General features: G+C 71.4%; 108 protein-coding genes and 1 pseudogene (1 of these 109 running past the window's edge). 49 read left to right on the top strand and 60 right to left on the bottom strand.

Annotated features, from left to right (window positions below; genetic code table 11):
* Together WFI16_RS23220 and catB are read left to right on the top strand one after the other, a co-directional pair.
* A protein-coding gene (locus WFI16_RS23220) for a DUF427 domain-containing protein (RefSeq protein WP_419900236.1) crosses the window boundary here: on the top strand, positions 1-22 show its final stretch. It extends 473 nt beyond the left edge of the window; the window shows 22 of its 495 coding nt (coding positions 474-495); the start codon falls outside the window, past its left edge; the stop codon is at positions 20-22.
* Positions 23-232: 210 nt separating this feature from the next.
* Positions 233-871, top strand: coding sequence for a type B chloramphenicol O-acetyltransferase (gene catB, locus WFI16_RS23215; RefSeq protein WP_419900235.1), 639 nt, complete (start codon positions 233-235; stop codon positions 869-871).
* A gap of 168 nt (positions 872-1039) precedes the next feature.
* On the opposite strand, the gene WFI16_RS23210 is transcribed toward catB, so the two are convergent.
* Both WFI16_RS23210 and WFI16_RS23205 read right to left on the bottom strand, forming a co-directional pair.
* Positions 1040-1273 (bottom strand): BrnA antitoxin family protein, encoded by a 234-nt coding sequence (locus WFI16_RS23210; protein WP_207553548.1) that lies wholly within the window; start codon positions 1271-1273, stop codon positions 1040-1042.
* A complete protein-coding gene (locus WFI16_RS23205; RefSeq protein ID WP_419900234.1) occupies positions 1260-1541 on the bottom strand; it encodes a BrnT family toxin in 282 nt (93 codons plus the stop codon). Before WFI16_RS23205 ends, WFI16_RS23210 begins: the two co-directional genes overlap by 14 nt.
* 521 nt (positions 1542-2062) lie before the next feature.
* Between WFI16_RS23205 and WFI16_RS23200 the strand changes: the two genes are divergently transcribed.
* From WFI16_RS23200 to WFI16_RS23190, 3 genes are read left to right on the top strand one after another with little or no spacing between them, the layout of a single operon-like run.
* Entirely contained in the window at positions 2063-2395 is a 333-nt protein-coding gene (locus tag WFI16_RS23200; RefSeq protein ID WP_419900233.1) for an Hsp20/alpha crystallin family protein, read from the top strand.
* Entirely contained in the window at positions 2395-3345 is a 951-nt protein-coding gene (locus WFI16_RS23195) for a GvpL/GvpF family gas vesicle protein (RefSeq protein ID WP_419900232.1), read from the top strand. Before WFI16_RS23200 ends, WFI16_RS23195 begins: the two co-directional genes overlap by 1 nt.
* A 34-nt stretch (positions 3346-3379) precedes the next feature.
* Complete coding sequence (locus WFI16_RS23190; protein WP_419900231.1) at positions 3380-4747, top strand: hypothetical protein; 1368 nt, start codon at positions 3380-3382, stop codon at positions 4745-4747.
* 18 nt (positions 4748-4765) lie between these two features.
* Here the strand turns inward: WFI16_RS23190 and WFI16_RS23185 are convergent, their stop codons facing one another.
* The 3 genes from WFI16_RS23185 to WFI16_RS23175 all read right to left on the bottom strand — a co-directional run bounded on the left by WFI16_RS23185 (position 4766) and on the right by WFI16_RS23175 (position 7444).
* Entirely contained in the window at positions 4766-5635 is an 870-nt protein-coding gene (locus tag WFI16_RS23185; protein WP_419900230.1) for a ParB/RepB/Spo0J family partition protein, read from the bottom strand.
* The gene (locus WFI16_RS23180; protein ID WP_419900229.1) at positions 5632-6654 is read right to left on the bottom strand and encodes an AAA family ATPase; all 1023 of its coding nucleotides are present in this window, start codon (positions 6652-6654) and stop codon (positions 5632-5634) included. Before WFI16_RS23180 ends, WFI16_RS23185 begins: the two co-directional genes overlap by 4 nt.
* 82 nt (positions 6655-6736) lie before the next feature.
* A complete protein-coding gene (locus WFI16_RS23175) occupies positions 6737-7444 on the bottom strand; it encodes a hypothetical protein (RefSeq protein ID WP_419900228.1) in 708 nt (235 codons plus the stop codon).
* Positions 7445-7638: 194 nt separating this feature from the next.
* Here WFI16_RS23175 and WFI16_RS23170 point away from each other — a divergent pair, with 194 nt between their 5' ends.
* The gene (locus WFI16_RS23170) at positions 7639-7830 is read left to right on the top strand and encodes a hypothetical protein (protein WP_419900227.1); all 192 of its coding nucleotides are present in this window, start codon (positions 7639-7641) and stop codon (positions 7828-7830) included.
* A gap of 38 nt (positions 7831-7868) precedes the next feature.
* On the opposite strand, the gene WFI16_RS23165 is transcribed toward WFI16_RS23170, so the two are convergent.
* From WFI16_RS23165 to WFI16_RS23155, 3 genes are all read right to left on the bottom strand, one after another.
* Positions 7869-8093, bottom strand: a complete 225-nt coding sequence (locus tag WFI16_RS23165; protein ID WP_419900226.1) for a hypothetical protein — start codon at positions 8091-8093, stop codon at positions 7869-7871.
* Positions 8094-8263: 170 nt separating this feature from the next.
* Positions 8264-8491 (bottom strand): DUF4170 domain-containing protein, encoded by a 228-nt coding sequence (locus tag WFI16_RS23160; protein WP_419900225.1) that lies wholly within the window; start codon positions 8489-8491, stop codon positions 8264-8266.
* A 69-nt stretch (positions 8492-8560) separates the two neighbouring features.
* Positions 8561-8890 (bottom strand): hypothetical protein, encoded by a 330-nt coding sequence (locus WFI16_RS23155; RefSeq protein ID WP_419900224.1) that lies wholly within the window; start codon positions 8888-8890, stop codon positions 8561-8563.
* A 735-nt stretch (positions 8891-9625) separates the two neighbouring features.
* Here WFI16_RS23155 and WFI16_RS23150 point away from each other — a divergent pair.
* Entirely contained in the window at positions 9626-10555 is a 930-nt protein-coding gene (locus tag WFI16_RS23150) for a replication initiator protein A (protein ID WP_419900223.1), read from the top strand.
* A gap of 4 nt (positions 10556-10559) precedes the next feature.
* On the opposite strand, the gene WFI16_RS23145 is transcribed toward WFI16_RS23150, so the two are convergent.
* The 6 genes from WFI16_RS23145 to WFI16_RS23120 all read right to left on the bottom strand — a co-directional run bounded on the left by WFI16_RS23145 (position 10560) and on the right by WFI16_RS23120 (position 13886).
* Entirely contained in the window at positions 10560-10790 is a 231-nt protein-coding gene (locus WFI16_RS23145) for a helix-turn-helix domain-containing protein (protein WP_419900222.1), read from the bottom strand.
* A 10-nt stretch (positions 10791-10800) separates the two neighbouring features.
* On the bottom strand, positions 10801-11046 hold the full coding sequence (locus WFI16_RS23140; protein ID WP_419900221.1) for a hypothetical protein: 246 nt from the start codon (positions 11044-11046) through the stop codon (positions 10801-10803).
* Between the two features lie 23 nt (positions 11047-11069).
* On the bottom strand, positions 11070-11924 hold the full coding sequence (gene minD / locus WFI16_RS23135) for a septum site-determining protein MinD (RefSeq protein ID WP_419900220.1): 855 nt from the start codon (positions 11922-11924) through the stop codon (positions 11070-11072).
* A 43-nt stretch (positions 11925-11967) separates the two neighbouring features.
* On the bottom strand, positions 11968-12675 hold the full coding sequence (gene minC, locus WFI16_RS23130; protein ID WP_419900219.1) for a septum site-determining protein MinC: 708 nt from the start codon (positions 12673-12675) through the stop codon (positions 11968-11970).
* 144 nt (positions 12676-12819) lie between these two features.
* Positions 12820-13518 (bottom strand): hypothetical protein, encoded by a 699-nt coding sequence (locus WFI16_RS23125; RefSeq protein ID WP_419900218.1) that lies wholly within the window; start codon positions 13516-13518, stop codon positions 12820-12822.
* A complete protein-coding gene (locus tag WFI16_RS23120) occupies positions 13515-13886 on the bottom strand; it encodes a hypothetical protein (RefSeq protein ID WP_419900217.1) in 372 nt (123 codons plus the stop codon). Before WFI16_RS23120 ends, WFI16_RS23125 begins: the two co-directional genes overlap by 4 nt.
* 165 nt (positions 13887-14051) lie before the next feature.
* Here WFI16_RS23120 and WFI16_RS23115 point away from each other — a divergent pair, with 165 nt between their 5' ends.
* The 5 genes from WFI16_RS23115 (at position 14052) to WFI16_RS23095 (ending at position 18887) form a co-directional block, all read left to right on the top strand.
* The gene (locus WFI16_RS23115) at positions 14052-15362 is read left to right on the top strand and encodes a hypothetical protein (RefSeq protein WP_419900216.1); all 1311 of its coding nucleotides are present in this window, start codon (positions 14052-14054) and stop codon (positions 15360-15362) included.
* Between the two features lie 105 nt (positions 15363-15467).
* Positions 15468-15830 (top strand): response regulator, encoded by a 363-nt coding sequence (locus WFI16_RS23110; RefSeq protein WP_419900215.1) that lies wholly within the window; start codon positions 15468-15470, stop codon positions 15828-15830.
* Between the two features lie 9 nt (positions 15831-15839).
* The gene (locus tag WFI16_RS23105) at positions 15840-16490 is read left to right on the top strand and encodes a protein phosphatase CheZ (RefSeq protein ID WP_419900214.1); all 651 of its coding nucleotides are present in this window, start codon (positions 15840-15842) and stop codon (positions 16488-16490) included.
* Positions 16491-16567: 77 nt separating this feature from the next.
* A complete protein-coding gene (locus WFI16_RS23100; RefSeq protein ID WP_419900213.1) occupies positions 16568-18166 on the top strand; it encodes a flagellar hook-length control protein FliK in 1599 nt (532 codons plus the stop codon).
* A gap of 34 nt (positions 18167-18200) precedes the next feature.
* A complete protein-coding gene (locus WFI16_RS23095) occupies positions 18201-18887 on the top strand; it encodes a flagellar hook assembly protein FlgD (RefSeq protein WP_419900212.1) in 687 nt (228 codons plus the stop codon).
* Between the two features lie 53 nt (positions 18888-18940).
* Here WFI16_RS23095 and WFI16_RS23090 read toward each other — a convergent pair whose 3' ends face one another.
* From WFI16_RS23090 to WFI16_RS23055, 8 genes are all read right to left on the bottom strand, one after another.
* The gene (locus WFI16_RS23090) at positions 18941-19366 is read right to left on the bottom strand and encodes a flagellar basal body-associated FliL family protein (protein WP_419900211.1); all 426 of its coding nucleotides are present in this window, start codon (positions 19364-19366) and stop codon (positions 18941-18943) included.
* 79 nt (positions 19367-19445) lie between these two features.
* Positions 19446-20570 carry an EscU/YscU/HrcU family type III secretion system export apparatus switch protein gene (locus WFI16_RS23085; RefSeq protein WP_419900210.1) on the bottom strand — a complete coding sequence of 375 codons (1125 nt, stop codon included), beginning with the start codon at positions 20568-20570 and terminating at the stop codon, positions 19446-19448.
* A gap of 4 nt (positions 20571-20574) precedes the next feature.
* Positions 20575-21336, bottom strand: a complete 762-nt coding sequence (locus WFI16_RS23080) for a flagellar biosynthetic protein FliR (protein ID WP_419900209.1) — start codon at positions 21334-21336, stop codon at positions 20575-20577.
* Position 21337: 1 nt separating this feature from the next.
* The gene (gene flhA, locus WFI16_RS23075; protein WP_419900208.1) at positions 21338-23404 is read right to left on the bottom strand and encodes a flagellar biosynthesis protein FlhA; all 2067 of its coding nucleotides are present in this window, start codon (positions 23402-23404) and stop codon (positions 21338-21340) included.
* Between the two features lie 5 nt (positions 23405-23409).
* A complete protein-coding gene (locus WFI16_RS23070; RefSeq protein WP_419900207.1) occupies positions 23410-23673 on the bottom strand; it encodes a flagellar biosynthetic protein FliQ in 264 nt (87 codons plus the stop codon).
* Between the two features lie 35 nt (positions 23674-23708).
* Entirely contained in the window at positions 23709-24011 is a 303-nt protein-coding gene (locus tag WFI16_RS23065; protein WP_419900206.1) for a flagellar hook-basal body complex protein FliE, read from the bottom strand.
* Between the two features lie 5 nt (positions 24012-24016).
* A complete protein-coding gene (gene flgC / locus WFI16_RS23060) occupies positions 24017-24457 on the bottom strand; it encodes a flagellar basal body rod protein FlgC (protein ID WP_419900205.1) in 441 nt (146 codons plus the stop codon).
* Positions 24457-24861 carry a flagellar basal body protein gene (locus WFI16_RS23055; RefSeq protein ID WP_419900204.1) on the bottom strand — a complete coding sequence of 135 codons (405 nt, stop codon included), beginning with the start codon at positions 24859-24861 and terminating at the stop codon, positions 24457-24459. Before WFI16_RS23055 ends, flgC begins: the two co-directional genes overlap by 1 nt.
* A 132-nt stretch (positions 24862-24993) precedes the next feature.
* Here WFI16_RS23055 and WFI16_RS23050 point away from each other — a divergent pair, with 132 nt between their 5' ends.
* Genes WFI16_RS23050 through WFI16_RS23040 form a run of 3 tightly spaced genes read left to right on the top strand, consistent with a single transcriptional unit; the run spans position 24994 to position 29026 of the window.
* Positions 24994-26334: a FliI/YscN family ATPase gene (locus WFI16_RS23050; protein WP_419900203.1), complete on the top strand. Its 1341-nt coding sequence runs from the start codon at positions 24994-24996 to the stop codon at positions 26332-26334.
* The gene (locus tag WFI16_RS23045) at positions 26331-27152 is read left to right on the top strand and encodes a CatB-related O-acetyltransferase (RefSeq protein ID WP_419900202.1); all 822 of its coding nucleotides are present in this window, start codon (positions 26331-26333) and stop codon (positions 27150-27152) included. Before WFI16_RS23050 ends, WFI16_RS23045 begins: the two co-directional genes overlap by 4 nt.
* On the top strand, positions 27149-29026 hold the full coding sequence (locus WFI16_RS23040) for a hypothetical protein (protein ID WP_419900201.1): 1878 nt from the start codon (positions 27149-27151) through the stop codon (positions 29024-29026). Before WFI16_RS23045 ends, WFI16_RS23040 begins: the two co-directional genes overlap by 4 nt.
* On the opposite strand, the gene WFI16_RS23035 is transcribed toward WFI16_RS23040, so the two are convergent.
* Both WFI16_RS23035 and rffA read right to left on the bottom strand, forming a co-directional pair.
* Positions 28992-29996, bottom strand: coding sequence for a class I SAM-dependent methyltransferase (locus WFI16_RS23035; protein WP_419900200.1), 1005 nt, complete (start codon positions 29994-29996; stop codon positions 28992-28994). The two genes, WFI16_RS23040 and WFI16_RS23035, sit on opposite strands and share 35 nt — an antisense overlap.
* Entirely contained in the window at positions 29996-31198 is a 1203-nt protein-coding gene (gene rffA / locus WFI16_RS23030; RefSeq protein ID WP_419900199.1) for a dTDP-4-amino-4,6-dideoxygalactose transaminase, read from the bottom strand. The genes WFI16_RS23035 and rffA overlap by 1 nt, the downstream gene beginning before the upstream one ends.
* A gap of 151 nt (positions 31199-31349) precedes the next feature.
* On the opposite strand from rffA, the gene WFI16_RS23025 reads away from it, so the two are divergent.
* The 7 genes from WFI16_RS23025 (at position 31350) to WFI16_RS22995 (ending at position 39650) form a co-directional block, all read left to right on the top strand.
* Complete coding sequence (locus tag WFI16_RS23025; RefSeq protein WP_419900198.1) at positions 31350-34202, top strand: glycosyltransferase; 2853 nt, start codon at positions 31350-31352, stop codon at positions 34200-34202.
* Between the two features lie 89 nt (positions 34203-34291).
* Positions 34292-35314 (top strand): hypothetical protein, encoded by a 1023-nt coding sequence (locus tag WFI16_RS23020; RefSeq protein ID WP_419900197.1) that lies wholly within the window; start codon positions 34292-34294, stop codon positions 35312-35314.
* Positions 35311-36258, top strand: coding sequence for a hypothetical protein (locus tag WFI16_RS23015; protein WP_419900196.1), 948 nt, complete (start codon positions 35311-35313; stop codon positions 36256-36258). Before WFI16_RS23020 ends, WFI16_RS23015 begins: the two co-directional genes overlap by 4 nt.
* Positions 36255-36983 carry an amidohydrolase family protein gene (locus WFI16_RS23010; protein WP_419900195.1) on the top strand — a complete coding sequence of 243 codons (729 nt, stop codon included), beginning with the start codon at positions 36255-36257 and terminating at the stop codon, positions 36981-36983. Before WFI16_RS23015 ends, WFI16_RS23010 begins: the two co-directional genes overlap by 4 nt.
* The gene (locus tag WFI16_RS23005; RefSeq protein WP_419900194.1) at positions 36980-37651 is read left to right on the top strand and encodes a class I SAM-dependent methyltransferase; all 672 of its coding nucleotides are present in this window, start codon (positions 36980-36982) and stop codon (positions 37649-37651) included. Before WFI16_RS23010 ends, WFI16_RS23005 begins: the two co-directional genes overlap by 4 nt.
* Before the next feature lie 5 nt (positions 37652-37656).
* On the top strand, positions 37657-38418 hold the full coding sequence (locus tag WFI16_RS23000; RefSeq protein WP_419900193.1) for a hypothetical protein: 762 nt from the start codon (positions 37657-37659) through the stop codon (positions 38416-38418).
* Positions 38415-39650: an ATP-grasp domain-containing protein gene (locus tag WFI16_RS22995; protein WP_419900192.1), complete on the top strand. Its 1236-nt coding sequence runs from the start codon at positions 38415-38417 to the stop codon at positions 39648-39650. The genes WFI16_RS23000 and WFI16_RS22995 overlap by 4 nt, the downstream gene beginning before the upstream one ends.
* A 3-nt stretch (positions 39651-39653) precedes the next feature.
* Here WFI16_RS22995 and WFI16_RS22990 read toward each other — a convergent pair whose 3' ends face one another.
* From WFI16_RS22990 to WFI16_RS22955, 8 genes are all read right to left on the bottom strand, one after another.
* A complete protein-coding gene (locus WFI16_RS22990) occupies positions 39654-40823 on the bottom strand; it encodes a DUF1217 domain-containing protein (RefSeq protein ID WP_419900191.1) in 1170 nt (389 codons plus the stop codon).
* Positions 40820-41137: a hypothetical protein gene (locus WFI16_RS22985; protein WP_419900190.1), complete on the bottom strand. Its 318-nt coding sequence runs from the start codon at positions 41135-41137 to the stop codon at positions 40820-40822. Before WFI16_RS22985 ends, WFI16_RS22990 begins: the two co-directional genes overlap by 4 nt.
* A gap of 70 nt (positions 41138-41207) precedes the next feature.
* Complete coding sequence (locus WFI16_RS22980; RefSeq protein ID WP_419900189.1) at positions 41208-41717, bottom strand: flagellar biosynthesis repressor FlbT; 510 nt, start codon at positions 41715-41717, stop codon at positions 41208-41210.
* Entirely contained in the window at positions 41717-42196 is a 480-nt protein-coding gene (locus tag WFI16_RS22975) for a flagellar biosynthesis regulator FlaF (RefSeq protein WP_419900188.1), read from the bottom strand. Before WFI16_RS22975 ends, WFI16_RS22980 begins: the two co-directional genes overlap by 1 nt.
* Positions 42197-42317: 121 nt before the next feature.
* Complete coding sequence (locus WFI16_RS22970) at positions 42318-44060, bottom strand: flagellin N-terminal helical domain-containing protein (protein ID WP_419900187.1); 1743 nt, start codon at positions 44058-44060, stop codon at positions 42318-42320.
* Between the two features lie 164 nt (positions 44061-44224).
* Positions 44225-46246 (bottom strand): tetratricopeptide repeat protein, encoded by a 2022-nt coding sequence (locus WFI16_RS22965; protein ID WP_419900186.1) that lies wholly within the window; start codon positions 46244-46246, stop codon positions 44225-44227.
* 3 nt (positions 46247-46249) lie between these two features.
* Positions 46250-46633 carry a hypothetical protein gene (locus tag WFI16_RS22960; RefSeq protein ID WP_419900185.1) on the bottom strand — a complete coding sequence of 128 codons (384 nt, stop codon included), beginning with the start codon at positions 46631-46633 and terminating at the stop codon, positions 46250-46252.
* Positions 46630-46983 (bottom strand): rod-binding protein, encoded by a 354-nt coding sequence (locus tag WFI16_RS22955; RefSeq protein WP_419900184.1) that lies wholly within the window; start codon positions 46981-46983, stop codon positions 46630-46632. The genes WFI16_RS22960 and WFI16_RS22955 overlap by 4 nt, the downstream gene beginning before the upstream one ends.
* 186 nt (positions 46984-47169) lie before the next feature.
* Here WFI16_RS22955 and WFI16_RS22950 point away from each other — a divergent pair, with 186 nt between their 5' ends.
* Entirely contained in the window at positions 47170-47613 is a 444-nt protein-coding gene (locus WFI16_RS22950; RefSeq protein WP_419900183.1) for a hypothetical protein, read from the top strand.
* A gap of 28 nt (positions 47614-47641) precedes the next feature.
* Here WFI16_RS22950 and WFI16_RS22945 read toward each other — a convergent pair whose 3' ends face one another.
* The 3 genes from WFI16_RS22945 to WFI16_RS22935 form a co-directional block, all read right to left on the bottom strand.
* Positions 47642-48475, bottom strand: a complete 834-nt coding sequence (locus WFI16_RS22945) for a bactofilin family protein (protein ID WP_419900182.1) — start codon at positions 48473-48475, stop codon at positions 47642-47644.
* Positions 48476-48604: 129 nt separating this feature from the next.
* Positions 48605-49516 (bottom strand): hypothetical protein, encoded by a 912-nt coding sequence (locus WFI16_RS22940; protein WP_419900181.1) that lies wholly within the window; start codon positions 49514-49516, stop codon positions 48605-48607.
* Positions 49517-49730: 214 nt separating this feature from the next.
* Positions 49731-50105, bottom strand: a complete 375-nt coding sequence (locus tag WFI16_RS22935) for a methionyl-tRNA synthetase (RefSeq protein WP_419900180.1) — start codon at positions 50103-50105, stop codon at positions 49731-49733.
* 303 nt (positions 50106-50408) lie between these two features.
* On the opposite strand from WFI16_RS22935, the gene WFI16_RS22930 reads away from it, so the two are divergent.
* On the top strand, positions 50409-52184 hold the full coding sequence (locus WFI16_RS22930) for a hypothetical protein (RefSeq protein WP_419900179.1): 1776 nt from the start codon (positions 50409-50411) through the stop codon (positions 52182-52184).
* On the opposite strand, the gene WFI16_RS22925 is transcribed toward WFI16_RS22930, so the two are convergent.
* Positions 52135-52572, bottom strand: a complete 438-nt coding sequence (locus WFI16_RS22925; RefSeq protein WP_419900178.1) for a hypothetical protein — start codon at positions 52570-52572, stop codon at positions 52135-52137. The genes WFI16_RS22930 and WFI16_RS22925 overlap by 50 nt on opposite strands.
* A gap of 139 nt (positions 52573-52711) precedes the next feature.
* Here WFI16_RS22925 and WFI16_RS22920 point away from each other — a divergent pair, with 139 nt between their 5' ends.
* Complete coding sequence (locus WFI16_RS22920; protein ID WP_419900177.1) at positions 52712-53512, top strand: S1 family peptidase; 801 nt, start codon at positions 52712-52714, stop codon at positions 53510-53512.
* 8 nt (positions 53513-53520) lie between these two features.
* Here WFI16_RS22920 and WFI16_RS22915 read toward each other — a convergent pair whose 3' ends face one another.
* Positions 53521-54204, bottom strand: a complete 684-nt coding sequence (locus WFI16_RS22915; RefSeq protein ID WP_419900176.1) for a hypothetical protein — start codon at positions 54202-54204, stop codon at positions 53521-53523.
* Positions 54205-54460: 256 nt separating this feature from the next.
* Here WFI16_RS22915 and WFI16_RS22910 point away from each other — a divergent pair, with 256 nt between their 5' ends.
* Both WFI16_RS22910 and WFI16_RS22905 read left to right on the top strand, forming a co-directional pair.
* Positions 54461-54832 (top strand): hypothetical protein, encoded by a 372-nt coding sequence (locus WFI16_RS22910; protein WP_419900175.1) that lies wholly within the window; start codon positions 54461-54463, stop codon positions 54830-54832.
* A gap of 151 nt (positions 54833-54983) precedes the next feature.
* On the top strand, positions 54984-55322 hold the full coding sequence (locus WFI16_RS22905) for a hypothetical protein (RefSeq protein WP_419900174.1): 339 nt from the start codon (positions 54984-54986) through the stop codon (positions 55320-55322).
* Between the two features lie 19 nt (positions 55323-55341).
* Here WFI16_RS22905 and WFI16_RS22900 read toward each other — a convergent pair whose 3' ends face one another.
* The 13 genes from WFI16_RS22900 to fliF all read right to left on the bottom strand — a co-directional run bounded on the left by WFI16_RS22900 (position 55342) and on the right by fliF (position 68122).
* Complete coding sequence (locus WFI16_RS22900; RefSeq protein WP_419900173.1) at positions 55342-56466, bottom strand: flagellar basal body P-ring protein FlgI; 1125 nt, start codon at positions 56464-56466, stop codon at positions 55342-55344.
* A 14-nt stretch (positions 56467-56480) separates the two neighbouring features.
* On the bottom strand, positions 56481-56828 hold the full coding sequence (locus WFI16_RS22895; protein ID WP_419900172.1) for a polysaccharide deacetylase: 348 nt from the start codon (positions 56826-56828) through the stop codon (positions 56481-56483).
* Positions 56829-56881: 53 nt separating this feature from the next.
* The gene (locus WFI16_RS22890) at positions 56882-57967 is read right to left on the bottom strand and encodes a flagellin N-terminal helical domain-containing protein (RefSeq protein WP_419900171.1); all 1086 of its coding nucleotides are present in this window, start codon (positions 57965-57967) and stop codon (positions 56882-56884) included.
* Between the two features lie 13 nt (positions 57968-57980).
* Positions 57981-59438: a flagellar hook-associated protein FlgK gene (flgK, locus tag WFI16_RS22885; protein ID WP_419900170.1), complete on the bottom strand. Its 1458-nt coding sequence runs from the start codon at positions 59436-59438 to the stop codon at positions 57981-57983.
* Between the two features lie 193 nt (positions 59439-59631).
* On the bottom strand, positions 59632-61152 hold the full coding sequence (locus WFI16_RS22880; RefSeq protein WP_419900169.1) for a flagellar hook protein FlgE: 1521 nt from the start codon (positions 61150-61152) through the stop codon (positions 59632-59634).
* A gap of 114 nt (positions 61153-61266) precedes the next feature.
* Complete coding sequence (locus WFI16_RS22875; RefSeq protein WP_419900168.1) at positions 61267-62211, bottom strand: flagellar motor protein MotB; 945 nt, start codon at positions 62209-62211, stop codon at positions 61267-61269.
* A 57-nt stretch (positions 62212-62268) separates the two neighbouring features.
* The gene (locus WFI16_RS22870) at positions 62269-63039 is read right to left on the bottom strand and encodes a hypothetical protein (protein ID WP_419900167.1); all 771 of its coding nucleotides are present in this window, start codon (positions 63037-63039) and stop codon (positions 62269-62271) included.
* A 38-nt stretch (positions 63040-63077) separates the two neighbouring features.
* Entirely contained in the window at positions 63078-64109 is a 1032-nt protein-coding gene (locus WFI16_RS22865; protein ID WP_419900166.1) for a flagellar motor switch protein FliG, read from the bottom strand.
* Complete coding sequence (locus WFI16_RS22860; protein WP_419900165.1) at positions 64106-64498, bottom strand: hypothetical protein; 393 nt, start codon at positions 64496-64498, stop codon at positions 64106-64108. Before WFI16_RS22860 ends, WFI16_RS22865 begins: the two co-directional genes overlap by 4 nt.
* Entirely contained in the window at positions 64495-65352 is an 858-nt protein-coding gene (gene fliP, locus WFI16_RS22855; RefSeq protein WP_419900164.1) for a flagellar type III secretion system pore protein FliP, read from the bottom strand. Before fliP ends, WFI16_RS22860 begins: the two co-directional genes overlap by 4 nt.
* Positions 65353-65379: 27 nt before the next feature.
* A complete protein-coding gene (locus WFI16_RS22850) occupies positions 65380-65664 on the bottom strand; it encodes a FliM/FliN family flagellar motor switch protein (RefSeq protein WP_419900163.1) in 285 nt (94 codons plus the stop codon).
* Positions 65661-66509: a hypothetical protein gene (locus WFI16_RS22845; RefSeq protein ID WP_419900162.1), complete on the bottom strand. Its 849-nt coding sequence runs from the start codon at positions 66507-66509 to the stop codon at positions 65661-65663. Before WFI16_RS22845 ends, WFI16_RS22850 begins: the two co-directional genes overlap by 4 nt.
* The gene (fliF, locus tag WFI16_RS22840) at positions 66506-68122 is read right to left on the bottom strand and encodes a flagellar basal-body MS-ring/collar protein FliF (RefSeq protein WP_419900161.1); all 1617 of its coding nucleotides are present in this window, start codon (positions 68120-68122) and stop codon (positions 66506-66508) included. The genes WFI16_RS22845 and fliF overlap by 4 nt, the downstream gene beginning before the upstream one ends.
* Before the next feature lie 277 nt (positions 68123-68399).
* Between fliF and WFI16_RS22835 the strand changes: the two genes are divergently transcribed.
* From WFI16_RS22835 to WFI16_RS22820, 4 genes are all read left to right on the top strand, one after another.
* A complete protein-coding gene (locus tag WFI16_RS22835; protein WP_419900160.1) occupies positions 68400-68858 on the top strand; it encodes a flagellar basal body-associated FliL family protein in 459 nt (152 codons plus the stop codon).
* Positions 68859-69974, top strand: a complete 1116-nt coding sequence (locus tag WFI16_RS22830; RefSeq protein WP_419900159.1) for a FliM/FliN family flagellar motor switch protein — start codon at positions 68859-68861, stop codon at positions 69972-69974.
* A gap of 22 nt (positions 69975-69996) precedes the next feature.
* Entirely contained in the window at positions 69997-70647 is a 651-nt protein-coding gene (locus WFI16_RS22825) for a hypothetical protein (RefSeq protein ID WP_419900158.1), read from the top strand.
* Between the two features lie 61 nt (positions 70648-70708).
* Positions 70709-71398, top strand: coding sequence for a MotE family protein (locus WFI16_RS22820; RefSeq protein WP_419900157.1), 690 nt, complete (start codon positions 70709-70711; stop codon positions 71396-71398).
* Here WFI16_RS22820 and WFI16_RS22815 read toward each other — a convergent pair.
* Positions 71391-72278 carry a hypothetical protein gene (locus WFI16_RS22815; protein ID WP_419900156.1) on the bottom strand — a complete coding sequence of 296 codons (888 nt, stop codon included), beginning with the start codon at positions 72276-72278 and terminating at the stop codon, positions 71391-71393. The two genes, WFI16_RS22820 and WFI16_RS22815, sit on opposite strands and share 8 nt — an antisense overlap.
* Before the next feature lie 312 nt (positions 72279-72590).
* Here WFI16_RS22815 and WFI16_RS22810 point away from each other — a divergent pair, with 312 nt between their 5' ends.
* Positions 72591-72890 (top strand): hypothetical protein, encoded by a 300-nt coding sequence (locus WFI16_RS22810; protein WP_419900155.1) that lies wholly within the window; start codon positions 72591-72593, stop codon positions 72888-72890.
* On the opposite strand, the gene WFI16_RS22805 is transcribed toward WFI16_RS22810, so the two are convergent.
* Complete coding sequence (locus WFI16_RS22805) at positions 72869-73924, bottom strand: hypothetical protein (RefSeq protein WP_419900154.1); 1056 nt, start codon at positions 73922-73924, stop codon at positions 72869-72871. The genes WFI16_RS22810 and WFI16_RS22805 overlap by 22 nt on opposite strands.
* A gap of 132 nt (positions 73925-74056) precedes the next feature.
* Between WFI16_RS22805 and motA the strand changes: the two genes are divergently transcribed.
* The 6 genes from motA to WFI16_RS22775 all read left to right on the top strand — a co-directional run bounded on the left by motA (position 74057) and on the right by WFI16_RS22775 (position 80502).
* The gene (motA, locus tag WFI16_RS22800; protein WP_419900153.1) at positions 74057-74944 is read left to right on the top strand and encodes a flagellar motor stator protein MotA; all 888 of its coding nucleotides are present in this window, start codon (positions 74057-74059) and stop codon (positions 74942-74944) included.
* Between the two features lie 5 nt (positions 74945-74949).
* Positions 74950-77685: a hypothetical protein gene (locus WFI16_RS22795; RefSeq protein WP_419900152.1), complete on the top strand. Its 2736-nt coding sequence runs from the start codon at positions 74950-74952 to the stop codon at positions 77683-77685.
* 3 nt (positions 77686-77688) lie between these two features.
* The gene (locus WFI16_RS22790) at positions 77689-78450 is read left to right on the top strand and encodes a flagellar hook basal-body protein (protein ID WP_419900151.1); all 762 of its coding nucleotides are present in this window, start codon (positions 77689-77691) and stop codon (positions 78448-78450) included.
* Positions 78451-78530: 80 nt separating this feature from the next.
* A complete protein-coding gene (gene flgG / locus WFI16_RS22785) occupies positions 78531-79313 on the top strand; it encodes a flagellar basal-body rod protein FlgG (protein ID WP_419900150.1) in 783 nt (260 codons plus the stop codon).
* Positions 79314-79321: 8 nt separating this feature from the next.
* Positions 79322-79762 (top strand): flagellar basal body P-ring formation chaperone FlgA, encoded by a 441-nt coding sequence (gene flgA, locus WFI16_RS22780; RefSeq protein WP_419900149.1) that lies wholly within the window; start codon positions 79322-79324, stop codon positions 79760-79762.
* Entirely contained in the window at positions 79759-80502 is a 744-nt protein-coding gene (locus tag WFI16_RS22775; protein ID WP_419900148.1) for a flagellar basal body L-ring protein FlgH, read from the top strand. Before flgA ends, WFI16_RS22775 begins: the two co-directional genes overlap by 4 nt.
* On the opposite strand, the gene WFI16_RS22770 is transcribed toward WFI16_RS22775, so the two are convergent.
* Positions 80496-81050 (bottom strand): hypothetical protein, encoded by a 555-nt coding sequence (locus WFI16_RS22770; protein ID WP_419900147.1) that lies wholly within the window; start codon positions 81048-81050, stop codon positions 80496-80498. The genes WFI16_RS22775 and WFI16_RS22770 overlap by 7 nt on opposite strands.
* A 283-nt stretch (positions 81051-81333) precedes the next feature.
* Between WFI16_RS22770 and rfbC the strand changes: the two genes are divergently transcribed.
* The 6 genes from rfbC to WFI16_RS22740 all read left to right on the top strand — a co-directional run bounded on the left by rfbC (position 81334) and on the right by WFI16_RS22740 (position 89801).
* The gene (gene rfbC, locus WFI16_RS22765; protein ID WP_419900146.1) at positions 81334-81963 is read left to right on the top strand and encodes a dTDP-4-dehydrorhamnose 3,5-epimerase; all 630 of its coding nucleotides are present in this window, start codon (positions 81334-81336) and stop codon (positions 81961-81963) included.
* A gap of 28 nt (positions 81964-81991) precedes the next feature.
* On the top strand, positions 81992-83062 hold the full coding sequence (gene rfbB, locus WFI16_RS22760) for a dTDP-glucose 4,6-dehydratase (RefSeq protein WP_419900145.1): 1071 nt from the start codon (positions 81992-81994) through the stop codon (positions 83060-83062).
* Positions 83062-83967 (top strand): dTDP-4-dehydrorhamnose reductase, encoded by a 906-nt coding sequence (gene rfbD / locus WFI16_RS22755; protein ID WP_419900144.1) that lies wholly within the window; start codon positions 83062-83064, stop codon positions 83965-83967. The genes rfbB and rfbD overlap by 1 nt, the downstream gene beginning before the upstream one ends.
* Positions 83964-84875, top strand: coding sequence for a glucose-1-phosphate thymidylyltransferase RfbA (gene rfbA, locus WFI16_RS22750; protein WP_419900143.1), 912 nt, complete (start codon positions 83964-83966; stop codon positions 84873-84875). The genes rfbD and rfbA overlap by 4 nt, the downstream gene beginning before the upstream one ends.
* Entirely contained in the window at positions 84872-86176 is a 1305-nt protein-coding gene (locus WFI16_RS22745) for a UDP-glucose dehydrogenase family protein (protein ID WP_419900142.1), read from the top strand. Before rfbA ends, WFI16_RS22745 begins: the two co-directional genes overlap by 4 nt.
* Before the next feature lie 103 nt (positions 86177-86279).
* Entirely contained in the window at positions 86280-89801 is a 3522-nt protein-coding gene (locus tag WFI16_RS22740) for a glycosyltransferase (protein ID WP_419900141.1), read from the top strand.
* A gap of 1 nt (position 89802) precedes the next feature.
* Here WFI16_RS22740 and WFI16_RS22735 read toward each other — a convergent pair whose 3' ends face one another.
* Positions 89803-90897, bottom strand: a complete 1095-nt coding sequence (locus WFI16_RS22735) for a hypothetical protein (RefSeq protein ID WP_419900140.1) — start codon at positions 90895-90897, stop codon at positions 89803-89805.
* 400 nt (positions 90898-91297) lie between these two features.
* On the opposite strand from WFI16_RS22735, the gene WFI16_RS22730 reads away from it, so the two are divergent.
* Both WFI16_RS22730 and WFI16_RS22725 read left to right on the top strand, forming a co-directional pair.
* Positions 91298-95152: a glycosyltransferase family 2 protein gene (locus WFI16_RS22730; RefSeq protein WP_419900139.1), complete on the top strand. Its 3855-nt coding sequence runs from the start codon at positions 91298-91300 to the stop codon at positions 95150-95152.
* Positions 95153-95165: 13 nt separating this feature from the next.
* Positions 95166-96701, top strand: a complete 1536-nt coding sequence (locus WFI16_RS22725) for a CgeB family protein (protein ID WP_419900138.1) — start codon at positions 95166-95168, stop codon at positions 96699-96701.
* Between the two features lie 32 nt (positions 96702-96733).
* On the opposite strand, the gene WFI16_RS22720 is transcribed toward WFI16_RS22725, so the two are convergent.
* Positions 96734-97630: a LysR family transcriptional regulator gene (locus tag WFI16_RS22720; protein ID WP_419900137.1), complete on the bottom strand. Its 897-nt coding sequence runs from the start codon at positions 97628-97630 to the stop codon at positions 96734-96736.
* A gap of 80 nt (positions 97631-97710) precedes the next feature.
* Here WFI16_RS22720 and WFI16_RS22715 point away from each other — a divergent pair, with 80 nt between their 5' ends.
* Positions 97711-98139, top strand: a complete 429-nt coding sequence (locus WFI16_RS22715; RefSeq protein ID WP_419900136.1) for a hypothetical protein — start codon at positions 97711-97713, stop codon at positions 98137-98139.
* A 131-nt stretch (positions 98140-98270) separates the two neighbouring features.
* Here the strand turns inward: WFI16_RS22715 and WFI16_RS22710 are convergent, their stop codons facing one another.
* From WFI16_RS22710 to WFI16_RS26960, 5 genes and pseudogenes are all read right to left on the bottom strand, one after another.
* Positions 98271-100451: a putative bifunctional diguanylate cyclase/phosphodiesterase gene (locus WFI16_RS22710; RefSeq protein ID WP_419900135.1), complete on the bottom strand. Its 2181-nt coding sequence runs from the start codon at positions 100449-100451 to the stop codon at positions 98271-98273.
* Between the two features lie 262 nt (positions 100452-100713).
* Positions 100714-101052, bottom strand: a complete 339-nt coding sequence (locus tag WFI16_RS26965) for a transposase (RefSeq protein WP_442970725.1) — start codon at positions 101050-101052, stop codon at positions 100714-100716.
* Between the two features lie 45 nt (positions 101053-101097).
* Positions 101098-101864, bottom strand: a pseudogene (locus tag WFI16_RS22700) (IS5 family transposase).
* A 113-nt stretch (positions 101865-101977) separates the two neighbouring features.
* Positions 101978-102193, bottom strand: coding sequence for a CcdB family protein (locus WFI16_RS22695; protein ID WP_419900240.1), 216 nt, complete (start codon positions 102191-102193; stop codon positions 101978-101980).
* A gap of 15 nt (positions 102194-102208) precedes the next feature.
* A complete protein-coding gene (locus WFI16_RS26960; protein ID WP_442970727.1) occupies positions 102209-102490 on the bottom strand; it encodes a type II toxin-antitoxin system CcdA family antitoxin in 282 nt (93 codons plus the stop codon).
* A gap of 503 nt (positions 102491-102993) precedes the next feature.
* Between WFI16_RS26960 and WFI16_RS22685 the strand changes: the two genes are divergently transcribed.
* Together WFI16_RS22685 and WFI16_RS22680 are read left to right on the top strand one after the other, a co-directional pair.
* Positions 102994-108663, top strand: coding sequence for a hypothetical protein (locus tag WFI16_RS22685; RefSeq protein ID WP_419900133.1), 5670 nt, complete (start codon positions 102994-102996; stop codon positions 108661-108663).
* A 216-nt stretch (positions 108664-108879) separates the two neighbouring features.
* Positions 108880-109278 (top strand): hypothetical protein, encoded by a 399-nt coding sequence (locus WFI16_RS22680; protein WP_419900132.1) that lies wholly within the window; start codon positions 108880-108882, stop codon positions 109276-109278.
* Positions 109279-109658 lie beyond the last annotated feature (380 nt).

Genomic DNA, 109658 nt, shown 5'->3' with positions numbered 1-109658 from the left:
ACCGGGCAGCCGAGGCTGGTAGCAAGCGCAACCATAGCGGATTGGCATCAACATCCGATTGGGCCACTATGGAGAGATGAAGGCCGCAGACCGAACCACCGACATCGCGCTTCCTCGTCTCTGACGCGGGAAGCTGGGGCGGCGATCGAGCAGATCGCTCGCTGGCCTTCACCCGTGGGTATTCGGGTGAACTGTCGCCGCATGCGCGGCTTGCGAACCATCGGTCTTCATCATGCAGAATGTCTTCGAGAGCCCCTTCAAGGGCATCACGCTGGACCGCCTCGTCACCAACCCGAACATCCGGGTTGGGCGCTACAGCTATTATTCCGGCTATTACCACGGTCATGGCTTCGATGAGTGCGCCCGCTTCCTCCTGCCGGACGAGGGCGTCGACAAACTCATTATCGGCTCTTTCTGCTCGATCGGTTCGGGCGCGGCCTTCATCATGGCCGGCAACCAGGGCCACCGGAACGACTGGATCAGCACCTTCCCCTTCTACTGGATGTCGGAGGTGGCAGCCTTCGCCGAGGCGCAGAACGGCTATCGGCCGGCCGGCGACACGGTGGTGGGCAACGACGTCTGGATAGGGACGGAGGCCATTATCATGCCGGGCGTCACCATCGGGGACGGTGCGGTGATCGGCACAAGGGCCTTGGTGACACGGGACGTCGAGCCCTACGCGATTGTCGGCGGCAATCCCGCCAAGACGATTCGCATGCGGTTCGACAAGGCCGATATTGCGCGGCTCCTCGAACTCCGCTGGTGGGACTGGAACGACGACGAGTTGAAGCAGGCCATGCCGATCCTTACCAGCGGTGACATCTCGGCCCTCCACCATCACTGGCAAATGGTCAGCAAGACAGGGGCATAGCATCAGCTTTTGCCCGTCTCGTCTCCCCAGCCAGACGGGCAGTTTTCCACCCTTCTCCGACCCTGGGCAGTGGGTCAGGGCAGGCGGTTTCCCGTTCATCGGGCCCGGTACGGACCGCCGTGCGGTTGCCGCGACCGCAGCCCCCTGCCCTGCCGCCGCGGGCCCGGGTCAACCAGCCTTGCGCTTCGGCGCGGCCTTCCGCAAAGCCGCATTGACCTTGCTCTGCCAGCCTGGTCCGGTTTCCCGGAAGGCCTGCAGCACGTCCTGATCGATGCGCAGGCTGACCAGCTGCTTGGTGACCGCCAGCTTCGGCCGACCGCGCCGCACCACCTTGTCGCCCTCGCGGATCTCCGCGCGCGCCATCCACTCGGCGGTCAGCTCCGGCGCATCATCGGGGTCCATCCAGGTGGATGCGCCAGCCACGGACTTCTTTGTCATGGGCATGCCTCATGGAAATGATGCGGCGGGCCACGCCGCGGGGTGTCCAGACGATGACGACCAGGCGCTCGCCCAGCATGCCGGCGCTGATGAAGCGCGGCTCGCCATAGTCTTTCCGGTCATCCGGCAGGGTGGCGTGCCGGCCGGCGAAAACCTCCTTGGCATCGGCGAAATCCAGGCCCCGCTCGCGCAGGGTCAGATCTCGCTTGTCGCGGTTGAAGGTGATCCTCATCGGTATTTATCGTAGCTACAATTAATAGCCGATGCAATCGCGCTGATCAGAGGGCAGTGGCCGTCATGATCCTCTGACGGCCGGTCCTGAGGGGTAGGGGACTGGCCGGGCAGCCGCGCGTCACTCCAGCCGCGCCTTCACGGCGCTCAGAAACCGGATGCACAGCGTGCCGGCGCGGCGGCTCTCCACAACGCCATGCTTCTTAACCCCTTTATCCGGCCTTCATCTTTCGCTCGCAAAATGCCCTCTGCTGCCAGTCTGGAAAATCTTTGTGTCTTCGATGATTTTTCGCATAGATTGCCCTTTCTGTTTCCATGAACCGCCAGCAGAAGGCTGCGCATCGCATGGCCGAGCCCCTTCTTCCCCCGGTCCCCTCGCCGCCTCCGCTGCCGCAGGCCGGTCGGCCGGGCTGGACCCCCCTGCCCTCCCCCGCCGCTTCCGGGATGACAGCGCGCCCGCTGCGGTCTGACCAGCCGCAACGCCAGGTCGAACCTCCGGCGCAGGAGCCGGGCGCCGCGACGGTGGAAGCCATCCGCCAGGCGATCCGCCAGATGCTGGCGTCGCGGAACGGGCCGACGCCCGACAGCTCGCCGCGGCGCCCGCGTCGCCAGATGGAGGCCGGCCCCGGCGGCTGGCACCTGCGCCTCGAACTGCCGGGCGTCCCGCCGGAAAGCGTCGCCCTCTGGGTGTCGCATGGGGCGCTGATGGTGGCGGCCACCGGCAGTTGCGCCTATGCCGTCCGCCTTCCCCTCCCCCCCGAGGCGGACCCGGCCAGCCTGCGCTGGCACTGCGCGCATGGCCTGCTGCAGGCGCATCTGGCGCCCTATCAGCCGAATCCGGAGGCGGAGGCGTGATGGCCGGGCTGCTGCGGCTGCTCGGCATCAGCCCCCAGGCGACGGCGGAGGCGGTCAGCGAGGCCATGGCCCGCATGCCAGGCCCCGCCATCCGGCGCTTTCCCGAAGGTGACTGCATCGCCTTCGCGCAATCCGAGCCGCCGGGCCCGCGCCGCGAAGGCCAGGCCGAAGCCACACGGCTGCGCGCCCTCCAGCAGGTGCAATGCCGTCTGGAGGCGGCCTGTCTCGCCGGCCCCTTCCTGCCGGCCTCGCCGGCCGCGGCGCTCTGCCCGGCCGCGGAACTGCCGGCGCTGCTGGCCACCGCCGCGCCCCGGCTGCACATCGCCCTGGCCGAGGATGCGGGAACGCATCAATGGCGGCTGGTCCTGCAATGGCCGGGCGAGCATCTCCTGGCGCTCCGCCGCGCCATGAGCGCCCACCTCCTGGACGGCGCCGCCGATCCGCTGGCCCCGGCCCCGCCTGCCGAGGCCGACGAGGCCGTGCTGACCGATGAACTCGCCTATCGCGGCGCCGTGCTGGAGGCCGCCCTCGCCCCTGCCGTCCGCCGGCTGCAACGCGAGCCCGGCGATGCGCGGACCCTGCGCTACCTGCTGCTGATCCCGCGTGATGGCGAGGCGGCCATCGAGGCGGCATTGCGCGGCCTTGGCCCGGAGATCACCGCCGGCGCCGTGGCGGATCTGCAGGGTCCGATGCCGCCGGTGCATTTCCACGCCTGGGAAGTCGCGGAGGCCGAGGAATCCGCCCTGCGGGCCGCCTGGGCCCTGCTGGGCCTGCCGGAACGGGTGGCGCTGGCCGCGCAACGCCGCGGCGGCCCGGCCGGGCCGCCGCTCCCTGCCTCGGCCCGCGGCCTGGCGGCCCTCTTTCCCGGGACCGAGCTGGAGAGGCTCCTGCCCCGCGCCCGCCGCCGTCTCATCCCCTGTGGCAGCCCGCAGGACCACCATGCCGCCTGAGCGCCCCCCCTTCCCGCCCCCACCGGAGAGCGAGATGATCGAAGCTGGCACCGCCCCGCGCGGCCTGGAGGCTTTCGCCCCCCCGGAAGCCGCCCTGCCGCCGCCGCCCCTCGGCTTCCTGTCGCTGCTGGGCTGGCCCTGGTTCCTGGGCCTCGCGCTCCTGGCCGCCACGCCCTTCGCCGGGCTGCTGCCCGGGGAGGCTGTCGGCGGCCGGGCGATGATCGGCATCAGCCTGGCCGCCGCGGCCCTGGCCCTGGCCGGCGGGGCCTGGGCCATGCGCCGGGTTGTCGAGGAAGCCGGCTCCGCGCTGGCCGTCCAGGACCTGCCCCAGGCCATCCGCGCCGCCTTGCAGGAGGAGCGGCGCCAGACGCTGCAGGCCAGTCAGGCGCTGAGCCGCGCGGTGACCACCGGGGCCCAGCTGTCCAGCCTGGCCCGCACCGTCGAGAAGCAGCTGAAGGAAAGCCTGGCGCAGGCGCCGGCGCTGGACCCTGCCGTGGCGCGGCTCGCCAGCCTGCTTGAACGGACCGAGGCGGCGCAGGCCGGCCTGCCGCCGCGCCTTGAAGCGGTGCTCGCCCGCCTGGAAAGCGCCATCCCCGACCAGGCCCTGTCGCGCATCGAGGATTGCGCCCGGCAGCTGACCACCGCCGGCGCCGCCCTGCCGGCCCTGGCCGCCTCGGCGGCGCGGATTGGCGCCGAGACCGATCGCCTGCAACGGGCCGGCGTGGCCATCGACTGGCTGGAGGAGGTCGCGGCGCAGGCCGGCGCCACGCCGCCGGCCGTCGGCGTGGCGACGACGCCGCACCCGCTGGAGGGCGCTCTGGCCGGGCTGGCGCAGAGCCTGACCGGACTGGCCCGCAACGAGGCGAGCCTCGGTGATGCCGCCCGCTACCTGACCGAGACGACCGACCGCTTCGCGGGCCTCATCGCGCAGCTCGAGACCCATGCCGTGCGGCTGCAGGCAATGATCCGGATCAGCGGCGAGCGTGATCCGCGCGCCGAGGTGGCCCCGCTCTGCGCCGCGCTGGAACAGCAGATTACGGCGGCCGAACAGCTCGGCCAGCGGCTGGATCAGACGCAGCAGCAGATGGTGGAGGCGCTCGCCATCGCCGCCGAGGTCGCGTCCAGCCAGGCCGCGCCGCCGGTCGATCCCGGCGCGACCGGCAGCCGCATCCTGGGCGAGCTGGGCCATGTTGCCCTGACCCCCGCCGCCCGGGCCGCCCTGCAGGAGCTCGGCCAGGTGGAAACCCATGCCGCGCAGCTGCTGCGCCAGGCCGAAGCGCTGACGCGGGAAGCCTGGCCGATCGCGCTCAGCCAGCGCGCCCCCGAGCTGCAGGCCGCCCTGCAATGCCAGGCGGAGCGGCTGCAGCGCGCGGCCCGGGCCCTGACGCCGCGCGACTTCTGACCGCCGGAACTTCTGACGTCAGAAGTCGAGCAGCGCGTCGATCTGCTGCCGGATCTCCCGCAGGCGCCGGCGTTCGGCCGGGGTCAGCGGCGTGCCGTCGCCGCGACGCTGCTCAAGCCCGGCGCTGAGCTGCGCCAGCAGGGCAGGCGACAGGGGCCGGGGCGCGGCGGCGGGCGAGGGGTCGGGCGCCGGGGCAGGGGGCTCCGCCTCCGGCTCGGCCCGGGCGGCGCGCAGGGCACGGACCGTCAGGCTGCCCGCCTCGGCCTGGGCCATCAGCCGGTCCCGCCGCGCGCCCGGCTCGAGGCGCGCGAGCTCGACCAGCAGGTTGCGGGGCAGGGGGGTGGCGCGGTCGAGGAAATCGGGCGGCAGGGTGAGCAGGCGCAGCGTCGCGCTGATCTCGCCCGCGCTCCGGCCCAGCATCGTGGCCACCTCTGCCTGGCTCAGCTTGCGCTCGGTGATCAGGCGCTGGACACCGCGTGCCTCCTCGGCCGGGGTCAGGTCGACGCGCTGCAGGTTCTCCAGCAGCGCCGCCAGCGCGGCATCGCCTTCGTGCTCGATGGCCAGCAGGCTGGTCCAGCCATTCTGCCGCGCGGCGCGCCAGCGGCGCTCGCCGGCGACCAGGATCCAGTTGCCCCGCTGGGCCGGGTCACGCTTGAGCAGGACCGGCTGGAGCTGTCCCTCGGCTGCCATGGTGGCGGCCAGGGAGGCGATCTCCGCCTCGTCGAACTGCCGGCGGGGCTGCGCCGGGTCGGGGCGGATCCGCGCCAGCGGGGCCTCGAAGGAGTGCCGGAACCGGCTGTCCTGCGGCACCAGCCCTTCGGCGGCCGCCTCGATCACCGACATGGCGGCGCCCAGTACCGGCGAGGCAGGCTTGCGCGTGCGGCTCATGGCGCAGCATCCAGCGGTGCAAGCTGGGCCTCGGGCAGCGGGGTTCCCTGGCCCAGCGCCGCGGCGAGGCGCAGATAGACGGCGACGGCCGCCGCACCGGGCGAGGCCTCCAGGGCGATCCGTCCGTTGCGGGCGGCATGGCCGAAGACGGCACTGGCCGGCACCGGCTCCAGCACGGGGGCGCGCCCGGCCATGATGCCGATCAGCTGCTCCAGCACCTCGCGATCGACCGATTTCCGCGCGCCGAACTGGGTCGGCAGGATGCCCGCCAAACGCAGCGCCGGATTCAGCCGCCGCTGCACCTTGCCGATGGTGGACAGGATCAGGCCGACGCCCATGCTGTCATAGGGTTCGGTGCGCACCGGGATGATCACCGCATCCGCGGCCGCCAGCCCCATGACCGTCAGCATGCCGAGATTGGGCGGCGCATCGATCAGGATGGTGTCGTATTCGCCGCGCACCGCCTCCAGGCTTTCCCGCAGCGCCACGTCGAAGCCCGGCTCGCGCCGGCCATCGGTCTCGGAGAGGTCGATATGGCTGGGCACCAGGTCGAAGGGCGCCCGGCCGCCGAGCAGCGCATCGTCCCGGCGCAGGATGGCGCCTTCGATCGGCTGCTCGCGCAGGATGACATGCGCCATGGTGCGGCCCTGACGCCAGGCCTCGACATGGCCGGCGGCGAGCAGCGCAACCGAGGCGGTGGCCTGCGGGTCGAGATCGATCAGCAGGACCCGTTGCCCCTGCTTGGCCAGCCCGCAGGCCAGGTTCAGCGCCGACGTCGTTTTGCCGACACCGCCCTTCTGGTTGGCGAGCACGAGGATGCGGGCATGGCGGGGCCGGATCGTGGCCAGGGCCTGGACGGCGCGGGCCACCTCCTCCGGGATCGGCTCGCGCCCGTTCTCCCAGCGGGAGATGCGCGGCTTGTCGTAGCTGCGGCCCAGGGCCTCGTTGAGCGCCTGCTTCAGCTCCGACTGGCTCAGCCGCAATTGCTGTCGCAGCGTCCGCAACGCTTCGCCGTCCATCACCATTCCCGTCGAACTTCTGACGTCAGAACCTGGCAAAGACGGCCGTCAACGTCAACCGATATTGGTTGACGTTATCCGTTCAACGCTCCGCGTCGAAGATCTCGTCGCGCGGCGCGAAGATCCGCTGGTGGCAGCCGCGGATCGCTTCCTCGAGGCTGGCGGCGTGCCAGATCTGCCATTCCCGCTCCTGCCCGTCGGCCGGACCATGGCCCGGCATCACCGCGGCATAGGGCAGCATCTCGAGCTCGCAGCGGAAGGCGGCCGGGCCGCCCTGCTGCGAGGGCCATTCCCGGATGAAGGCCGTCATCAGGTGCGACCAGGGCTGCCCGGCGGGCAGCGCACCATTGGCGGAGAGGTGGCTGCCCACCCAGACCCGCGGCATGCCCGGCTCGCGCAGCATTTCCACCACGCCCGGGGCGACGCAATAGACCGGCTCGCCGCCCTGCGGCGCCTGGGCATGCGCAGCGCCGAGCGCCGCGGCGATCGCCTGCATCAGGTCCTTGGCGCTGCCTTCGGCGGTGACGGGCGGGGCAAGGGCGTCGGTGGTCGAGCGCGTCTCGGTGCGCCAGACCACGGGCCCGCCATCCTGCCACTGGCCCTGACCATGGCCGGTTTCGGAGAGCAGTTCGCAGCGGTGGTGGTGGCTGGCACCGCGGGCGTCGCGGACCGCACCCGGGGCCGCCGTGGTGAAGGCGCAGGCGCGGCGAACGATGCCCGGGATGTCGGCGCTGCCCTCGACCTCGATGAAATGCGGGGCGATGAAGCGCGGCACCTGCGTCATGTCCATCAACTCGGCTCCTGGCGAAGAGGGCTGGCCCAAAGGCTTTGGGGAGCGATCCGGCAAACCGGCCGCTGAAATCACAAATATGTTATCTCGACTCTTGGGAATGTGTGCATTTTTGGGTGCCTCAAAATCATGGAACCTGTCGCAATTTATTGATGAACTGTTAACATGACCGCGGAACGCTCGAGATCCTGGTCATGCTTGTCCGCCAAGCTGCATTGCTCCTGCTGCTTCTCTCGGCCATCGGCGGGAGCTGTTACGGCCTGTCGCGCCTGATGCCCGTGGCCCAGCCAAGCGAGATGGCGGCCAGCCAGGCGCCGCCTGGCAGCTTCGCGCGGATGAGCCCGGCCGAACGGGCCGAGCGGATCGCCAAGGTTTTCCGGGAGTGATCGGCGGGGCGGTGGTCATCAGCCACCGCCAGGGGGTGTCAGACCTGCTGCTGCACCCGGCGGCTGTCCTGCCGCAGCTGGTCGAGCATGTCCTGCAGCCGGACCAGGGCGGCTTCCGCCGCCTCGGCCCTGGCCGCCTGGTGGCAGGCCTCACGCTGCTGCCGCAGCAGCGCGATCTCGGTGCGGGCCACCCGCAGGGCCATCCCGTCGAGCACGGCTTCCAGCGCCCTCTGCCGCCGGGAGAGGGCTGCGCCGTGCAGCATGTCCCCGAGGCGCTGCGTCAGCCGTCGGGCCGCGGCTGACAGGGCCGCAGGCAAACTAACGCCCGGCCTGCCGAGCGAGCGGCACGGGCGAAGGCGCAGGGGGCGGCGCCGCCCCGGCGAAGGCAGGGGCCGAGGGCCACTCTCCGTTGCCAGGGCAGGGCCGCCCATGGTCACGCGGCCGTCTTCGGGGTCGGTAGGGCGCGCAGCACGAAAAGCCGGTGCGAGGCAATGTCGACCATGCGGCGCATGCGCTCGAGCCAGGCCTTTTCCGCGGCGGCCTGGCTGTGGAACGGACCGAGCAGTTCTTCCGTGCCCTGCTCCAGCTCCTGGAAGCTGGTGTCACGGAAGATCCCGCCCCAGACCACCCAGATCTCGTGGCCGTTCAGGGGATCACTCATCTCTCGTCCTTCCATCCAACTGGCCAGTTCTCTGGCCGCCTAGGGCACCGGCGGGGCCGTCAAGCCGGTTCAGCGGGCGCAGCGGATGCGGATCTTCACCCGCCGCATGGGCCCTGCCGCGCCATGCCCGGCTGCCATATGCCGCATTGCGGCATGGGTCTGGAAGGCGGCTTCGGTGAAATCGCGCTGCCAAGCGCGCATGGCGGCCAGAAGGCCCAGGGCGATCAGCCCGAAGGCGAGGCCCGCCAGCCATGCGCTGCCGAGCCAGGGTTGCAGCTGGTCGGCGCCCAGCAGCAACCCGCTGCCACCTAACAGCAGGATCGGGCCAAGAACACGTCCATCGGGCATCGGGCTTCTCCCTGCCTGGACCAGCGCTGAGCTGGCCGCTTCGCCGTCCACCCATTATCACCTGGCTTCTGTATATTTTTCGCAAATAAATGCCGGATCTGCGCTGAAATCCTGCCTGGCGTGGCTTCTTCCAGGAGCGTGACCAAGACAAATCGGAAATGCCGTCGGCATGTCGGCGTCACGACGAGTAATCCTGCCTCACGCCTGGCCCGGTCCTGAAAATCGCCCGTCAAAGCACAGAAATTCTACCTTTGGTTGATAAGTAGCGTCAGCTTGGCACCGTGACTCGTCCTTACGCCGACATCCCTGCCGGCCTTGGTTTCTGCCGGCGGCCTTGCCTCTTGCTCACCGTTCTCGACCTTCTCCCGGCACTACTTTTTGAGTGTTGAAAGAGTCATAGAGTCACAAGGTTATAGAGTTATCGGTGCCAACTTCCTCTTCATCGCCAAAGGCTTACGGCAAAACTTGTCGGCGTGGCGCCGAGGATCGGTCGGCGTCACGACGAGGATGTGACGGCGTGGCGCCGAGTCTGTGTCGGCGTGGCGACGTGGATTTGTCGGCGTCACGACGAGGCCACCAGGCGGTGTCGGCGTCACGACGAGTGGCCCCTGTGGATAAGCTTCCCGCTCCCCCCGCCTGCCTGTCGCAGCAGGGGCGCCGTCCGGTGTCGGCGTCACGACGAGGGGACTTCCGGAAAAAGCTCGTCGTGACGCCGACATGGGCGTGGCAAAGCTGGCATTGGCCGGAGCGCTCCGCCACAAACGAGCGGCAGCAGGCGACGGACGCATGGACGATCAGCAGGCCTTCGATTTCGGTGCGACGGACAGCCCCCTGGTCGGCAAGGTCAAGGGCGATCGCAACACCATGGTCTACAACTTCTTCTCGCTGCGGCGCGAGAAGGAGACGGAGCTGCCCCGCTACGATGACGGCAAGACCTGGATCGAGGTGGTCGGCACCAAGCACGGCGTCGCCTCGATCTGGGACAAGGAGTTGCTGGTCTATTCCGCCTCGCTGATCGCCGACAAGATCAACCGCGGCGAGAACCCGACGCCGCGCATCACCTTCACCGCGCATGACTTCTTCATCACCACCGGCAGCACGCCGGGCGGCTCGGCCTATGAGCGGCTGGAAGAATCGCTGGCGCGGCTGAAGTCGACCTTCGTGCGCACCAATATCGAGACCGGCGGCGAGGGCGAGGATCGCGGCTTCGGCTGGCTCGACGAATACAAGATCCTCTACCGGCGCGGCCGCGACGGGCAGAAGCAGATGCGCGCGGTGGAGCTGACGCTCTGTTCCTGGCTGTTTCGCGCCATGGTCCAGGACAAGCACTTCCTGACCTACAGCCCGAAGTATTTCGAGCTGCCGCCCGTGGCGAAGCGCCTGTACGAGATCGCCCGCAGCGGCCCGCCGGGCGGCTTCCGCATGGGGCTGGCCAAGCTGCGCAACCGGGTCGGCACGACGCAGGACCTGCGCCGCTTCAAGGCCGAGCTCAACGCCTATGCCAGCCACAAGCGCAGCCTGCCCGATTACGGCATCGCGCTGATCGACCCGCGGCTGCGCCGCGCGCTCGACAAGGGCTTCCCGAAGCCCGCCGGGCAGACCCCGCTGAAATCCTGGCTGGTGGCCTTCTATCCGACGACCAACATCACCAGCCTCGAGCCGCTGGAGGCGATGCCGCTGCTCGAGGAGGACGACGCGGACTCCCTGGCGGCCTGAGGCGTCAGCCGGCGGGTCGTCGCTCGCTCACCGAGACCGAGCCGTCGCGCTGGAACAGGATGCCCTCGCGCGCCAGGATCTGCTGCACCTTGGCGAGCGTCCTGCTGGTCACATTGCCGTCGCCCTCGATCCGGCTCAGCGTGTTGACCGAGACGCCGGCGGCAGCGGCCAGCTCGCGCAGGCTGAGGCCGAGGGCCGCACGCGCCATGCGGCATTGCGAAGCCGAGATCAGCATCGCGCTTCCCTCACCTTCCGGGCGTCAGGTCGATATCGATCTCCCGCACCTCCAGCACGGGCGAGCTGCCGATGCGCACCCGCACATGGCCGCCGCGCGCCAGCTTGCGGATCTCGCGCAGGCAGGCGTCCTGGATGCGCTGCGTGATGTCGTCGCCGAGCACGGCAAGCCGGTCGGCGCTGACCTGACGCCGCAGCCGGGCGGCGGCGATGCCGGCGGTGTTGCGCCGGCGCTGGATCAGGGCAATCAGCGACATGGTGACACTCTCCCGGGCGCGGGTCAGGCGAAGCCGAAGAGCCGGCGCAGGAAGCCGCGCGGCTCTTCCGGCACCAGGGCCGCCGCGCGCGCGGCCGGCGCCGGGGAGGACAGGCGGATCGGATCGCGCACCTCGCCGAGGAAGCGCGACACCGCGTCGCGATAGGCGCGGCCGGCATCCGTCCCCTCGTCGAGGCTGGCGGGCATGCCGGCATTCGAGGCGCGCAGCACCGCCTTACTCTCCGGCACCACGCCGAGCAGCTCGGCCGAGAGGATCTCCCGGATATCGTTCAGCGGCAGCATCTCGCCGGTCTTCACCCGCTCGGGATCGAAGCGGGTGACCAGCAGATGCTCCTGCACCGGCTCCATCCCCGTCTCGGCGCGCTTCGAGCGGGCGGCGATGAAGCCGAGGATGCGGTCGGCGTCACGGATCGAGCTGACCTCGGGGTTGCAGACCACGATGGCATGGTCGGCATGGTAGAGCGCCATGATGGCGCCATGCTCGATGCCGGCCGGGCTGTCGCAGAGGATATAGTCGAACTCCTCCTTCAGCTCGGCCATGACGCGGTTGACGCCCTCCAGGGTCAGCGCGTCCTTCTCATGCGTCTGCGACGTCGCCAGCACATGCAGCTTGTCGATGCGCTTGTCCTTGATCAGCGCCTGCTGCAGCTTGGCCTGGCCATTGGCGACATGCAGGAAGTCGTAAACCACGCGCTTCTCGATGCCGAGCACCAGGTCGAGGTTGCGCAGGCCGACATCGAAGTCGACGACGCAGACGCGCTTGCCGCGCAGCGCCAGCGCCGCGCCGAAGGCGGCGGTGGTGGTGGTCTTGCCGACCCCACCCTTGCCGGAGGTGATGGTGATGACGGTCGCGGACATCGGGTTCTCCCTCGTCGTGACGCGAAAGCGGTGGTGGATGGATTCAGGGCAGGGCAGCGAAGCGCAGCCAGCCCTCGCGGATGGCGAGCTGCGCCGGGCGGCCGGACCACTGGGGCGGGATTTCTTCCGCGCCCAGCCAGAGCCCGGCGATGGAGAGCAGCTCCGCATCCATGGTTTTCGCAAAGATGCGCGCCTGCGGATCGTCGGCCACGCCGGCGCTGGCCGAGCCGCGCAGCGCGCCATAGACATGGATGCAGCCGTCGGCGAGCAGCTGCGCCCCCGGCGAGACCGAGTGCAGCACGATCAGGTCGGCCTCGGCGGCATAGATCCGCTGGCCGGAGCGCACCGGCTCGGTGATCACCACGGGGGGGCGGCGCTCGCAGGGGGTGGTGAGCTCCTGCCGCGGCTCCGCCTCGAGCATGCGGCCGAGGCCGGCCTCCAGCGCGGCCCGCTCGATCTCCGGGCGGCGGGCGCGGAAGGCGGCGGGCACCAGGCCGAGATCGCGCACCACGCCGATCAGCGCGGCCAGGCGGGGTGCCGCGGCAGCCGGCAGGGCGCCGAGATCCAGCAGCACCGGCGCATGCCGGAAGAAGCTGGCCGTGGCGCCCAGCCGGGCCGCCAGGGCCGCCCGCAGCGACTCCGGCGTCAGGTCTTCCAGCTCCAGTGTCAGCAGGGGATGCGTGCGGCCGCGCAGCCGGAGGCCCGGCGCGGCGGCGGAGGGGAGGGTGGTCGCGCTGGGATCGTGCCTCATGTCGCCTGCCTTCTGCCGGCGGCGCCGCCCGCATGTTTCGCATCGCTGCGAGGACGCCTTGGCCCGCTTGTTGCGGACAAGCCGAGACCTAACCGGTTCGGGAAATCTTCGCAACGAAAATCGTTTTTCGCACGACCGATGGCGTCAGGCCGCGTCCAGCACCGCAATCCCGCAGCGGGTGCGGAAGCCATGCAGCCTGGCCGCCGCCGCCGCCAGCCAGACGCGGAACAGCCCCTGGCCGTCGAAGCCGCCATCGAGCGCCGTCTGCGATACCGGCAGGGCGCGCCGGCCGAGCTGGGCCAGCACCACGCCGCGCATCGCCGAGTGCAGCTCCTGCGGCGCCGCATCGGGGGCGGGCAGGCCGGCGGCGCGCTGGAAGGCCTCCATGCTGCAGCCGCCGCCCGGCGCGGCCAGCCGGTCCGGCAGCGGCCCGAGCGGCACCAGCCGATGCCCGTTCCAGGCCAGCAGCCGCATGTCGTGCCGGTGGCTGCCGGGCGGCACGACGAAGCCGAGCAGCGCGCCGGTCTCGGCCTGGACCAGGCCGCTCAGCCAGTCCAGCGCGCCGATCAGCAGCCGCGGCCGCGGCGGCAGGCTGCTGGAGACGCTCAGCCGCGGCAGCCCGTTTTCGCGCAGCAGCCGGGAACCGCCGGTCGCATGGTCGAGGCTCTCTCCGGTCAGCAGCAGCGCCGCCTCGGGCAGGCGGAAGAGGGGATGCGGATGGCCGGCGGGGGCCCGGCCGCGCAGCAGGGTGGCCAGCGCCTCGGCCTCCTGCCGCGGCAGCGGGTGACGCAGCGGCGCGTCGAGCTCCAGCCGCGCCTGGCGCAGGTCGGACGGCGTGGTCATGCCGGCGTCCCCCCCTGCCGCGCCGCCTGCAGGGCCAGCCGGCGCTCGGCCAGGCTGACCGCCGCCTCCAGCGCCGCCGCATCGGCCGGCACGCTGCGCCGGATCAGGCGCAGCGGCGGCTCGTCATGCGGATCCTCCTCGATGACGATCAGCTGCACCGGCAGCTCGGCCTGCACCGCACCCAGCAGCCCGCCCTGATAGGCGAGCGCGACCCGCGTGCTGCGCTGGCGCAGCGCCAGCAGCGCCTCCAGCTGCGACAGCAGCCGCTCGAACTCTGCTTCATTCGCCTCGGCGGCGACAATGTCGGCCAGCTCGCGGCCATCCAGGGCCAGGCTCGCCTCGCCCGGGCCACGGCGGTTGATCTGCATCCGGCTTCTCCTGAACCGATCCAACCCGACACTGGTGCCACAGCCCGGCCATTCCGTCGATATTTTTCGCATAATGGTCCATGTGGCGGTGCCGCATCGGGCGGTTGACGCTTCCAGGCAGAAAAGTCTAGCTGGATCATCAACCAAGACGCGCATGGTGCTGCGATGTCCAGCCTGGCCGGTTCCGCGATCCCCGAAGGTCTGCTCCAGGACACTCCGCTGGGAGGCCTCACCCGCTTCGACCTGGGCACGGCCGAGGGCATGGCCCTGCTGCGGCAGTTCGACGCCCGGCTCCGCCGCCTCGGCGATCCCGCCGCGCAGCGCGCGGCGGTGCGGCGGCTCTGTTGCCGGGCGCCCTTGTCGAGCCGCACCGCCGGGCTGCTGGTGCTGCCCGGCGGCGCGCTGGCGCTGCGCGAGGCGGAGGAGGTGCTGGTCTGCAACCCTGCCGGCGTCCAGGCGCTGGCCGGCGCCGAGGCGGCGCGGCTGCTGGCGCTGCTGGCCGGCACGCCGGATCTGGTCAGCGTGGTGCATGGGCCGGCCGGGCTGCGCCGGCTGGCCGGCCTGCCGCCCGCCGGCAGCCTGCAATCGGCGACCCTGCTGCGGGAGGGGCGGATCCTGGCGCCGCTGCTGCCACCGGCGGCACGCTGGCCAGGGCCGGCGCTGCTGCGCTGGGGCCAGGGTGGCGGCCAGGGCGGAGTGGTCGCCTGGCCGATGCTGCCGGCGCCCGGCCGCCTGGCGCTCGGTGCCAGCGTGGCCGGCGAGGCGCTGCTGCCCGCCGGCGCACCCGTCGCCGCCGAGATCTGGGACGCGCCGGCCGGCGACCATCGCTACCAGCTGCTGTCCACCGGCCTCTTCGCCCATCTGGACGAGCTGCTCGGCAACGAGGTCAGCGACCTGCTGCGCTTCGAGCTGGTCGACCACTGGACCGATGGCGAGGACAGCCTGGCCAGCGAGCTCGCCGATGGCATCGGCCTGCTGCCGGCCTGCTTCGCGACGCCGCATGACCGGCCGGTGGCCATGGCGGCGATGGAGGGCTGGCCGCGCGCCGCCGCCCTGCTGCACGGCGCCGGGGAGCCGCTGGCGCTGCTCGGCATCGCCGCGCGCGATTGGGGCACCGCCTGGCGGCCAGCGCTGCGGCAGGCCTTCCTGCGGCAGCTGCGCGAGCTGGTCCCGGCCGGCAGCCCCGCCCTGCTCGTGCCCGAGGAGGCGCGCGCCGCCCCCCAGCCCGTGGCGCAGCTCGCCGCCGACCGCCAGCTGCGCGTCAGCGGCGCCGATCTCGCCGTGCTGCTGCCCCTGCCGCCGCATCCCCTGGCCCTGCTGCGGCTGGCCGCGCGGCTGGCGGGCGGCATCGGCGCGCCGGTGCTGCTGGCGGCCCCGGCCTGGGGCCTCTGCCACCGCTTCGATCCCGGCCGCGACGGCGATGTCGGCAATGCCGCCTGGTTCGGCCATGCCACGGCCGGCCCTGCGGGGGGCTGAGGCAGGGCCGCGCGCGGCAGGCGCCGCCGCCTGCCGATAGTTCTTGCGAAAAATCCCGGAAAGGGGGAATGATGCGGGCCGTGAACGCAGAAGGGGGACCGGCGCGTGAAAATCCTGGTTGTCGACGACTATCCCACCATGCGGCGCATCGTGCGAAACCTGCTGGACCAGATCGGCTACAAGGATGTCGAGGAAGCCGGCAACGGGGCGGAGGCGCTCGAGAAGATCAAGGTCGCCCGCTACGACCTGGTGATCTCCGACTGGAACATGGAGCCGATGACCGGGCTCGAGCTGCTGAAGGAAGTGCGCGGCGACGCCAACCTGGCGCGGATGCCGTTCATCATGGTCACGGCCGAAAGCAAGACCGAGAACGTGGTCGCTGCCAAGCAGGCCGGCGCGTCGCAGTACATCGTCAAGCCCTTCACGGCCGAGACGCTGAAGGCGAAAATCGCGTCCGTCGTCGGCTGAGGCGGGCCCGTGAGCACGCCGACATCGCTGCGTTCCGGCCTGGCGCGGATCGCCGGCCAGGCCGCGGCCATCGCCGGCGAGGTCGACCGGCTGATGGGGTTGCCGCACGCCCCCTCCCTGGCGGATTCCGGCGCTGACTCTGGCGAGGAAGCCGATCGCCTGGCGCAGGTGATGGAGGAGATGCGCCACATGTCCAAGCTGCTGGAGGAGACGCGGGCCGAGGTGATCGGCCTGTCGCCGCCGCCGGTGGGCCTGGGCGACACACTGGATGCGGTGGTCGGCGAGACGGAGGGCGCTGCCTTCGAGATCTTGCGGCAGGCCGAACGCGCCCAGGCAGCGGCCGGCCGGCTGCATGCCGGAACCTCGACCGATACCGGCGCCGATCTGACCGAGGTGGACGAGGCGGCGACCGCCATCGTGCTCGCATGCGCCTTCCAGGACATCACCGGGCAGCGGGTGCGCAAGGTGCTCTCGGCCATGCGCGCGGTCGAGGCGCGCGTCGCCGCCCTGGTGGCGCTGATGGGCATCAGCCCGGAAGAAACCCAGCCCGCCCCTCCGTCCACGGAAGAGAAGAAGCCGGATGCGCATCTGCTGAACGGGCCAAGCACCGCGGCGCAGGGCGGTCTCGGCCAGAGTGCCGTGGACGACCTCTTCGGCTGATCGGCCTGGCCGATCGGGCTACGCCGGGGCGCGGAGCACCGGCGCCATTCTGCAAAAATCGGCGACGGAAAGATTCCATGGCCAGTTCAGTGGGCGATTCTTCCTTGTCAGCCGGGCTCGGGCTGGGACCGCGCGGCGGCAAGGGGGCCGTCACCGCAGGCGCCAGCCTGCTGGCCACAGCATCGGCGGCCGGTGCCGATTTCCTGCAGCTGCTGGCCGGGGCGACAGCGCTGCCGGCGGCCGCGGCCCAGCCGGGCAGCGGCAAGGCGCCGGCCCGGGAGGCAGCGTCCATGGACGAGGCGCTGGCTGCCCATCTGGCCGCCGGCCTGCCCTGGGAGGCGCTCGCCGCTGCCGCGGAGGAAGCCGGCCGCCTGGCCGGCCAGCTCCAGGCCAGCGTCGCCGCGCTGCAGGCCGCGCCGGAGCCCGGACTGCTGCCCCCGGCCCCGCCCCTGGTGGCCGAGGCCCTGTCCTTGCCGGCCATTGAACCGCCGCCAGAGGCCGACACCGCGCAGCCCGGGCTGCTGGCGATGCTGGCCAGCCAGCCGCCGCTCAACGCCCCGCCCGTTCCCAGCCTGCCGCCCCTCGAGGCTGCCTTGCCGGCCGTCACGGGCCCGGAGCCCGGCCAGCCGCCTGGCCTGGTCGCGCCGCCGGCCGTCCTGCCCGCGGCGCTGCCGCCTGACGCCCTGGCGGAAGCCGGTCTGCCCTCGCCTGGAGGGGAGGCGGCAAGGGCCGATCCCTCTGCCTCGCCGAGGATCACCCCGGCCCCTGACCCGGCCCTCGGCCTGGCCGCCGGAGCGGCTGCGCCGGCACCGCCCGCCCTGCCGGCCGATGCGGCGCTGCTCCAGCCAGGGCAGCCCGAGGGCCCTGCCGGCACGCCGGAACCGGCCATGACCTTCGCCGTGCCGCCACCCCTCCCGGCCGAGGCGGCGCCGCGCCCGCAGGCCACCCCGCCCGCACCGGCTTCGGGGGCCGCGGTCATCGCCCCGGCGCCCCAGGGGACGCTGCTGCCCGAGGCCGTGGCGCCCGTCAGCGCACCCCAGGCGCCGGCGCCGAGCACCCTTGCCACCGCCGAGCCCGGCCCGTCGCCGGAGCCACCGGCCCCGTCCGGCCCCGCCGACACCCTGCCGCCGCGCGCCGCCGAGCCGGGCCCGGCCCCCTCGGCCCTGCCCCCGCCCGTCCTGGCCGCCCCGGCCGCCGGCACCCTGGCGGCCCAGCCGGTGCTGGTGCCGCAGGCGGCGCTGGCCGCGCATCCGCGCCTTGCCGCCGAGGCCGCGCCGCAGATCGCCCTGCACCTGGCGCGCGCCGCCGAGGATGGCCAGGAGACCGTCTCGATCGAACTGCGCCCGCCCGAGCTCGGCCGCGTCGAGCTGCGCCTGACTTTCCGCGAGGGGCAGGTGCAGCAGGTGGTGATGGCGGCCGAGCGGGTGGAGACCTTCGAGGCGCTGCGCCAGGACCGCGGCCTGCTGCTGCAGCAGATGGAACAGGCCGGGCTGCAGCTCGGCCAGTCCGGCCTTGACCTGCAGCATGGCCGGTCGCCGCAGCAGCAGCCGGCCGAGGGAGAGGGACGCCTCTACCGCCTGGCCGACACGGCCGAGGAAACCGCCGGCGAGGCCGAGGCGGCCGGCACACCGGGCCGCAGGCCGCCTTCCGACAGCTTGATCGACATCATCGCCTGAGCCCCTTCATCGCCCAAGGCAGGGACTGCACGACATGGCCACCAGCACCACCGCCATCAACACCACGCCGGCGATCACGGCGAGCTCGGCGCCCACCGCCCAGCTCAGCAACAACAGCAATGCCGATTTCGACCGCTTCCTGAAGCTGCTGACGGCGCAGATGAAATACCAGGATCCGATGGATCCGACCGACCCGACGCAGTTCGTGGCGCAGCTCGCGCAATTCTCCCAGGTCGAGCAGCAGACCAAGACGAATGCGCTGCTGCAGGGCATCGCCGATGCGCTGGCCGGCAATGGCAAGCTGTCGGAGAATGCGGCGCTGCTCGGCAAATCGGTGAAGACCCAGGCCTCGACGCTGACCGTGCCGGAGGGCGGCGGCGGCGTGCCGATCACGGTGGATGTCTCGGCGGGCACGCTGAAGGGCCTGCGGCTGGAAGTGCTGGATGCGCGCAACGACGTGCTGCGGCGGATCCCCCTGACGGCCGGGACGACGGACATGTCCTTCGACGGCAAGGATGGCAATGGCAACCGGCTGGCGGCGGGGCAGTACACGGTGCGCGTGGTCGGCGAGGATGACAGCAACAAGCGCACCACCGCCGGGACGGTCACCGTGGCCGGCAAGGTGACCGAGGTGCGCCGCGACAGCAGCGGCGGCTACAACCTGGTGCTGGATACCGGCGCCGTGGTCAGCGCCGCCGACGTCACCCGCCTCGGCAGCTGAGGCGGCGGGGGCGCCGGGCCACCGCAGGGACCCGGCGCCGCCCTGCTCCCGGCTCAGCTATGGATGAGCCGGGTGATCACCACATCCTTCAGACCCTCTTCCTGGATCTGCGCGAGGCTGTCGAACAGGCTGTCGCGCAGCAGGGCCGGATCGACCCGGCCGGGACGCAGCTCCTGCCGCTCGGACATGGCCATCAGCCGGCGCAGCACCGCCTGCTTCAGGCGGGGCGACAGATCGCGGAAGGCCTGCAGCCGCGGCGCCTCGGTCTCCAGTGTCACCGAGACCACGACATAGGCCATGCGGCGATTGGCCGAGGGCAGGTTCACCGTGAAATCGCCGAGCGGGAAGAACTCGGTCTCCTTCTTCGGGGCGGCCTCGGCGGCCCAGGCGGCCGGCGCCGGCAAGGTCGCGGCCAGGCTGGTGCCCAGCGTGGCGGCGGCGAGGAGACCCATCAGGTGACGGCGCGTCTTGGTAACCATGTCGTTGATCCCAGCGGTTGCGGTGGCCTTCTTTCGCATTTGTGATTTTCGCAGACAAGGAAAACAGATCAATTTTGTGTCACCGCGAAAGGGGGGATGCCGCGCCGCTGCCTGCCCGATCGCGTGGCAGGGGCCCTGGCCCCGTCTTCTGCCGCGCCCAGACGATGCCGATCAGTCGGGCCACCGCCTCGAAATGGATCGCCGGGATGCTGTCGCCGATCTCGACCCCGGCGTGCAGGGCGCGGGCCAGGGCCTTGTCCTCCATCACCGCGACGCCGGACTGCGCGGCGATTTCGCGGATCCGGCGGGCCATGCGATCGACCCCCTTGGCGACGCAGACCGGCGCGGCGTCCTTGCCGCGCTCGTAGCGCAGGGCGACGGCGAAATGCGTCGGGTTGGTGATGACCACCGTCGCCTTGGGCACATCGGCCAGCATCTTGCGCGAGGAGAGCTGCCGCCGCTTCTTGCGCAGCGCCGCCTTCACATGCGGGTCGCCATCGGTGGCCCGCATCTCCTCCCGCATCTCCTGATGCGTCATGCGCTGGCGGCGGTGGTATTCGAAGCGCTGGAAGCTGATATCGATGATGGCGACCAGTGCCGACACCAGGGTGATGGCGCCCAGCATGGTCGCCAGCGCGCGCACCACCAGATGCGGGAAGGCCACCGGGTCGAGGGCGGCGAGATAGGGGCTCTGGTCGTAGAGCGGGCGGGCCACCGCCCAGCAGGCGGCGGCCACGGTCAGCGCCTTCACCAGGTTCTTGCCGAACTCGAAGATGCCCTTCAGCCCGAACAGCCGCTTGAAGCCGGCGATCAGCGACAGGTGCGACAGCTTGGGCTCCAGCCGCTCCGGCGCCATCACCACGTTGTTCTGCAGGAGGTGCGGCACCAGGCTTCCAGCCATCAGCAGCCCGAAGACCGGCAGCAGCACGATGGTCAGCGCCTCCAGCACGGCGGCGCCGGCCTGCTCGAAGCCGCGTTCGTTGAAGTCGAGGAAGGCCTCGGGCTGCTCCAGCATCGGCAGCAGCACGGCGGCGAAGCGCCCGCCCAGCGTGCCCCCCGCCAGGCCCAGCAGTAGCAGCACCATGGCATAGAGGCCGAAGCTCGACCCCTCGCGCGACATCGGCAGGTCGCCGCGCTCGCGCGCCTGCTGCAGCTTGCGCGGCGAGGCGTCGAGGGATTTTTCCTGGCCGGTTTCCTCCGCCATCGGATCAGCGGCTGATCACGAAGGCGGCCGAATAGGCGCCGAGCACCTCCGACAGCAGCGTCGGCGCGGCGACGCCCAGCAGATAGAGCCCGGTCATCAGGATGGCCGGCGCGCCGATCATGAAGACCGGCATGGCCGGCAGCGCGCGGTTGATGCCGGCCAGCGCCGCGTTGAACAGCACCGAGAGGATCAGGAAGGGCATGCTGAGCTGCATGGCCAGGCGGAAGGCGGTGGCCATGGCCTCGGTCAGCGCGCGGGCGGCGGGGGCCGCCGCCGGCGCCTCGCCCAGCGGCACCAGCCGGTAGCTGTCGAGGATGGCGCGCAGCCCGGGGTGATGCCCGTCGACGGCGAAGAAGGCGGCCAGCACCGCGGCATAGAGCACCGAGCCCAGGATCGCCGCATTGTCGGCGCCGATGCCGAAGGCGAAGGCGTTGCTGAGGCCGATGCTCTGGCCGATGATCTGCCCGGCGACATGCACCGCCGAGAGCAGGGTGCGCGACAGGGCGCCGAGGAAGGCACCGGCCATTACCTCGACCGCGATCTCGCCCACCATGCCGAGGGCGCCGGGCACCGGCCGCAGGGGACCTGCCAGCGGCGCCAGGCAGAAGGCCACCACCAGCGCCGCGATCACCCGGACGCGGCCGGGCAGCTGGGTCTCGCCGAAGCCCGGCAGCAGCATCAGCGCGCTGGCGGTGCGGCAGAAGACCAGGAACCAGCGGTAGAGCTCGGCCGAGAGCCAGGGCTCAAGGGCGAGCGAGGCCTGCATCCTAGATCTGGCCGACCGTGCGCAGCTTGGCGCGCTGATGCACCTCCGCATGGGAGATCACGGCGATGGTCGGGTTGATGCGCTCGACCAGGTGGCGGATGAAGGGCCGCGCGACCGCCGAGGTCAGCACCGCCGGCCAGTCGCCCTTGGCGGCCGCCTCGGCAATGCGGGCGCGGGTCGCGCTGACCAGCTCCTGGATCTTGGACGGCGCCATGGCGAAGCTGCGCTGGTCGCCTTCCTCGATGATGGCGCTGCCGACCTCCTTCTCCCATTCCGGGGAGAGCAGGAGCGCGGTGATATAGCCATCCTCCTGGGTCAGGCCGCGGCAGATCTGCAAGGACAGGCGCTGGCGGACATGCTCGGTCAGCATGGAGACGTTGCGGGTGAAGGCCGCGCCCTCGTGCAGCGCCTCCAGGATCAGCGGCAGGTTGCGGATCGAGATGCGCTCGGCCAGCAGCGTCGCCAGCACCTTCTGCACCGTGGCCATCGGCAGCACGCCGGGGATCAGGTCGCCGAGCAGCCGCTGATGCTCCTTCTCCATCCCGTCCAGCAGCTTCTGGGTGGCGGCATAGCCCTGCAGCTGCGCCATGTAGCCCTTCAGCACCTCGGACATGTGCGTGGTCAGCACAGTCTCGACATCGACCACGGTCAGCCCCTGCGCCATCGCCATCTCGCGCAGCGCCGGCTCGATCCAGCGCGCCTTGATGTGGAAGGAGGGTTCCTGGGTGTCGATGCCGGGCACGCCGATCTCCTGCCCGCCGGGGGCGAAGGCCAGCAGCCGGCCGAGCATCAGCGTCTCCCGCGCGACCTCCACCCCCTGCACCTGGATGGAATATTCGCCGGAGCCCAGATCCATGTTGTCCTTGATGCGCACCGCCGGCAGGACGAAGCCGAATTCCAACCCGAAGGCCCGGCGGAGCTTCTTGATCTTCTCCGACAGCCCGCCCTGGCGGCCGGCGGTGAGCGAGACCAGCCCCATGCCGAGCTCGAGGCGCACATCGTCGACGCGGATCAGCTCGGCCATGGTCTCCTCGCGCGGCGCGCTGGAATCGGCGAGCGACAGGCCGGTCTCGGCCTCGGCCGCGGCGCGCTGCACCGCGCGGTGTGCCAGCCAGCCGCCGCCGGCGGCGACCAGGCCCAGCGCCATGAAGGGCAGGAAGGGCAGGCCCGGCAGCACGGCGAACAGCCCGGAGAGGCCGGCGGCAAAATACAGCGGCTTCGGCTGCGCGCCGAGCTGGCTGATGAAGGCCTTGTCGGTGGAGCCGCGGACATTGCCCTTGGAGACCAGCATGCCGGCGCCGACCGAGACGATCAGCCCGGGGATCTGGCTGACGATGCCGTCGCCCACCGCCAGCGTCACGTAATTGCCCGCCGCGGCGGAGAGCGGCATGCCGTGCCGCATTGTGCCGACGACGATGCCGCCCAGGATATTGACGATGGTGACGATGATCGCCGCAATGGCGTCGCCGCGGACGAATTTGGACGCGCCGTCCATCGCGCCGAAGAAGGAATTCTCGTCCTCGAGCTCCTTGCGGCGGCGCTTGGCCTCGGCATCGTCGATGGTGCCGGCGGCGAGATCGGCATCGATCGCCATCTGCTTGCCCGGCATGGCGTCCAGGCTGAAGCGGGCAGCCACCTCGGCGATGCGGCCGGCGCCTTTGGTGACGACGATGAAATTGACGATGATCAGGATGGCGAAGACGATCACGCCGATGATGAAGTCGCCGCCGACGACAAAGACGGCGAAGCCATGGATGACGCTGCCCGCCGCATCCAGCCCGCGATGCCCGTCGGTCAGGATCAGCCGCGTCGTCGCCAGGTTCAGGGCGAGACGCAGCAGCGTCGCCACCAGAAGGACGGTGGGAAAGACCGAGAAATCCAGCGGCCGCTCGATCCAGATGGCGACCATCAGGATCAGCACGGAGAGGGTGATGGAGGTGGCCAGGCCCAGATCGACCAGCCAGCGCGGCATCGGCAGGACGAGCACCGCCAGCAGCACCACAATGGCGGCGGCGAAGAGCAGATCCTGGTGGCGCAGGCCGAGGCTGAGGCGGCGGAAGAACTCCATCCCCCTCAAAGCCCCACGATGAGCTGCGCGATCTCCTCGGTGTAGGAGCGCAGCGCGGCGAAGCCGAAGGGCAGCGACAGCATGGTCGCGACCAGGGTGACGACGATCTTCGGCACGTAGGAGAGGGTCATCTCCTGGATCTGCGTCAACGCCTGCAGCACGGAGACGGCAACGCCGGTCACCAGCGCCGCCAGCAGCGGCGGCCCCGCCACCATCATGGTGGTGTAGAAGCCGCTGCGCAGCACCTCGATCACGTCGCCTTCGTTCATCGCGTCAGTTCTCCGCCGCGGCTTGCAGACCGGGCTCAGACCGCCATGCGGAGCACGTCCATATAGGCGCCGACGACCTTGTCGCGCAGCTGGGTCAGGGTCTGCACGGTCAGCTCGGCGCTGGCGGCGGCCTGCACCACCTCCTGGATGTCGGCGGTGCCGGCGACCCCGCGGGCGGCCGTCATCTCGGCGCTGCGCAGCGTCTGCAGCGAGGCACGGGCCGCATCCTGCACCATGCTCGGGAAATCCCCGACCGGCGTCTGGGTCACGCCATAGGCGCGGATGGCGGCGCTGGCCGGGGCGACGGCGTTGAGCGCCGCATTGGGCTCGACGGGCATGCGGATCAGGACCTCAGGATGTCGAGCGTCTTGCCGTAGAGCGCCCGGGCCTGCTGCATCACCGTGATGGACGCCTCGTAGCTGCGTCCGGCGGCGCGCATGTCGGCCTGTTCGATCAGCGGATCGACATTCGGGAATTTGACGTAGCCCCGCTCGTCGGCGGCGGGATGGCCGGGATCGAACTGGGTGCGGAAGTCGCGCTGGTCGGGGCGCAGCCCGTCGAAGCGCACCAGCTGGGCCCCGGTCGCGCGGTCGACCGCGCGGTCGAAGGTGATCAGCTTGCGGCGATAGGGGTCGCCGCCGGGCACCGCGGCGGTGGAGCTGGCATTGACGATGTTCTCGGCCGCCACCCGCATGCGGATCGCCTGGGTGCTCATGCCGGAGGCGGCGGTGGCCATCGCCTGGGTCAGCGGGCCGACGCCGGTGATCGGGCCGATGCGCAGCATCAGCGGGCGCCCACCGCGGTGCGCAGCAGGGCGGCGCCGCGCTTGTAGACCAGGGTGGCGAGGTCATAGGCCTTCAGCAGGTCGGCCTGCTTCACCATCTGCTCCTCGAGGTTGACGGTGTTGCCGTCGGGATCCTCGCTATAGGCATTGGCCCGGTCGGCGGCGATGGTGACGCCGTCCCGCCCGCCGCCGAGATGGCCGGGGCGCGAATTGGCCAGCGTCAGCGCCGGCAGGCCGCCCTGGCTGCGCAGCAGCGCGCTGTCGAACTGGAAGGCCTTCACGTCGCGCGCGCGGTAGAGCGGCGTGTCCGCATTGGCGATGTTCTGCGCCAGGATGTTCTGTCGCTCCGCCAGGTGCCGCATGCGCGCGCCGGTGATGCGGAAGACGTCGATGCCTTCGAGCATGGAACGCAGAGCCCTCCTGGCTGGTCCGGGCTGAGCAATAGCGCCGCCTCCTTCTCCTGTCGAGATTTTTCGCATGGACCGCAACCCCTGCTTCGCGCCAGGATGCGCCCGGCCCCTGCGGAGGTGTTTCGCGTGTCTGATCCTTTCCTGCTGGCGACGCCGCTTGGCGACAGCGCGGCGCAGCTGACCCGCCTGCCGACGCGGCTGCGCTATGGCACGCTGGCGGCGGTGCGCGGCGCGGCGCTCGGCGTCACCGGGCTGGGGGAGGGGGTGGCGATCGGCGACCGGATGCGGGTGGCGCGGGCCGGCCAGGCGCCGGTGCAGGGCGAGTTCGTCGCCTTCTCGCCGGAGGGCGCCATTGCCGTGCCGGAGGGCGGCACCGAAGGCCTCAGCCCCGGCGCCCGGCTCTGGCTGGAGGAGCCGCTCAGCCTCTATCCCTCGGAGGGATGGCTGGGGCGGGTGGTGGACAGCCTGGGCCAGCCGCTCGACGGGCGCGGGCCGCTGCCCCAGGGGCGGCGCGGCGCGCGGCTGCGCCGGCCGCCGCCGGAGGCGCTGCGACGCCGCCTGATCGGCGCGCGGATGGAGACCGGGTTGCGGGCGCTCGACATCTTCGTCCCCGTCTGCCGCGGCCAGCGGCTGGGCATCTTCGCCGCCTCGGGCGTCGGCAAGTCGACGCTGATCGGCATGCTGGCGCGCTTCGTCGAGGCCGATGTCATCGTCGTCGGCCTGGTCGGCGAGCGCGGCCGCGAGGTGCGGGAATTCCTCGACCAGACGCTGGGGGAGGCGGGGCGGGCGCGCTCGGTGGTGGTGGTCTCGACCTCCGACCAGCCGGCGCTGGCCCGGCGCCGTGCCGCCCAGGCGACCCTGGCCGTCGCCGAGCATTTCCGCGCCGAAGGCAAGCAGGTTTTCCTGCTCCTCGATTCCGTCACCCGCCTGGCCCATGCCCAGAGGGAAATCGGCCTGGCGGCGGGGGAGCCGGCGACGGCGCGCTCCTACACCCCCTCGGTCTTTACCGAGCTGCCGGCGCTGCTCGAGCGGGCCGGGCCGGGGCCGGAGGGGGAGGGCGACATCACCGCCGTCTTCACTGTGCTGGTCGATGGTGACGACCATGACGAGCCGATCGCCGATGCGGTGCGCGGCATCCTGGACGGCCATGTCGTGCTGGACCGCCGGATCGGCGAGCGCGGCCGCTGGCCGGCGATCGACGTGCTGCGCTCGGTCAGCCGCGCCTTGCCGCGCTGCCATTCCGAGGCGGAGAACGCCCTGCTGGTGGAGGCCCGCCGGCTGATCGGCAGCTATGCCGACATGGCGGAGATGATCCGGCTCGGCGCCTATCGCCCGGGCAGCGATGCCGAGGTGGATGCGGCGATCCGGCTGCATCCCGGGCTGGACGCCCTGCTGGCCCAGGGCATCGACGAGCGCAGCCCCAGCGAGGCCGGCTTCGCGCAGCTCGCGGCGCTGCTGCGGTCATGATCCTGGCGCGGAGTGCCACGCATTTCCGCTTCCGCGCCGACCGCCGGCTGTTCCAGCGCCTGGCCGGGGCCGGGATCTTCTTCGGCCGCGAGGAGGGGGTGTTCCCGCCGGATGGGACCATCATCGGGGCGCCGCTGGCGCCGTCGAGCGAGCCTTTCGTCGGCTATTACGGCAGCCACTGGATCGGCGCCTTCGGCTTCGGGACCTATTCGAATTCGCGGGTGTGGTCGGCCTCCCCGGTGGGACGCTACTGCTCGATCGCGGCGGGTCTCCGGGTGATGGAGGGCGACCATCCGCTCGACCGCTTCACCACCCATACCATGACCTATCTGCCCGGCTTCGCACCGGAACGGGCCGCTTGGCGTGCCCTGGGTGGCAACGCGCCACGGCTGACGCCCTTCGCGCAGAAGCCGCATCCGGTGATCGGCGATGATGTCTGGATCGGCCAGGACGTGATCCTGGCCCGCGGCATCACCTTGGGCAGCGGCTGCGTCGTCGGCGCCGGGGCGGTGGTGACGCGGGACGTGCCGCCCTATGCCATCGTGGCCGGGGTGCCGGCGCGGGTGCTGCGCTATCGCTTCCCCGAGGCGCTGATCGCCGAGATGCTGCGCGTGCAATGGTGGCGCTACGCGGCCCCCGATTTCGCGGCGATCGCGCATCTGCCACCCGGGGAATTCCTGAAGCGGCTGGAGGCGCTGGCCCTGGCGCCGTTCTGCCCCGCGCGGGTCGATGTCCACGGCCTTGTCCTGGCGGCGATGGCGGAGCCAGGGGACGACGCGATGCCGGAGCCCGGCAGCCTGCTCCCGCGGCCCGCATGAGCTGGGCATCGCTCGCGCGCTGCTTCGGCAGCCTGCCGGACGACCGCGCCCGCGGTGACGCGCTGCTGGCCGCTGTCTTCGCCGGAGAGCGGCCGGTGGTGGAGCTGGAGGCGCTGGCGGCCGTCGCGCGCGGCTGGGACGGGCGGTTGGCGCATGCCGGCTGGGCGCAGGTGGTGGCGCAGCTGCAGCGGGTGGCGGCCGATGACCAGGGCCTGGCCGCCGCCGCCGCCGCGCTGAGCCTGGTGGAGGGCCGGGCGGCCGCCCTGCGCTGGCTGTTCGGGCTGGCGCTGTCGCCGCTGCGCACGGCGCGGCAGCTGCAGGCGCTGCACGACGTGCTGTGGCAAGCCGGGCTGCTGGGCGCCGGCGAGGCGGCCGGCTTCCTCGCCGCCTGCTGTCCGGCGATGGAGGCGCCCGACGAGGCGCAGGCGATCGGCCGGATGCGCGGGCTGCTGCATCTGCTGGGCTTTTCCGTCGGGCGGCCGATGGCCTTCCACCAGGCGGTGGTCGAGGAGGTGGCGCTGCCGGCGCTGCTGGCCGCGGCGGCGGCCGGGCAGCGGGCGCTGGCGGTGGATCTGGAGGCGCAGCTCAGCCTGCACTGGCTGCGGCGGGAGGAGAGCGGGGCGCACCACGCGCGCTGGATCGGGCGCTGGGCGCCGGCGCTGGCCGCCTGCGGACGGACGCAGGCCCTGGCGCCGCTGCCGCCGCAGCCGGTGGCCGGCCGCCCGGCCGTGGCCATCGTGGCGCATCAGGCGAACAGCCTGGCGCATGTGCAGGCGATGCTGACCATGCTGGAGGCCTGCGCGCGGCTGCCCTCCCGTTTCTCCTATGCGGTGCATTTCCTGCAGGGCGCCGACGAGGCGGTCTTCGCGCGGTTGCGCGCGGCCGGTATCGCCGTCGTGGCGCATGGCTTTCCGCGCGATGCGCCGCTGGCCGACATGATCGACGTGCTGGCGCTGCGGCTGCGCCAGGCGCGGGTGGCCGCGGCGGTGTGGCTCTGCTCGCCGATCGGGCTGGCCTATGCCTTCGGCCGCCGGCTGGCGCCGGTGCAGGTCTGGTGGTCGCTGAAATTCCATCCGCCGGCGGCGCCGGATGCCGATCTGCGGCTCGGCGGCTTTGCCGGCCAGGGCGAGGCGGTGCAGGTCGAGGGCATCCCCTGGCGGAACCTGCCGGGCAGCATCGATCCGCAGATCCCGGCCGATGCGGCCGCGCAGCGGGCGGCGCTGCGGCAGAACTTCGGCCCCGGCCTGCTGCTCGGCTCGCTGGCGCGGGAGGAGAAGCTGGCCGATCCGGACTTCCAGGACGCCATCATCGCCATCCTGCGGGCGCTGCCGGGCGCGCGCTACCTCTATACCGGGCGGCGCGACCTGCCGGCGTTCCGCGACCGGCTGCAGGCCGCCGGGGTGGCGGCGGCGTTCATCGGCTGGGTGGATACCGGCGTCTTCGCCGGCGTGCTGGATCTCTATCTGGACAGCTTCCCGCTGGGTGGCGGGCTGACGGCGATGCAGGCCATGGTCAGCGGCGTGGCGCCGGTCTTCCTGGCACATGACCCGGGGGCGCCGCTGGCCGGGGTGCTGGACAATGTGCTGCACCGGCAGCGCCAGGGTGCGGCGGTGCCGGCCGCGGAGCGCGCCGCGCGGGATGCGCTACTGCGCGACGCCGACGGCACCGACCTGCTGCCGCCGCTGCGCTCGGTCGAGGCCTATGTCGCGCGCGCGGTGCAGCTCGGGCGGGATGACGGGCTGCGGCGGTCGGTGGGCCAGGCCGTTGCGCGCTACGCCACGGCCTTCCTGCTGGATCATGCGGCGCCGGCGCGCGCCTTCGAGGCGGCGCTGGCCAGCGTCATTCCGGACGCCGGAACAGTCCGAACAGCTTGAAGCCGAGCTGCCGCCAGAACAGATCGGCCGGGCGCAGCGTCGACAGATCCTCGGGCGCCCAGGGGCCGAGGGCGGCGCGCACGGCATCCGGCGGATGGGCCAGCAGCCGGTCGAGCTCGGAGATGTAGCTCTGCAGCGCGACCGGCTGGAAGCCGGCCAGGATCAGCAGCCGGGTCAGCGAAGCCGGGTCGAAATAGCTCCAATGCCCCGGCGTCACGACGGTCGAGGCGGCGCCTTCCACCTGCACCAGCGGGCTGTCGAAGTTCGGCACCTGCAGCGCCAGGATGCCGCCGGGCCGCAGCCGCTCCCGGATGGCGGCCAGAAATTCCCGCGGCCGCTCGAGATGCTCGAGCACGTCGAAGAGGGTGACCAGCGCAAAAGGTCCGCCCGGCGCGTCGCCGGGGAAGAAGCCGCAGCGCACCTCAGGATGGCGGGCGCGGGCGCGGGCGGCGAAGTCCGGGGCGGGCTCGACCCCGGCGACGCGCCAGCCGGCGGCGGCGAAGCCGTCCAGCACGGCGCCCTGGGCGCAGCCGATGTCGAGCATGTTGCCCGGCCGGGCGAAGAAGGGCGCCAGCTGCTGCAGCACATAGTCGATCTTGCCGGCCTCCAGCCGGGCATAGGGGGCGCTGGCCTTCAGCGCGGCGAAGGCCTGCGGGATGCTGTCGGGATCGGCCTCGGCGCGGGCATAGCGGTCGCGCTCGGCGGACTGGCAGAAAACCTCCCGGCTGTAGACCAGGCGGCAGCCGGGGCAGCGCAGCAGGGAAAAATCGGGGCGGCTGAAGCGCTCCAGGCGCTGCGCTCCGTCGGCCGGGTGGTCGCAGACCGGGCAGTCGCGCGGGCGGAACACGGAAGCGGCGCGCAGGGTGGCCAGGCTGGCCTGCTCCACCGCGCTCAGCGCGCGGTAGTGATCGCGCATCGCCGCCCGGAAGCCCGGGACCAGGGCGGCGTCGAAGCTCTCCGGCTGCAGCATCAATGCGGGATGGCGGCCAGCGCCGCTTCCAGCCGCTCGACCACGCGCTCCTGCTCGCCTGGCGGCAGGTCGCCATAGAGCGGCAGGCGCAGCAGGGTGGCACCGGCGTCCTCGGTCACCGGCAGCGGCCCCGGAGCCCGGCCGAAGCGGCGCCCGGCGGCGGAGAGGTGCAGCGGCTCGTAATGGGTGGAGGCGCCGATCCGCTCGGCGGCCAGGCGCGCCAGAACATGGTCGCGCAGGGCGCGGCTGGGGAAGCGCAGATGGTAGATATGGCCGTTATGCGCCGCGGCCTGCGGGATCTGCGGCCGGCGCAAGCCCCAGTTCCCGGCCAGCGGCGCGAGCAGCGCGTCGTAGCGCTGCCAGACCGCCAGCCGCTTCTCCGTGATCTCCTCGACGCGGGCGAGCTGCACCGCCAGCAGCGCGGCGGTGATTTCCGAGGGCAGGAAGGAGGAACCCACATCCTGCCAGGAATACCGGGCCACCTCGCCGCGCTGGAAGCGCAGCCGGTCGGTGCCCTTCTCCCACAGGATCTCGGCGCGGTCGCGCAGCGCCGGGTCATTCACCAGCAGCGCACCGCCCTCGCCACAGGTGACGTTCTTGCTGGCGTGGTAGCTGAAGGCGCCGAGCACGCCGAAGCCGCCGAGCGGTTGGCCCGCCCAGCGCGCGCCGACCGCCTGGGCGGCATCCTCGACGAGGGCCAGGCCGTGCTGGCGGCAGACGGCCTGGAGGGCCGCCATGTCGCAGCCGACGCCGGCATAATGGACGCAGATCACCGCCCGGCTGCGCGGGGTGACGGCGGCGGCGACCGCAGCGGCATCGAGGTTCAGCGTGTCCTCGCGCACATCGGCGAAGATCGGCACGGCGCCGCGCAGCAGCACCGCATTGGCGGTGGAGCAGAAGGTCCAGGAGGGCATGATGACCTCGTCCCCCGGCTGCAGCCCGAGCAGCAGCGCCGCCATCTCCAACGCCGCGGTGCAGGACTGGGTCAGCAGCGGCAGGCTGTCCGGCAGGGTCGCGGCCAGCAGCCGATGGCAACGCTCGGTCTGGCCGGCGCCGCCGGCCAGGCGGCGGGAGGCCAGCGTGGCCTGCAGCGCGCGCAGCTCGGCCTCGCCTAGATCCGGGCTGTAGAAGGGGATGGCGGGCGGGGCAGGGGCCGCGCTGGCCGATCGCGCGACAGGCATCGGCAGGCGAGCATCGGGCATGGGCATTCCTGCGGGCGAGACTGCGCCGAGGCTAGCGGGCCATCCGTGGATTTTCGCTGAAGCCGCAGGGGCGGAGAAAGCCGGGCCGATTGTCGCTGGGTGTTGCTTCCCCCTAGAACGGCCCGAGCGCCACATGGGGAAGCCGCCCGTCTTGACCGCCACTCCGCCCACCATCCCCGGCTGGTTCACCCCTAACCACGACCTGGCCGGCGCCGTCGACCATATCGACCCGGTCGACGGCCTGCGGGGCTGGGTGGTGGATCGCCGCCGGCCACGCCAGGCGCTGCTGGTCGAGGCGCGCGCTGGCGGGGAAGGGCTGCTCCAGGGCCTGGCCGGGATGCCGCGCCCCGACCTGGTCGAGGCTCTGCAGCAGCCGCTGCGCGCCGCCTTCGCCCTCGAATGGCGCAGCTTCGATCGGGCGCAGGTGGCACGGCTCGCGGCCGACCATCCCGAGGCGGTGGTCAGCGTCGTGCTGGAGGATGGCGCGCCGCTCCCCTTCGTCGTTCCTGCCCCGACGCTCTCCCAGCTGCTGACGCTGATCGACGCCCCGCGGCCGCCCGATCATGCCGGCTTCGCGACCCTGCGCCTGGCGCTGGCCTTGCGCCGGCTGAAGCTGGTGGACGCCGCCTGGATCCGCCGCCGCTATCCCGACAGCACCGACGACGATGCCATCCTCTCCTATCTGGAAAAGGACGAGGCGGCGGGGCGCTGGCCCAATCCCTATTTCGACCCGGTGCTGGTGGGCGAGGCGCTTGGCCTGTCGGGTCCCCAGGGCGCGCTGGCCGCCTATCTGCAGCGGCCCGAGGCGGTCGCCCGCACCAGCCTGCAGTTTGACCAGGATTTCTGGATCGCCCAGGCGCGCTTCACCGGCGCCGTGCCGCTGGCCGCGCATCTGGCCGCGCCGCGGGCGCGCGACCCGCATCCGCAGTTGTCGCGCGCCATGCTGGAAGACGCCTATCCCGAGGCGCGGAAGGCCGCCGACCCCTATGCCGAGGCGCTGCTGATCGCCGCCGCCCGTGGCGAGGCCGGCCGCTGGCAGCGGATCCTGGCTGCTGCCGCCCCCAGCCCCATCCCGCGTCTTCTGACGTCAGAAGATTTTTCGGCGCGGCGCGCCGTGGCGGCGGCCGGCCTGCCCGCGCCCGGCCAGCGGCGCGACCTCTTCAGCCGCCTTGCCGAGACCAACGCGAGCCACGCCGCAGAACCCTTCACCGGCCCCTTCGGCACGACACCTCGCGCGAAAACCTTCGCCCTGCTGCTGCCCCCGGCCGGCGGCGATGCCCTGGCCGAGGCGACCCTCCTGGCCTCGGCCCTGCCGCGGCTCGAGGACCAGGTGCAGCCGCGCCGTCCGGGCCCGCGGCTGGACCTGGCGGCGCAGGCGGCGCTGGCGGTGCAGGCAGGGCTGGCCGGCTTCTGCCTGCCCTGGCCGCTGCCGCCGGAGATCGCGGTGCCCCAGGCCCCAGGCCTCGCCTGGCTGCCGCTGTGGAGCGATGGGCGTGACCCCTGGCTGGCCGGGCGGATCCCCGAGACCGACCCCTTCCCGGATCACCTGGCGGCCTTCCTGGCCGACCCGCGCTGCTTCCGGCTGGACGGGCGCCCGGTTCTGCTGGTCGCGCGCGACGGCCTGGCGCCGCAGGGGATCGCCGCGCTGCGCCCGGCCCTCGCGGCCGCCCTGGGCGCCGAGCCACTGCTCTTCCTCGCCCAGGGCAGGGAGGGCGGGGATCCGCGTCTCCTCGGCTATGATGGCGCGGTGGAGATCCCGCCGCCGCTCGGCGGGCAGATCGGCCTGCCGGCGGCGCCGATAGCGCAACGGCTGGATGCCGCCGCCGCTCTGCCGCAGGCGCCCTATGACGCCGCCCTGGCCTCGGCGCTGCGGCAGGGGGCGCCCGACTGGCCCTGGCTGCGCTGCGCCCTGCCCGATCTCGACGAGGAACCGCGCCGCCCCCGCGCCGGACGCCTGCTGCGTGGCGCGACGCCAGAGGCCTTCGCCGACTGGCTGCGCAGCCTGGCCGAGCGCGCCGAGGCCCGCGGCGAGCTCCTGCTGGTCGACAGCTGGAACGGCTTTGCCGATGGCACGGCGCTGCTGCCCGACCGCGCCCAGGGCCACGCCCGGCTGAACGCCGTTGCCAGGGCGCTGCATCCGGCGCCCGCCACGCCGCTCGACGGGCTGCCCGGCGTCTCGGTCGTTGTCCCGAGCTGGCAGAGCGCCGCCTGGCTGCCCGAGCGGCTGGGCTCGATCTTCGCCCAGACCCTTGCGCCGGCCGAGATCATCCTGCTGGACGACGCCTCCACCGATGACAGCGTGGCGGTCGCCGAGCGTGTCGCCGCCGCCGCCGGCCGCCCGATCCAGGTCATCCGTTGCCCGCAGAATTCCGGCAATGTCTCCCGCCAGTGGCAGCGGGCCGCCGGGCTGGCCTCCCAGCCGCTGCTCTGGATCGCCGAGGCCGATGACCTGGCCGATCCGCGCTTCCTCGAGGTGCTGGCGGCGAAGCTGGCCGCCGATCCGCAGGCGGTGCTGGCCTTCAGCGACAGCGGCGCCGTCGATCCGGCTGGCCGGCTGCTGGCGCCCGACCGCAAGCCCTATGCCGCCGCGCTCGGCGATGCCGGGCTGCTGCGCGACAGCGCCTTCGAGGGGCGGGACTTCGCCCGCCGCTTCCTGGCACCGCGCAACCTGGTGCTGACCGCCAGCGCCGTGCTCTGGCGCCGCGACGCGCTGCGCGCCGCCTTCGCCGCCGCCGGGCAGGAGGCCTTCGCCTTCACCTGCGCCGGCGACTGGCGCCTCTATCTGGCGGCCTGCCTGGAGGGCGGGCGGGTGCAGTACAGCGCCCGGCCGCTGGCCCGGCAGCGCCAGCACCCCGACAGCGTCACCGCCAGCCTGGCCAAGGACCGCCATCTGGAGGAGATCGCCCGGCTGCATGCGCTGATCGCCGCGCATTGCCCCGAGGCACCGGCCGAGGCCATGGCCGGCTACCGCGCCGATCTGCGCCGCCACTGGGCGCTCGGCTAGTCCCGCGAAAGCCAATCTTTACCGCTGCGCCCTAGAAGGAAGGAGAGCAGGCGCCGCGCGATGGCGCCCCACAGAAGGTGGGTGCTGCAATGTCCGACTTCCGCGCGATCCGCATCATCGACTGCACCCTGCGCGACGGCGCCTATCGCCTGCCGAACGGCTTCTCTGCCGCCGAGACGGCCCGCATCGCCGCGGGGCTGGAAGCCGCCGGCATGCTGGTGGTGGAGCTCGGCCACGGGCTCGGCCTCGGCGCCCCGGCGAAAGGTCTCTCCCCCACAGGCGACAGCGACGAGGCTTATCTGCGCGCCGGCCGCGGCGCGCTGGAGCGGGCCCGCATGGCGGCGCTGGCCATTCCCGGCATCGCGGCGCTCGACGACCTGCGTCGCGCGGCCGATCTCGGCCTCGAGATCCTGCGCATCGGCATCGACATCCTGCGTGCCGAGGAGGCGCTGCCCTATCTGGCCGAGGGCCGCCGGCTCGGGCTCGAGACCCATGCCAGCCTGCTGAAGGCCTCGATGGTCGGGCCGGACGGCTTCGCCCGCGCGGCGCTGCGCATGGCCGAGGGCGGCGCGCAGCATATCGGCCTCTATGATTCCGCCGGCGCCCTGCTGCCCGCCCAGGTCGCCGCCATGGTCGCGGCGGCGCGGGCCGAGGTGGCGGTGGGTCTGGCCTTCCACGGCCACAACAATCTGGGCCTGGCCATTGCCAACAGCCTGGCCGCGGTCGAGGCCGGGGCGGCGACGGTGGATTGCACGCTGCGCGGCGTCGGCCGCAGCGCCGGCAATGCCGCGACCGAGGTCTTTGTTCTGGCCGCCCGCCGCGCCGGGCTGGTCGTCCCGGGCGACTTCGTGGCGCTGGGCCGGATGTCGCAGGAAGACATCCTGCCGGTCTTCGGGCCGATCGAGATCGCGCCGGAGGAGGCCGGCATGGGCTTCGCCGGGCTGCATTCCGACGGGCTGGTGCTGGTGCGGGAGGTGGCGGCGGCGCGCCGCATCGCGCCGCTGACCCTGCTGCTGGCCCTCGCCGCCCGTCCGCCCGTCGCCCGCCTGACGCGGCAGGCGGTGGAGGAGGCCGCGGCGCCGCTCGCCTCGCTGTCTGCGGCCCTGCCGTGACACCGCTGCCGGCCCTGCCGCCCGGGCGGCTGCTGCTGCGGCCGCTGCCGGGCTGCTGGTGGATGGCCGGCGGGCTCGGGGCCTTCTGTCCGCTGCTGGGCCCGGACGGGGCGCTGCGCCTCTATGTCGGCGGGCGCGACGCCGGCGGGCGCACGCATATCGGCCGGCTGGATTTCGACGGACCGCCCGAGCCCGGTCGGGCACCGGCCCTGCGCGGGCTGCTGGGCCCGCTGCTCAGCCTTGGTGCGCCGGGCTGCTTCGACGCCGATGGCACCGGCTATCCCTGGCTGGTCGAGGCCGGCGGGGAGATGCGGATGTATTATGTCGGCTGGCAGCGGCTGGCCGGCGCGGTGCCCTTCCGCAACCAGATCGGCCTGGCCGTCAGCCGCGACGGCGGCGACAGCTTCTTCCGCTTCAGCCGCGCCCCGCTGCTGGCCGCCAGCGATGCCGAGCCGATCGGCCACGGCTCCTGCGCCGTGCAGCGCCAGCCCGCGGGAGGCTGGCGGATGCTCTACACCAGCTTCCTGGAATGGGCCGAGGCGCCGGAAGGCGGGCTGCGGCACCGCTACCAGTTGCACACCGCCTGGTCGCCGGACGGGCTGGACTGGCAGCGCGGCGGCGAGGTCGCCGTGCCGCTGGCCGATGACAGCGAATACGCGCTCGGGGCCCCGGCGCCCTGGGGTGGGGGCGATGCGCCCGAGCGGCTCTTCTTCACCGCCCGGGGCGATCGCTATCGCCTGTTCCTCGGCACCGCCGAGACGCCCGGCCGCTTCCGTCGCCACCCCGGTCCGGTGGAGATCCCGGCCGGCGACTGGGACGACGCGATGCAATGCTATCCCCGCATCCTGCGCGCCGGCGGCGAGGATTTCCTGTTCTATGCCGGCAATGGCTATGGGCGGACCGGCATCGGCTTCCTCCCACTGCCGCGGGGCTGGGGCGCATGAGCTTCTTCGACAGCCATGGTGGCGGACGGCCGCAGGCCTATGCCGCGGCGCTGGCGGCGGCGGGTGGCAGCGGTGGCTGCCTGCAGGGCCTGCCGGGCGTCCCGCCGGCGCTGCTGTTCGAGGCGGCGCGCGACCTGCCCGGCCTGCTGCCCATCCCTGCCTGGCCCGGCGCCGGGGCGCCGCCGGCGGCGACGCTGGATGCCTTCCAGGCGCTGGGCGCCGCCGGGCTGCACCTGCATCCGCGGCGCTGCGGCCCGGCAGTGATGCAGCAGCTGCCGGAGATCTTCCGCGGCGCCGCGGCGCGCGGCCTGGCGGTGTTCTTCTGCACCTATGCCTTCGCCCCCGCCGGTCAGCGGCTGCCGCCCGACCCGCTGCCGGCGCTGGGGGAAGCCCTGGCCGCGGCGCCGACGCTGCGCCTGGTGCTGCTGCATGGCGGCGGCGTCGACCTGCTGCGCCATGCCGAATTCACCCGTGCCAATCCGGGCGTGCTGTTGGACCTGTCCTTCACCCTGATGAAATACGCCGGCAGCTCGATCGACCTCGACATCGCCTTCCTCGCCAGGACCTTCGACCAGCGCCTCTGCCTCGGCTCGGATTTTCCGGATTATGCGCCGGCCGATGTGCTGGCCCGCCTCGATGCGCTGGTGCCCGACCTGCCGCCGGCGAAGCGCGCCAATATCATCGGCGACAATCTGCGCCGGCTGCTGCGGCAGGGCGCTGCATGACCCCCCGGGAAAAGGCCGAGAGCCGCGCCCGCTATGCCGCGCGGCTGCAGCGCTTCGGCCATGATCCGCGCAGCCTCGGCTGGGACAAGCGGCAGCACCGGCTGCGCTATGCGGCGCTGCTCGATCCCTGGCCGCGGGCGGGGCTGTCGCTGCTCGATGTCGGCTGCGGCTTCGGCGACCTGGCCGGCTTCTGCGCGGCCACCGGACGCGACCTCGCCTATACCGGCATCGACCTCTCGCCCGAGCTGATCGCGACCGGCCGCGCCGCCGCCCCCGGCCGCGACCTGCGCGTCTGGGACTGGGAGGTCGATGGCGCGCCGGGGCGCTTCGACGTCATCCTGGCCTCCGGCCTGTTCCACCACCGGCTGGATGACAGCGAGGGCTTCATCCGCGACATGCTGCAGCGCTTCCGGGCGGCGGCGATGATGGGCTTCGCGGTCAATTTCATGTCGACCACCGCCGAGCGGCGCTACCCGCATCTGCATTACGCCGACCCGGCGGCGATGCTGGCGCAGGGGCTGGCCCTCTCGCGGCGGGTGCTGCTGCGGCACGACTACATGCCGTTCGAATTCACCCTGGTCGTCGACCTGCGCCAGGACTTCTCCCCGGCCACCTCGGCCTTCGCCGGCTTCGAGGCGCTGGTCGACCCGCCGCCTTCCGAGGAATGACGCCCATGCTCTTCGAGATGGATCCGCTGCCCCTGCTGGAGGCCGATGCCGGGCGCCGCGCCGCGCTGCAGGCGCGCCTCGACGGCCATGAGGTCGGTGTCAGCCGTGGCGTGGTCGCGCCCGCCCTGGTCGAGCGCCTGACCGCCTGGCTGGCGGGCGTCGGCCGCGCCTCGCTGCCCAATTACGTGCCGCTGCGGCCCGGGGCGCCCAATGCGCACCGGGTGAATCGCTGGGACGAGCGTTCCTTCGTCCGCGCCAACTACCACCAGTTCTCCTTCAATCCCTGGAACCAGGATCCTTTCGACATCTTCCGCCTGATGGCGCCGGTCTTCCGCCTGCGCAACCTGCTGGCCGGGGCGCCGCCGGAAAAGTATCTGGGCCGCGCGCCGGAAGACGGCAGCATCGCCCGCATGCTGTTCCACTTCTACCCGGCGGGCGAGGGCTGCATGAACCTGCACCGCGATCCGGTCGGGCCGCATCAGCTGGCGGTGCCGCTGATGGCCATGTCGCGCTTCGGCGCTGACTATTCCGCCGGCGGGCTGGTGCTGCAGGATGCGGCGGGCGTGCTGCGCGCCGTCGATGCCGCGCTCGCCCCCGGCGACGTGGTCTGGTTCCATCCGCAGCAGCCGCATGGCATCGAGACCATCGATCCCGACACGCCCAGCGACTGGCTGTCCTTCCGCGGCCGCTGGTCGGGGGTGTTCGCGGTGAACAAGCTGCAGGGCGAGGCCTCGATCGCCGACGCCGCCGATCTGGGCCGCGGATGACGCCGCCGCGCCTGCTGGTCCTGGGCGCGGCGCTGGGCCAGGTGCCGCGCATCCGGGCCGCCCGTGCGGCCGGCTTCTTCACCGTGGTGGCCGACGACCTGCCGCAGCCGCATGGCTTCGCCGTCGCCGATGCGGTGCTGCGGGTCGCGCCGGACGACCTCGAGGCGCTGGCCGCCGGCGTCGTGGCCCTGGGCGGCATCGACGGCATCATCGGCAGCAATGAGATGCAGGCGCTGGCGGCGGCGCGTCTCGGCCAGCGCCTGGGGCTGCGGGGGGCCGCCGATCCGGCGGTGATCGCGCAGGGCCTGAGCAAGCTGGCGCAGCGCCAGGCCTGGGCGGCGGGCCGCTGGGCCGTGCCCTTCGCCCTGATGCCCGACCCGGCGGAGGCAGCGTCCCTGGTCGAGGCCCTGGGCGGCTATCCGATCGTGCTGAAGCCGGCGCTGAGCCAGGGCGGCTCGCGCGGGGTCAGCCGGGTCGCCGCAGCCGAGGCCCTGGCCGGGGCGCATGCCTTCGCGCAGGCCGGCGGGCTGCCGGACAGCCCCGTCCTGGCCGAGGCGCTGCTGCCCGGCGCGCAATTCTCGGCCGAGGCGGTGCTGCGGGGCGGCGCGGTCCGGGTGGTGGCGGTCGGCCGCAAGGTGAAGTCGCCCGAGCCCTACTGCGTCGACCTGGCCGTGCATTACGACGCGGCCGCCGCCGCGCTGCGCGGCGAGGCCGAGACGATGATCGCGTCGCTCTGCGCCGCCCTGGGGTTCCGCGATGGCAGCAGCCATGTCGAATTCGCGGCCACCGCCGCGGGGCTGCGCCCGATCGAGCTGGCCATGCGCTGCGGCGGCGGGCTGACGCCGCAGCTGGCCGGGGCGGTCGGCGGCGCCGATCCCTTCCTGGCCGAATGCCGCCGCGCCTGCGGGCTGGACGCTCCCCTGCCGCCGGCGCTGCCGCTGCAGGCCGAGGCCTGCTTCCGCTTTCTGCTGTTCCCGCCCGGCCGGGCGGTATCGGCCGAGATCCCCGCCGCCGTGCGCAGGCATCCCGGCGTGCTGGCCTCGGAGATCTTCCTGCCGGAGGATGGCAGGATCCTGCCGCTGCAATGGACCTCGCAGCGCAGCGGGCTGCTGGGTGTGGTCACGCCGCCGGGCGGCGGCGCCGTGGCCCTGGCCGAGGAGCTGGCAGCGCAGATCCGCCTGACCTATGCCGATGGCCGCTGCCTGCCGCCGCTGCCCTGCCCGCCGCGCTGAGGGTCAGCGCGTCATGACCGTCGAGAGCAGGGCGGCAGCGGCGCTGCCATCGAAGCTGTCGCGACCCCAATAGACCGGCTGCACCAGGCTGGCCATGCCGTTGCTGGCGAAGGCCTTGGCTTCCTCGATGCTGCTCTGCGCCACATAGCGCTCGATGATCTTGCCGAGCTTGGCCGGGTCCTTGAAATCGGCGAGGTTCATCCGCTTTTCCAGGATGGCCTTCTGCCGGTCGACATCGATCTGGCCGAAGCTGTCCGGCAGGCCGAGCGCCGCCTGCACCACCGTCGCCAGGTTGCGATCGGCGATGACGCTGTACCAGTTGGAGATCTGCGGCAGCAGGCGCTTGGCATAGACGGCGCGGCGCAGGCTGTCGGAGCTTTCGCCCAGGCTCTCCTCAAAGCGGGCCTGGGTGTATTTGGCGACGATCCCCTCGATGGTGGCACTCTCGACCACCTTGGTCCCGCCGCTGCCCGGTACCCGCTTGCTGCCGGCGCTTTCCGACAGAAGATAGGCGCGCGCCGAACTGTCGGGGTCGGCGATGAAGGTGAAGTCCCCCTTGCCGCGGCCTTTCGCATCGCTGAAGATGATCTTCACGCCAAGGGCCTGGACGGTGATGTCGGGCTGCCCGCCATCGGCTTTCTGGAAGGCAGCCTGCAGCACGGCGGCGATGTCGGTGCGCCTGGTCAGCCCCTCGAGATTCACATTCTCCACCTTCACCCCGCCCATGGTGCCGGAGAAGCTGGTGAAGCCCTGGCCGTTCCGCACCCCTTCCATCTGCAGCGTCGTGCTGGAGAGAACGGCGGGGATCTCCGGGATGCTGATGCCGCCGTAGTTCAGGTCAGCCGAGATCTGCCGGTAGCGGTAATCCACCATGCGGGCCGCGACCGAATTGTCATCCTGCGGGTTGCTTTCCAGCACCTTGCGCATCAGCGCGTCGAAGCCGACCTGCTTGTCCAGCCCATAGGCCTTCAGCACCATGGTCTGCAGCCGGCGATCGGCCAGCAGGTCCTGCGCGGTCAGCTTGGTCGGCAGCTTCTCGCGCAGATAGGCGAGATCGCGCTGCAGCACAGGATCCTTGGTGAAGGCCTTGAAGTCGGCCGGGGTCTTGTTCTGCAGCAGCTTCCATCCGGCCAGGCCGGTCGGCACGCCCAGGGAGACGGCGGCAACGCTCATGCCTCGGTGGAGAGATGCGTGACCCCGCCCTCCTCGTCGCTCGGCTGGTAGCCGGCGGGCAGGCGCAGGATCACCCGGTCGGTCTCCGGATCCCGCAGCTCGGAATAGAGGCGCATGGTTTCCGCATCGAGGCGCACGTCGAAGCTGGGGCTCGGCGGCGTCACCTGCTTCTGCCGCTCGGGCACCTGCAGCTCGGTGCTGGCGGGTGACGGATTGGTGGCCTCGCGCTCCTCCGCCTCCAGCCGTGCCGTGTTCTTGGCGGCCGGTTCGGGCGGGGTCGCCTGCTTCTTCACCGATTGGGTGGCTTCGATCATGGGGTGGCTCCTGGGTTCGGCTTTGGGCCGGGTCGTCGAGGGTTCTCCCGCAAACGTCAGGCTACACGCGTCAGGAAATTTTCGCATCCGGCGGCGGGTGCCTCAAACTGGCCTCCTTCAGCGCAGCCACTTCGGCGGCGGAGGCCTGGGGCGGCCGCGGCGTGCCGTCGCGGCGGAAGCGCTGCGGCGGGTCGAGTTCCAGCAGCACCGATTCATACATGACCAGATCGCGCAGCGCGGCGAGCGCCCGATAGGTGTTGCCGTGCCGCATCTGCTGCTCCGCCTCGTCGAGCAGCACGGTATGCTCGCTCTTGAGGAAGACGCCGCGCAGGCAGGCGATCTGCTCGAGGAAGGCGTCGATGCTGCCCAGCGAGGATTGCGCGTTCAGCAGCACGTTCTGCGCGGCGAAATAGGCGCGGCGCACCGGCGTCGAGGCATCCTCGGGCAGCAGCACATCCTTCTCGCGCACGATCTGCGCCTTGGTTTCCACCATCAGATAGGCGCGGCGGTCGCCATTGGTCACGACCGCGCCATTGATGAACAGCCTTTCGCCGGGGGCCAGCTTGAGGATCAGCGACATCAGCCAGGTCCTGTCCCGCCGGCGGCGCCGGCCCGATCGGTGGGGGCGCGCGCCGGGGCGGCACGATCGGGCTTCAACCCGGCCATGACGGCGCGATTGACATCGCAGAGGGCGCGCGGGCTGCGGCCGTCGCGCAGCACCCGGTCGCTCTCGGCGAAGACCCAGCGGGTGAGCGAGAGCAGGCGCGCCTTCAGCACCAGATCCCAGCCATTCTCCTCGCTGGCGAGATCCGCGGCGAAGGCGGTCCAGACCATGCGGTTCTCATGGATGGCGGCGGGCAGATCGGCGGGGCCGGCCTCGGCCAGGCCGGTGGCCTCCAGCAGGGCGGTGGCCCTGGCGAGGACACGATACTCGATATCCCGCGGGTTCTCCGTCCCCCGGATGACCGAGCCATAGGCCGTGGCGGCGCCACGCGGCCGGTGCAGGGGCCCCATGGGAAGGCCGTCGTGAGGGACGCTTTCTTGGGCGGCGGTCAGCATCGGATTCTTCCTCGGTCACCTGAGGACCCTTCGGGGCCAGCCGATCGGGAGCCGGTCTTCCGGCCGGCTCCCGCCTCAGCGAGGCGGGGCGCGGCGTTGCGCCGCGCCCCCCCCCGTCGGCTTAGCGGAAGAGCGCCAGGATGCTCTGCGGCGCCTGGTTGGCGATGGAGAGCGCCTGGGTGCCCAGCTGCTCCTGCACCTGCAGCGCCTGCAGCCGCGCCGCCTCTTCCGACATATCGGCATCGACCAGCGCGCCGAGACCGGTGGTCAGGGTATCGACCAGCTTGTCCAGGAAGTCCTTCTGCAGGTCGATCCGCGTGCCGGCGGTGCCGAAGGCGGCCGCCGCATTCTCGACATCCACCGTCGCCATGTCGATCTTGTCGAGCAGGGTCTGGTAGTCGGTCTTCGAGGAGTTGAAGTAGAAGAGCTGATCACCGAGGCCCGAGGCGCTCAGGATCGACAGCTTGCCGGTGACCGTGTCGACGAAGACGCCGAAGCTCTCGCCCGAGACCGCGTTGGTCGTGGTCGTGGTATTGGTCGCCGAGACGAAGTCCGCCGTCGCCGCGGTACCAACGCTCTCGCCGGTCGCCGCGACATTGGTCGCGCCGGTGGTCAGCGCGTTCTTCAGCGCCGTGGCAATGTCGATGCCCGAGACATTGGGGTTGGTCACCTCGCTGGCCGCGACAGCGATGACATAGACGTTGTTGTTGTTGCTGTAGGCGCTGTCGCCGACCAGCAGCTGGCCGGTGGTGTAGTCGTCGGAGACCACCTTCAGCTTGTAGATCGCCGTCTCGGCCGCATCGTCATTGGTCAGCGTCGAGGCGATCTTGATCTCGAAGGTGTCGCCGAGCTGCAGCGGCGTATTGGTGAAGGTCACGTCGAGCCGGCGCACGCCGCCATCGAGCGAGGTCACGCCCGAGAAGCCGGTGCCGATCGAGCCGGTGCCGGCCGACATGCTCAGCACGCTGGAATAGGTGGTGGCGGCGGAGACGGTGGAGCCGAAGGCCTCGACCGAATCGCGATCCTTGGCGCTGATGCTGATCTGCGTGGTCGAGAGGGTGGTGCCGGCGGTGTAGATGCGATCGGCCTGGAACAGCGCGCTGAAGCCCTTGTCGGCGTTCAGGTATTCGACCAGCGTCTGGATGTCGGTGATGTTCTTGCCGACCTTCACCGTCAGCGTCCGGTCGGTGCCGGTCTTGTCGATGTACTTGAAGGCCAGCTCGTTGCCGTTGTTGACGCCGATCGTCGAGCCCACCGTCAGGGTGATCTTCGCCGTGCCGTCATTGGTGTTGACGAAGGTCTGGTCGGCGCGCGACAGCACCGTCAGGTTCTTCAGCGATTCCAGCGTCGAGCCGTCCTCGATCGCCAGGTTGCGGCCGACCACATTGGTATAGGCCGCGGTCGAGGCGCCGTCCTGCTGGTTCACCGAGGTCAGCACGCGCTGCGTGTCGGCGTTGTTGACCAGGTTCACCCCCTTGAAGGAGGCGGCGCCGGCGATGCTGCTGATCTGCGCCAGCGCGGCGTCGATGTCGGCCTGCACCTGCGCCTTGTCGACCGCCGGGTTCTGCGCCGAGCTGACCTTGGTGCGGATGGTCTTGACGAGATCGGCGATCGAGGTCGCCGCCGTCTCGGCCGTCTTCAGGATCGAGGAGGAGACCGAGAGATTTTCGCTGACCTGCTTGTAGTTGGCGATATCCGACCGCATCGAGGTCGCCACGGCCCAGGTCGCCGCATTGTCCTTGGCGGTGGCCACCTTCAGGCCGGTGGAGATGCGGTTCTGGGTGTCCAGCAGGTTCCGCTGCGTGACCTTCAGCGACTGCAGCGCCGTCAACGCGCCATTGTTGGTGAGGATCGAGCTGACCATGAATTGCGCCCTTCGAGGGTTCCGGTTCCGGGAAGCGCCTTCTGACGCGGCTATCGCGGCGAACAGGCCCATTCCGGGCGGCAGCGACGACTGTTTTTAGCATCGCCGGAAATCCCGCCACAAGACTGATTTGTGCCGGATCGCCCGTGCTTCAGACCGCAGGCTCAGGCGTTTCGCGCAAGCCGATCAGGCAGGCCGGCGGCGACGCGGTGCAGCAAGGCCGGCCAATCCTCGTCATGGCGGCGGCGGTGCAGGGCGAGGGTCGGATACCAGGGGGTGTCGCCGCGTTCGATCTGCCAGCGCCAGTCCGGCGCCAGCGGCAGCAGCAGGTCGCAGGGCACGCCCAGCGCGCCGGCGAAATGCGCAACCGAATTGTCGATGCTGACGACATGGTCCATGGCGGCGACCTGGGCCAGCGCCGCCTCGATATCGGCCCGCGGATCGACCGCCGCGTCGATCTGCAGCGCCAGCCCGGCCGCCGCCGCCTCGGCCGCCAGCGCCGCCGGGTCGCCATATTGCAGCCCGACCCAGTGCAGGCCCGGCACCGCGAACAGCGGCGCGAAATCAGCCAGCGGGATGTTGCGGCGATAGCCGCTGCGCGGATGCGCGGTGTACCAGGACAGGCCGACCAGCTTCGCCCCCGCCGCCGCGCCGGCCGCGTAGCCATTCCGCAGGGCGGCCCGGCGGTCCGGGTCGGCGCGCAGATAGGGGCGGCTGCTGGCGAAATCCGCCTCCCGCCGGCGGAACAGCCGCGGCAGGCTGGCCATCGAGATCTGCGCGCGGATCTCCGGCGGCGGCGGCGCGCGATGCAGGAAGCGCAGCTGCGGGAAGCTGCGCAGCAAGGCGGGCTCGAACCGGCGGTCGCAGATCAGCGTCAGCCGGTGCCCGGCGGCCAGCACCTGCGGCAGGATCGAGCAGAACATCACCTCGTCGCCGATGCCCTGCTCGCGCCAGACCAGCACGCGGCCTTCGTCCGGCAGCGCCGCGCCATCCCAGGCCGGCAGGCCGAAATCGTAGTGCGCGTCCGCCTCCTCGCGCACGCGGCCCTCATAGGCGTCCCAGCCCTCGGCGTAATGGCCGTGCAGCAGCAGCAGCCGCGCCAGGTTGGTGCGCGGCAGGGCGTCGTCGGGCCGCAGGGCGGCGGCGCGGCGGGCGAGCGGCAGCGCCTGTTCCGGCCAGCCCTGCAGCGCCAGCAGATTGGCCAGGTTGGTCAGCGCCGCCGGATCCTCGGGCTGCAGCGCCAGCGCCCGGTCGAGGGCGGCGCGGGCGGCGTCCAGCTCGCCCTGCTGCCGGTGGAGATGCGCCAGGTTGTACCAGGCGTCGCAATAGTCCGGGCGCAGCGCGGTGGCCTGGGCGAAGGCCGCAGCGGCCGCCGCCTGGCGCGCCGGGTCGCCGCCGCATTGCAGCGCCAAGCCCAGCCCGAACCAGGCCTCGGGCTGGGCCGGTTCCTCTTCCAGCAGATGGCGCCAGACGGCCTCGGCCTCCGGCCAGCGTTCCTGCTCCTGCAGGGTGATGGCCAGGTTGGCCGTCAGGCCCGTGGCGATGGCGCCCGCGGCGCGGGCGGCGCGGAGGGCGGCCTCGGCCTCGGCCCAGCGCTCCTGCCGCATCAGCGACAGGCCGAGATTGTAGAGCGCCTCGGGATGCGCCGGCTGCTCCGCCAGCAGCGGGCGCAGCGCCGCCTCGGCCTCGGCGGCGCGCTTCAGCAGCAGCAGCGCATGCGCCAGGTTCAGCCGCGCCGCGGCAAAGCCCGGCCGGCGCGCGACGGCGGCGCCGAAGGCCTCGGCCGCGCCTTCGGCATCGCCCTGCTCGGCCAGGATATTGCCCAGGTTGAACTGGCTCTCGGCCGCCTCGGGCTGCAGCGCCACGGCGCGGCGGCAGGCCGCCAGGGCCTCGGGCAGCCGGCCGAGCGCACGCAGCGCCATGCCCAGGTTGCGGTGGTACTCGGCCGCCCCGGGCCGCAGCGCCACGGCCCGGCGCAGCGCCGCGACGGCGGCGGGATGCTCGCCGCGCTGGTAGTGCAGCAGGCCCAGCAGGTTCTGCGCATCCGCCTGGCGCGGGTCGCGGCGCAGGATGGCGCGGTAGAGCGGCTCGGCCTCGCTCAGGGCGCCGGCCTGGTGGTGGCGCATCGCCGCCTGCAGCAGCACGGCCGGCGGCGTGGCGGGAAGGGCACGGGCGGCGGGCGGCACGGTTCAGGCGGTCCGGTCGAGGCTGGCGGCCAGGGTATGCCGCAGCGGCCGCCGCCGCGGCCCCTCGGCCGGGCCGTAGAGGCCGGGATCGGCGGCCTGCTGCAGGTCCTGCCGCAGCCGCTCGCGCAGGCCCTCCAGCGCGCCGGCGACGGCGCCGAGCACCATGGCGTTCTCCTCCGCCGCGCGCATCATGGTGCGCAGCGCGGCGCGCTCGGCCTCGTCCTGCGGCGCCCCGGCCTGGCCGAGCACCTCGGTCAGCGCCGCCAGGGCCTGGCGCTTCTCCTCGATCAGCCCGTGCAGCGCCGGCAGCGCCACCTGGCGGGCGGCGGCGGCCTCCTGCTGCAGCGCGCGCTGCAGCCGGGCGGCGGCCTGCGCGAGCGCGCTCATGGCTGCACCGCCTGCCGGGGACGCGGCGGCGGCGGGGTGGCGCCACGCTCGCCGGACCGGGCGGCGATGGCGCGCTCCAGCACGCTGCCGAGGCCGAGGCCGCCGCGCGCCACCAGCGCCTCGCCCAAAGCCTGGTCCATGAAGCTGTCGAAGGCGTCGCCGCCAGTGCCGCGGCCGCCGATCCCCTCCTTCTGCGGCGGCCGCGCGGCGCGCAGCAGCTCGGCGGCGAAGCTGGCCTCCAGCTGGCGGGCCAGGCGGCGGGCCTGGCCGGGCCCAGGGGGGGCAGGCGGACCGGCGGACGGGCGGGGGACCGATCCCTCGACGGCGGCATTCTGCGTCACCGGCTGCATGCGAATGAGCCTCCCGCTCCTGCGATCGTGATTCGTGGCTGCATCACGCCGGGACGTTAGCAGGGCATCAGGAAATTTTCGCATAATGTCGGCCGCGCCGGCCTCCAGAAGGGACGGCTCCTTGATCTCCAGAAGGAGCAGCCCCGAACGCCACCCGCCCGGATGGCGAGCAGAGGAACCGACGCCGTGAGCGAGCATGACGACCGGTCTGTCGAAGGCGAGCCGAAGCGACGCCATCAGGTGCGCCGCCGCGCCCTGGCCGTCGAGCTGCGGGGCGAATTTGACCGCCGGCTGATGGCGGGCGAGGAGATCACCGCGCTGGCCCGCGCCTTCGGCATCGAGCCCTGGTACGCCCAGCGCCGCGCCAAGCGGGTGATGAGCCGCGCCAGCAAGGGCCGCGAGGCCTCGCCCTTCCTCTCCACCTTCAGCGAGGTGGAGGACGACATGACCCCGATCCAATATGCCTGCTGCGTGCTCGGCCTGCGGGTGCGGCCGCTGCGCAACGGCTACTACATACTGGATGGTTTCCAGGCCGGACCCAAGGAGGTCACGCGCGCCGCCAACCGGCTGCTGCGCGAGCGCGGCCTGTCGGAAATCCCCTATCCCGGGCTGACGCCGCTCTATCGCTGAGCGGCGCCTTGCCGCGGCGCGGGAAAGGTCAGGCGGCGGCCGGCTTGCCGATCAGCATTTCCTCCGGCGTGCCGCGCAGCTCGACCTCGAGCGCGACGAGGTCGGTCACCCCCTCGCCGGACAGCTCGTCCGCCGCCTCGGCCGCGGCCTGGGTCACCTGGGCCAGGCTCTGCAGCGCGGCTTCGGCCTCGGCGACCAGTGCGGCGGTGCTGAGGGCGGCGAGCGCGCCGGCATCGCCGGCCGGGGCGGGCGGCATCATCGGCGCGGCGGGACCGGGCATCGGCGCGCTCTCGACCGGCTCGGGGTCGCGCTGGCGGTGCAGGCCGCGCACCCGGGCGCCGCGCTCGATGCTGATCTCGTCATAGAGCAACTCGGCATCCAGGGTGGCGGTGCGCACCACCTCGATCTCGCGCGCCACCAGGCTGCCGCGCAGCGTGCCGCAGATCCGCGCGCGCTCGACGGTGATGCTGCCCTCGACCAGCCCGCCGGGCTCGATGAACAGCACCGGCGCCTGCAGCCCGCCGCGCACAACCCCCTCGACCCGGACGGCGCCGCGCGAGCGCAGCCGCCCCTCGAGCTCGCTGTCGGCGGCGACCAGCATGATGCCGCTCACGGTGCTCGAGCCTCCCTGGGGCGCTCCCCCCTGCGGCGACGCCCCCAGGGAAGCCGTCCCTTGAGAGGCCGCCCCCTGGGAGGCTGCCGGCCGGAGCCGCTCGCTGCGCGGCTCGATCCGCTCGACGCCGCGCGGCGGCGCCAGGTCGCCCAGCGCGGGGCCCGCGGGCGGCATCGGCTCGGCGCTGAGATCGATGCGTTCATAGGTGATGCGCGGCTCCGCGCCGCTCGGCCTGCCGAAGATATTCATGTCCGGTTCCCGTTCTAGGAGATGCCGCCTGAAAGCCGCCGGCGCCCTGACGGGCCTGCCGTGCCTTTCCCCATAGGTTTTTCGCGCAGCCAAAGCAAGATTTTTCGCAATTGACGAGGAGGCGGCCGTTCAGCTCACCAGCGCGGCGCGGGCGCCGGCCAGGCTCAGCACCTCGTCCAGATGCTGGCCCTGCGCCAGGGCCTGGGCCAGGGCGGTGAGCTGCAGCGCCGCCGGGGCCATGCCGGGCCGGCCCAGGCGCTGGGCCAGCCGCGCCAGGCCGGCCCGGGCCGTCGCCGGCGACAGGCCGGGCAGCAGCGGCGCGCTGGCAGTGGCCGCCTCATCGGGCAGCAGGCCCCGCGGGACGGCGACCACCTGCCCGCCCGGCAGGCGCAGCTGGCCGCTGCGCGCCTCGGCATGCCCGTTGCAGCAGGCCAGCAGCGCTTCGGGGGAAGCGGCGGTGCAGAGCATCAGCGCCACCAGCCGGCCAAGCCCGTCGCTCTCGGCCGAGGCCCAGCCGATCGCCTGGGCACAGGTGGCCTCGTCCAGCAGGCAGAGGCCGTCGGGGGCCGGCTCCGCGAAGGGATCGTCCAGGGAGGGGATATGGAAGTCGCGGAAATGCTCCAGCGCCGCGACCATCGCCGCCTGTTCCGCCAGCATCTCCGCCGGGCAGCCCAGCGCGGCCAGCCGGCGGGCGCGCAGGGCCGCCAGATCGGCCGGCTGCAGCGCCGCCAGCGGCAGGGCGCAGTCGGGATCGGCCATCAGTGGCGCCAGCCGCTGCAGCGGGGCGATCTCGGTGCCGCCCTCGCTGCGCGGCAGGGTGCCCTGGTCGATCGCCCAGCGCCGCAGCGCCTCGGCCGCGGTGCCGAGGAAGCGCTTGGTGCCGATGCGCACCATGCAGACCCGTGCCGCCAGCGTCGCCATGGCGGCCCAGTCCTCGGCGGCGGCGCGGTCGGTGAAGGCCTCGCGCTGGAAGGATGAGGGCCCCTGCCCCACCGCCACCTGCCAGGTGCCGTCCCGCCCCGGCCGCACGCGCGTCACCATGGCCGGGATTCCTTCTGCTGCGGCAGACAGGGCCGGGCGGGCCGCCGGGCCGCGCCGGGAATTCGTTCCGGAGCCACCGGAACGGCACCGTCCCTATCATGAATCATGGTATTTCGCACATCATGCGCGCTTGCCCCTTCCCCGCCGAGCCGACAGGCCGACCCTGCCACGCTGCCCGCATGGCCCGTGGCAGGCAGGCGGGGCGGCAGGCGCGTCATGCGGTGACGAGCGGCTCCGCCGGGGTCTCCGACCGCAGGCCCGGCGCGGGCTGGCGCAGCAGCGCCGCCAGGTCGTCGGGCAGCCGCGCCTCGATCACCACGGCGGCGCCGTCGATCTCGACCATGGCGCCGGAGAGCAGCCGGGTCTCCAGTTCGACCCCGCGCGGCGCCGGATCGACCAGGCGCAGCGTCTCCCGCGCGCGGTGCAGCGCGGCGCCGCGCAGCGCCTCCAGCACCTCGGCCCGGGTCAGGCGGATGGTGTGGTTGACGAAGAAGGGGGCGGCAATGCCGCCGGTGCCTTGCAGCGGGGCGGCCTGCAGCGCTGCGGCGGAGGCGGCAGCCAGGCTGGTGGCAGCGGGAGTACCAGTCATGGGGAGGGCTTCTCCTTCCTTGAATGACGGGACCTGGCATGACGCGGCGGTCGTGCGAGGCGGGGTCGATTCCGACGGCAACCTCCTGTTTTTAGCAGCTGCAAAACCGCAGGACCACTTCGCTGATCGAGAACATCGTAAAGCAAACCCTGAGAGGAGGCGGCGGCCCCGGCCGGCCATGCGAAAAAATCCCGATAAAAATTTTGCTCCGTACATTTTTGCGTCTGGCTGCAAGAGCGAAAAAAGTCTAAACAAAAGCCATCGAAGCCCCGGTGGACCGGGGGTAGCGGGAGCAGGCATGGCATGGCGCGGGTGACGGGAGCCGCACGGAAAACGACCCGGGGTGGCGCGGCGCAGGCGGGCGCGGCGGTTCCGCCGCAGGGCGGCCGCATCGTCCAGCTGCAGGGGCCTGCGGCCGATGGCCCGGCCTTCTCGATCGAGCTGGTGACCCCGGCGGCCGCGACCGAGCTGCTCAGCCGCAAGCGGCCGAGCGCCGGCGACAATGCGACCGCCATCGCCGCCTATGCCGAGGCGATGCGCGCGGGGCGCTGGATCCTGAACGGCATGCCGCTGATCCTGTCGCGCGGCGGCGTGCTGCTGGACGGGGTGCAGCGGCTGCGCGCCTGCGTCAGGGCAGACGTGCCCTTCCTGACCGTGCTGGCGCAGAACATTCCCGACGACGTGCTGCACACCATCGACCAGCAGCGCCGCCGCTCCTTCGCCGGTGTCCTGGAGGCGCGCGGCATTCCCCATGCCCATGCCTTGCAGTCGGCCTTGGTCAAGCTGATCCGCTACGATGACGGCAAGATGCTGCGCGGCGCCGGCACCGCCAGCTGGTCGCGCATGGACCGCGTGCTGCGCGCCAATCCCGACCTGGAACAGGCGGTGAAGATGTCGCTGGAGAGCGAGGCGACGGCGCTGTCGGAGGCGGTGCGCACGCCGCTGCTGTTCATGGGGTTCCGGGTCGACAAGCCGGCGACGCGCCGCTTCCTCGACGCCATCGCCTGGCCGGAGAAGCACAGCCCGATGGAGCCGGGCGCCCGCATCCGCGACCTGATCGACATCACCCGCGGCGATCCGGCGACGCGGCTGAAGCCGGTGATGCTCTTCGCCCTCTGCATCAAGGCGCTGAACGCCACCATCAGCGGCGAGCATCTGCGCAGCTATACCTGGATCGACCGCACCGCCAACCCGACCCGCGGCGAGGATTTCCCGGTGCTCGCCGGCTATCCCGGCCTCGACGATCCGGGGATGGAGAGCGAGACGGAAGAGACCGCCCGCAGCCTGCAGGAAGCCGTCGAGCGCCTGGCGGCCGAGGAGAACGTCTTCCCGCTGGCGATCGAGAGCATCTCGCCGCAGCAGGCCGAGGCCTATCTGGCGCACAACACCCGCAACCGGAAGATCGTGGCGGCGCATGTCGATGCCATCGCCCGCGACATCCGCGCCGGCAACTGGATGATGAACGCGCAGCCGATCTGCTTCAGCCGCTCGGGGCGGCTGCTGAACGGCCAGCACCGGCTCTCGGCCGTGCTGCAGGCCGGCGAATCGATCGAGGTGCCGGTGATGCGCGGCCTGCCGGAGGAGGCCTATGCCACCTACGACATCCACGCCAAGAAGGGCCCGCAGCTGGGCGCCGCCTTCGACCATTTCGGCGACCGCCCGCTGATCGCCGCCGCCGCCGTGCTGCTGTGGAAGCATGAGCTGAAGCCCGCCGGCACGCGCAACGCCAAGCCGACCCCGGCCGAGGTGATGCGCATCGTCGAGCAGCATCCGCGCCTGCTGGAGATGCGCACCTTCGGCCGCAAGATGATCGAGTTCGGCCGTGGCTCGGTGCTGGCCTATGCCGCCTATTGCATCGAGCGCGACGATCCCGAGCTCGGCCGCGTCTTCATCGAGCGCTTCGAGAGCGGCGCCGACCTGCCGCGCGGCCATCTGATCCTGGAGCTGCGCAAGCGGATGCAGATCCTCCGGCGCGAGCGCACCAGCCAGGAGGAGCAGCTGCGCGAGCTGCTGCAGGCCTGGGCCCGCTTCAAGGAGAAGCCCGACCTGGAGCGGCTCGGCCGGCCACGGGGCGACTAGCCAGCGGCTTCAGCCGCTCCAGCTCCTCGGCGCGCTGCTCGGCCTTGCGGGCGGCGGCCAGTTTGTCCGCTCGCTGATGCTGCTCGAGCGCCAGCTCGAGCCGCTTCAGATGCGCGAAGTTGTCCCGCAGTTCCTCGCGCAGCGCCTCCTCGGCCATGGCGCGGCGGCGCAGCTCCAGCGTCAGCCGGCGGCGCTGGCGCTCGGCGGCGCGCAGCCAGACGGACCACAGCGCCATCTCCGCCGCGTCGCCGCGGGCGCGCTGCGTCTCGCTGGCCAGCAGCGCGTCCTGCGCGGCGATCGCCGCCTCCTGCGCCAGGCGGTCGCGCTCGGCGGCGGCCAGCGCCACGCGGCGGGCATCGGCTTCCTGGCGCGCCAGGCGGATCAGCAATGGCAGGCCCTGGATGGGATGCCTCCCGCGTGCTTGCCGCTTGGCCCCTCGCCCCTCGGCATGCTAGAGATTATTCGTTTTTCGCATAGCGGTCGAGTGGCGGATGCCTCCTGCACGGCGGATCTGGATCGGAGCCCTGGTGCTGGCCAGCCTGCTGGCGGCGGGTGTCGCCCTGGCCGGGGCCGGCCTGCGCACGCCGCCGCCCCGTGCCGCCGGGCCGGACGAAGCCCTGCCGGCCGGGGCGCATCGCAGCGGCTCGGCCTTCCTGGTGGCGCCCGGGCTGCTGGTGACCAATGCCCATGTGGTGCTGCCCTGCCGCGCCCAGGGGCTGGCGCTGCGCGTGGCCGGGCATCCCGGCCCCTGGCACATCCTCGCCGAGGAGCGGGCGGCCGACCTCGTCCTGTTGCGCGGCCCGGCGGAGCCCGGCGACAGTCCCCTGCCGCTCTCGGCCGCGCTGCACCTGCCGCGCGGCGCGCCGGTGCTGGCGCTGGGCTATCCGGCCGCGGCCGGACTGCAGGCCAGCCCGGGGCCGCTGCGCCGCGCGACGCTGACCGTGCACGATCCGGAAGGGGGCCGCGCCGTCTCCTTCCGCGTCACCGACCGCCAGGGGCAGGAGGTCGAGGTCAGCTGGGAGGACGGGCTGCGCTATTTCGGCGAGGCGCAGGCCAGCCGGCTGCGCTGGCGGCTGGAGATCGATGCGCCCAGCGCCGGCGGCAGCTCCGGCGGGCCGCTGCTGGATGCGGCGGGCAATGTCGTGGGGGTGGTCTATGCCGGCACGCCGGGCGGCACCTCGGCCGTGCCGCTGGCCGATCTGCGCGACTTCCTGGCCGGCGCCGGCGTGATGCCGCGCTTCCGGCCGCCGCCGCCGCCGGGGCTGGCGCCCGACTGGGTGGCGCTGCGCGACCGCGCGGCGCCGGCGCTGCGGCGGATCGTCTGCTGATGGCCGGTTCAGGCGGCCGCAGGGGGGCGGGCCTGGCGCGGCAGGGGGAGCGTCGGTGCCGGCGGCAGCCAGGCGCGGCTGTCGCGATCGGCCAGGCCCGCGACATGCCCGGCCAGCTCGGCGCAGCCCGACGCCTGCAGCCCCAGCACCACGTCGCGCAGCGCCGCCTCGAGCGACAGGCAATCGGCGCCGCCGCTGCGCGTCAGGCAGGGTGGCGCCTGCGGCCGGCCGGCCGCCGCCCCCTCGCTGCCCTCCGGACAATGCCAGAGCTGCTGCCACTGCTCGGCCATGGCATGCGGCGCATGGGCGGCGCCGGGCCCGGCGCGGCATTCCAGCAGATAGCCGCCGCCATCGGCCGCGGCACGCCAGCGCAGGCCGCCCGGCCTCTCGCGCCAGCGGCCGCTGCCGGCCAGCGCCAGCAGGGCGGCGCGGCGGCGGTCGGTCAGCGGCGCGGCCAGCACGGCCCCGGCCAGCGCCGGCAGGCCGATGGCCCGCATCTGCCCGCCCATGGCCAGCAGCTGGTCGCGCAGCCTGGCCTCCGTCCCGGGAATGGCGGATTCCAGCGGGGCGGCCAGGCCGGGATCGAGATAATCCGGCAGGACCACCGGGGCATCGCGCCCCAGCCGCGACAGCCAGAGCCGGTCCAGCGCCGCGCCGGCGGCGTTCAGCAACAAGGTCAGGCCGAGCGACATCGATTGTTCCATGTCCTGGCGGCGCAAGGCATCGGGCGACAGATCCGCCTTTCTGGCTGGCTTTCCGCAGTTCAGCGAATGGCAGGAGTATGGAAGCCGTCGGTTAACAAAGCCTGATGCTCTTAGAAATCTTGCCAGAAACTGAAACATCGGCGGCCGGGCAGGCAACGCCGGGCGCCGCAATCCGTTCTCGCAGCAGCAGGGACCTGCCCCGCCCTGCCCGCCCCCCGCCCTGATCCGGAGGATCCCTGTTGTCATGCGCCCTGGTCTGATCGCCGTCCTCCTGGCCTGCAGCGCTTTGCCGGCGGCGGCACAGCCGGTGCGCCAGCCACTGCCACCGCTGTCGGTCGAGGGGCTGAGCAGCGACAGCTTCGACGTCCGCGCCTTCGACCCCCTGGGGCCGCGTCGGGCGCCGCAGCTCGAGGCGCGCAGCCCCGCGCCGACCGCCGCGCCGCCGGCGGGCACGGCCCTGCCCGCCACCCTGTCGGCCACGCCGGGGCCGAGTGCCGCCCTGGTGGCGCCGGTGCAGGAAGCGCGGGCGGATACCGACACGCTGCGTCGTCCAGGAGTGGGCCGCGACCTGCTGAGCGACTGGTGGACGCGGCAGCAATTCGGCGGACTGCGCTGATCGGCCTGTCCTCCGGCCGCGATTTTGAGACACTGTTGATCTTCTGACGGGGCGGCAAGGCCGGCATAATGCGCCGGCCGCCGGCGTCTCACGTCGCGCGCGCCGCTGCCGCGCGCCAGGATTGCGCCCCCCTCCCCGCCATGAGGACTGCATGAAGCTCCCTGTGAGCAAGGGCTATGTCGTCGTGCACCAGGGCCTCGGCCTGTATGTCGGCCGCACGCCCGCCTTGGCCTGCTGGTCGAAGCTGAACGCCGCCGGCCGCGACGCCGTCGCCACCTTTCCGAGCGAGGCCCAGGCCCGGTTCCACGTCGAGCTCTGGGAAGGCGGCTGGCCGGATGACGCGGCACAGGCGGGCATCGCCCTGTATGCCGTGGACGTCGACCGCCCGGGAGGCTGGGCCAGCATCGCGGCGCTGCGCGCGGCGGGCCTCGAGGACCATCTGGGCGAACTCGCCCATCCCGCCTGGGGCAGCAGCCCAGGCCATTGCTGACCCTGGGCCGCCGCGGCGGCTAGATGAACTGCAGCTCCGCATGCAGGGCGCCGCTGGCCTTCAGCGCCATCAGCACGGAGATCAGGTCGCGCGGCGCCAGCCCCAGCGCGTTCAGCCCATCCACCAGGTCCTTCAGGGTCGAGGCCTGCGGCACCACCGCCAGCCGGCGGCCGCGCTGATCGTCCACCTCGACATCGGTGCGCGGCACCACCACCGTCTCGCCGCCGCCCAGCGGATTGGGCTGGCTGACCTGCGGCGTCTCGGTGACGCGGATCACCAGATTGCCATGGGTGATGGCGACGGGGTCGATGCGCACCTGGGCCCCGACCACGATGGTGCCGGTGCGCTCGTCGATCACCACCCGCGCCGGGGTCTCCGGCAGGATCGGCAGGGATTCCATCTGCGCGACCAGCGCCGGCAGCCGGTCGCGGAAGGCCAGGGGCACGCGCAGCTGCACCGTCGCCAGGTCCAGCGCCGCGGCCGTGTCCGGGCCGAAGCGGCGGTTCAGCGCCTCCTCGATGCGCATCGCCGTGGTGAAGTCGGGGGCGCGCAGCGACAGGCGCAGCACCTCGGCGCTGCGCAGCTCGATCGGCACCTCGCGCTCGACCATGCCGCCGCTGGGCACGCGGCCCTGGGTGGTGACGCCGCTGCTGATGCTCTGCGCCTGGCCGCCGGCCTGGAAGCCGCCGACCACCACCGGTCCCTGCGCCACGGCATAGACCTCGCCATCGGCGCCCAGCAGCGGCGTGGCGATCAGCGTGCCGCCATTCAGGCTGCGGCTGTCGCCCAGCGAGGAGGCCTGCACATCAATCAGCGTGCCCTGGCGCGCGAAGGGCGGCAGGGTCGCGGTGACGATGACCGCGGCGGTGTTGCGGGTCTGCACCCGGGCATCGGCGACATTGATGCCCATGCGCTCCAGCATCGCGCTCAGGCTCTGCAGGGTGAAGGGGTTGTTGCGCAGCTGGTCGCCGGTGCCCTGCAGCCCGATCACCAGCCCGTAGCCCACCAGCTGGTTGCCGCGCACCCCCTCGATGGTGATGATATCCTTCAGCCGCACCTGGGCGGCGGCCGGCAGGGCCGCCAGCAGCAGGCCGAGCAGCAGGCCAAGGAATTTCGCCGACAGGGAAAGCCAGGGCGGCGGCATGGGGGCGCCTCCCCTCAGCTCTGGTAGCGCAGGCCGGCCACCGCCAGCGAGGCCAGGGGCATCACCGCCGGGTTCAGCCCGATCAGCGACTTCAACGCCTCCAGCGCCTCCTGCACCTGCAGGTCACGCTGCACCCGCTCCTCGGGCGGCAGCGGCCGGGCCTCCTGCAGCCGCTGCACCGCGCCCCAGAGCTGCACCGCCGCATCGCGCGCCAGCGGCGTCGCCATCATGAACCCCTCGGCGCAATCCTCGGTGCTGCAGCCCAGGGCTTCGGCGATGGCGGCATAGGTGGCGATGTCCTCCTCCTCCAGCGCCAGGGGAACGAAGGGGGTCTCAGTGACGGGAAGATGGCTGGAAGGCATGTCCGGATTCTCCGTGTCCGGGCCTGCAGCGTCGCGCCGCAGGACCAGCGAGGTCAGAGGTAGTTGACGAAGCTGAGGTCGGCGAGGCGCGCGGTGATGCTGTAGGTCGCCTGCAGCTGCAGCTGCAGCTGGCTGATGCGGTCCGAGACGGTGTAATAGTCCGCGGCTTCCAGATCGTTGATCTGGGCGGTCGCGGCGCTGACCGCGCGGTCCTGGATATCGGCGACGTTCTGCAACCGCTGCTGCTTGGTGCCGAGCACGCCGGCCACCACGGTCAGCTGCGAGCGCGCCATCCGCATCAGGTCGCCGGCCTTGTCGAGGATGGCGGTGCGCGCCTCCTTCGACAGCGCGGTGTCCGGCGCATCCAGCAGCGTCAGCATCGACAGCGCCTCATAGGCGTTCTTGAAGCTGTCGTTGTCGGCGCGGACATTGTAGCTCAGCGTCTCGCCGGCGCCGATGCGCACCAGGGAATTGGCGTCGCTCTCGGGATCGGTGCTGCCGTTCAGCGCGGTGCGGCTGGTCGAGACATAGACCAGCCCGTAGAAGGAGGTGAGGCCGCTGGCATCCCGCTGCACATTGGCGAAGAGCGTGTCGAAATCGGCGAGCATGGCTGTCGTCTGGGTCGCGTCCAGCGGCGCGCCGGCGGCGGTCACCGCGGTGGCCAGCCGCGTCGAGGCCCAGCTGACCAGCCCGGCGGAATCGGCCACCGGCGAGCGCGAGGTGTCGGTCCCGCCGAAGATGTTCTGCCCGTCCCAATGCGTGTTCAGCAGGTCGGTCAGGCTGCCCAGCACCTCCTCCGCCTGGTTGGCGATGATGGTGTAGCCATTGTCCTTCAGCTGATCGATCTTGAGGATCTCGGGCGACATCTGGTCCATCAGGCCGCCGATCGAGGTCATGGCGGTCTGCATGGCCTTCAGCCGCTCGCCGGCCAGGCTGGTCGAGTTCTTGATCGCCTCGCCCTGCTGCGCATCGCCATAGAGCTTGTAGAGCAGCGAGGCGCCGACCCCGAGCGCGCGGGCCGGGTCGGCCTTGCGGCCGGAGGACATCTCGGCGGTCAGGATGGCCAGATCGCTCTGCATCCGCATCAGGCCGGCCTGGCGCCCGAGGGCGACGCCGGAGGGGGAAACGCGGTCGAACATGATCGCCTGCTCCTCAGCGGATCTGGTTCAGCTCATCGAGCATGCGCGACGCCGCCTGGATGATCTGCACCGAGGCGGAATAGGTCTGCTGCACCAGCAGCAGCCGCTGCAGCTCCTCGTCGACATTGACGCCGGTCTTGTTCGACAGATCCTGCCGCGCCTCCAGCGCCAGGCTGGCGCGGGTGGTGGCGCGGTCGGTCCAGACGGCGCGCTCCGACTGCATCAGCCCGATGCTCTGCGAGGCCGCCTGCGACAGGGTCATCGAGCTCGGCAGGCCGGTGGTGCTGTCATAGCCGCGCGCGACATTCATCGCGTCGAGGGTGGCGAGCACATAGGAATTGTCGGCCGCCAGATCGTCGGTCGCCGCCTGCATGCCGGTGCGCAGCTTCCACAGGTCGCCGCCCTGGTCGGGATCGACGGCGGCATTGATGGCGATGCGCCGCGACAGGCCGGTGAAGGTCGCGAAGCCGCCGCTGCTGTCCCAGTTCGCCGCGCCCATGTCGGTGAACAGGCCGGCCTGGGTGCCGGTCAGCGTGGCATCGGCCTCCTGAAAGCTGTCCAGCAGCCGGGCGCTGACCTGGTCGAGCATGTCGACGAAGTTCGGCAGGATCTCGTCACGCAGCGTCAAGCCGGCGGCGATCGAGCCGGTGTCGGAGATGCGCAGGGCGCCCTGCCCTTCCACCGTCACCGCCGACAGGCTGGCCGGATGCCGCGCCTCGGCCGGGATGAAGGGCGTGGTGGTGAAGGAGAGATGATGCGCCCGCGTGCTGTCATAGAGCGTGTTGCCGCCATCGGTCATGACGATGAAGTTGCCGGGACCGTTGTCGAAGGTGCGGATCGGCAGCTTGGCGGCGATCTCGGCCAGGATGACGTCGCGCCGGTCCTCGTATTCGGCGGTGGAGGCGCCGCGGGCGCTGGCCAGCGCCATCTGCCGGTCGACATCGACCAGGCTGTCCAGCGACTTGTTGACCGCCGTCACATCGGCGGCGATGCCGAGATCGGCATCCGAGCGCGCCCTGGCCACCGCCGCATCGGCATTGTGCAACGTGTCCACCAGGTCCTGCGCCGCCGCCAGGACCTGGCTCTGCGACACCGCATTGTCCGGACTCGACGACAGCGTGGTCATCGCCTTCTGAAAGGCGCCGAGCTTGGCAGAGAGCGAGCGCGCATCCGCGGGCTGGCCCACGGTGGCATTATAGGCCTCGAGCCCGGCCTGGATGGTCCTGGCGAAGGCCTCCGAGGCATCCGCGGCGCGGGAGGTGGCGGCCAGCCCCGGATCGTCGAGCCGGAGGGTCACCCGCGTGTCGACGCCGGAGCCGGTGCCGGCCACCAGCCGCTCGCTGCGCGGCATGTCGCGGCGGACATAGCCGGGCGTGCTGGCATTGGCGATGTTGTTGGCCAGGATCATCGCATGCCGCTGCTCGGCGGCCAGCGAGGAAAGCGCGTTGGAAAGGGCGGCCTGGATGCTCATGCGGCGATGCTCATGCTGCGACGTCCTGTCAGAGCCCATTCTAGGATGATTTTTCGCAGATCGCGAGGCATGGCGCGGTGCCTCGCGGTCACGCTGCCGCGCGCCAGCGGGCGGGCGCTAGCGGACGAACGCCGGTTGACCGGCGCGCCCCCGCCGCCCCGCGCCGGCGCTGCGGCCCGTCACGATGGCCGCCTCAGCGCTTCAGATTGGTCGCCTCCTCCATCATCTGGTCCGCCGTGCGGATCACCGTGGCATTGGAGCTGTAGGCGCGCTGGGTCTCGATCAGGTTGGTGAGCTCAGTGCCGATATCGACATTGGAGGATTCCAGCGCACCGCCCGAGGTGGTGCCGGCGGCGCCATTGCCCGGGTCGAGCAGCCGCACCGCGCCGGCGGCCAGCGACATCTCGTAGGCATCGCCGCGCACCGGGTTCAGCCCGTTGGCATTGGGGAAGATCGCCAGCTTCAGCGCGTAGATCGGCCGCGACTTGCCGTTGGAGAAGGTGGCGACCACCATGCCGTCATCCTGCACCGAGACGCGCTCCAGCAGGCCGAAGGCGGAGCCGTTCTTCTCGATCTTGGTCGGCAGATAGTCGCCGCTGAGCTGGGTCGTGCCCTCGAAGCTGCTGAAGGTGCCCATGGTGATCGGCAGGTCGGTGCCGGCGAAGCCGCCCTGCACGCCGACCTTGACGGTCAGGATGCCCTTCTCCGCGTCATAGGCGCCGAGCACGCTGGCGCCGGCCAGGTTGTCCGGGGTGCCGTAGTTGCTGGCCGGCGTGCTGGCCACGGCGCCATAGGTCGCCGGATTGGGCGCGCCGGTCAGCAGCGGCGCGCCGCCGACCGGCGTGGTGAAGCCCGGCGCCACCTGGGCGACACCCGCGGTCTGCGCGGTGCTGTCCCAGACGGCGGCGAGCGTCCCGGCATTGGTGCCATTGCTCCAGAACTGCAGGCCGATGGCGGCGATGCGCTTGGTGGTGTCATAGACATTGGTCGTCGCCAGGTCGCCCGAGGCGCTGTCGAAGATCTCCAATGTCCAGGTCGAGGTATCGCTGGCGCCGTCCTGCTCCGGCACCACCGGGGTGTAGCGGTAGGTCAGGGTCTGGGTGCCGCCCGTCGCGTCGTAGTAGTCGATGCTGCTGGTGAAGGCATTGGTCAGCGGCGGCGGGTTGGCATAGGCGGTCTGGTCCTTGGGCAGGTTCATCCAGACCCGCATCTCGGTGGTCGGTGCCGAGGCCACGCTGATGTTGTTGATGTTCACCGTGGTCAGGCTGTCGACATTGTTGTCGCCGAGGGTGCCCACCGGATTGCCGTCGGCGCCGAGCTTGACGCCCTGCAGGTAGTAGCCGGCCGTGTTGACCAGGTTGCCCAGCGCATCCGGCCGGAAGGAGCCGGCGCGGGTCGCCAGATACTTGCCGTTGCTCGACGCGGTCTCGTTGACCACCAGGAAGCCGCTGCCATTCACCGCGACGTCGGTGTCGACGCCGGTCGCCTGCACCTGGCCAACCTTGCTGATCTCCAGCCGGTTGCGCGGCGCCACGCCGGCCAGCGCATAGGAGCCCTGGCTGGAGCCCTCCAGCACCAGGCTCTCAAACTGGGTATCGACCCGCTTGTAGCCGACGGTCGAGCTGTTGGCGATGTTGTTGGAAATGCCGGCCAGCTTGGTCGACTGGGCATTCAGGCCGGAGGTGCTGGTGCGCAGGGCATTGATGGCCGTCATCGGCGGTCCCTCATGAAGAGCAGTGGCACAGGTCCCGGCGCGGCCAGGCCGCACCGGATGCGGGTCGGGGACCGGCGCCGGCTTCTGCCAGCAGGCCGGAAGAGGCGCGGGGTTTCACCGCCGCGGTTCCTGGGCGCGACGCTGCGCCGCCTCGGCCGCGCGCGCCTCGGCGACCACGTCGCTGCGCAGCACGGTGATGGCGATGCGGCGGTTGCGCGGATCGTTCGGCGCCTCGGGCAGCAGCGGGTCGATCGACGCCTTGCCCTCCACCCGCCACATGCGGCTGGAGGCGACGCGGGCGCGCTCCAGCTGGCGGCGGACGCTGTTGGCGCGGTCGGCCGACAGCTCCCAGTTGCCGTAATTGCCGCGCTGGTAGTTCTGCCCGTCGGTATGACCGGTCACCACCACCTCGTTCGGCACGGTGGCCAGCACGCCGCCCACCACCTCGAGGATCCGCTGCAGCCGCGGCGTCGGATCGAAGCTGGCGGGGGCAAACATCGGCGCGCCGTCGCGATCGAAGATCTGCAGCCTGAGCCCCTCCGGCGTCATCTCGATCTGGATATTCTGGGAGAACTCCTTCAGCGCCTCGCTGGCGGCCTGACGCTCCAGCTCGGCCTTCAGCGCATCGAAGCGCTGCCGCTCGATGGGATCGCGGGCGCTGAGCGAGGCGCCGTCGGCCGGCTGCTGCGCGGCGCTGGCGGCAGCAGCAGCCTCCCCCGCCGCCTCGCCACCCTGGTTCTCGCCTTGGGCGCCGCCCTCGTCGGTCTGGGTCAGCGAGGCCTGGCGGTCGTCGCCGGCCAGCAGCACCGAGCGCCCGCCATCCAGCGCCCCGGTGCCCGAGGGCATGTCGAGGATCGAGGAGGCGGTGAAGAACTGCGCGATCCCCTCCCGCTGCGACTGGGTGGTGCTGGAGAGCAGCCACATCACCAGGAAAAAGGCCATCATCGCCGTGACGAAATCGGCATAGGCGATCTTCCACTGGCCGCCATGCTCGTCGTCATGCTCGCCGTGGTGCTTCTTGATGATGATCGGGCGCTTGAGGTGGTCGTCTGCGCTCATGCCTTCAGCCTGCCCGTTCTACAGCGGCACCCATCTAGCGCCTTCGTTTTTCGCATTTCAAGTCTGCCGCTCGGCGGCGCTGTGCCGCACCGTCAAGCTGCCCTGCAGCCGCAGCCGGTGCAGCGCGGCGAAGAAGCCCTCGGTCATCGCTAGCACGGTCACCCGGGGCAGGGGCTGGGCGGTCTCCAGCACGGCATCCATCCGCCCCTCCTCCAGCCGGGCGCGGAGATCGATGCGGCCGGTGGCCGGCAGGCTGAGCTGCGCCGCCAGGGCATGCCGCGCGACCGGCCGCGGACCGGCGCGGGCGCCGCGGTCCGGCCGCCAGAACAGGCCGAGCCAGACCAGCCCGCCCGCCGGGCCGAGCAGCGGCAGGTGCCGCGACAGCCAGGCCTGCGGCTCGCCCAGGCTGGCCGGCAGCGGCGGCGCCGCGTCCAGCAGCGCGACGACCTCGGCCTCGGCGAGGTCCAGGCCGGAGGCCAGGGCCGCCAGCCGCTCCGCCCCCAGCCAGCGCCGCACATCGGGCCGCAGCAGGCCGAGCGCCAGCGGCAGGGCCAGCCCGGCCGGGCCGCCGGGCAGCAGCGGCGCCAGGCCCGCCGCCTCGGCGACCGCCGCATCCAGCCCGCGGCTCCATTCGGCCAGCGGCGGATCGGCGCGGCCCAGCGGCGGCACCGCGCTCAGCGCCCGCGCGGCGGCGGCATAGCCCGCCCCGGCCTCGGCGCCGAGCGTCCCGGGCGGCGTCGCCACCCCGTCGCGCGCCGGCAGGTTGTTGCGGGCGGCGCCGGCGATCGGCGGCACCGGCGCCAGCTCGTCGGGCCGGTCAGGGGCCACGGGACCCTCCCCCCGCCAGGCGGGCGGAACTTCTGACGTCAGGATTCACCGACCTCGTCTTCCTCGAGGATGAAGATCCGGCCCTCGTCGGCGAGGCGCTTGGCGATGGTGATGATGTCGGCCTGCGCCTCCTCCACCGCCTTGCGGCGCTGCGCCGGCATGTTCTCGATCTCGTCGCGCATCATGGTGGCGGCGCGTTCCGACATGCTGGACAGGAACAGCTCGCGCAGCTCCGGACTGGCGGCGGTCAGCGCGATCTGCAGCTTGTCGGCCGGGCATTCGGCGACCAGCGTGGCGAAGGTCGAGCGGTCGACGCGCACCAGGTCGGCGAAGGTGAACATGATGCGGCGGATGCGGGCGGCGGCCGAGGGCTCGCGCGTCTCGATGTTGCGCATCAGCTGCTCGACCAGGCCCTTGTCGGCGCGGTTCATGATCTCGGCCACGATCTGCGAGCTGTCGCGCTCGTAGCTGCGGCTGAGGTTGGTGATGAATTCCTTCTGCAGCGTCAGCTCGATATCCTGCAGCACGCCCTTCTGGATGCTGTCCATGCGCACCATGCGCAGCACGATCTCGTCGATCGAGGCCGGCGGCAGCAGGGCCAGGACACGGGCGGCGTGCTGCGCCGGCAGCTTGGCCAGGATCACCGCCGAGGTCTGCGCCAGCTCGGTGCGGAGGTAGGTGGCCAGCACTTCCGGCGAGATATTGGCCAGCTTCTCCCACATGGTCTTGCCCTCGGGACCACGGATCTCGTCCATGATCTCGTTGACCTTCTCCGAGGGCAGCATCCGGCGCAGCAGCCGCTCGGTGGTCTCGGCGGTGCCGACGACGGTGCCGGTGCGGCCGACCTCGCTGCGGAAGCGGTTGATGACGCGCTCGACCTGATCGATGTCGACCTTGCCCAGATTGGCCATGGAGCGGCTGACCCGGCGGATCTCGTGCTCCTCCAGCTTGTCGAAGAGCTGCTGGCTGCGGTGCTCGTCCAGCGCCATGAAGAGCACCGCGACATCGGCCAGCGGGTCGGCGCGGTTGTCGATGGTGCGGACGGCGCGGCGCGCCTCGGGGGCTTTCATCGGGCAGGTCTCCGCGGTTCGGAGGGCAGGGTCGTCTCAGGCGGGGCGCCCCTTGGCGGCAACTCCCCGGGCAGCGCCGCCAGCGGCCCGAAGAGCGGCTGCAGCAGCGCCGCCAGCACCGGCACCAGCTCGACCGGCAGGCTGCTGCCGGGCTCGATCCGCGCGGCGAGCTCGGCGAGATCGGCCTCGCTCCCGGCCGCCACGAAGGCGCCCTGGCTGGCGGCGATGGCCAGCAGCCGGTCGCGCAGCGGCGCCGGCGGCAGGTCCAGCACTTCCCGCAGGGCCACCCGGCGCAGGGCCGAGGCCAGGGCGCGCCGCCGGCGGATGCGCCAGGCGGGCCGGCGCGGCGGCTCCGCCGGCGGCGCGGCGACGGCCTGCTCCCCCGTCATGTGGAGAAGCTCCGCACCAGGGCGCCGGCCACCAGGGTCCAGCCATCGACCAGCACGAAGAAGATCAGCTTGAACGGCAGGCTGACCACGACGGGCGGCAGCATCATCATGCCCATGCCCATCAGCACCGAGCTGATGGCGATGTCGATCGCCAGGAAGGGCAGGAACAAGAGGAAGCCGATCTGGAAGGCCTTGTTCAGCTCGGAGATGATGAAGGCGGCCGAGAGGATATGCAGCGGCACCTGCTGCCGTGGCGCCGCGGTGCGGGCGGCAGGCGCCTCGCCCTCCCGGCCGCCCGGCGGCGTCCAGCGGGCGATCTCGATGAACAGCGCCAGGTCGCGCTCCCGCACATTGGCCTCCATGAAGCCGCGGAAGGGCGCGATGGCGCGCTCGGCCGCCATCTCCTCGGTGATGGTGCCCTCCATCAGCGGGCGTGCCGCATCGTTCCAGGCGCGTTCCAGCACCGGGGCCATGACGAAGGCGGCCAGGAACAGGCTGAGGCTGACCACCACCGAATTGGGCGGCGACTGCTGCAGGCCGAGCGCGGTGCGCAGCATCGACAGCACCACGACGATGCGGGTGAAGGCGGTGGCCACCACCAGCAGGCCGGGGGCCATCGCCAGCAGCGTCGTCGCCACGATCAGCGCGACCACGTTGGTGGTCAGGCTCTGCTGGCCGCTGGGCACCGCCGGCGCGTCGTTCGGGCCGATGTTCAGCGTGACGCTCTGGCCGAAGGCGGGCGCCGCCAGCAGGCTCAGCGCGAGCAGCGCCAGCAGCAGCAGCGGCCAGCGGCCGCGCGCCGCGCCGCGCGTCGGGGTCGAGGTCAGGGTTGGGGTCGGGGGGGGAAGCGGCATTCTGCCGGCTCTCCGCGCTGCCGGGGCTCAGCTGGAGGAGGAGACGATCTCGGTGATCGAGATCGACAGCCGCCCGTCATCGGTGATCTGGATCTCGCCGCGGGCGATCAGCCGCTCATTGGCCATCAGGTCGATCGGCTCGCCGACCTTCTTGTCGAACTCGATGACCGAGCCGCGGCTGAGGTCGAAGAGCGCCGCCATCGGCAGGCGCTTGTTGCCCAGCACCACCTGCACATTGACGGGGATGTCCATGATGCGCGGCCGGCGCTCGGCCAGGAAGGGGTTCTCGGAGGGCGATGCGGTCTCGCTCACGGCGTGGTCTCCTCAGGCGCGGCAGGCAAGGGGGCGGCGGCGGACAGGTCGGGGGGGGCAGCGGCAGGGATGGAAACGGCCGACGGGGCGCGGCTCAGGGTGACGGTCAGGCCCGGCTCGGCGGCCAGGGGAGCCGCTGGGGGAGCCGCCGGGGGAACCACCGCCGGGGGGACCAGCGCCGGCGCCGGCCCGGCGGAGAGCCCCGGCGCGGCCGCGCCCAGCACCGCCAGCACGCGCTCCATCAGCACGGCCGGGTCGTAGAGCAGTCCACCATCCTTCCAGCCGGCCTCGGCCTGGCCTTCGGGCATGGCGGGATCGGGCAGCAGCCGCAGCCTGGCCGGCGCCTGCAGCCCCGGCAGCCCGTCCTTCTCCGCAGCCGCCAGCGTCGCCGGATGGGCGCGCAGGGTGATGGTGTCGGCGGCGCGCTCGGTCAGCGCCTCGGCCAGCAACGCCGCGACCTCGCCGCCGGCGGCATGCGCCAGCAGCTGCGGGAAGACCGCCTGCAGGGCGGCGACCAGGGCGGCCCGCAGATCGGCATCGAGCAGCCGCCGGTCCTCGGCGCGGCGCTCCAGCAGCTGCTCCAGCGCCTCGGCCGCGGCGGCGGCGCCATGCAGCCCGCGGCGGAGGATCTCGGCCTGCGCATCGCGCGCCGCCTCGGCCCGTCCCGTCTCGCGCCCCTCGGCGCGGCCGAGCGCCACGCCTTCCTCCAGGCCGCGGGCGCGGCCACTCTCGAAGGCGGTGCTGCGGATCCGCTCCTCGGCGCGCAGCCGGGCGGCGGCCGAGCCATCCTCGTCGGCGATCAGCGCGGTCAGCGCCGGCGGGTGGAAGGGGCGCAGCATGGTCATGCCGGCGTGCCCTCCTCGATCCAGCTGCGCACCACGGCCAGCGCCTCCTCCGGCCGGTTGTCGATGATCTCGTGCAGCGCGGTCAGCGAGGAGAGGCGGACCTGCAGGTCGAGGCCCACCGTCGCGATCGCCTCCTCCATGCTGTTGGCCTGGGCGGCGGCCTCGGCCGCGGCGGCCGCCTCGGCGGCGGCGAGGGCGGCGGCCAGGGCCGCCTGCTGCTGCTGCCGGCGGCGCCGCAGGACCAGGCCGCCGGCGCCGAGCGCCAGCAGCGTGCCGCCGCCAATCAGGGCGAGCTGGCTGGCGGTCAGCCCGGCGATCACGGCATTGCCCCCGCCGGCCTCGGCCAGCGTGCCGGTGCCTTCCTCCGGCAGGAAGGCCAGGGTGTCGACGGTCAGCGTGTCGCCGCGGCTCTGGCTGAAGCCGACCGCCGAGCGCACCAGCGCCGCCAGCCGGTCCAGCTCCTCCTTCGGCCGCGGCTGCGGCTTGCCTTCGGCATCCAGCACGCCATCGACCACCACGGCGACGCTGAGGCGCTTCAGCGTGCCGGGCTCGCGCACCGTCTCCTCGACCTTGGAGGAGATCTCGAAATTCACCGTCTGGTTGTTGCGCTGCACCGCCGAGACGCTGCGCTGCGCATTGTTGCCGCCGGCCTGCTGGTTCGGCAGGTTCTGGCCGACCGTCACCGGCTGCTGGCCGCGGCCATCCTCGGTGTTCTCCTGCTCGGTCTGCAGCTGCCGGCCGCGCTCGACCTGGCCGAGCGGGTCATAGGTCTCGGCGCGCGCCACCATGCGCGCGCCCTCGACCTCGACGCTGGCGACGGCGCGCACCTTGCCGCGGCCGACGATCGGCTCCAGCAGGTCGAGCACCGCGCGCTGCAGCGCCTGTTCCTGGACGGCGCGGATCTCGCCCAGCCGTCCGGCGGCGGCGGCCATGCCGCCATCGGCGGCCAGCACCACGCCGGCGCTGTCCATCACCGAGACATCCTCCTGCCGCAGCCGCGGCACGGCGCCGGCGACCAGCAGGCGGATCGCCTGGGCCGCCTGGTTGCCCAGCCGCTGCCCGGCCGCGGTGGTCACGGTGACCGAGGCGGTGGGCGAGGGCGCATCGCGGGAGAAGCTCTCGCGCTCGGGCAGCACGATATGGACGCGGGCGGCGCGCACCCCCTGCAGGGTGACGATGGTTCGCGCCAGTTCCCCCTCCAGCGCGCGCAGCCGCTGCACCCGCTGCATGAAGGAGGTCATCTGCATCGGGCTCGTCTGGTCGAGCAGCTCGTAGCCGGCACCGCCCTGGCGCGGCAGCCCCTCGGCCGCCAGCTGCATGCGCAGCCGCGCCACCTGGTCGGCGGGGACGAAGATGCTGCCGTCGCCGCGCGCTTCGACCGGAACCTTCAGCTCCTCCAGCCGGGCGGCCATGCGGCCGGCATCGGCCGGCTCCAGCCCGGCATAGAGCAGGCCGGTCGGCGCATTGGCCGAGCGCGCCACCAGCACCACCGCCAGCAGCGCCGCCAGCGCGACGGCCGCGAGCCCCGCCAGCCTCGCCGGCCCGAGCCGCGCCAGGCTGCCGCCCAAACCGCCCAGATCGAAGCCGGGTCCCAGGGTCCTGACTTGCTGCATCGACCTTCTATCGCCCCATGCTGGCTGCTTCGGCAGCGCCGCGGCGCCGCGGCGCCGTGTCTGCGAAATACTTCCTTCATCCACCGGTCTGCGCTGGTGAAGTTCGACCCTCGGTTGTTTTTAGCGTGGCATGCGAGAACGCGTCGGTTTATATCTGGCGCCACTCCGCTTGTCGCGCGAAAAATCGTCAGAGACGGGAGATCCGCCCCCCATGTCCTCGACCACCGCGGGAAAAGCCGCGAAGCCGCCCGAGACGCCGCCCCGGAAGGCGGGGAGGATGAAGCGGCTGCTCCTCCTGCTGCTGCCCCTGCTGGTGCTGGCGGGCGCCGGGGCCGGCGCCTGGTTCTACGTGCCGGCGGTGCAGGCGCTGCTCGGCGGCGGCCATGCGGCGGAGGGCGAGGCGGCACCGGCCGCCGCCATGGCGGCAGCCGGCAAGCCAAGCTTCGTCGAATTCCCCGAGATGACCCTGTCACTGCCCAATGCCGGGCGGCCGCGGCAGCTCCGCCTGAAGCTGGCGGTCGAGGTCAATGGCGACCCGGCGCAGGTGCAGCCGGAACTGCTGAGTCCACGCATCTATGACAGCCTGGTGCTCTATCTGCGCACCCTGCGGGAGGGCGAGATGGAAGGTGCGCTGGCCATGGACCGGCTGCGCGGCGACCTGCACCGGCGCTTCGAGCTGGTGCTCGGCCCGGGCCGGGTGCGCGACGTGCTGATCACCAGCTTCGTGGTGGCCTGAATGAGCGGCACCGAAGGCAGCGAGCCGGTTCCCGAGGAAACCCCGAAGCCGATCCCGGAGGCCGCCGCCGGCGGCTCCGAAGGCGAGGCCGCCGCCGATCCGGCGGAGGATCCCATGGCCGATTGGGGCGCCGCCGGCGTCGCCATGGGCCAGGGCGACATCGACGACCTGTTCGGCGGGCCCGAGGCCCCGGCCAATGAGGGCCCCCGCCGTGGGCTGGAGGCGCTGGTCGGCGGCGCGGTGCGCTTCGAGAAGCTGCCGATGCTCGACATCGTCGTCGACCGGCTGGCGCGGCTGATGACCAGCAGCGCGCGAAAATTCACCGCCGACAACGCCGATGTGGTGATAGACCGCACCCGGCCGGTGCGCGTCGGCGCCTTCCTCGACACCATCACCCTGCCCGCCCTGATCGGCATCATCCGCATCGAGGAATGGGACGGCTATTGCCTGGCGGCGCTGGATTCGCGGCTGATCGGCTCGATCGTCGACATCCTGCTCGGCGGCCGGCGCAACGAACTGCAGCCGATCGAGGGGCGTCCCTACACGCCGATCGAGCGCACCTTCGTCGAGAAATTCGTCTCGATCGTCACCAACGACATGAGCCGCGCCTTCGAGGCGGTCTGCCCCGCCTCCTTCCGCCTCGAGCGTTTCGAGATCACGCCGAGCTATGCGCTGATCACCAAGCCGACCGCCGCGGCGCTGACCTTCCGCGCCGAGATCACCATGGAGGGGCGCGGCGGCTTCATCGATTTCCTACTGCCCTATGCCTCGCTCGAGCCGGTGCGCGACCTGCTGAGCCAGGAGGTGCTGGGCAAGAAGCAGGGCGGCGACACCATCTGGCGCAGCCATTTGGCGGAGGAACTGCCGCGCGCCTCGGTCGAGCTGACCGCGGTGGTGGAAAGCCGCACCGTCCCCTTCTCCGAGCTCGCCGGCTGGCAGCCCGGCTCGGTGCTGGTGCTGGACCGCCGCCAGGAAGACCCGATCGAGGTGTTCTGCCAGGGGCTGATGGTCTGCCGCGCCGTGATCGCCGCCAAGGACGAGCGCGTCGTGCTGCGCGTCGAGGAGTGCGTCATCGAGAAGGGCTGGCCCGGCGACGCGCCCGCCCAGGACAGCTGATCCGGAGGCCGAGGAAAGCGCCATGACCCTGACCCAGATCCTCGACGCGGCGGCCCTGCTGCTGCTGGCGGCCCAGGCCGGCTGGATCCTGCTGCTGTATCGCCGCATGGGACGGCTGCGGACCGCGCTCGAAGGCGCCGGTGCCGTCATCGCCCAGCTCGACGAGGCCTCGCGCCGGCTGGACGCCTCGGCCGGGGGCATCGTGCAGAAGGTGCGCGACGGCATCGCCGAGGTGGACAGCAAGATCAACGCCTGCCGCCGCGTGGCGCAGGAGCTGAACGCCGCCTCGCGCCAAGCGGAGGACGTGGCGGCCAAGCTGGACCAGTCGCTGCGGCAGAACCGCAAGCTGCAGCAGGCGCGCGCGGCGGCCCCGCCGCGCGAGCTGGTCGAGCCGCTGGGCCTGGCCGAGCGCCTGGCCGAGCGCGGCCCGGCCCCGCTGCTGACGCTGCGCCCCGAAACGGCGCCGGCGCTGGCGCCGGCCCTGGCGATGGAGGGCGATTACGGAACCGCCCTGCTGGAGCATCCCGGCGGCACCGGCCTGGAAGCCGCCCTGCTGGGTCCGTCGCTCCTGCCGGTGCAGTCGCTGGACAAGGTGCTGGAGGCCGAGCTGCGCTTCGCCCCTCGCGGCGGGCCGGGGGTCGAGCCGCGCACCATCCGCGTCAAGCTGGATTGACCCCTGCCCCGCCTCCCAGCCCCGCCTCCATGCCCCGCCTGGCTGATGGCCGGAGAAGCCGATGAAACGCCCTGCTCTGCCCCCCCGCTCCCCTTCCTGGTTCGGCCCGCGCCGCGGCCTGTCCCTGATGGCGCTCGGCCTGGCGGCCCTGCTGCCCGGCCGCCTCGACGGGCTGCCCGGTTCCTGGGAGGGCCTCTTCCCCGCCCGCGCCCAGGCGCCGGCCCGCCCGGACACGGCGCCGCTGGCCGCCATGCCGCTGCGCGACGGGCTGGTCGCGCTGCCGCATGTCTCGCCGGTGCTGGCCGCGCCGGTGCGGAGCAATCCGCTGGGCGACGACCGGCCGGGCGAAGGCCGGCTGCTGGCCGAGGTCACCCGCCGCCAGGCCGAGATCGACCGGCGCGAGCGGCTGCTGGAGGCGCGGGAAGCCCGGCTGCAGGCAACCGAGAGCCTGGCCCGGCAGCAGATCGCCGAGCTCGCCCGGCTGCGCGAGGAGGTCGAGCGCCTGGTGGTGCGGGAAAGCGCCGCCTCGGAGGCCGATATCGACGCGCTGGTTGCGCTCTACGTCAACATGCGGCCGCAGCAGGCGGCGAAGGTGCTGGAGCGGCTGGAGCCGCCGCGCGCCGCGGTGATCCTGCTGAAGATCCCCGACCGCCAGGCCGGGCCGATCCTGGCACAGATGGAGCCGCCCGCCGCCCTGGCCCTGACCCAGGAGATCGCCGGACGGCGCGAGGCCTTCCGGGTGATCAACTGAGCGGGCCGCCCGGCCTCTCATCCACCGCCGGGCGAGAGCTGGGGGCAGCGCGCCCGGCCTGGCGGCGCGCGATGTCATGCGCCAGCAGGGTGTCGGCCAGCTGGGCGGAGATGGCGCGGTAGCCCTTCTCGTCCTGCAGCGCATAGCCGCCCTCGGCCAGCGCGGTCATCTGGCTGCGCTCCGCCGGCAGCAGGAACTCCATGTCGCATTCCAGCAGCGCCGCCGCCTCGCGCAGCGTCGAATCATGCGAGCGCACCAGGGCGCGCTGGGCGAAGAGCCGGCGCGACAGATGCAGCACCGCATCCAGGGTCGCCGCCTGGGCGAGCGGCACCGGCTCCTCCAGCAGGTCGGCGCGGCGCAGGTTCAGCCGCCAGGGCAGCTCGGCCGGGCCGCTGCGCTGCAGATCGAGACACCATTCGCCACGCCGCGCGCACCAGGCCAGCGGCGCCGTGGTGGCGAAGCGCAGCACCCCCTCCATGGTGGTGCCCAGGGGGGTGGTGCCCAGGGGGGTGGTGCCCAGGGGCGTGGTGCCTGGCGGGGTGGCGCCCGCCGGGGTGGCCCCGGCCGCGCTGGCGCCCGCTGGCGGCGTTGGCGCGGCGGAGGGGGCCAGATCGAGCCGCAGCGCGTCCAGCCGCCGCTGCTGCGCGCGCTGGCGCCACCACATCCAGCCGCCGACACCGCCGGCCAAGGCCATGCCGGCCGCCAGGCTCCATCCCGGGCGACCGATCGTGTCGGGCAGGAGGCCGGCCTCGACCCCCAGCATGCCGGCCCCGACCGCACCGGCCCCCACGCCGGCGCCCAGCCCGGCCAGACCGACCAGCGTCGCGGCCTGCAGCAGGAACTGCGCAGGGCCGAGGGGGGGGCGGGGGGTGGCAGCCATGGCGGTCGCTCCGTTTTGGGAAGGCGCCGTGTCGGGGGACAGGAGCGGCGCGCCAGGAACTTGCCATCGAATTTATTATTTTTCGCAAATCCTGGTGACGGCGCCGGGTGCGGCCGCTGAAGCCTGCTGCATGGCGCAGGCCGATTGTGCGAAAATCACGCTGCCGGTTCCGCGAATCCTCTCCCGGTCCTCTGGCTGTTCACCGGGTCCGCCCGTGGCTGCCGGCGCTGAGCAGGGCTGCGCGGCGATCAGACGCCGCGACGGCCGGGTTCGCCATGGAGGCATGTCGGCATGACAGCAGGAACGCGAAGAATGAAGGCTGATAAAGGCGCCTTGGAGGGCAGGCCGCCGGGGACGCCGGACTGGGAGGGCCTCGCCCCCTGGCTGCTGGACCGCGCCACGGCCCGGGGCCGGCGGGACGGGCTGGAAGGGCGGCAGGGGCAGGCGGACATCGCGGCCCTGCCGCACCCCTGGCCCGAGCCGCCGGCCCTGCTGCGGGCCGGGCTCGGCCAGTGCTATGCGGCCGGGCTACGGCATGGGCAGGAGGTCCGGCTGGAGCAGGCCCGGCGCCGCGTGGTGCCTCCGGCGGCTCAGATCTGCACCGGCCGATAGGCACGGCGGGCCTCGGCCAGCGGGTCGATGCTGGTTTCGGGCAGGGCGGGGGCCTGCTGGCGCAGCGCCTCCAGCACGCTGCCCGGCAGCTCGCCCGGCGCCTCGTCCCGGCCGCGCTGCGCGGCAGCGCGGTTCATCCGGCTGAAGACCTCGACCAGGGTCGCGGCCATGGCCTGCTCCGAGGGGTGCAGGATGCGGGCGGGATTGCCCCGCCCCCACCAGAGCGGCTCCTCGCTGGCCACCGGCGCGGCCGGCCTGCTGGCCAGGACCGCCGCGGCGGCGCCCGGGGTGAGCTCGACCGGGCCGCTGGGCGCCTCCATGCCGAGCGAGGCGTAGATCTGCCCGACCCGGCCGCGCAGCTTGTCCATCAGCTGCTGGGTGGAGAGCGGCTGGCCGTCGGCGCCGCGAAAAATAGCCGGATTGGCCCGCGCTGCCTCGGGCAGGATGTCGCTGGCGGCGCGCGCCGGGTCGCTGGCGGCGGTGCGCAGCAGCTCCGTCGCGCCGCGCAGGCCGAGGAAATGGCCGAGATAGAGCTCGGTCGCGTCCGGCGCCCGCCCGCCCAGCGCCGGGCGCAGCGCATCGGACAGGTCCTTCAGATGCTCCGCGCCCAGCCGCGCCGAGATCGCCGGATCGTCGCGCAGCGCCAGGATCCGGCTGCGCATGGCCGGGTCGCCGACGGTCAGGCGGCTGCCGCTGCGGCTGATGGCGGCGGCCTCGTTGGCCAGGCCGTGCTCAGCGCCATGCGCCTGCACCACGGCCAGCCAGGTCTGGTCGATGAACTGGAACAGGCCGCGGGCTGAGGAGGTGGAGGCCTGGGCATCGGCGCGGAAGCCGCTTTCCATCGCCGCCTTGGCCGCCAGGACGTTGAAGCCCATCCCCGTGGCCCTGGCCGCGTCGCGCAGCGCGCCGGCCACCTGGGCATCGACCCGGAAGCGGCCGAGCTGCTCGCCGCGTGGCGCGGCGGCCTGGCCGGCCTGGCCAGCCTGGTCCAGGGCCTTGTTGACGCCTTCGGAAATCCCGACGGGAAGGGGCATGGTCGTCCTCTCGGTCGCTATTGCGAAAAATGCTCATAGCACAGAAAGGTGCGAAATGGTAAGAGCGAAGCGCCGGCCAGGTTCTGGCCCGACCATCGCACCAGCGCAGGCATTGCGGGGCCGACCCAATCGATGATCCAGCTCGCCGGAATCCTCGGAGTCTTCGTTGCCGTCTTTGGCGGCTATCTGATCGCCGGCGGCAAGATGGGCGTGATCCTGCACGCCATCGGCCCGGAGATGATGATCATCGGCGGCAGCGGCTTCATGACCCTGCTGATCGGCGGCGACGGCGCGCTGTTCGCCAAGACGATGAAGTCCTTCGGCAAGGTCTTCAAGGGACCGCAATGGAAGAAGAAGGACTTCTCCGACCTGCTCTGCCTGCTCTACCTGCTGCTGCGCACGCATCAGAAGGAAGGCGCGGCCAAGCTCGAGAAGCATATCGAGAAGCCGGAGAACTCGCCGATCTTCAGCCGCTACGCCCGGCTGACCAAGGAACCGGCGCTGCGCGGCCTGGTCTGCGACACGATGCGCACCATCACCCTGAACAACAAGGATCCGCACCGGGTGGGCGAGATGATGGAAGGCGCCATCGACAAGCGCCATGCCGAGAATCTCAAGCCGGCCAAAGCGATCCAGCTGATGGCCGATGCCTTCCCGGCGCTTGGCATCGTCGCCGCCGTGCTCGGCGTCATCAAGGCGATGGGCGCGATCAGCGAGAGCCCGGAGATCCTCGGCGGCATGATCGGCTCGGCGCTCGTCGGCACCTTCCTCGGCGTCTTCCTCTCCTACGGGCTGATCGGGCCGATGGCGTCGCGGCTGAAGGCCATCGTAGAGGAGGAGAAGCGGATGATGGACGTGGCGCGCGCCGTCATCACCTCCTACCTGGAAAACCTCTCCCCGCAGATCTGCGTCGAGGTCGGCCGCCAGGCCATCCCCTCCAAGCTGCAGCCCAGCTTCGACCAGATGGAGGAGCAGCTGCGCGAGGCCGGCCGTGCGAAAGCCGAAGGCAGCGGGGAGTAGGCGCGGTGCAGCCCGCGACCGGCCCGCGCCGGGCATCGCCCCCGCCCCGCTTCCGGACGCTGCTGCGCGGCGGGGTGGCGGCAGTGCTGACCCTGCTCGCCGCCAGCCCGGCCCTGGCGCAGGGGGTGGCGCCAGGGCCGGCGACGACCGCGCCCGTTGCCCCGGCCAGCCCAGGTGCCAGCCAGGTGCCGGCGCCTGCCCTGCCCGCCACCACGCCGGGGCTGCCGACCACGCCGGCGGTGCCGCAGGGCCTCTCCACCCCGCCGCCGCGCCCCGGCGCCGCGCCGCAGAACAACCTGACCCCGGCCCGCCCGGGCGTCGCCACGCCCGGTCCGGAGCCGGCCGGTGCGACACCGGCGCGCCCCACGCCGCCTGCGTCTCCGCCCGTGCCGCCCGCCGCGACCGCCGCCGAGGCGCCGGCGGCCGGGGAGCCGGCACCTGCCAGTCCGCCCGCCCCGCCCGCTCCGGCCGCGCGCAGCGTGCGGGTGCGCGGCGGCCAGCACGCCGATCGTGGCCGGGTGGTGCTCGATCTCGGCAGCATTCCGCCGCACAGCCTGCGGCGCACCGCGGCCGGGCAGGAACTGCGGCTGCAGGGTCGGCTGCAGCTCGACCTGGCCGGCCTGCGGCCGCTGCGCGAGCTGGCCGGCACCCAGATCCGCCAGGAGGGCGAGGAGACCGTGCTGGTGCTGCAGCCGAGCTGCGCCGATTGCGCCGCCGAGCTCGGCGTCACCGGCGGTTTGCTCTATGTCGACCTGCGGCGGGGTCCGGCGCGCCCCGCGGCGGCCGGCCGCGACCAGCCGCGCGAGGCCACCGCCCTGCCGCCGCCCGCCGCCACGCCGCCGCGCGGCCGCCGCGGCCATGCCGAGCCGCCTGCCACCGAGGATCTCACCGGCCTGCGCGAGAGCATCCTGGGCAAGCTGAACCTGCTGAACGCGGCGCCGACCTCCAGGCTGCCCGGGACCGGCGGCGGCAGCGGCGCGTCGGGCCCGGGTGGCCCAGGCAGCGCGGCACCGCCGGCGGCCGCGCCTGGCCAGCCCTTGCCGAATCCGCGCTTCGGGCCGGGCGCCGAGGCCGTGCCGAAGCCGCCCTGCCTGTCGGCCCCCTTCACCCTGCGCGACTGGGCCGGCCGGCAACCCTTCCTGGACGAGCTGGTCGAACGCCGCGCCGCGCTGGCGCTGTCCGACCAGGGCCTGGTGGAGATGGCGGCGCTGGCCGAGTTCTATGCCGCGCACGAGATGCCGCGCGAGGCGCTGGAGGTGCTGGCCGCCCCGGTCGCCGAGAGCGCGCCGCCCGATCTGCAGGCCCGGCTGGAGCGGGTCCGCGACATCGCCCGCATCCTGGGCCGCCAGCGCATCGACCCGGCTTCCGCCCTGCTGGCCGAGGCCGCCGATTGCGCCCGCCCCGACCTGCCGCTGTGGCGCGGGCTGGCGGCGGCGCTGGCCGGCGACGCGCCGGCGCTGGCCCGCCAGGCACCGCAGATCCGCGCCCTGCTGCGCGACATCCCGCCCGATCTGCGGCTGGCCTTCGCCCATGTCCTGACGGATGCGGTGGAGGAGGATGTCGAGACCTTGCGCGTGCTGGTGGCCGGCGTGCGCAGCATGACCGAGCTGCGCCCCGACCAGCAGGTGGTGCGCAACTGGCTGCTGTCGCGCCAGGCCCGGCTGGAGGGCAACCGCGCCGATGAGATGATGTATCTGGAGCGGGCTGCGCGCGGCCGCAGCGTCGCCGCCCTCTATGCCCAGGCGCGGCTGGCCGCGCTGAACCTGACCCGCCAGGACGGCGAGAGCCAGCGCGCCGAGCAGGTGCTGATCGACTTCGCCCGCACCTACCGGCACGACCCGCTGGGCGAGGAATCCGCCATCCTCTACGCACAGCGGCTGCTGGAGCGCGGCGACCTGCGCGCCGCGCTGCGCGTCGCCGACGAGGCCAGCCAGGCCTCCTCCCGCCCCAACACGGAAAGCCGCGCGGCCCGGCTGGCGGCGCAGGCGCTGCGGCTGCTGCTGGTCGATGCGCGCGGCCTGACCCTGCCGCCGGCCGGCGAGAGGCTGGCGCTCTACTGGCAGTATGAGGGCTATGCGACGCCTGGCGAGCGGGGCGACGATATCCGCCAGGGCGCGGCCCGGCTGATGCTCGATCAGGGCCTGCCCGATGCGGCGCTGGAGACCAGCCGGCAGCTCGCCGCCGCCACCCTCGCGCAGCCCGCGGCCACGCTGCTGCAGGCGCGGGCGGAGGCGCTGGCCGAGCAGGGCGACCCGATGCGCGCCCTGGCGCTGCTGCAGCCGCTGCCGGCCTCCGACGCGGCCCGGCGCATCGCGGCCCTGGCCCTGTCGCGGCTGGGCAAGCCGCTGGAGGGGGCGGCGGCCCTGGCCGGGCTGGAGGAGCTGCCCGATCGCCAGGCGCGCGCGGCCCTGCTGTTCCAGGGGCAGGCCTGGGGCGAGGCGGCGACCGCCTATGCCGCGCTGCTGCGCGATGCCTCGCTCGATCCGCAGACCCGCTCCGAGGCGACGGCGCGGCTGGCCAGCGCCGCCGCGCTGGCGCGCCAGCGGGTCGCCCTGCCCGGCGAGCTGCTGGCGCCGGAGGGCAGCGCCGCCACCCTGCTGCAGCTCTCCAACCAGGCGACGCCCGCCGCGCCGCGGGGCGTCGCGGCGGCGCGCCAGGCCATCAGCCGCAGCCGCCAGATCGAGCAGGTGCTGCCCGCGGCAGCGGCGGCATCCCCCGAGCCCGCATCAGGGAGGAACTGAAGCATGGACAGTCCGAGCGTCGTCAGCCTCTCCGGCCAGCTCGCGCTGCGGCAGCAGATGGAGGTGGTGGCCAACAACCTGGCCAATGCCACCAGCACCGGCTATCGCGGCGACCGCACCCTGTTCCAGAGCCACATCAATCGCCTGGCGGTGCCCGGGCGCGAGATCGCCTTCGTGCAGGACCGCGCCACCTATATCGACAGCCGCCAGGGCGAGATCGGGGCGACCGGCAATCCGCTCGACCTCGCCATCGACGGCCAGGGCTTCTTCGCGGTGGAGCGGCCGGGCAATGCCGGGCGCGGCTACAGCCGCGACGGGCGCTTCAAGCTCGGCCCCGATGGCACGCTGGTCGACAGCAATGGCCGCGCCGTCGCCGGCGAGGGCGGCGCCCGCATCCTGCTGCCCGAGCGGTTCAGCAGCCTCGAGATCCGCGCCGACGGCAATGTGCTGGCCACCGTCGAGGGACGGGTCGAGCAGGTCGGCCGCATCGGCCTGTTCAACGCCAACGACCTGCGCGGCGTGCGCAAGGCCGGCGACGGGCTGGTGGACATCCCGGCCAACCAGTTGCAGCCGATCGACCCGACCCAGCCGGGCACGCGGACGCGGCTGGTGCAGGGCGCGCTGGAGGGCTCGACCATCCAGCCGGTGCAGGAGCTCGCCAACCTGACCCTGGTGCAGCGCGCCTACGAGAACATGCAGCGCTTCATCGCCGATGACGACCAGCGGATGCGGCGGATGATCGAAATGCTCGGCCGGCCGAACTGACCGTCTACCCCCTCTCTGACGCCCACCATTGATGCATGGCCAGCGGCGCCGACGGCGCCGGCCAAGGGAAGCGAAAAACAATGCGCGCCATGAATATCGCGGCCACCGGCATGCAGGCCCAGCAGACCAATGTCGAGGTGATCGCCCACAACATCGCCAACGTCTCCACCACCGCCTTCACCCGGCGCAAGGCGGAGTTCCAGGACCTGCTCTACCAGAGTGCGGAGCGCGTCGGCTCCTCCTCCTCCGAGGCGGGGACGCTGCTGCCGGTCGGCACCCAGGTCGGCCTCGGCGTGCGCAGCTCGGCGATCAACCGCATCACCCTGCAGGGCACGCTGCAGGAGACCGGCAACCTCTATGACCTGGCGCTGGAGGGGCGCGGCTATTTCGGCATCAACCTGCCGGACGGCACCGTCGCCTATACCCGCGACGGCACCTTCAAGCTGTCGAACCAGGGCCAGATCGTCACCAGCGAAGGCTATCCGGTGCAGCCGGCGATCAACATCCCGGTCGAGGTGCGCGACGTCACCATCAACCAGGCCGGCGAGGTGCTGGTCACCCAGGCCAATGGCCAGCAGCAGAATGTCGGCCGCTTCGAGCTCTTCACCTTCCCCAACGAGGCCGGGCTGGAGGCGATCGGCGGCAACAAGTTCCTGGAGACCGAGGCCTCCGGCCAGCCCAACCAGGGCCTGCCGACCGATCCCGGCTACGGCAAGCTGCGGCAGTACTATCTCGAAGCCTCCAACGTGAACGTGGTGCAGGAGATCACCCAGCTGATCGCGGCGCAGCGCGCCTACGAGATGAACTCGAAGGTGATCGAGGCGACCGACCAGATGCTGCAGACCACCAACAACGTGCGGTGAGGTGGCCGATGTCCCCCTCGCTCCCTCCCCTCGTCGCGGTCCTGCTGCTGGCGGCGGCACCCGTGGCGGCGCGGGAGGTCTGGCATGCGGCGCGATCGCTCGCGCCCGGCGACATCCTCACCAGCCAGGATCTGGAGGCCATGGCGCCGCGCCGGCCGATGCCCGGGCTGATCGAGGCCGAGCGCAACCTGGTCGGGCTCGAGGTCAAGCGCCGGGTGCGCGGCTCCGCGGCGCTGACCGAGCGCGACGTCGGCGAGCCTTCCGCCATCCGCTCCACCCAGATGATCCGCGTCTTCTGGAAGCGGGCCGGCGTCACCCTGGAGATGGAGGGGCGGGCCATGGAATCCGGCGCTCTGGGCGAGATGATCCGGGTGCACAACCCGCGCAGCGGCCGCACCATCCGCGCCCTCGTCGTCGCCGACGGCACCGCCGAGGTGCGGGCGCCATGAGCCGCCCTGGCCCCCTCCTGGCGCTGGCCCTGCTCGGCCTCGCCGGCTGCGACAGCTTCGGCCATATCCAGAAGCCGCCGCCGATCAGCGCCCCTGGCGCCATCGAGGCCATCCCGCCGATCGCCGAGGGCGACACGCCGATCGAGGTCTCCAACCGGCCGCGCCTGGCCGGCACCGGGCCGACCATGCCCGGCTCGCTGTGGCGGGCGGGCTCGCGCAGCTTCTTCCGCGACCAGCGCGCCCGCTTCGTCGGCGACCTGCTGACCGTCGAGATCGAGATCGACGACAGCGCCCAGTTCGACAACAAGACCGAGCTGGAGCACAAGGCCGAGCAGACGCTGAACATGCCCTTCCTCTTCGGGCTGCAGGGCATCTTCGGCCGCATCTTCGGCGGGCAGACGGCGCCCGCGGTCAGCCTGGGCGGCGACAGCACCAGCGACGGCACCGGCAAGATCCGCCGCAACGAGAAGATCCGGCTGCAGCTGGCGGCCACCGTCATCCGCGTGCTGCCGAGCGGCAATCTGGAGATCGCCGGTTCGCAGGAGATCCGCGTCAACAACGAATTGCGCGAGCTGCAGCTGCGCGGGCTGATCCGGCCGGAGGATATCCGCCCCAACAACCGCATCGCCTCGGAGAAGATCGCCGAAGCCCGCATCGCCTATGGCGGCCGCGGCGTCTCCAGCGACCTGCAGCGGCCGCGCTGGGGCCAGCAGATCATGGAGCGCGTGCTGCCCTACTGAGCGGGCCGCGCCGCCAGCAGCGCCTCGCGCAGCGCGGCGGCCACCTCGGGGCCGAGGCCGCCGGCGACCAGCCGGGGCGCCCCCTCCCCCGCCGTCTCGGCCAGCAGCACGGTCTCGGCGGCGTGCTGCCGGGCGGCGATGCGGGCGGCCAGCGCATGCAGCCCGGGCGCCGCGGCCGCCTGGCGGCCGGGCTCGGGCTGGCGCAGCGACAGGCCGCGCAGCTCGGTCCAGGGCAAGTGGCCCTCAGGCAGGGTCAGGCCGGTGGCATCCAGCAGCAGCGGCCGTGGCCCGCGCCCCTGCCGGGCCCGGCGCAGCGCCAGGACGGCCATCGCAACCACCCCCAGCCCGGCCAGCGCCGCGCCCAGCGCGACCGGCTCATGCCGGGTGGGATCGAGCAGCACCGCGAGCGCGGGCAGGCCGAACAGCAGGCCCAGCAGCCATGCCGCGGCCAGGAAAGCCGCTGCCGGCCGCGCCGGATGCACGGTGATCCGCACCCCGTGCTCCTCCGCCTGGCGGGTGAAGCGGCCCTGGTCCTGGGTCATTGCCATGCCGCAAGAATAACCGCTGTCAGGGCCATCCCGCCACAGGCTTCCGCCATCGGCAAACCAGGGAGGCGAACTCGCGACTTCGTGAGGCCGTTTTAAAGAAAGAGCAGGGGGCTTTGCCAATCGCGACGCACCAGGGTAAATCCTAGCGAGAACTCAATGCTTCATGGGAAGTCCATTTTTCGGCCCGAACGCCGGGTCGTGCGCGTGAAAATCATATGCTAGGCAATTGATTTGCAGCGTCTCGCCATGGTGCATTGCAGCAATCCAGGTTAAGGGCCCCTTCATGTCGTCCGCTCTGTCCGAAAGCGCCCTGGCAGCCATTCAGCAGGGCGAGCTGCGCGAGGTGCGCAGTTCGCGCAACTTCACCCTGGCCAGCTTCACGATGGACGGGCCGATCCTCGTTGAGACGAAGCGCTTCGGTGATGCCCGTGGCGCCTTCTCCGAGACCTATAGCGCGCGCGACTTCGCCGCCTGCGGCCTGACCACCGAATTCGTGCAGGACAATTTCTCCATCTCGCAGCCGGTCGGCACGCTGCGCGGCCTGCATTTCCAGTCGCAGCCCGAGCCCCAGGCCAAGCTGGTGCGGGTCCTGTCTGGCCGCGTGCTCGACGTCGCCGTCGATCTGCGCCGCGCCTCGCCTACCTATGGCCAGTATGTGGCGGTCGAGCTTTCGGCCGAGGCCGGCAACCAGCTCTATGTCCCGGTCGGCTTCGCGCATGGCTTCTGCACCCTCGAGCCGGATTGCGCCGTCGCCTACAAGGTCAGCGGCTATTACGCGCCCGCCTGCGACAAGGGCCTGGCCTGGGACGACCCGGATGTCGGCATCCGCTGGACCCTGCCCGAGGGCGGCCCGGTCCTGTCCGACAAGGATTCCCGCCAGCCCCGGCTGCGCGACCTTCCCGACTACTTCTGACGTCAGCATTCTGCAGAGGACGCCCTTGATGCGCATCCTGGTCACCGGCGGCGCCGGTTTCATCGGCTCGGCCCTGGTCCGCCGCCTGGTTCTCGATCAGGTCGCCGAGGCGGTGCTGGTGGTCGACAAGCTGACCTATGCCGGCGAGCGCCGCTCCCTGCGCGACTGCGAGGGTCGCCCCGGCTTCGGCTTCCTGCAGGCCGACATCGCGGATGCCGAGGCGATGGCCAAGGCCATGGCGGAGTTCCGCCCGGACGCGGTGATGCACCTGGCGGCCGAGAGCCATGTTGACCGCTCGATCGCCGGCGCCGCGCCTTTCGTGCAGACCAACCTGGTCGGCACCTTCGTTCTGCTCGAGGCAGCCCGCGCTTACTGGCTGGGCCTGGAGGCGGCACAGAAAGAAAAATTCCGCTTCCTGCACATCTCGACCGACGAGGTCTTCGGCTCGCTCGGGGCCACCGGCTATTTCACCGAGACCACCCCCTACTCGCCGCGCTCGCCCTATTCGGCGACCAAGGCGGGCTCGGACCATCTGGTCGCCGCCTGGCACGAGACCTATGGCCTGCCGACGCTGATGACCAACTGCTCGAACAATTACGGGCCGTTCCATTTCCCCGAGAAGCTGATCCCGCTGACCATCCTCAACGCCCTCGAGGGCAAGCCGCTGCCGGTCTATGGCAAGGGCGAGAATGTCCGCGACTGGCTCTTCGTCGACGACCATGTCACCGCGCTGATCGCCGTGCTGCAGCGCGGCCAGCCGGGCCAGACCTACAATGTCGGCGGCAATTCGGAGAAGCGGAACATCGAGGTGGTGGAAGCCATCTGTGACACGCTCGACCGGCTGCGCCCCGATGCTGCCGGCCCGCGCCGCCGGCTGATCAGCTTCGTCGCCGACCGCCCCGGCCATGATGCGCGCTATGCCATCGATGCCAGCAAGCTGAAGGCCGAGCTCGGCTGGACGCCCTCCGAGACCTTCGCGACCGGCCTCGAGAAGACCATCGCCTGGTACCTGGACAATGCGTGGTGGTGGCAGCCGCTGCGCGAGCGCGTCTATAGCGGCGAGCGGCTGGGCCTCCTTCCGGCCAAGGCGGCCGGCTGATGCGCATCCTGATCGCTGGCCGGGTCGGCCAGGTTGCCTGCGCCCTGCTCCGCGCCCTCGAGCCCGAGGGCCACGAGATCACCGCGCTCGAGCCGCCGGAGCTCGACCTGACCTCGCGCGACAGCCTGGCCGCGGCCGTCGCCGCCGCCCGGCCCGAGCTGGTGATCAACGCCGCCGCCTATACGGCGGTGGACAAGGCCGAGGACGACACGGCGCTGGCCTTCGCCGTCAACCGCGACGGCGCCGCCTGGCTGGCGGCCGAGGCGGCGGCGGTCGGCGCGCCCTTCGTGCATTTCTCCACCGATTACGTCTTCTCCGGCCTCGGCGGTGCCCCCTATCGCGAAACCGACGCGACCGGGCCGCAGGGCGTCTATGGCCTGTCCAAGCTGCAGGGCGAGCGCGCCGTCATGGCCGCCAATCCCCGCAGCGTCATCCTGCGCACCGCCTGGGTCTGCTCGGCCGACGGCAATAATTTCGTGAAGACCATGCTGCGGCTGGCGGCGACCCGCGACGAGGTCGGCGTCGTCGCCGACCAGCATGGCGCGCCGACTTTCGCCGCCGACCTGGCCGAGGCCGTGCGCGTCATGGCGCCGCATCTGGTCCAGGCCGCGGCCGGCGACCCGCGCTTCGGCCTGTTCCACCTGACCGGCGCGCCGCACACCACCTGGCACGGCTTCGCCGAGGCGATCTTCGCCGGCGCCGCCGCCCGCGGCCACAAGGTCCCGACGCTCAAGGCGATCGCGACCGCCGACTATCCGACCCGCGCCGTCCGCCCGGCCGATGGCCGGCTCGATTGCAGCCATCTGCAGGCGGTGCACGGCATCCCCGCCGGCGACTGGCGCGCGCGCCTCGACGAGACCCTGACCACGCTGATTGGCCCCCCGCTGCAGGAAACCATTCGATGAAGGGCATTGTTCTGGCCGGCGGCTCCGGCACCCGGCTGCATCCCGCGACGCTCGCGGTGAACAAGCAGCTGCTGCCGGTCTATGACAAGCCGATGGTCTACTATCCGATCTCGGTGCTGATGCTGGCCGGCATCCGCGAGATCCTGATCATCACCTCGCCCGAATTCATGCCGATGTACCAGAAGCTGCTGGGCGACGGCAGCCAGTATGGCGTCACCTTCGTCTATGCCGAGCAGCCGAAGCCCGAGGGCCTGGCCCAGGCCTTCCTGATCGGCCGCGACTTCATCGGCGACGATTCCGTGGCCCTCGTGCTCGGCGACAACATCTTCTACGGCGCCAACCTCTCCGACATCATGCAGGCGGCGCGCGCGCGGCCCGAGGGGGCCACGGTCTTCGCCTATCACGTCGAGGACCCGCAGCGTTACGGCGTGGTCGAGTTCGACGCCGAGGGGAAGGCGCTGTCCATCGTCGAGAAGCCGGCCGAGCCGCGCTCCAACTGGGCGGTGACCGGCCTGTATTTCTACGACAACCGCGTGGTCGACATCGCGGCGAAGGTGAAGCCCTCGCCGCGCGGCGAGCTGGAGATCACCGACGTCAACCTGGCCTATCTGGAGGCCGGCACGCTGCGCGTCGAGCAGCTCGGCCGCGGCTATGCTTGGCTCGACACGGGGACGCATGACTCGCTGCTCGATGCCGGCGAGTTCGTCCGCGCCATCCAGCAGCGCCAGGGCCTGCCGATCGCCTGCCTGGAAGAGATCGCCTTCCTGAACGGCTTCATCGACGTCGAGCAGCTGCGCGCCCGCGGCCGCCTCTTCGCCAAGACGGCCTATGGCCAGCACCTGCTGCGCCTCGCCGACGAGCCGAACAGCGTCCCCCATCCGAAGCATCTGCCTGGAGCTGTCGCGTGAAGATTGCCATGATTGGGGCCGGCTATGTCGGCCTGGTCTCCGGAGCCTGCTTCGCCGAGTTCGGCACCGATGTCTGCGTGGTCGATACCGAGATCAGCAAGATCGAGGCGCTGCGCGAGGGCCGCATCCCCATCTATGAGCCCGGCCTCGACAAGCTCGTCGCCGAGAATGTCGCCGATGGCCGGCTGACCTTCACCACCGACCTGAAGGAAGCCGTCCGCGGCGCCGAGGCCGTTTTTCTGGCTGTCGGCACGCCGACCCGGCGCGGCGACGGCCATGCCGATCTGTCCTATGTCTTCGCCGCCGCCGAGCAGGTCGCTCTCGCCGCCGAGGGCCCGATCGTGCTGGTGACCAAGTCGACCGTCCCGGTCGGCACCGGCCGCAAGGTCAAGGAAATCGTCCGCAAGGCGCGGCCGGACCTGGAGATCGAGGTCGCCTCGAACCCGGAATTCCTGCGCGAGGGCAATGCCATCGGCGACTTCATGCGGCCCGACCGCGTCGTCGTCGGCGTCGATTCCGACCGCGCGCTGACGGTGCTGAAGAAGCTCTACCGCCCGCTCTACCTGATCGAGACCCCGGTCGTGGCCACCGCCATCGAGACCGCCGAGCTGATCAAGTACGCGGCGAACGCCTTCCTGGCGGTGAAGATCACCTTCATCAACCAGATGGCCGACCTCTGCGAGAAGGCGGGCGCCAACGTCCATGACGTGGCCCGCGGCATGGGCCTCGACGGACGCATCGGCAGGAAATTCCTGCATGCCGGTCCGGGCTATGGCGGCTCCTGCTTCCCGAAGGACACCCTGGCCCTGGCCCGCACCGCGCAGGAGCTCGGCGCGCCGGCCACCATCGTCGAGCAGACCATCGCCGCCAACGAGGCGCGCAAGGCGCAGATGGCCGAGCGCGTCATCGCCGCCTGCGGCGGCTCGGTCGGCGGCAAGACCATCGCCGTGCTCGGCGTCACCTTCAAGCCGGAGACCGACGACATGCGCGATGCGCCGTCGCTGGTCATCCTGCCGGCGCTGATCGCCGCCGGCGCCACGGTCCGCGCCTATGACCCGCAGCCGAGCCATGCCAAGCCGTCGCTGCCGGGCGGCGTACACTGGGCCGACAGCGCGCTCGACGCCGCCAGGGACGCCGACGCCCTGGTGCTGATCACCGAGTGGAACGAGTTCCGCGCCCTCTCCCCCGAGAAGCTCCGTGCCGCCATGGCCGGCAAGGTCGTCTGCGACCTGCGCAACGTCTGGGATCCCGAGGCGATGCGCGAGGCCGGCTTCGACTATTCCTCCATCGGCCGCCCCTGAGGCTGCGTGACTTCGCCCGGCCGGCCCTGCGAGGCCGGCCGGGCGGTGATGGCCGCCCCGCCTGGCGGCCGCTCTTCGACTAACCGGATTGCGGGGACGCGGCATGGCCTTCAAGGCGGCCATCGACAGCATGGCTTTCGGCAGCGGCTTCCTGATGATCTCGGGTTGGCTGGCCGTGCCGCGCGACCGCGACTGGCCGGATCGCGTGCTGCTGCAGGCGGGCGCCGAGAGTTTCGAGATCCGCCACTGGTTTCCGCGCCGCGACCTGCCGGACCAGGAGGACGGTCCCCGCTTCCTGGCCTTCCGCGAGGATTTTTCTTGGAGCCATGACCAGCCCCCGGCCACGCCGCTCAGCCTGATGGTCGAGGGCGGAGTCGCGGTCACCGCCGATCGCTGGACCGCCTTCGCGCCGCAGGGCGCGCTGGAGATGGCCAGCCAGGCCGGCATCTCCGGCTGGCTGATCGACCCGGCGCTGTGGCACGGCACCGGCGAGGCGGCGGTGCTGCTGCCCGATGGCACCCGGCTGCCCCTCACCCTGAGCATCACCCGCCCTGACCTGACCGGCGGCCAGCCGCGCCCCGACCGGCCGCATGGCTTCTCCGTGACCGCGGTCGCCCTGGCCCGGGCGGTCGCCGAGGCGCAGCCCTTCCGCCAGGGCGCCACGATGCGCCTGGTGCTGGAAAGCTCGGGCAGGGTGGTCGCCGAAAGGGAGGCGAGCTTCGCGCCGATCTCGCTGGGGCGGCTCGAGACCTGGCACGAGGGATCGGTGCGCGGCTGGGCGGCCTTCCGCGAGCCGCGCTGGGCCGTGCCGGCCGTCGAGATCCTGCTCGACGGCATCCTCTATGAGACCATCCCGGCGGTACGGCCGCGCAAGGACCTGCAGGAGCGCGGGACCACCACCGGCCAGGGCGGCTTCATCTTTCCCCTCGCCAGCCAGCCACGCGACGGCGGGCCACTGACCGTCACCGCCCGCATTGCCGGCCAGCGCGATCTCCTGCCGGGCGGCCCGCTGGAACTGCCGTCGCTGCCCGCCACGCGCGGCCTTGCCGGCGAGCCCTGGCGCAACCTGGCCGGCCGCCGGCCGCAGGTCGCCATCATCATCCCGATCTACAACGCGCCCGACGATCTGGCCGCCTGCCTGGCGACCCTGGTCGCCGAGACGGGTGGCGATGCCGAGTTGCTTCTCATCGACGACGCCAGCCCCGACCCCCGCGTCGCCGAGGTGCTGGCTCTCTACGAGGGCCGCCGCAACATCCGTGTTCTGCGGAATGCAGAGAACCTGGGCTTCACCGGCACCTGCAACCGCGGCATCGCGGCGGCGGGGCAGCGCGACGTGGTGCTGCTGAATTCCGACACGCTGCTGCCGCCGCGCTGGCTGGAAGGGCTGACGGCCGCTGCCTATGCCAGCCCACGCACCGCCAGCGCCTCGCCGCTCTCGGACAATGCCGGCGCCTTCTCGGCGCCGCGGCCGGGCGGGGCCAATGCCCTGCCACACGGCCTGTCGATCGGCGATGTCGGCCGGTTGGTGACCCAGGCGGCGCGCGCCGCCTATCCGGAGGTGCCGACCGGCCACGGTTTCTGCCTGTACCTGCGGCGCGACGCGCTGGACGCTGTGGGTGCGCTCGATATCGAGGCCTTCCCGCGCGGCTATGGCGAGGAGAACGACCTCTGCATGCGGGCGCTGCGCGCCGGCTGGCAGCATGTGGTCGACGACCGCACCTATGTGCAGCACCGGCAATCGGCGAGCTTCGGCACGGCGCGCGCCGGCCTGCTGCGCGAGGGCCGCGCCCGACTGGACGCGCGCTTTCCCGAGTACAAGGCGCTGATCAGCGTCTTCCAGAAGGACCCGCGGCAGCTGGCGATGCGCTGGCGGGTGCGCCGCGCCTTCCAGGGGGCGACGCCGCCGCGGCCGCGGGTGCTCTTCGTCATCTCGACGGAATCCGGCGGTACGCCGCAGACCAATATGGACCTGATGCGCGGGCTTGAGGACCGCTACGAGCCCTGGCTGCTGGTCTGCAACGGCCAGCAGCTGACGCTGCAGCGCCTGTCGGAGGGCGTGCTGCAGCCGGTCGAGCAGCGCAGCCTGGACGCGCCGATCCAGATGGCCATCCACCGCAGCGCGCAATACGACGCCATCATCGCCGAATGGCTGCTGCTGCATGCCATCGAGCTGCTGCATATCCGGCACCTGGCCTGGCACGGCCTCGGCCTGCCCGAGGTGGCGCGGGCGCTGGGCATCCCCGTGGTGCTGTCGCTGCACGACTTCTACATCGCCTGCCCGACCATCAAGCTGCTGGATGCCGAGATGCGCCATTGCGGCGGCCTCTGCACCCAGGGCGCGGCGGATTGCCGCGCCGAGCTCTGGCCGGCCGAGCAGGTGCCGCCGCTGCGCAACAATTTCGTCCACCGCTGGCGGGAGATGCTGCGGCCGGCCCTGGCGGCCTGCGACGCCTTCGTCACCACCTCGGCCCATGCGCGGGCGGTGATCCTGGCTTCCTATCCCGAGCTCGACGGGCGCGACTTCCGCGTGCTGGCGCATGGCCGCAGCTTCGAGAGTTTCCTGGCGCCGGCGCCGAAGGCCGCGGCCCCGGCGGAGGGGGTGGTGCGGATCCTGGTGCCGGGCAATATCTCGGCCGCCAAGGGGGCCAGGCTGATCGAGGCCATGGTGGCGCTCGACCAGGGCCAGCGCGTCGAATTCCATATCCTGGGCGATGCCGGCGCGCTGCGCGCGGCACCGGGCCTGGTGCTGCACGGCCGCTACGCGCGCGACGAGTTCCTCGATCGCGTCGAGGCGCTGGATGTCCAGTTCGGGGCGGTGCTGTCGATCTGGCCGGAAACCTACTGCCACACCCTGACGGAACTCTGGGCCGCGGGGCTGCCGGTCTTCGCCCTCGACCTCGGCGCGGTGGGCGAGCGCATCCGGGCGCAGGGCGGCGGCTGGCTGTTCGAGACGCGCGAGCCGGCCGCGCTGCTGGAGGCGGTGCTCGCCGCCGCGGCGGACCTGGACAGCGTCGACCGGCGGCTGGAAGAGCTGCGCGCCTGGCAGGCCAGCGAGGCCGCCGGCGCCCGCAACATCCGCGCCATGGCGCGCGATTACGACCTGCTCTACCGCGAGGTGGCGCATCGCCGCCTGGCCTTCGCCGATCCTTTCGTGGCGCCGCAGACCTGGCTGCTCTGGGACCTGCGCGGCCGGCGCGGGCCGCTGCCGCCGGCACTGCGCAACATCGCGGCCTCGCCGGTGCTGTTTCACGCGGTGGCCTCGCTGGACAGTGAGCTGGCGACGCCGGACGGCACCGCCGGCCTGGTCCTGCTGGCCGACCGCCTGGACAGTGGCCTGGCGCAGCAGGCCCTGGCCTATGCGGCGGCCCGCGGCATCGCCTGCCTGTTCTGCAGCGCCACGCCGCCGCATCCCGGGCGGGTCGCGGACTGGCCGCGCCTGGCGCCGGCGGCGCTGGGGCTCACCGCGCCGGGCGAGGCCGCCTGGCCGCTGCCGGTGCTCGACCTGGCCACGACGCCGCTCGCCTTCCAGCAGGCGCTGGCGCGGTTCGGGACGGGGGAGGTGCCGCCCGCCCCCCTGGCGACGGCCGGCACGGGGCGGCGGATGCGGGTCTGGGTCAGCGGGTAGCTTAGCCCTCGGCCGCGACCAGGCTCGGCTGCGGCGTGCGGGCTGCCTCTAGCAGGCGACCCAGCTTCTGCTTCATGCTCGCGCCGACCTCGCCTTCCTTGGTGCGCGAGATGGCGTCGAACAGCGTGTCGAGGTCGATCTGGCCTTCGCGGTCGCGGATCTTCTCCACCGATAGCAGCGACAAATAGACTGCATGATGCGCCTGGGCCATTTCGAGGAAATGGGTCGAGAAGCGCTCGGCGGTCTGCATCGCCTTCTTGTAGAATTCGAGATTGCGACGAAACAAACCGCGCGCCTTTGCCGGGTCGCCCATCCGCTCTACGAAATAGCCCAGCAGCAGACAGGTGCGGCAACTGTTGAAAGCCATCACCGCCCAGGGCTGCTCGACCGACACCATGTACTGGTAGCCAGCCCGCAAGCGGCCCAGCAACGCCGCGCCATCCTCCATGAAGATATGCAGGTGCCAGAGCGCCAGGTTGACGGACATTGTCAGATGATGCCGGTCGCTCCGGACATTGCCGTCCACGGGCAGCTTCGGCAGCTCGGCCTCAATCTCCGCCGCATAGCCCAGCGCCCGCTCGGCCATTGGCCGCGACGCGAAGTCGATAGCACGGTAGCAGAAGATGACCAGGCAGACGGCGCGATGCGCCGGGTCCAGCCTGTAGTGCCGGAGGATCTGCTCCGCGGCGAAGGCCAGCGTCTCCTTGTCCTTCACCCGATGGCGGTTGCGGTAGAAATGACTGGCGAATTCCTCAGCGGATTCTGCGTAAAGGCTCTTGAGAAAGAAGCTTCCAGGCTCAACCGGTAGCTTTCGATACTTGCCGACTTCCGGCACCAGCACGGACAGCTTGGTGAAAGGCTGGGCAAGCTGTGCCGCCGGCAGGGCCAAGCTCAGCTTGCTGGCCTTGCCGTCCGCATCGTTCTCGATGGCGACGCGTAGAGCAGCGGGGGGCGCTGCCAGATCGACCGGCAGGTCGAACCGACCTTTCTCCGTCTCAAAACGCAAGATCAGGCGCGGCAATTCTCCGATCGGCCCGGAGATTTCTACCTGAACGTCGCCGCCCCTGACGCGACCGCTCGTTACAAGAAACAGCATGCATTTCTCCAGAAGACGAACGGTCAGCGCGTCTCGGTCGACACGATAATTCCTGCTGCCGCAAAGCCGCAAGGCAGCTATCCGATGAGATTGTCGAGCGTGCTACACTGCTCTTTTTTATGGCGCAATTCCATGACGTCATTTCCCGCATGGCGCGCAACTGGTCCGTCGAGAGAAACGCTTCATCGATCACGTTTCCATGAGATCCGCATAGCATCATGGCAGCCCGAGTGGTTTTCTTCGCGCTTCTCGACACGCAACAGGCTCCAGGATGCCTACAGGCATTTTTCTGCAAGAGAAGCCAACTATATTATGGTTAAGTTAGCGGTTGCGCGCCCTTTGCTGCCATGCGAACTTTGTCGCAGTATACTGAAAATCTTCTTCTGGTGGATTTGGCCCGATGAGCGAAGTATCTGATCCGGCGATGCGCGCGATCGCCAAGCCTGCCTTGGATTTTCATAAGATTTCGCCGGAATTGCTCCGAGAGGCCGTCGCGGTCTCCGAGAAGAACTACAGCAACCGCGCCGATATCATCCCCGACATCCATCTGGAATCCCGCGCCGGCGACCAGCCGGCCCAGTTCCGCGTCGAGACCTTCCGGCCCGAGGGCGAGGCCTGGCCTGCCGCCGCGCTGCGCTGCAATGTCGACCAGCCGGGCAGCTATGTCCGCTTCTGCCTTTCCTTCTCGCTGGAGGGTTGCGACCCGGGCGATGTGCTGCATCTGCGCTGGCTGGGCCGGCTGCGCGCCGGCGGCATCCAGCCGGTCAGCGCCCGGCTGATGGTCTGCGACGGCAGCAAGAACGGCAAGAAGCCGGCGATGCCCGACCTGCTGCGCTTCGACGGCGAGATCGCCTGGCAGCAGCGCGACCTGCTGCTGCAGCTGGTCGCCGCGCAGCCGGGCGAGAAGTTCCACCTGGTCTTCGAGATGCAGGCCGACAGCGTCGTCGAGGTCGCCGACCTGCGCCTGTCCCGGCTCGGCCGCCGGCCGCTGGTGCCGGGCAAGGCGCCCGCACGGCTGAAGCTGCTGAAGGACCTGACCTCCCTGCTGCCTGCCGCCGGTCCGTTCGAGGCGCGCGAGGAGCGCGGCGTGCTGCTGCGCGACGGGCTGGCGGTGCATGGCCTGGCCTGGGACGCCGCCGATCCGGAGGCCTCGGTCTCGCTCGAGCTGGTGGTCGATGGCGCGGTCCAGTCCATCATGCTGGCCGAGCCGATCAGCAGCGCCCTCGGTATCGAGGACAGCCCGCCCGGCAGCTTCAGCATGACGCTGCCGCACAACCTGTCGGACGGCGCCGAGCACAGCCTCGCGGTCCGCTTCGCCGCCAGCGGCACGGCACTCGGCCCTCCGCTGACGCTGCGCCTCGACACCGCCCAGGAAGGCCTGTTGCAGCTCGATGCCGATGGCCAGCTGGTCGGCTGGGCGGTGGACCGCAACCTGGCGCCGGCGGCGGTCACGGTCGAGATCCTGGCCGATGGCGCGGTGATCGCCGAGACGCTGGCCGAGCTGCCGCATCCGGTGCTGACCGGCCCGGCCTATAACGAGGGCCGCTGCGCCTTCCGCCTGCCGCTGCCGCCGGCGCTGCAGGACGGCCACCTGCATTTCGTTTCGGCCCGCATCAAGGGCGGCTACCAGCTGGCCGGCGGCGAGCTGCCGGTGCGCCAGGTGCAGGGCCGCTACTTCCTGCAGGTCGATCCCGGCCGCGGCGACCGTGTCACCGGCTGGGCCGTGGACTACGAGGATCCGGGCCGCCCGGTGACGCTGGAGATCTGGCTGGATGGCCGCAGCTTCGGCCAGCTGCGCGCCGACCGGCCGCGCGCCGAGCTGGACGGCCAGCGGCACGGCTTCCTGTTCGTCCTGCCGCCTGCGGGACAGGTGGAGCTGCGCACCGCCGGGGGCGAGCCGCTGGCGGGCTTCACGGTCACCGCCGACCATGCCGGCGCCCGGCACTGGCGGCTGCAGAACCAGGCGGCCAAGCCGGCGATCGCCGAGCCGGCCACCGCCGCGGCGCTCGACGCCTTCGTCGCCGCCGGCGGCAAGCGGCTGTTCGACGAGGCCTGGTACCTGCTGGCCCATCCCCAGGCGGCGGCCGAGCTCGCCGCCGGCCAGGTGGTCTCCGCCTTCGACCACTGGGTCACCCGCGGCGCGGCGCGCGGCCTCAGCCCGAATGCCTGGTTCAACGAGGCCTGGTACCGCCGCCAATACGACGTCGCCGCCGGCTCCGGCTTCGCGCAGTGGCTGACCGAGGGCGCCGCCGCATGGCGCTGGCCCAATCCGGGCTTCGATCCGCGCGGCTGGGCGGCCGCCCAGGCGATCCAGGCCGACGACGCCCTGGCCGCCGTCGAGGCCTGGCTCGAAAGCCTGAGCCGCACGCCGGAACCCCCTCCGCCAGCCCCGCCGCCCCGCCTGTCGCGCAGCTATGCCGCCCTGGCCCAGGCCCGCGGCCGCAAGGGGCTGCTCTATGACAGCTACATCCAGCGCCTGCTGGAGGATATCGGCCTGGCCGATGCCGAGCGCGCCCGCCGCCTGGCCGCCGATCTCGGCCGGCAGGAGACCGAGCTGACGCAGTGGCTGCTCGACCGGCCGCTCGAGGAGGAGCCGCTGGTCAGCATCATCATGCCGACCTTCAACCGCGGCTTCCTGATCGCCGAGGCGATCCAGTCGGTGCTCGACCAGTCCTGGACGAACTGGGAGCTGATCATCTGCGACGATGGCAGCACCGACAAGACCGCCTTCGTGGTCAAGGGCTTCGACGATCCGCGCATCCGCTTCCTGACGCTGGAGAAGTCGAACGGCGCCATCGCCCGCAACTTCGGCATGAAGTTCTCGCGCGGCCGCTACATCACCTTCCTGGATTCCGACAATCTCTGGCATCCGCTGTTCATCCAGGCCTCGGTGGCCGGGCTGCGGCATTCCGGCCAGGCGGTGGTCTATAGCGGCTACATCGACACCGAGATGAAGGGCGCCCGCCTCGGCGCCGCCGAGCTGAAATTCACCGCCTTCGACTACCAGGCGCTGCTGCGCCGCAACTACATCGACCTCAACACCATCTGCATGGAGCGCGCGGTCTTCGAGCAGCTCGGCGGCTTCAACGAGGCGCTCGGCCGGGTGCAGGACTGGGACCTGATGCTGAAATACGGGCGGCTGGTGACGCCGCTTGGCATGCCGATCACCACCGCCTTCTACCGGCGCAATGTCGCCTGGGGGCAGGTGACCGACCTGCAGGCGCATACCGACTTCAACGCCATCGTCGCGCAGAACGCGCTCGACCGGCTGGCCTCGCCGCGCTCGCTGCTGGCCGGGCCTGGCGCGCCGCGCGCGGTGACGCTGCTGGGCGGCGACAGCCTCGAAGGGGCCCAGGCGATCGTCAGCCTGGCCGGCCTGATGGAGGAATTCGCCAGCATCCGCCTGCTGCTGCCCGACCTGCCCGCGCTGCGCCATTTCGTCGCGCGCAGCGGCCTGGCGGCGGCCGCGCATCTGCTCTGGCTGACCCCGGGCGAGAACCCCCGTCCGCTGCTCTCGGGTGAGGCGGTGGTGCTGCCGGAGGAGGCCAGCAGCGCCTTCCTCGCCGGCCTGGACGGGATTCCGCTGCTGCGGCTGGTGCAGGAGGGCGAGGTTGCGCTGCTGCGGCCCGCCGGTGCGCAGACCGGCATCGCCATCGGCGCGCTGCAGATCGCCGATTTCGACAGCCTGCCGGCGGAGACCGGCGCCGCGGCGCTGGACACCGCGCCGGGCGGCGCGCGGATCGCCGTGCTGGCCGCCGAGGAGGCACAATACGACTGGGCCATGGCGCTGGCGGCGCGCAGCCGCGGCGGCGATACCGGGCTGCTGGTCAGCCTGGCGGCCGATGGCAGCTACCAGGTCAGCCTGGCCAGCGGCGGCCACAGCCAGCCGCTGCCGCTGGAGCCGGCCGCGCTGCTGGCGGCGCTGCGCGGCTGCCGCGCCCTGGCGCTCGCCGCGCCCGGCGCGCGCAACCGCATGCTCAGCCTCAGCCTCGGCATCACCGCCCTGGCCGCCGAGGTGCCGGTGGTGGCGATCGCCGACCCGACCTACCAGGCCTGGCTCGACAGCCGCAGCGTCTTCGCCACCCAGCATGACGACGTGCCGCGCTTCCTGGCGCGCCTGTCCCAGGTCATGGCCGACCCCAACGGCGCCGCCCGCGTCACCCGCCGCGGCCGCCGCCAGTTCGAGCACCTGCACCGCCGCAAGGCGATGGAAGACCGGCTGAAGCTCGCCTTCGCCGTGACCCTCGGCCACTAAGGAGATCCGCGTCGTGACCATCGATCAGGCCGATTTCCTGCCGCAGGCCGGGCTCGACCCGGTGCTGGGCCATGCGGTCAGCGGCTGGGCCGCGCCGGACAGCACCATCACCCTGCTCGACGCCGCCGGCACCCGGCTGGCCACGGCGGTGGCCGACCGGCAGCGGCAGTTCCTGCGCAGCCCGCCGCTGAACCCCCGCTGCGGCTTCCGCATCGCCCTGCCCGCCGCCCTGCTGGACGGCGCCGAGCACCGCCTGCGCGTCACCACCGCCGCCGGCGCCGACCTGCCAGGCAGCCCCTTCAGCTTCCGCGCGACCGCGGCGCGCGGCGGCATCGACCATGTCGCCGGGCATCTGGTCGCCGGCTTCGTCGAGCCCGATCCGGCCGCGCCGGAGGCGCCGGTGGCCCTGGCCGCGGTGCTGGGCGACGAGACGGTGGCCCTGGCCGTGGCGCAGCCCGACCCCGCCAACCCGGCGCGCCGCCGCTTCGTGCTGCTGCTGAAGGACGAGCGGCCGGCCGGGCAGCGCATCCTGCATGTCGGCATCATCGGCGCGGCCGGCCCTCTCGAGGGCAGCCCCGCCATCCTGCCGCCGGCGGCGCCCGCCCTCCTGCGGCTGCGGCCGCAGGACCGGCCGATCAGCATGGCGATCAAGATCTCGGCGCCGAACATCCGCGTTGCCAATGAATGGGGCGACTACCACTTCGCCCGGCAGCTCGGCGCCGCCCTGCAGAAACGCGGCTGGGTGGTGCGCGTCGACTGCCAGGACGAGTGGGAGCGGCGCGGCGACGACGTGGCCCTCGCGCTGCGCGGCCGGCACCGCTACCGGGTCGATCCGCAGGCGGTGAACCTGATGTGGCAGATCAGCCATCCCGACCGCGTCGCCGATGGCGAGATGGATGACTACGACCACATCTTCGTGGCCTCCGACATCTACGCCAAGATCCTGGCGCCGCAGACCCGCGCCCCGGTCAGCGCGCTGCACCAGGCGACCGATGCCAGCGTCTTCCACCCGCCCGAGGTGCCGCTGCCGCTGGAGCAGACCCCGCTCTTCGTCGGCAATTCCCGCAAGGAGTACCGGACACTGGTGAAGTGGTGCGTCGATGCGGGGATCGACGTCGCCGTCTTCGGCTCGCTCTGGGAAGGGGTGATCCCGGAGCGCTTCATCCGCGGCCGCTTCATCTCCAATGCCGAGCTGCACCAGTGGTACGGCTCCTGCGGCGTGCTGCTGAACGACCATTGGGACACGATGCGCGACTTCGGCTTCCTGTCGAACCGGCTGTTCGACGCCTCGGCCGCCGGCGCCTTCATCATCACCGATGCGGTGCGTGGCCTGTCGGAGGTCTTCGGCGACGCCATCGAGGTGGCGCGCGACGCCGACGAGCTGAAGCGCAAGATTTCCTTCTATCTGGCCAACCCCCAGGCGCGGGCCGAGAAGGTGGCGCGGGCGCGGAAGATCGTGCTCGACGGCCATACCTTCGACCACCGCGCCGAGACCATCGCCGCGGCCTATCACCGGCTGGCAGCGCAGCCGCGGCGCGCGGCGTCCTGACCTGACAGGGGGGCCGGCCGCGGCCACCTTGTTCAAGGGCGCAGCGCGGCCAGGTTCTCGGCCAGCCAGCGAGCGAGCAGAAAGGAACCTTCGGGCAGGCGGCGGCCGGCGCGGTGCAGCAGATGCGCGCTGGCCTCGGCCAGCACCGGATCGCTGAGCCGGATCGCCCGCAGCCGTCCGGCCGCGAGCTCGCCGCTGGCGGCGAATTCCGGCAGGAAGGTCACCCCCATCCCCGCCAGCACGAAGCGGCGCAACAACTCGACCGAGCCGGTCTCCAGCCGCGGCGTCAGGCGGAAGCCGCCATCGGCCTCGGCGCGGGCCAGCAGGTGGCGGATGCCATGGCCGGTGGAGAGCAGCGCCGCCGGCTCGGCGGCCAGCTCGGCCAGGCGCAGCGGGCCGCCGCGATGCGGATGGTCGGGCGGCACCAGGGCGACCAGCGGCTGGCGGGCCCACGCCAGGCTCTGCAGCAGCGGATGCGCCGGGGGGTTGTAGGCCAGGCCGAGCTCCGCCTCGCCTTCCGCGAGCGCCGCCTGGATGCGGTCGGTGCCGCCCGGGACGATGACGAAGCGCAGGCCTGGATGCCGGGCGGAGAACCCGGCCAGGCCGCGCTCCAGCAGATCCGCCAGGAAGCCATCGCCGCAGCAGAGGCGGATGGTCCCCTCCAGCCCGCCCCGCAGCCGGCGCAGCTGGTCGCGCAGCGCCGTGGCCTCCTCCTCCTGGCGCTGGGCATGCAGCGCCACGGCCTGACCGGCCTCGGTCGGCTGCACACCGCGCGGCAGGCGCTCGAGCAGCGGCTGGCCCGCCTCGGCCTCCAGCTCGGCCACCTGGCGGCTGACCGCCGAGGGCGCGACACGCAGCGCCGCCGCCGCCGCGCGGATCGAGCCCGCGCGCACCACGGCCAGGAAGTAGCGCAGCGCCCTGTCGTTCATCCACGCCATTCTGGGCGGCCTTCGCGCAAAGGGCGAGCCCCTCGCGGCAACCAGCAAGCGGCAGGAACGTTGGCTCGGGCATGGAGCAGCAGATCACCATCGCCCGTCCCGCCGCCGCGGTCTTCGCCTATCTGGCGGAGCCGCGGAACCTGCAGGCCTGGCTGCCGCAGTTGCGGCGCGACGAGACCCCCATGCCGCGCGAAGGCCTGGAGGGCGATGCCGCCCAGGGGCGGCTGCACTGGTCCTTCGAGCCGGCCGGTGAGTGGCACATCGAGGACCACGGCAAGCTGACCGTGCTGCGGCTGGCGATCACCGCACGGGGCGCCCGGCCGAACGATCCCACCGAGCGCGAGACCCCTGCCCAGGCCCTGGAGCATGGCATGGAGGCGGCGCTGCAGAGCGTCAAGTCGCATCTGGAAGGTGCCGGCGGCGGCGATCCGGATCTGCGGATGCCGGATGCTGACCATCGGGTCTATGGCCACAAGGCGGTGCCTGACCAGGATCCGTGAACCAGCGGGGCTGCAGCCGCTGTCGCATGGCCGGGGACTGCGGCTGTATTAAAGCCCTGCCAGGATAGGGCAGTCCGCCCGATGTCAGTGACGGTCGGGACGTGGAGGTGAGGGCCTGATCCGCCCCGACCTCAGCCGCGGAGCAGCTCGGCTGGCGCAGGGCGGCCGTAGAGATAGCCTTGTCCTTCCTGGCAGCCCAGCTCCTGCAGCAGCCTTGCCTGAGACGAGGTCTCGATTCCTTCCGCAATCACCGCCAGTCGCAGCCGCTGCGCAATGGTCAGCACCGCTTCCACGATGGCTATGCTGTGAGGATCGGTGCCGAGGTCGGTGACGAAGCTGCGGTCGATCTTCAGGCGTGTCAGCGGGAAATCCTTCAGCGTCGACAGCGACGCGAAGCCGGTACCGAAATCGTCGAAGGCGATGCCGACACCGCGCCGGTAGAGCTGCTGCAGCGATTCCATCACCACGTCCCGCCGGCGCAGCGCCACGGTTTCGGTCACCTCGATCTCCAGCACCTCCGCCGGCAGGCCATGGCGGTGCAGGCTGGCTTCCACGACTTCCGCCAGGTCACCACGGCGGAACTGCTCGCTGAACATATTGACCCCGACGCGCAGCGCCAGCCCGGCGCGACGCCATAGGGCGGCCTGCCGGCAGGCTTCCTCGAGGATCCAGTCCCCCACCAGCCCGGCATGCGGGCCGTTCTCCAGCTCGGTCAGGAAGGCGCCCGGTGCCAGCAGGCCGCGCGTCGGGTGCTGCCAGCGCAGCAGCGCTTCGACGCCCAGAAGCTTGCCATCCTTCAAGCCGACCTGCGGCTGGTAGAAGAGGCGGAACTGTCCGCTCCTGGCCGCCAGGCTCAGTTCCTCCCGCAGGATGCGCTGGGCCTGGTTCTCGGCCCGCATGGCGGCATCGTAGATCCGCAGTGCCCCTCCGCCGGCGCCCCGGGCAGCCATCAAAGCGAGATAGGCATCAGCCAGCAGCGCCTCGCCGGAGGGAGCGGGGCCATGGGCAATGGCCGCGGAAGCGCCGATCTCCACCAGCCGGCCCTGGATATCAAAGGGCCGCGCCCGGAGTGCCTGCTGCAGATGTTCCGCTACGGCTTCCGGCGGCTCCTGCACACCGCTGGCCGGCAGCACCACGGCGAATTCCTTGTCGCCCAGCCGCGCCAGCGTGCCGCGCCCACCGAGAGCCTCCCGCAGCCGCTGGCCGATCCGGTGCAGCAGGTCGTCGCCGGCGGAATAGCCCAGCGCATCGGTTAGGTCCCGGAAGCCGTCCAGGTACAGCAGCACCAGCACCGTCGCGGCCTGGCGACGGAAAGCCCGCTCCAGCGCCTCCAGCAGCGCCGCGCGATTGGCCAAGCCGGTCAAACCGTCATAATGCGCGAGGTAGCGCAGCTGCTTCTCTACCTTGCGGCGATCGGAAATGTCGCGCACCGAGGCCCCGAAGGAGATCTCGCCATTCTCCTGGCGCCAGCAGGACAGGGTGATCTCGGCCGGGAACTCATGGCCGTTCCGGTGCATGGCGAAGAGTTCGATGCTGCGCCCGGGGTAACCCTCCACACTGCCGGAGGCGATCATCCGCGCCATGCCAGCCGCATGCTCCTCCCGCATCCGCGGCGGCACGATGATGTCCATGGAGCAGCCGATGGCCTCATCGGTGCGCCACCCGAACAAGCGCTCGGCGGCGCGGTTCCAATGGGTGATGATGCCCGCTGACGTGGTGCAGATCACGCCGCTGGGTGTGGCGGCTGCCATCTGCTCGAACCGCGCCACCTGGGCCAGTCGCTCCCGCTCCACCCGCTGCATTTCCAGCCGGTCCATGGCCACGGTCGCCAGATCCGCCAGCAGGGCGGCATCAGGCGCGGGCAAGGCTGGCCGCGGCAGGGTGTCCAGGATGCAGAGCGTGCCCAACCGGTGGCCATTCAGCGGGCTGATCAGTGGCGCGCCGGCGTAGAAGCGGACGCCCATGGAGCCGGTGACCAAGGGATTGGCGACGAAACGCGGGTCCAGCGTCGCGTCCGGCACCACCATCACACAGTCCGTCGCCAGCGCATGGGCGCAGAAGGAGATGCTGCGTGACGTGCGGTCCTGCGGCATGCCGGCGCGGGCCACAAAGCACTGCTCATGCTCGCCCACCAGGCTGATCAGGGCGATGGGCACCCGGAACAGCCGGCACGCGAACTGCACGATATGATCGAGGTCTGCGCCAGAAAGCTCCCCTGCCGGACCGTAGGTCGCCACGGCCTGCAGGCGGCCGACCTCGTAGGAAAGGTCGGCCATGAGGACGGGATTGGTGGAGGAAAGTTCGGCCGACATCAGCTTCTGCTGCAGAAAGCCATCACCTGCCGTGCCTTCGTATCGAATTCAATAAAGAATTTTGCAATCAGTGCAAATTTTGTTTGCTGCTGGGACCGCTAACGCATTGAGTTGAGGACGAGTTCTCCGCGGCAACTCATCGCCGCGCTCAATTCTGTAAAGCTTAGGCTCAGAACTCATTGACCAGAAAAGTCCGGTAGCCGCCGGGCAGATGGCTGAAAAGAAGTATGGGCGCAGCGGCGTACCGCAGGGCGACGGGGCGCTAGTTCTTGAGGCGGTTGGACATCGTCTCGATGCGATGGCGCTGGCGGTAGGGTCCCTTGTCGTCAGGGATCGGGATCTTCCGGCTACGGGTCGAGGGTATGATGCCGCGGGTGATAAGGACTTCACGGAACCGGCGGCTTATACGGCAGCCCAAGGCAGGTCGTTCGGCATCCCACGCCACGGCGCCAGTCTTGATGATAGGACGCCATCCGTTGAACACCTCCCGCAGCACATGCGCGCGCTGACCACCGTGCTTGGGCATCAACGTCAGATAGGGCGCGACCGGCGCTCCTTCATTGTCAGTAACGTCGGAAGGGTGAGGCTTGCGGGCAGTCATACCGCGCCGCCTGACCGTTCGCCGGCTGTAGGTCGCCAACAGCTTCTAGGTCGCGGAATCATAATGCCGCAGCCACAGCCGTGACGCAGCGAGGTGCAGGGCAGCGAGATAATTGCGCAAGAGCTTGTCGAAGCGCCTGGCGATTTGTCGGAAGTGCTTCATGCGGTTGAAGAAGCGTTCGACGAGATTGCGCTTCCGGTAAAGCTCGGGCGGCACTGATCTCTGTTGCTTCCGGTCTCGCTGGGTTGGGATGTGAGCCTGCCCACCGCGCGCGGCGACGAGATCCAGGATGGCCCAAGCGTCGTAACCGCGGTCAGCGACCAGGTCCCGGCCCGGCTGCAGGCGCTCGATGAGGACCGGGGCAGCGGCCTTGTCGGAGGCCTGCCCTGCCGAGACCAGCAGCACCAGCGGCAGGCTAGACCCGTCGACGGCTGCGTGGATCTTGGTTGTCAGTCCTCCACGAGAACGGCCGATGGCGTGATCCGAGCCCCCTTTTGACCCCCCGCTGCATGCTGATGGGCGCGCACGATCGAGCTGTCGATCAGCTGCAGCGACTGCGGTGAACTGGCCGCCAGCCTCTCGAAGATCCGCAGCCACACACCAGCGCGCGCCCAACGATTGTAGCGGTTGTAGACCGTCGTATAGGGACCATACCGCTCCGGCAGGTCGCGCCAGGGCGAGCCGGTCCGCAGAACGTAGAAAATCCCGTTCAGCACCCGCCGGTCATCGACACGGGGTACGCCCCGCGGCTTGTTTGGCAGCAGCGGGGCGATAATCGACCACTCGCTCTCCGTCAGGTCGAACCGGGCCATTTGACGCTCCTCACCATTTGGAGCCTTGAATCAGGGCCAGCCGACCAGCGCAAGCTTCATGAGTTCACGAGCTAGGCGCTTTCGGGGGGCGGAAGCAAACTTGGCCGGGTGCGTCACGCCTGGCTGAGCAGTTCGTCGACGGCGCGCAGCAGGGCGGCGCGGTCGGCCTCGTCCTCGATCCGGCCGAGGGGGGCGCCGAGCCGGGCCAGTGGCACGGTCGCCAGTTCGAAGGGATTGGCGATCAGCCGGCGGCCGGCGAAGACGAGGCCTGGGGTCAGCCAATGCGCCTCGGCGTCGAAGGCGGCGGGCTCGACGAGCGGGATGACCAGGCGGCTGGCGGCACGTTACAGCCGGCTCGATTGCAGCGACACGACGAAGGGGATGGCCGCGCACTGGCGGGGATTCCGGCAGACATCGAATTGCGGCACGGCTGGCGGCGCTAAGAGCGTCGGGAAGTCGTCGGGTAGATGGCCGTTCGCCGCATGAAAGCGGTTGGCGCCATCGACGGCCCGGTCGATGCCGGCATCCTCGGCGCGGCGGCGGACGGCTTCCTGCTCGACGTAAGCCGCCAGCAGATCTTCCAGCGTGCCGCTGAGGTTGCGCGTATAGGCCTGCGCCTGGGTCAGCAGGCCGGCATTGATGGTGACGTTGATCGCCCGCTTGGGGGCATGGCGGTCATGGCCCCTGGGAAGGGGTCCATGTGGATGCCATGGGGATGAGGATCGGCGTTAGAAAGGTGGGAGTCGAGGAAAGCCAGCCTCTGTAATTTCATTCAGGCAACATCTCGACAATCAACGCGAAATATCGTCAGGTAAAAAACAGCCAAGTTCATGCCATGAGCTTTCATGACGCAGCGTTCCGTCGCATTTTTGCGTCCATCCAGCACCCCTGCGGCCACGGTTAATATCGTGGCCACGATCGTGGCCCCATGACTGTCTCGACCATGAACGGAAGGGCCCGCCCTGCAGTGCTGAAGCGAGAGGTGTTGGCCTGTCTGCGGGGCAACCGTGCCCTTGCCCTGGGCCGACCTTGCTTCCCGCTGGGCTTTCCGCCGGCAGATGCTGTTGGCCCCCGCCGCCACCCCTGCTTCACCACCACCACCTCCTGATGCTGCTCGAGGGTTATCGACATGGCGACCTTTAATCTGACCCTCGACGACGACACCTTCGTCGGTGGGAATGACGACGACATCTTCTTCGTCCCGTCGAACATCAGCCGCCTCGCCGGCACCGATATCCTGAAGGGCGGCAACGGCACGGATGTGCTGCAGCTCTCCTCCTCAGCGCTGTCACTCGGCTACACCAAGCTCGCCGGGCTGCAATCCGTCGAGATCATCGACATGCAGGCGGCGACAACCAGCATCTCGCTGAGCCTCGACGCCTATGCCGTCAGCCAGGCCAGCGACATGCGCCTGACGCTGCGCTTTTCCAACAACAGCATGACCCTCGATACCTCGGCGGTGGGCGGGATCGGCCATGTGGTCCTGCAAGGCACCGGCCAGGTCACGCTCCGCAACTTCGCTGGCCAGTCGGTGGAGATCGCCGACGGCGTCAACGGCCGCGTGGCTGGCGGCGAGTTCAACGACCGAATCATTGGCGGAACCGGTCACGACGTCCTTCAGGGCAATGTCGGCGACGACAATCTTTTCGGCGGCGCCGGCAATGACGGCCTAGACGGCGGGACAGGCCATGATGCCCTGTTCGGCGACGACGGCGACGATATCCTGACGGGCGGCGCCGGCTTCGACCTTCTCGCGGGCGGAGCGGGCCAAGACAGGCTGACGGGCGGCGCCGATGCGGATACCTTCGTCATCGCCGCAGGCTCCATGGTGACGGTCACCGACTTCGATGTAGCCGATGCGCTTGAGGTCATCGACCTCCGCGCCCTGGCCGGCGTCACCGGCTTCGCCGGGCTCAGCATCGTCCAGAGCGGCGCGGATGCCGTCGTGACGGCGGCTGGCACGACCGTTATCCTGAAGGGCGTCCAGGCCTCGGCACTGGGCGCCGACGATTTCGTCTTCACTGGCGACACCCGCCTGACCGCGGGCGAGATCATGTCGGCCGATGCCCTGATCAGCCTGACGCCGGAGGCCGACACAGCGACCGGCACAACCGGGCGCGACATCTTCGCTCTGAGCGGCAGCATCGCCCGCCTTACGGGCGAGGATCATCTCAATGGCGGCGCCGGCGACGACATTCTTCGCATCTCGGCAACCGCCCCCTCGATCAGCGAAGTCCGCCTGACCGGCCTGACCTCGATCGAGCGCATCGACCTGGTGTCCTCGACCGGCGGCGCGGAGCTCCACCTGGATGCCGCCGCCGTCGACCAGGCCGACGGCGATCACCTCACGGTTGCTTTCGGCAGCAACGACCTGATCATCGACACCAAGCAGGTGAACGGCTTCGGTCATGTCGTGCTCGAGGGCACCGGGACCATCAAGGTGGTCAACTTCGGCATCCAGACCTTCGACCTCGCCGATGGTCCGGGCAATCTGGTCAACGGCGGCGATGGTCAGGAATTCGTCCAAGGCGGCGCCGGCAACGACCGCATCTACGGCAACCTCAACGACGACAGCTTGAATGGCGGGGCCGGCGACGACCTGCTGGACGGCGGCATCGGCAACGACCAGCTGCGCGGGGAAGACGGCAACGACACGCTGAACGGCGGCAGCGGCACCGATGTGCTGGATGGCGGGGCCGGCGATGACATCCTCAACGGCGGCGACGATGCCGATCTGATCACCGGCGGGGCGGGCGCCGACACCATCGACGGCGGGGCCGGCGGCGACATGCTGAACATCGGCTTCGGCAACGACATCGTCGCCGGCGGGGCAGACGGCGACACCTTCGTCATCGTCGCCGGCGGCGGCACCACCACCATCACCGATTTCGACCTGGGCGACCGGCTGGAGCGGATTGACCTGCGCGCCTTCGGCAGTATCACCGAGTTCAATGACTTGGCTATCGCTGACACCCTGCAAGGCGCCCGGCTTGACCTCGGCAACGGCACGACGCTGATCCTGTCAGGGATCACCGCCGCGGAGCTCAAGACTGATCAATTCATCTTCGCGGGTGAGGATGCGCTGACCTACAAGGTATCGGTGGGGGCCACCGCCAGCTCCGTGTCCGCCCTGCTGAACGGGGCGCCCGCCGGCGCCGTGGTCAAGATGGCCGCCGGCGACTTCTACTTCGACAGCGGCATTCAGATCGAGCGCAGCGACGTCACTCTCGAAGGGGCGGGCAGCGGCCAGACCATCATCCACTCCACCATCCCGGGCAGCGCGGCCAGCTCAGCGCTGCTGGTTCATTCGGACGACATCCGCACCGTCAGCGGCACCTTCACCGCCAGCAGCGCGCTGAACGCGACGCAGATCCAGGTTGACTCGCTCGGCACCATCAAGGTCGGCGATGTCATCTATGTCTCGCAGCCCAATGACGACGCCTATCTGGCGGCAACCGGCAATACCGGCCTGATCTACCCCACCACTGCGCCGGAAGATCAGCCACGCTACGTGCTGCGCGAGGCCATGGTCGAGGTCACGGCCATCTCGGGCAATACCCTTACGCTGTCGCACCCCCTGCCCTATGCCTTCGAGGCCGGCAAGGCGACCGTCCAGGAATCCCGGTTGCTGGAGAATGTGACGGTCACCGGTCTGACCATCACGGTCGATGGCCCGGCCGCTGACCCCTACTCCTTCGCCAACGAGAATGAGGCCTGGAACGGCATCCCGACGATCGAGTTCGACCAGGTTCGCAGCTCGACGATCAGCGACGTCACCGTGCTGCAGTCACGGTCGATCCCCTTCAAGTTCCAGCGCAGCTTCGAGGTGACCGGCGACGGGCTGACCGCCGACGGTGCCCATAACAAGGATGCCGGTGACGGCTACGGCCTCTACCTGATCGAGGCTTTCGCCAATACTTTCACTGACATCACCATGCTGAACGTCCGGCACGGCGTCATCACCTCGAGCTTCAACGCCGAGCACTATAACTACGTCGAGGTGACGAAGACCAACCGCGACATCAACTTCCACGGCAGCCCAGACTCCTCCAACACCATCATCATCCATGAGATGATTATGGACTATGGAGACGGCGTCGATGCGACCGAGTGGCGCGCAGTCTCGCCAGGCGTCTTCCCGATCCACCCGCTGTCGACGATCACGGCCAACGACGTCCGCTTCGACTATGTCATCGCCGGCGGCCGCGACGACCGCCTGGTCGCCTCGGACAACGGCGCGTACATGGACGGCGGCGCACTGGGCGACACGCTGATCGGCGGCGCTGGCAACGACACTCTTATCGGCGGTCTGCATGCCGACATCCTGTCGGGTGGCGGCGGCCGGGATCAGTTCATCCGCGATGTCTACGCCGGCGCCGACACGATCACCGACTTCCAGGGCGGCGCCAACGGCGACATCCTGGTATTGCGCGGCTACGCGCTGACCAGCTTCGCCGAGCTCACCCTGGTGCAGAACGGCGCCGACACGCTGGTCGACCTGGGCAGCGCGGGTTCGATCCTGCTGAAGAACTTCACCGCCAGCAACCTGACCTCCGGCAATGTTCGCTTCGTCGCCGTGGGCGACGCCAGCACGATCGACGCCACAGGGACCACGACCCGGGTCATCGGCAGCGACGGCGCCGACACCATCACCGCGACCAAGTATGTCCTGGAGAACGCCCTCCCCGTGACGGGCGGCGCCGGCTATGACGTGCTCAAGGTCAACGGCGGCTTCCTCAACGCCAGCACCGCCACCTTCGGCAGCTTCAACAGCATCGAGGCGCTCGACGTCAGCAGCATCGCCACGGTCTCGCTGAAGTTCAGCGACGCCATCCTGGCCCAGTCCACCGGCAAGAGCCTGTCGCTGATCGTCGGCGAAAGCGGCACGGCCGTGGCGCTGGACGTCGGTACCCCGGCGGGCGGCGCGGAGCTGGTGGTTGACGGCGCCCGCAAGGTCACCCTGTCGGGCAGCCGCGCCCAGACGATCCATGTCGGCGACCGCGTCGGCGGCAACATCGTCGGCGGCGTGGCCGCGGACACCATCGTCGGCGGCATCAAGGTGGACAACCTGGAAGGCGGCGCCGGAGACGATCATCTCATCGGCAATGCCGGCAACGACATCCTGTCGGGCGGCCTGGGCGACGACATCCTCCAGGGTGGCGCCGGCGCGGATCAGCTGATCGGCGGCGAGGGCAGCGATACCGCGAGCTATCTCGGCGCCGCCGCCGCTCTTCTCATTGACATGGAGAAGCTGCAGATCAACACCGGCGAAGCGGCCGGCGACACCTATGTCTCCATCGAGAATCTGATTGGCAGCGCTTTCGCCGACAATCTGCGGGGCGATGCCGCGGGCAACGTCATCGATGGGGGCGCCGGCAACGACACCCTCTATGGCCGTGATGGCGACGACGTTCTGATCGGCGGCCTCGGCGCCGATTATCTGGTTGGTGGCAACGGCCGCGACACCGCCTCCTACGCTGCCGCCACGACCGCGGTGATCGTCGACTTCGAGAAAGCGTCGGTCAACACCGGCGAGGCCGCTGGCGACACCTACTTCAAGCTCGAGAATATCGTCGGCACGGCCTTCGCCGACAGCCTGCGCGGCGATCTTGGGGCTAATCTCCTCATGGGCGGCGCCGGCGACGACGTGCTGTTTGGGCGGGCCGGCAACGACATCCTGATCGGCGGCGCCGGCGCGGATCTCCTGAACGGTGGCTCGGGCATCAACACGGCTTCATATATCGATGCCAGGGTCGGCCTGATCGCCGACCTGGCGGTGGCCACCAACAATACTGGGGATGCCGCCGGCGACGTCTATGTCTCTGGCTATATCCAGAACCTGACCGGCTCGTCCTTCGCCGACATTCTTCGCGGCGATGCGCAGAACAACGTTCTCGACGGCGGGATTGGCGCCGACACCATGCAGGGCCGGGCCGGCAACGACACTTATATTGTCGACAACATCGGCGATCGGGTGATCGAGTTGGCCGGCGAGGGCACCGACACCATCCAGGCCAGCGTTAGCTACAGCCTGGCCGGCCTGGAGGTCGAGAACCTGACCCTAACTGGCACAGCCGCCATCAACGGGACCGGCAATGCCTATGCCAACGTCATCGTCGGCAATGCGGCCGACAACGTCATCGATGGCGGCGCAGGCGCCGATAACATGCGCGGCGGCAAGGGCGACGACTACTATATTGTAGATCATGTCGGAGACGTGGTGATCGAGGGCAAGGGCAACGGCAACGACACGGTGCGCAGCACGGTCAGCTTCAGCCTAGGCGGCCAGGACATCGAGAACATGATCCTCAGCGGCGCTGGCAGCATCAACGGAACGGGCAACGGCCTGGCCAACGTGATCACGGGCAATTCCCGAGCCAACACCTTGGATGGCGGCAACGGCGATGACACCCTGAGCGGCGGCGGCGGCAACGACATCCTGAAGGGCGGCGCTGGGCGAGACACGCTGACAGGTGGTTCCGGCGCCGATCAGTTCCATTTCACCACGGCGCTGAACGCCTCGAACAACGTCGACACGATCACGGACTTCACGGTGGCCGAGGACTTAATCTATCTGTCGCTGACCATCTTCAAGGGGCTGGGCACGGCAGGGAAGCTGCCTTCGGCGGCGTTCCATATGGGAACGGCGGCGGCGGATGCCGCGGACCGGATCATCTATAACAATGCGACCGGCGCCCTGTATTACGACGCTGATGGCAATGGGTCTAGCTCGGCGATTCACTTCGCCACGGTGACGGCCGGAACCGGGCTGAACCAGGACCACTTCGTCATTTTCTGATTGCCCGATGGCGCTGATATTCAGCGGCCTCAGCCATTCGGCTGGGACCCTCCCTCTTTGGCGTCATGTCCCGCCGCGCCAGATGTCGTGAGGCGGGCTTCAAACAGTCACATTGCGCGAGAATATTTGTCATAATTGATTCCGATTTCAGATGTACCGATTCATCAGAACTGCGGTTCTTGCCTGTTTACCTTCCATCATTGAAAGCCTGCATCGATGCCAAGCAATCCGATGGAACAGTTACCAACGAGCCGCATTCTGCTTGTGGAAGAGGACGACATCCGCTCCGACAGTCTTCTGGCATCCTTGCAGAAGGCTGGGGCCGTCGTTTCCGGCCCTGTTCGCAGTGTGGGTGCCGCCCTGCTGACCCTTCGCACTGAACGAATCTCTGCAGTCATTTTCGCTGCGAGCCTGGAGAGAGGCCTCGGCGCCGAGGAGCTGGGCGCTATTCTGGCTGAGCAGCACATGCCTTCCCTGGTCATTGACTGGAGCCCCATGTGCTCGCCGAAGACACGAATCGCTGGCGAGCAGTTGGCTTGGCCGTTTTCCCATCTCACCTTCATTGCGGCCGTCTATCGCGTGGTGACGGAGATGCCGGCCGAACTCGCAGGCTGAGCCCGAGGGGCCTGAAAGCACGACAATCCCTGCTTAGCGCATCAGGCAGTGCTCGAAGGCTCTCAGGCATAACGCGAAGTCGGTTTCTGCTTTAACTCAGGCGGCACGTCTTCATCGGCCAACATTCCTTCGGAACGCTATGCACGAGCTCGGCGCTGAAAGGCTTGTTGATGAACCTGACCTGACTGGGCAGGTCTCCATCCTTGGGCTGCATTTGGCCGGAGGCGACAACGATGCGGATGTCGGCCAGTTCTGATCCACCATGAGCGCAAGCTAGAGCATGATCCGACCTGTTTGACTCGGACGGGGATTCCCGGGCGGCTGGAAATCTGATTCACCCTGTTGGCCGGGAGGAGGCCGGTGGTGATGAGCAGAGCGCT

Source organism: Roseomonas sp. USHLN139 (genome assembly GCF_037145735.1).
GTDB lineage: Bacteria > Pseudomonadota > Alphaproteobacteria > Acetobacterales > Acetobacteraceae > Pseudoroseomonas.
The sequence above is the reverse complement of the archived record's forward strand: the minus strand, read 5'-3'. Positions and strand labels throughout refer to the sequence as shown.

What these genes read in the sequence shown, in the direction of transcription:
- WFI16_RS22685 (WP_419900133.1), top strand. Translation starts at nt 102,994, where the DNA reads ATGGCGACCTTTAATCTGACCCTCGACGACGACACCTTCGTCGGTGGG.
- WFI16_RS22860 (WP_419900165.1), bottom strand. Translation starts at nt 64,498, where the DNA reads ATGACGGGGGAGCAGGCCGTCGCCGCGCCGCCGGCGGAGCCGCCGCGC.
- WFI16_RS23065 (WP_419900206.1), bottom strand. Translation starts at nt 24,011, where the DNA reads ATGCCCGTCGAGCCCAATGCGGCGCTCAACGCCGTCGCCCCGGCCAGC.
- WFI16_RS22770 (WP_419900147.1), bottom strand. Translation starts at nt 81,050, where the DNA reads ATGGCAATGACCCAGGACCAGGGCCGCTTCACCCGCCAGGCGGAGGAG.
- WFI16_RS22720 (WP_419900137.1), bottom strand. Translation starts at nt 97,630, where the DNA reads ATGAACGACAGGGCGCTGCGCTACTTCCTGGCCGTGGTGCGCGCGGGC.
- WFI16_RS22865 (WP_419900166.1), bottom strand. Translation starts at nt 64,109, where the DNA reads ATGAAAGCCCCCGAGGCGCGCCGCGCCGTCCGCACCATCGACAACCGC.
- WFI16_RS22790 (WP_419900151.1), top strand. Translation starts at nt 77,689, where the DNA reads ATGGACAGTCCGAGCGTCGTCAGCCTCTCCGGCCAGCTCGCGCTGCGG.
- WFI16_RS23020 (WP_419900197.1), top strand. Translation starts at nt 34,292, where the DNA reads ATGTCCGACTTCCGCGCGATCCGCATCATCGACTGCACCCTGCGCGAC.
- WFI16_RS23070 (WP_419900207.1), bottom strand. Translation starts at nt 23,673, where the DNA reads ATGAACGAAGGCGACGTGATCGAGGTGCTGCGCAGCGGCTTCTACACC.
- WFI16_RS22775 (WP_419900148.1), top strand. Translation starts at nt 79,759, where the DNA reads ATGAGCCGCCCTGGCCCCCTCCTGGCGCTGGCCCTGCTCGGCCTCGCC.
- fliP (WP_419900164.1), bottom strand. Translation starts at nt 65,352, where the DNA reads ATGCCGCTTCCCCCCCCGACCCCAACCCTGACCTCGACCCCGACGCGC.
- WFI16_RS23095 (WP_419900212.1), top strand. Translation starts at nt 18,201, where the DNA reads ATGGCCACCAGCACCACCGCCATCAACACCACGCCGGCGATCACGGCG.
- flgG (WP_419900150.1), top strand. Translation starts at nt 78,531, where the DNA reads ATGCGCGCCATGAATATCGCGGCCACCGGCATGCAGGCCCAGCAGACC.
- catB (WP_419900235.1), top strand. Translation starts at nt 233, where the DNA reads ATGCAGAATGTCTTCGAGAGCCCCTTCAAGGGCATCACGCTGGACCGC.
- WFI16_RS22990 (WP_419900191.1), bottom strand. Translation starts at nt 40,823, where the DNA reads ATGAGCGTTGCCGCCGTCTCCCTGGGCGTGCCGACCGGCCTGGCCGGA.
- WFI16_RS23010 (WP_419900195.1), top strand. Translation starts at nt 36,255, where the DNA reads ATGAGCTTCTTCGACAGCCATGGTGGCGGACGGCCGCAGGCCTATGCC.
- WFI16_RS22900 (WP_419900173.1), bottom strand. Translation starts at nt 56,466, where the DNA reads ATGCCGCCGCCCTGGCTTTCCCTGTCGGCGAAATTCCTTGGCCTGCTG.
- WFI16_RS26965 (WP_442970725.1), bottom strand. Translation starts at nt 101,052, where the DNA reads ATGACTGCCCGCAAGCCTCACCCTTCCGACGTTACTGACAATGAAGGA.
- WFI16_RS22815 (WP_419900156.1), bottom strand. Translation starts at nt 72,278, where the DNA reads ATGGCTGCCACCCCCCGCCCCCCCCTCGGCCCTGCGCAGTTCCTGCTG.
- WFI16_RS22890 (WP_419900171.1), bottom strand. Translation starts at nt 57,967, where the DNA reads ATGTTCGACCGCGTTTCCCCCTCCGGCGTCGCCCTCGGGCGCCAGGCC.
- WFI16_RS22960 (WP_419900185.1), bottom strand. Translation starts at nt 46,633, where the DNA reads ATGAGCGCGCTCGCGCAGGCCGCCGCCCGGCTGCAGCGCGCGCTGCAG.
- WFI16_RS23150 (WP_419900223.1), top strand. Translation starts at nt 9,626, where the DNA reads ATGGACGATCAGCAGGCCTTCGATTTCGGTGCGACGGACAGCCCCCTG.
- WFI16_RS23195 (WP_419900232.1), top strand. Translation starts at nt 2,395, where the DNA reads ATGGCCGGGCTGCTGCGGCTGCTCGGCATCAGCCCCCAGGCGACGGCG.
- WFI16_RS22895 (WP_419900172.1), bottom strand. Translation starts at nt 56,828, where the DNA reads ATGCCTTCCAGCCATCTTCCCGTCACTGAGACCCCCTTCGTTCCCCTG.
- WFI16_RS23210 (WP_207553548.1), bottom strand. Translation starts at nt 1,273, where the DNA reads ATGGACCCCGATGATGCGCCGGAGCTGACCGCCGAGTGGATGGCGCGC.
- WFI16_RS23125 (WP_419900218.1), bottom strand. Translation starts at nt 13,518, where the DNA reads ATGACCACGCCGTCCGACCTGCGCCAGGCGCGGCTGGAGCTCGACGCG.
- WFI16_RS23005 (WP_419900194.1), top strand. Translation starts at nt 36,980, where the DNA reads ATGACCCCCCGGGAAAAGGCCGAGAGCCGCGCCCGCTATGCCGCGCGG.
- WFI16_RS23040 (WP_419900201.1), top strand. Translation starts at nt 27,149, where the DNA reads ATGAGCTGGGCATCGCTCGCGCGCTGCTTCGGCAGCCTGCCGGACGAC.
- WFI16_RS23160 (WP_419900225.1), bottom strand. Translation starts at nt 8,491, where the DNA reads ATGAGTGATCCCCTGAACGGCCACGAGATCTGGGTGGTCTGGGGCGGG.
- WFI16_RS22945 (WP_419900182.1), bottom strand. Translation starts at nt 48,475, where the DNA reads ATGAATATCTTCGGCAGGCCGAGCGGCGCGGAGCCGCGCATCACCTAT.
- WFI16_RS23170 (WP_419900227.1), top strand. Translation starts at nt 7,639, where the DNA reads ATGCTTGTCCGCCAAGCTGCATTGCTCCTGCTGCTTCTCTCGGCCATC.
- WFI16_RS22715 (WP_419900136.1), top strand. Translation starts at nt 97,711, where the DNA reads ATGGAGCAGCAGATCACCATCGCCCGTCCCGCCGCCGCGGTCTTCGCC.
- WFI16_RS22825 (WP_419900158.1), top strand. Translation starts at nt 69,997, where the DNA reads ATGACCCTGACCCAGATCCTCGACGCGGCGGCCCTGCTGCTGCTGGCG.
- WFI16_RS22805 (WP_419900154.1), bottom strand. Translation starts at nt 73,924, where the DNA reads ATGCCCCTTCCCGTCGGGATTTCCGAAGGCGTCAACAAGGCCCTGGAC.
- WFI16_RS23080 (WP_419900209.1), bottom strand. Translation starts at nt 21,336, where the DNA reads ATGCAGGCCTCGCTCGCCCTTGAGCCCTGGCTCTCGGCCGAGCTCTAC.
- WFI16_RS22880 (WP_419900169.1), bottom strand. Translation starts at nt 61,152, where the DNA reads ATGACGGCCATCAATGCCCTGCGCACCAGCACCTCCGGCCTGAATGCC.
- WFI16_RS22740 (WP_419900141.1), top strand. Translation starts at nt 86,280, where the DNA reads ATGGCCTTCAAGGCGGCCATCGACAGCATGGCTTTCGGCAGCGGCTTC.
- minC (WP_419900219.1), bottom strand. Translation starts at nt 12,675, where the DNA reads ATGAGGCACGATCCCAGCGCGACCACCCTCCCCTCCGCCGCCGCGCCG.
- WFI16_RS23085 (WP_419900210.1), bottom strand. Translation starts at nt 20,570, where the DNA reads ATGGCGGAGGAAACCGGCCAGGAAAAATCCCTCGACGCCTCGCCGCGC.
- WFI16_RS22995 (WP_419900192.1), top strand. Translation starts at nt 38,415, where the DNA reads ATGACGCCGCCGCGCCTGCTGGTCCTGGGCGCGGCGCTGGGCCAGGTG.
- flhA (WP_419900208.1), bottom strand. Translation starts at nt 23,404, where the DNA reads ATGGAGTTCTTCCGCCGCCTCAGCCTCGGCCTGCGCCACCAGGATCTG.
- minD (WP_419900220.1), bottom strand. Translation starts at nt 11,924, where the DNA reads ATGTCCGCGACCGTCATCACCATCACCTCCGGCAAGGGTGGGGTCGGC.
- WFI16_RS22955 (WP_419900184.1), bottom strand. Translation starts at nt 46,983, where the DNA reads ATGCAGCCGGTGACGCAGAATGCCGCCGTCGAGGGATCGGTCCCCCGC.
- WFI16_RS22985 (WP_419900190.1), bottom strand. Translation starts at nt 41,137, where the DNA reads ATGATCGAAGCCACCCAATCGGTGAAGAAGCAGGCGACCCCGCCCGAA.
- WFI16_RS22970 (WP_419900187.1), bottom strand. Translation starts at nt 44,060, where the DNA reads ATGGTCAGCTCGATCCTCACCAACAATGGCGCGTTGACGGCGCTGCAG.
- WFI16_RS22830 (WP_419900159.1), top strand. Translation starts at nt 68,859, where the DNA reads ATGAGCGGCACCGAAGGCAGCGAGCCGGTTCCCGAGGAAACCCCGAAG.
- WFI16_RS22905 (WP_419900174.1), top strand. Translation starts at nt 54,984, where the DNA reads ATGAAGCTCCCTGTGAGCAAGGGCTATGTCGTCGTGCACCAGGGCCTC.
- WFI16_RS23035 (WP_419900200.1), bottom strand. Translation starts at nt 29,996, where the DNA reads ATGCTGCAGCCGGAGAGCTTCGACGCCGCCCTGGTCCCGGGCTTCCGG.
- WFI16_RS22875 (WP_419900168.1), bottom strand. Translation starts at nt 62,211, where the DNA reads ATGAGCGCAGACGACCACCTCAAGCGCCCGATCATCATCAAGAAGCAC.
- rfbA (WP_419900143.1), top strand. Translation starts at nt 83,964, where the DNA reads ATGAAGGGCATTGTTCTGGCCGGCGGCTCCGGCACCCGGCTGCATCCC.
- rfbB (WP_419900145.1), top strand. Translation starts at nt 81,992, where the DNA reads ATGCGCATCCTGGTCACCGGCGGCGCCGGTTTCATCGGCTCGGCCCTG.
- WFI16_RS22940 (WP_419900181.1), bottom strand. Translation starts at nt 49,516, where the DNA reads ATGGTGACGCGCGTGCGGCCGGGGCGGGACGGCACCTGGCAGGTGGCG.
- WFI16_RS22930 (WP_419900179.1), top strand. Translation starts at nt 50,409, where the DNA reads ATGGCGCGGGTGACGGGAGCCGCACGGAAAACGACCCGGGGTGGCGCG.
- WFI16_RS23185 (WP_419900230.1), bottom strand. Translation starts at nt 5,635, where the DNA reads ATGAGCCGCACGCGCAAGCCTGCCTCGCCGGTACTGGGCGCCGCCATG.
- WFI16_RS23115 (WP_419900216.1), top strand. Translation starts at nt 14,052, where the DNA reads ATGTCCAGCCTGGCCGGTTCCGCGATCCCCGAAGGTCTGCTCCAGGAC.
- WFI16_RS23140 (WP_419900221.1), bottom strand. Translation starts at nt 11,046, where the DNA reads ATGTCGCTGATTGCCCTGATCCAGCGCCGGCGCAACACCGCCGGCATC.
- WFI16_RS23180 (WP_419900229.1), bottom strand. Translation starts at nt 6,654, where the DNA reads ATGGACGGCGAAGCGTTGCGGACGCTGCGACAGCAATTGCGGCTGAGC.
- WFI16_RS23090 (WP_419900211.1), bottom strand. Translation starts at nt 19,366, where the DNA reads ATGGTTACCAAGACGCGCCGTCACCTGATGGGTCTCCTCGCCGCCGCC.
- flgC (WP_419900205.1), bottom strand. Translation starts at nt 24,457, where the DNA reads ATGCTGCGCATCGGCCCGATCACCGGCGTCGGCCCGCTGACCCAGGCG.
- WFI16_RS22710 (WP_419900135.1), bottom strand. Translation starts at nt 100,451, where the DNA reads ATGTCGGCCGAACTTTCCTCCACCAATCCCGTCCTCATGGCCGACCTT.
- WFI16_RS22820 (WP_419900157.1), top strand. Translation starts at nt 70,709, where the DNA reads ATGAAACGCCCTGCTCTGCCCCCCCGCTCCCCTTCCTGGTTCGGCCCG.
- WFI16_RS23000 (WP_419900193.1), top strand. Translation starts at nt 37,657, where the DNA reads ATGCTCTTCGAGATGGATCCGCTGCCCCTGCTGGAGGCCGATGCCGGG.
- WFI16_RS22735 (WP_419900140.1), bottom strand. Translation starts at nt 90,897, where the DNA reads ATGCTGTTTCTTGTAACGAGCGGTCGCGTCAGGGGCGGCGACGTTCAG.
- WFI16_RS22835 (WP_419900160.1), top strand. Translation starts at nt 68,400, where the DNA reads ATGAAGCGGCTGCTCCTCCTGCTGCTGCCCCTGCTGGTGCTGGCGGGC.
- fliF (WP_419900161.1), bottom strand. Translation starts at nt 68,122, where the DNA reads ATGCAGCAAGTCAGGACCCTGGGACCCGGCTTCGATCTGGGCGGTTTG.
- WFI16_RS22730 (WP_419900139.1), top strand. Translation starts at nt 91,298, where the DNA reads ATGAGCGAAGTATCTGATCCGGCGATGCGCGCGATCGCCAAGCCTGCC.
- rfbC (WP_419900146.1), top strand. Translation starts at nt 81,334, where the DNA reads ATGTCGTCCGCTCTGTCCGAAAGCGCCCTGGCAGCCATTCAGCAGGGC.
- WFI16_RS22935 (WP_419900180.1), bottom strand. Translation starts at nt 50,105, where the DNA reads ATGACTGGTACTCCCGCTGCCACCAGCCTGGCTGCCGCCTCCGCCGCA.
- flgA (WP_419900149.1), top strand. Translation starts at nt 79,322, where the DNA reads ATGTCCCCCTCGCTCCCTCCCCTCGTCGCGGTCCTGCTGCTGGCGGCG.
- WFI16_RS23175 (WP_419900228.1), bottom strand. Translation starts at nt 7,444, where the DNA reads ATGGACATGACGCAGGTGCCGCGCTTCATCGCCCCGCATTTCATCGAG.
- WFI16_RS23120 (WP_419900217.1), bottom strand. Translation starts at nt 13,886, where the DNA reads ATGCAGATCAACCGCCGTGGCCCGGGCGAGGCGAGCCTGGCCCTGGAT.
- WFI16_RS23100 (WP_419900213.1), top strand. Translation starts at nt 16,568, where the DNA reads ATGGCCAGTTCAGTGGGCGATTCTTCCTTGTCAGCCGGGCTCGGGCTG.
- WFI16_RS22680 (WP_419900132.1), top strand. Translation starts at nt 108,880, where the DNA reads ATGCCAAGCAATCCGATGGAACAGTTACCAACGAGCCGCATTCTGCTT.
- WFI16_RS23190 (WP_419900231.1), top strand. Translation starts at nt 3,380, where the DNA reads ATGATCGAAGCTGGCACCGCCCCGCGCGGCCTGGAGGCTTTCGCCCCC.
- WFI16_RS22975 (WP_419900188.1), bottom strand. Translation starts at nt 42,196, where the DNA reads ATGCTGACCGCCGCCCAAGAAAGCGTCCCTCACGACGGCCTTCCCATG.
- rffA (WP_419900199.1), bottom strand. Translation starts at nt 31,198, where the DNA reads ATGCCCGATGCTCGCCTGCCGATGCCTGTCGCGCGATCGGCCAGCGCG.
- WFI16_RS22910 (WP_419900175.1), top strand. Translation starts at nt 54,461, where the DNA reads ATGCGCCCTGGTCTGATCGCCGTCCTCCTGGCCTGCAGCGCTTTGCCG.
- WFI16_RS22810 (WP_419900155.1), top strand. Translation starts at nt 72,591, where the DNA reads ATGAAGGCTGATAAAGGCGCCTTGGAGGGCAGGCCGCCGGGGACGCCG.
- WFI16_RS23045 (WP_419900202.1), top strand. Translation starts at nt 26,331, where the DNA reads ATGATCCTGGCGCGGAGTGCCACGCATTTCCGCTTCCGCGCCGACCGC.
- WFI16_RS23145 (WP_419900222.1), bottom strand. Translation starts at nt 10,790, where the DNA reads ATGCTGATCTCGGCTTCGCAATGCCGCATGGCGCGTGCGGCCCTCGGC.
- WFI16_RS23055 (WP_419900204.1), bottom strand. Translation starts at nt 24,861, where the DNA reads ATGCTCGAAGGCATCGACGTCTTCCGCATCACCGGCGCGCGCATGCGG.
- WFI16_RS23205 (WP_419900234.1), bottom strand. Translation starts at nt 1,541, where the DNA reads ATGAGGATCACCTTCAACCGCGACAAGCGAGATCTGACCCTGCGCGAG.
- motA (WP_419900153.1), top strand. Translation starts at nt 74,057, where the DNA reads ATGATCCAGCTCGCCGGAATCCTCGGAGTCTTCGTTGCCGTCTTTGGC.
- rfbD (WP_419900144.1), top strand. Translation starts at nt 83,062, where the DNA reads ATGCGCATCCTGATCGCTGGCCGGGTCGGCCAGGTTGCCTGCGCCCTG.
- WFI16_RS22915 (WP_419900176.1), bottom strand. Translation starts at nt 54,204, where the DNA reads ATGTCGCTCGGCCTGACCTTGTTGCTGAACGCCGCCGGCGCGGCGCTG.
- WFI16_RS22980 (WP_419900189.1), bottom strand. Translation starts at nt 41,717, where the DNA reads ATGTCGCTGATCCTCAAGCTGGCCCCCGGCGAAAGGCTGTTCATCAAT.
- WFI16_RS22845 (WP_419900162.1), bottom strand. Translation starts at nt 66,509, where the DNA reads ATGACCATGCTGCGCCCCTTCCACCCGCCGGCGCTGACCGCGCTGATC.
- flgK (WP_419900170.1), bottom strand. Translation starts at nt 59,438, where the DNA reads ATGAGCATCCAGGCCGCCCTTTCCAACGCGCTTTCCTCGCTGGCCGCC.
- WFI16_RS23165 (WP_419900226.1), bottom strand. Translation starts at nt 8,093, where the DNA reads ATGCTGCACGGCGCAGCCCTCTCCCGGCGGCAGAGGGCGCTGGAAGCC.